Origin of the sequence: Spiroplasma alleghenense, assembly GCF_003363775.1 — a bacterium.
Lineage (GTDB): Bacteria > Bacillota_I > Bacilli_A > Mycoplasmatales > Mycoplasmataceae > Spiroplasma_B > Spiroplasma_B alleghenense.
On the sequence record NZ_CP031376.1, the window covers coordinates 1,211,098 to 1,326,440 of the forward strand.

General features: G+C 28.8%; 88 protein-coding genes (2 of these 88 only partly in view). 31 read left to right on the forward strand and 57 right to left on the reverse strand.

The genetic code is table 4. The features are described 5' to 3' along the window. From SALLE_RS05440 to SALLE_RS05460, 5 genes are all read right to left on the reverse strand, one after another. Positions 1 to 606: the beginning of an ABC transporter permease gene (locus SALLE_RS05440; protein WP_115558610.1), read on the reverse strand. It extends 1,062 nt beyond the left edge of the window; 606 of the gene's 1,668 nt are visible here — the first part of the coding sequence; its start codon is at positions 604 to 606; its stop codon lies off the left edge, out of view. A 12-nt stretch (positions 607 to 618) separates the two neighbouring features. Then, positions 619 to 1,413, reverse strand: coding sequence for a hypothetical protein (locus SALLE_RS05445; protein WP_115558611.1), 795 nt, complete (start codon positions 1,411 to 1,413; stop codon positions 619 to 621). Positions 1,414 to 1,627: 214 nt separating this feature from the next. Then, positions 1,628 to 3,424, reverse strand: coding sequence for a hypothetical protein (locus SALLE_RS05450; protein ID WP_115558612.1), 1,797 nt, complete (start codon positions 3,422 to 3,424; stop codon positions 1,628 to 1,630). A 143-nt stretch (positions 3,425 to 3,567) separates the two neighbouring features. After that, positions 3,568 to 3,996 carry a hypothetical protein gene (locus SALLE_RS05455; protein WP_115558613.1) on the reverse strand — a complete coding sequence of 143 codons (429 nt, stop codon included), beginning with the start codon at positions 3,994 to 3,996 and terminating at the stop codon, positions 3,568 to 3,570. A gap of 15 nt (positions 3,997 to 4,011) precedes the next feature. Continuing rightward, complete coding sequence (locus SALLE_RS05460) at positions 4,012 to 4,401, reverse strand: hypothetical protein (protein WP_115558614.1); 390 nt, start codon at positions 4,399 to 4,401, stop codon at positions 4,012 to 4,014. Positions 4,402 to 4,764: 363 nt separating this feature from the next. Here SALLE_RS05460 and SALLE_RS05465 point away from each other — a divergent pair, with 363 nt between their 5' ends. Then, positions 4,765 to 5,634, forward strand: coding sequence for an HAD-IIB family hydrolase (locus tag SALLE_RS05465; protein WP_115558615.1), 870 nt, complete (start codon positions 4,765 to 4,767; stop codon positions 5,632 to 5,634). Positions 5,635 to 5,736: 102 nt separating this feature from the next. On the opposite strand, the gene SALLE_RS05470 is transcribed toward SALLE_RS05465, so the two are convergent. From SALLE_RS05470 to SALLE_RS06110, 7 genes are all read right to left on the reverse strand, one after another. Beyond that, on the reverse strand, positions 5,737 to 6,090 hold the full coding sequence (locus tag SALLE_RS05470; protein ID WP_115558616.1) for a hypothetical protein: 354 nt from the start codon (positions 6,088 to 6,090) through the stop codon (positions 5,737 to 5,739). Positions 6,091 to 6,565: 475 nt separating this feature from the next. Beyond that, positions 6,566 to 6,712: a hypothetical protein gene (locus tag SALLE_RS05980; protein WP_162807971.1), complete on the reverse strand. Its 147-nt coding sequence runs from the start codon at positions 6,710 to 6,712 to the stop codon at positions 6,566 to 6,568. Positions 6,713 to 7,024: 312 nt separating this feature from the next. Then, positions 7,025 to 8,800, reverse strand: a complete 1,776-nt coding sequence (locus SALLE_RS05475) for a lipoprotein (protein ID WP_115558617.1) — start codon at positions 8,798 to 8,800, stop codon at positions 7,025 to 7,027. Between the two features lie 284 nt (positions 8,801 to 9,084). Next, on the reverse strand, positions 9,085 to 10,863 hold the full coding sequence (locus SALLE_RS05480) for a hypothetical protein (protein ID WP_115558618.1): 1,779 nt from the start codon (positions 10,861 to 10,863) through the stop codon (positions 9,085 to 9,087). Between the two features lie 277 nt (positions 10,864 to 11,140). Next, positions 11,141 to 11,530, reverse strand: coding sequence for a hypothetical protein (locus SALLE_RS05485; protein ID WP_115558619.1), 390 nt, complete (start codon positions 11,528 to 11,530; stop codon positions 11,141 to 11,143). Positions 11,531 to 11,861: 331 nt separating this feature from the next. Next, on the reverse strand, positions 11,862 to 13,667 hold the full coding sequence (locus SALLE_RS05490) for a hypothetical protein (protein ID WP_115558620.1): 1,806 nt from the start codon (positions 13,665 to 13,667) through the stop codon (positions 11,862 to 11,864). 390 nt (positions 13,668 to 14,057) lie between these two features. Then, positions 14,058 to 14,180, reverse strand: coding sequence for a hypothetical protein (locus SALLE_RS06110; protein WP_281267720.1), 123 nt, complete (start codon positions 14,178 to 14,180; stop codon positions 14,058 to 14,060). 290 nt (positions 14,181 to 14,470) lie between these two features. Here SALLE_RS06110 and SALLE_RS05495 point away from each other — a divergent pair, with 290 nt between their 5' ends. Beyond that, positions 14,471 to 16,318 carry a hypothetical protein gene (locus tag SALLE_RS05495; RefSeq protein WP_115558621.1) on the forward strand — a complete coding sequence of 616 codons (1,848 nt, stop codon included), beginning with the start codon at positions 14,471 to 14,473 and terminating at the stop codon, positions 16,316 to 16,318. 425 nt (positions 16,319 to 16,743) lie between these two features. Here the strand turns inward: SALLE_RS05495 and SALLE_RS05500 are convergent, their stop codons facing one another. The 3 genes from SALLE_RS05500 to SALLE_RS05510 are packed head-to-tail and all read right to left on the reverse strand — an operon-like array spanning position 16,744 to position 22,224. Then, on the reverse strand, positions 16,744 to 18,567 hold the full coding sequence (locus tag SALLE_RS05500) for a lipoprotein (RefSeq protein ID WP_115558622.1): 1,824 nt from the start codon (positions 18,565 to 18,567) through the stop codon (positions 16,744 to 16,746). Between the two features lie 5 nt (positions 18,568 to 18,572). Then, positions 18,573 to 20,417 carry a hypothetical protein gene (locus tag SALLE_RS05505; RefSeq protein WP_115558623.1) on the reverse strand — a complete coding sequence of 615 codons (1,845 nt, stop codon included), beginning with the start codon at positions 20,415 to 20,417 and terminating at the stop codon, positions 18,573 to 18,575. A gap of 19 nt (positions 20,418 to 20,436) precedes the next feature. After that, entirely contained in the window at positions 20,437 to 22,224 is a 1,788-nt protein-coding gene (locus SALLE_RS05510) for a lipoprotein (protein WP_115558624.1), read from the reverse strand. A 676-nt stretch (positions 22,225 to 22,900) separates the two neighbouring features. Here SALLE_RS05510 and SALLE_RS05515 point away from each other — a divergent pair. From SALLE_RS05515 to SALLE_RS05525, 3 genes are read left to right on the forward strand one after another with little or no spacing between them, the layout of a single operon-like run. Beyond that, the gene (locus SALLE_RS05515) at positions 22,901 to 23,827 is read left to right on the forward strand and encodes a hypothetical protein (RefSeq protein ID WP_115558625.1); all 927 of its coding nucleotides are present in this window, start codon (positions 22,901 to 22,903) and stop codon (positions 23,825 to 23,827) included. 14 nt (positions 23,828 to 23,841) lie between these two features. Continuing rightward, complete coding sequence (locus SALLE_RS05520; RefSeq protein ID WP_115558626.1) at positions 23,842 to 24,942, forward strand: SGNH/GDSL hydrolase family protein; 1,101 nt, start codon at positions 23,842 to 23,844, stop codon at positions 24,940 to 24,942. After that, the gene (locus tag SALLE_RS05525) at positions 24,935 to 27,007 is read left to right on the forward strand and encodes an MOLPALP family lipoprotein (RefSeq protein ID WP_115558627.1); all 2,073 of its coding nucleotides are present in this window, start codon (positions 24,935 to 24,937) and stop codon (positions 27,005 to 27,007) included. Before SALLE_RS05520 ends, SALLE_RS05525 begins: the two co-directional genes overlap by 8 nt. Positions 27,008 to 27,268: 261 nt before the next feature. Here SALLE_RS05525 and SALLE_RS05530 read toward each other — a convergent pair whose 3' ends face one another. The 12 genes from SALLE_RS05530 to SALLE_RS05585 form a co-directional block, all read right to left on the reverse strand. Beyond that, positions 27,269 to 29,128 (reverse strand): hypothetical protein, encoded by a 1,860-nt coding sequence (locus SALLE_RS05530; RefSeq protein WP_115558628.1) that lies wholly within the window; start codon positions 29,126 to 29,128, stop codon positions 27,269 to 27,271. 195 nt (positions 29,129 to 29,323) lie between these two features. After that, complete coding sequence (locus SALLE_RS05535; RefSeq protein ID WP_115558629.1) at positions 29,324 to 31,183, reverse strand: hypothetical protein; 1,860 nt, start codon at positions 31,181 to 31,183, stop codon at positions 29,324 to 29,326. A gap of 257 nt (positions 31,184 to 31,440) precedes the next feature. Continuing rightward, on the reverse strand, positions 31,441 to 33,381 hold the full coding sequence (locus SALLE_RS05540; RefSeq protein ID WP_115558630.1) for an ABC transporter ATP-binding protein: 1,941 nt from the start codon (positions 33,379 to 33,381) through the stop codon (positions 31,441 to 31,443). Positions 33,382 to 33,515: 134 nt separating this feature from the next. Then, positions 33,516 to 35,366, reverse strand: coding sequence for a lipoprotein (locus SALLE_RS05545; RefSeq protein ID WP_115558631.1), 1,851 nt, complete (start codon positions 35,364 to 35,366; stop codon positions 33,516 to 33,518). Positions 35,367 to 35,524: 158 nt separating this feature from the next. Continuing rightward, positions 35,525 to 37,312 carry a hypothetical protein gene (locus SALLE_RS05550; RefSeq protein ID WP_115558632.1) on the reverse strand — a complete coding sequence of 596 codons (1,788 nt, stop codon included), beginning with the start codon at positions 37,310 to 37,312 and terminating at the stop codon, positions 35,525 to 35,527. 196 nt (positions 37,313 to 37,508) lie between these two features. Beyond that, on the reverse strand, positions 37,509 to 39,449 hold the full coding sequence (locus SALLE_RS05555; protein ID WP_115558633.1) for a lipoprotein: 1,941 nt from the start codon (positions 39,447 to 39,449) through the stop codon (positions 37,509 to 37,511). A 203-nt stretch (positions 39,450 to 39,652) separates the two neighbouring features. Next, complete coding sequence (locus tag SALLE_RS05560; RefSeq protein ID WP_115558634.1) at positions 39,653 to 41,440, reverse strand: hypothetical protein; 1,788 nt, start codon at positions 41,438 to 41,440, stop codon at positions 39,653 to 39,655. 198 nt (positions 41,441 to 41,638) lie between these two features. Continuing rightward, positions 41,639 to 43,444: a lipoprotein gene (locus tag SALLE_RS05565; protein ID WP_115558635.1), complete on the reverse strand. Its 1,806-nt coding sequence runs from the start codon at positions 43,442 to 43,444 to the stop codon at positions 41,639 to 41,641. Positions 43,445 to 43,647: 203 nt separating this feature from the next. Next, on the reverse strand, positions 43,648 to 45,438 hold the full coding sequence (locus SALLE_RS05570) for a hypothetical protein (protein WP_115558636.1): 1,791 nt from the start codon (positions 45,436 to 45,438) through the stop codon (positions 43,648 to 43,650). A 124-nt stretch (positions 45,439 to 45,562) separates the two neighbouring features. Further along, complete coding sequence (locus SALLE_RS05575; protein ID WP_115558637.1) at positions 45,563 to 46,501, reverse strand: hypothetical protein; 939 nt, start codon at positions 46,499 to 46,501, stop codon at positions 45,563 to 45,565. Continuing rightward, on the reverse strand, positions 46,458 to 47,363 hold the full coding sequence (locus tag SALLE_RS05580) for a lipoprotein (RefSeq protein WP_115558638.1): 906 nt from the start codon (positions 47,361 to 47,363) through the stop codon (positions 46,458 to 46,460). Before SALLE_RS05580 ends, SALLE_RS05575 begins: the two co-directional genes overlap by 44 nt. 192 nt (positions 47,364 to 47,555) lie before the next feature. Beyond that, positions 47,556 to 49,355, reverse strand: coding sequence for a lipoprotein (locus SALLE_RS05585; RefSeq protein WP_115558639.1), 1,800 nt, complete (start codon positions 49,353 to 49,355; stop codon positions 47,556 to 47,558). A 197-nt stretch (positions 49,356 to 49,552) separates the two neighbouring features. Here SALLE_RS05585 and SALLE_RS05590 point away from each other — a divergent pair, with 197 nt between their 5' ends. Together SALLE_RS05590 and SALLE_RS05595 are read left to right on the forward strand one after the other, a co-directional pair. Further along, positions 49,553 to 49,906, forward strand: coding sequence for a helix-turn-helix domain-containing protein (locus tag SALLE_RS05590; RefSeq protein WP_115558640.1), 354 nt, complete (start codon positions 49,553 to 49,555; stop codon positions 49,904 to 49,906). A gap of 20 nt (positions 49,907 to 49,926) precedes the next feature. Beyond that, a complete protein-coding gene (locus SALLE_RS05595; protein ID WP_281267733.1) occupies positions 49,927 to 50,817 on the forward strand; it encodes an IS3 family transposase in 891 nt (296 codons plus the stop codon). A gap of 171 nt (positions 50,818 to 50,988) precedes the next feature. Here the strand turns inward: SALLE_RS05595 and SALLE_RS05600 are convergent, their stop codons facing one another. The 7 genes from SALLE_RS05600 to SALLE_RS05630 form a co-directional block, all read right to left on the reverse strand. After that, complete coding sequence (locus SALLE_RS05600; protein ID WP_115558642.1) at positions 50,989 to 52,800, reverse strand: lipoprotein; 1,812 nt, start codon at positions 52,798 to 52,800, stop codon at positions 50,989 to 50,991. A 244-nt stretch (positions 52,801 to 53,044) separates the two neighbouring features. Beyond that, the gene (locus SALLE_RS05605) at positions 53,045 to 54,856 is read right to left on the reverse strand and encodes a lipoprotein (RefSeq protein ID WP_115558643.1); all 1,812 of its coding nucleotides are present in this window, start codon (positions 54,854 to 54,856) and stop codon (positions 53,045 to 53,047) included. Positions 54,857 to 54,992: 136 nt separating this feature from the next. Beyond that, the gene (locus tag SALLE_RS05610) at positions 54,993 to 56,783 is read right to left on the reverse strand and encodes a lipoprotein (RefSeq protein WP_115558644.1); all 1,791 of its coding nucleotides are present in this window, start codon (positions 56,781 to 56,783) and stop codon (positions 54,993 to 54,995) included. Between the two features lie 146 nt (positions 56,784 to 56,929). Then, complete coding sequence (locus SALLE_RS05615; protein ID WP_115558645.1) at positions 56,930 to 58,720, reverse strand: hypothetical protein; 1,791 nt, start codon at positions 58,718 to 58,720, stop codon at positions 56,930 to 56,932. Between the two features lie 138 nt (positions 58,721 to 58,858). Beyond that, entirely contained in the window at positions 58,859 to 59,608 is a 750-nt protein-coding gene (locus tag SALLE_RS05620) for an ABC transporter ATP-binding protein (protein ID WP_115558646.1), read from the reverse strand. A 10-nt stretch (positions 59,609 to 59,618) separates the two neighbouring features. Then, positions 59,619 to 61,307, reverse strand: a complete 1,689-nt coding sequence (locus SALLE_RS05625) for a hypothetical protein (RefSeq protein ID WP_115558647.1) — start codon at positions 61,305 to 61,307, stop codon at positions 59,619 to 59,621. A 52-nt stretch (positions 61,308 to 61,359) separates the two neighbouring features. Continuing rightward, positions 61,360 to 61,908 carry a hypothetical protein gene (locus SALLE_RS05630; protein ID WP_115558648.1) on the reverse strand — a complete coding sequence of 183 codons (549 nt, stop codon included), beginning with the start codon at positions 61,906 to 61,908 and terminating at the stop codon, positions 61,360 to 61,362. A 210-nt stretch (positions 61,909 to 62,118) separates the two neighbouring features. Here SALLE_RS05630 and SALLE_RS05635 point away from each other — a divergent pair, with 210 nt between their 5' ends. Next, the gene (locus SALLE_RS05635; RefSeq protein WP_115558649.1) at positions 62,119 to 62,610 is read left to right on the forward strand and encodes a Panacea domain-containing protein; all 492 of its coding nucleotides are present in this window, start codon (positions 62,119 to 62,121) and stop codon (positions 62,608 to 62,610) included. Positions 62,611 to 62,909: 299 nt separating this feature from the next. Here the strand turns inward: SALLE_RS05635 and SALLE_RS05640 are convergent, their stop codons facing one another. The 7 genes from SALLE_RS05640 to SALLE_RS05670 form a co-directional block, all read right to left on the reverse strand. Next, positions 62,910 to 64,709 carry a lipoprotein gene (locus tag SALLE_RS05640; protein WP_115558650.1) on the reverse strand — a complete coding sequence of 600 codons (1,800 nt, stop codon included), beginning with the start codon at positions 64,707 to 64,709 and terminating at the stop codon, positions 62,910 to 62,912. A gap of 243 nt (positions 64,710 to 64,952) precedes the next feature. After that, positions 64,953 to 66,755, reverse strand: a complete 1,803-nt coding sequence (locus SALLE_RS05645) for a lipoprotein (protein ID WP_115558651.1) — start codon at positions 66,753 to 66,755, stop codon at positions 64,953 to 64,955. 244 nt (positions 66,756 to 66,999) lie between these two features. Continuing rightward, on the reverse strand, positions 67,000 to 68,802 hold the full coding sequence (locus tag SALLE_RS05650; protein WP_115558652.1) for a lipoprotein: 1,803 nt from the start codon (positions 68,800 to 68,802) through the stop codon (positions 67,000 to 67,002). Positions 68,803 to 68,955: 153 nt separating this feature from the next. After that, a complete protein-coding gene (locus SALLE_RS05655) occupies positions 68,956 to 69,954 on the reverse strand; it encodes an NAD(P)-dependent oxidoreductase (RefSeq protein WP_115558653.1) in 999 nt (332 codons plus the stop codon). Positions 69,955 to 69,976: 22 nt separating this feature from the next. Continuing rightward, positions 69,977 to 71,215 carry an AEC family transporter gene (locus tag SALLE_RS05660; RefSeq protein WP_115558654.1) on the reverse strand — a complete coding sequence of 413 codons (1,239 nt, stop codon included), beginning with the start codon at positions 71,213 to 71,215 and terminating at the stop codon, positions 69,977 to 69,979. 139 nt (positions 71,216 to 71,354) lie between these two features. Further along, complete coding sequence (locus SALLE_RS05665) at positions 71,355 to 73,136, reverse strand: lipoprotein (protein WP_115558655.1); 1,782 nt, start codon at positions 73,134 to 73,136, stop codon at positions 71,355 to 71,357. 140 nt (positions 73,137 to 73,276) lie between these two features. Further along, positions 73,277 to 73,927, reverse strand: coding sequence for a PD-(D/E)XK nuclease family protein (locus tag SALLE_RS05670; protein WP_115558656.1), 651 nt, complete (start codon positions 73,925 to 73,927; stop codon positions 73,277 to 73,279). Between the two features lie 95 nt (positions 73,928 to 74,022). Here SALLE_RS05670 and SALLE_RS05675 point away from each other — a divergent pair, with 95 nt between their 5' ends. The 11 genes from SALLE_RS05675 to SALLE_RS05725 all read left to right on the forward strand — a co-directional run bounded on the left by SALLE_RS05675 (position 74,023) and on the right by SALLE_RS05725 (position 86,371). Next, entirely contained in the window at positions 74,023 to 75,132 is a 1,110-nt protein-coding gene (locus SALLE_RS05675) for an HNH endonuclease (protein WP_115558657.1), read from the forward strand. An 84-nt stretch (positions 75,133 to 75,216) separates the two neighbouring features. Further along, positions 75,217 to 76,308, forward strand: a complete 1,092-nt coding sequence (locus SALLE_RS05680) for a DNA cytosine methyltransferase (protein ID WP_115558658.1) — start codon at positions 75,217 to 75,219, stop codon at positions 76,306 to 76,308. Beyond that, positions 76,301 to 76,933 (forward strand): hypothetical protein, encoded by a 633-nt coding sequence (locus SALLE_RS05685; RefSeq protein WP_115558659.1) that lies wholly within the window; start codon positions 76,301 to 76,303, stop codon positions 76,931 to 76,933. The genes SALLE_RS05680 and SALLE_RS05685 overlap by 8 nt, the downstream gene beginning before the upstream one ends. Continuing rightward, on the forward strand, positions 76,926 to 78,758 hold the full coding sequence (locus tag SALLE_RS05690; protein ID WP_115558660.1) for an ATP-binding protein: 1,833 nt from the start codon (positions 76,926 to 76,928) through the stop codon (positions 78,756 to 78,758). Before SALLE_RS05685 ends, SALLE_RS05690 begins: the two co-directional genes overlap by 8 nt. Then, a complete protein-coding gene (locus tag SALLE_RS05695) occupies positions 78,748 to 80,286 on the forward strand; it encodes a Z1 domain-containing protein (RefSeq protein ID WP_115558661.1) in 1,539 nt (512 codons plus the stop codon). Before SALLE_RS05690 ends, SALLE_RS05695 begins: the two co-directional genes overlap by 11 nt. After that, positions 80,286 to 81,173, forward strand: coding sequence for a PD-(D/E)XK motif protein (locus SALLE_RS05700; RefSeq protein ID WP_115558662.1), 888 nt, complete (start codon positions 80,286 to 80,288; stop codon positions 81,171 to 81,173). The genes SALLE_RS05695 and SALLE_RS05700 overlap by 1 nt, the downstream gene beginning before the upstream one ends. Positions 81,174 to 81,310: 137 nt before the next feature. Next, the gene (locus SALLE_RS05705) at positions 81,311 to 82,063 is read left to right on the forward strand and encodes a MurR/RpiR family transcriptional regulator (RefSeq protein ID WP_115558663.1); all 753 of its coding nucleotides are present in this window, start codon (positions 81,311 to 81,313) and stop codon (positions 82,061 to 82,063) included. A 147-nt stretch (positions 82,064 to 82,210) separates the two neighbouring features. Next, positions 82,211 to 84,337: a fructose-specific PTS transporter subunit EIIC gene (locus SALLE_RS05710; protein WP_115558664.1), complete on the forward strand. Its 2,127-nt coding sequence runs from the start codon at positions 82,211 to 82,213 to the stop codon at positions 84,335 to 84,337. Beyond that, positions 84,327 to 85,520 (forward strand): MalY/PatB family protein, encoded by a 1,194-nt coding sequence (locus SALLE_RS05715; protein ID WP_115558665.1) that lies wholly within the window; start codon positions 84,327 to 84,329, stop codon positions 85,518 to 85,520. Before SALLE_RS05710 ends, SALLE_RS05715 begins: the two co-directional genes overlap by 11 nt. Before the next feature lies 1 nt (position 85,521). Further along, complete coding sequence (locus tag SALLE_RS05720; RefSeq protein ID WP_115558666.1) at positions 85,522 to 85,896, forward strand: Rid family detoxifying hydrolase; 375 nt, start codon at positions 85,522 to 85,524, stop codon at positions 85,894 to 85,896. A gap of 94 nt (positions 85,897 to 85,990) precedes the next feature. After that, positions 85,991 to 86,371, forward strand: coding sequence for an ASCH domain-containing protein (locus SALLE_RS05725; RefSeq protein ID WP_115558667.1), 381 nt, complete (start codon positions 85,991 to 85,993; stop codon positions 86,369 to 86,371). Positions 86,372 to 86,464: 93 nt separating this feature from the next. Here SALLE_RS05725 and SALLE_RS05730 read toward each other — a convergent pair whose 3' ends face one another. The 4 genes from SALLE_RS05730 to SALLE_RS05745 are packed head-to-tail and all read right to left on the reverse strand — an operon-like array spanning position 86,465 to position 91,270. Beyond that, on the reverse strand, positions 86,465 to 87,370 hold the full coding sequence (locus tag SALLE_RS05730; protein WP_115558668.1) for a carbohydrate kinase family protein: 906 nt from the start codon (positions 87,368 to 87,370) through the stop codon (positions 86,465 to 86,467). Then, positions 87,371 to 88,816 carry a glycoside hydrolase family 32 protein gene (locus SALLE_RS05735; RefSeq protein WP_115558669.1) on the reverse strand — a complete coding sequence of 482 codons (1,446 nt, stop codon included), beginning with the start codon at positions 88,814 to 88,816 and terminating at the stop codon, positions 87,371 to 87,373. A gap of 11 nt (positions 88,817 to 88,827) precedes the next feature. Next, positions 88,828 to 89,523, reverse strand: coding sequence for a GntR family transcriptional regulator (locus SALLE_RS05740; RefSeq protein WP_115558670.1), 696 nt, complete (start codon positions 89,521 to 89,523; stop codon positions 88,828 to 88,830). Between the two features lie 58 nt (positions 89,524 to 89,581). Beyond that, positions 89,582 to 91,270 carry a PTS transporter subunit EIIC gene (locus SALLE_RS05745; RefSeq protein WP_115558671.1) on the reverse strand — a complete coding sequence of 563 codons (1,689 nt, stop codon included), beginning with the start codon at positions 91,268 to 91,270 and terminating at the stop codon, positions 89,582 to 89,584. A gap of 170 nt (positions 91,271 to 91,440) precedes the next feature. Between SALLE_RS05745 and SALLE_RS05750 the strand changes: the two genes are divergently transcribed. Together SALLE_RS05750 and SALLE_RS05755 are read left to right on the forward strand one after the other, a co-directional pair. Further along, a complete protein-coding gene (locus SALLE_RS05750) occupies positions 91,441 to 92,430 on the forward strand; it encodes a DUF3137 domain-containing protein (RefSeq protein WP_162807972.1) in 990 nt (329 codons plus the stop codon). A 135-nt stretch (positions 92,431 to 92,565) separates the two neighbouring features. Then, entirely contained in the window at positions 92,566 to 92,892 is a 327-nt protein-coding gene (locus SALLE_RS05755; RefSeq protein ID WP_115558673.1) for an RDD family protein, read from the forward strand. Positions 92,893 to 93,040: 148 nt separating this feature from the next. Here the strand turns inward: SALLE_RS05755 and SALLE_RS05760 are convergent, their stop codons facing one another. Beyond that, positions 93,041 to 94,975 carry a hypothetical protein gene (locus SALLE_RS05760; protein ID WP_115558674.1) on the reverse strand — a complete coding sequence of 645 codons (1,935 nt, stop codon included), beginning with the start codon at positions 94,973 to 94,975 and terminating at the stop codon, positions 93,041 to 93,043. Positions 94,976 to 95,250: 275 nt separating this feature from the next. Between SALLE_RS05760 and SALLE_RS05765 the strand changes: the two genes are divergently transcribed. The 4 genes from SALLE_RS05765 (at position 95,251) to SALLE_RS05780 (ending at position 99,217) form a co-directional block, all read left to right on the forward strand. After that, positions 95,251 to 96,276 (forward strand): hypothetical protein, encoded by a 1,026-nt coding sequence (locus SALLE_RS05765; RefSeq protein WP_115558675.1) that lies wholly within the window; start codon positions 95,251 to 95,253, stop codon positions 96,274 to 96,276. A gap of 199 nt (positions 96,277 to 96,475) precedes the next feature. Next, positions 96,476 to 97,117, forward strand: a complete 642-nt coding sequence (locus SALLE_RS05770) for a lipoprotein (RefSeq protein ID WP_115558676.1) — start codon at positions 96,476 to 96,478, stop codon at positions 97,115 to 97,117. A gap of 59 nt (positions 97,118 to 97,176) precedes the next feature. Continuing rightward, positions 97,177 to 98,157, forward strand: coding sequence for a DUF3137 domain-containing protein (locus SALLE_RS05775; RefSeq protein WP_115558677.1), 981 nt, complete (start codon positions 97,177 to 97,179; stop codon positions 98,155 to 98,157). A gap of 70 nt (positions 98,158 to 98,227) precedes the next feature. Continuing rightward, complete coding sequence (locus SALLE_RS05780; RefSeq protein WP_115558678.1) at positions 98,228 to 99,217, forward strand: aldo/keto reductase; 990 nt, start codon at positions 98,228 to 98,230, stop codon at positions 99,215 to 99,217. A gap of 48 nt (positions 99,218 to 99,265) precedes the next feature. Here the strand turns inward: SALLE_RS05780 and SALLE_RS05785 are convergent, their stop codons facing one another. From SALLE_RS05785 to rnmV, 3 genes are read right to left on the reverse strand one after another with little or no spacing between them, the layout of a single operon-like run. Beyond that, positions 99,266 to 100,063, reverse strand: a complete 798-nt coding sequence (locus SALLE_RS05785; RefSeq protein WP_115558679.1) for a GHMP family kinase ATP-binding protein — start codon at positions 100,061 to 100,063, stop codon at positions 99,266 to 99,268. Between the two features lie 3 nt (positions 100,064 to 100,066). Next, on the reverse strand, positions 100,067 to 100,867 hold the full coding sequence (rsmA, locus tag SALLE_RS05790) for a 16S rRNA (adenine(1518)-N(6)/adenine(1519)-N(6))-dimethyltransferase RsmA (RefSeq protein ID WP_115558680.1): 801 nt from the start codon (positions 100,865 to 100,867) through the stop codon (positions 100,067 to 100,069). An 8-nt stretch (positions 100,868 to 100,875) separates the two neighbouring features. Then, positions 100,876 to 101,415, reverse strand: coding sequence for a ribonuclease M5 (gene rnmV / locus SALLE_RS05795; protein ID WP_245886013.1), 540 nt, complete (start codon positions 101,413 to 101,415; stop codon positions 100,876 to 100,878). A gap of 89 nt (positions 101,416 to 101,504) precedes the next feature. On the opposite strand from rnmV, the gene mreB reads away from it, so the two are divergent. The 4 genes from mreB (at position 101,505) to SALLE_RS05815 (ending at position 105,272) form a co-directional block, all read left to right on the forward strand. Then, on the forward strand, positions 101,505 to 102,545 hold the full coding sequence (gene mreB / locus SALLE_RS05800; protein ID WP_115558682.1) for a rod shape-determining protein: 1,041 nt from the start codon (positions 101,505 to 101,507) through the stop codon (positions 102,543 to 102,545). Positions 102,546 to 102,727: 182 nt separating this feature from the next. Beyond that, positions 102,728 to 103,759, forward strand: coding sequence for a rod shape-determining protein (locus SALLE_RS05805; RefSeq protein ID WP_115558683.1), 1,032 nt, complete (start codon positions 102,728 to 102,730; stop codon positions 103,757 to 103,759). Positions 103,760 to 103,866: 107 nt separating this feature from the next. Beyond that, on the forward strand, positions 103,867 to 104,949 hold the full coding sequence (locus SALLE_RS05810; protein WP_115558684.1) for a DUF1700 domain-containing protein: 1,083 nt from the start codon (positions 103,867 to 103,869) through the stop codon (positions 104,947 to 104,949). A gap of 14 nt (positions 104,950 to 104,963) precedes the next feature. Continuing rightward, on the forward strand, positions 104,964 to 105,272 hold the full coding sequence (locus tag SALLE_RS05815) for a PadR family transcriptional regulator (RefSeq protein WP_115558685.1): 309 nt from the start codon (positions 104,964 to 104,966) through the stop codon (positions 105,270 to 105,272). A gap of 79 nt (positions 105,273 to 105,351) precedes the next feature. Here SALLE_RS05815 and SALLE_RS05820 read toward each other — a convergent pair whose 3' ends face one another. The 8 genes from SALLE_RS05820 to SALLE_RS05855 form a co-directional block, all read right to left on the reverse strand. Then, positions 105,352 to 105,720 (reverse strand): hypothetical protein, encoded by a 369-nt coding sequence (locus SALLE_RS05820; RefSeq protein WP_115558686.1) that lies wholly within the window; start codon positions 105,718 to 105,720, stop codon positions 105,352 to 105,354. Positions 105,721 to 105,797: 77 nt separating this feature from the next. Continuing rightward, entirely contained in the window at positions 105,798 to 106,118 is a 321-nt protein-coding gene (locus tag SALLE_RS05825) for a hypothetical protein (protein ID WP_115558687.1), read from the reverse strand. Positions 106,119 to 106,195: 77 nt separating this feature from the next. After that, entirely contained in the window at positions 106,196 to 106,516 is a 321-nt protein-coding gene (locus SALLE_RS05830; protein WP_115558688.1) for a hypothetical protein, read from the reverse strand. An 87-nt stretch (positions 106,517 to 106,603) separates the two neighbouring features. Beyond that, positions 106,604 to 106,930 (reverse strand): hypothetical protein, encoded by a 327-nt coding sequence (locus tag SALLE_RS05835; RefSeq protein WP_115558689.1) that lies wholly within the window; start codon positions 106,928 to 106,930, stop codon positions 106,604 to 106,606. Between the two features lie 118 nt (positions 106,931 to 107,048). Beyond that, complete coding sequence (locus SALLE_RS05840; RefSeq protein ID WP_115558690.1) at positions 107,049 to 107,990, reverse strand: hypothetical protein; 942 nt, start codon at positions 107,988 to 107,990, stop codon at positions 107,049 to 107,051. Next, positions 107,990 to 108,694 carry an ABC transporter ATP-binding protein gene (locus tag SALLE_RS05845; protein ID WP_115558691.1) on the reverse strand — a complete coding sequence of 235 codons (705 nt, stop codon included), beginning with the start codon at positions 108,692 to 108,694 and terminating at the stop codon, positions 107,990 to 107,992. The genes SALLE_RS05840 and SALLE_RS05845 overlap by 1 nt, the downstream gene beginning before the upstream one ends. A gap of 156 nt (positions 108,695 to 108,850) precedes the next feature. Further along, the gene (locus tag SALLE_RS05850; RefSeq protein ID WP_115558692.1) at positions 108,851 to 109,792 is read right to left on the reverse strand and encodes a hypothetical protein; all 942 of its coding nucleotides are present in this window, start codon (positions 109,790 to 109,792) and stop codon (positions 108,851 to 108,853) included. Next, positions 109,792 to 110,496 (reverse strand): ABC transporter ATP-binding protein, encoded by a 705-nt coding sequence (locus SALLE_RS05855; RefSeq protein ID WP_115558693.1) that lies wholly within the window; start codon positions 110,494 to 110,496, stop codon positions 109,792 to 109,794. Before SALLE_RS05855 ends, SALLE_RS05850 begins: the two co-directional genes overlap by 1 nt. Before the next feature lie 272 nt (positions 110,497 to 110,768). Between SALLE_RS05855 and SALLE_RS05860 the strand changes: the two genes are divergently transcribed. Together SALLE_RS05860 and SALLE_RS05865 are read left to right on the forward strand one after the other, a co-directional pair. Then, positions 110,769 to 113,219 (forward strand): hypothetical protein, encoded by a 2,451-nt coding sequence (locus SALLE_RS05860; protein WP_115558694.1) that lies wholly within the window; start codon positions 110,769 to 110,771, stop codon positions 113,217 to 113,219. Then, positions 113,209 to 115,343, forward strand: the 5' portion of a protein-coding gene (locus tag SALLE_RS05865; protein ID WP_115558695.1) for a hypothetical protein. Its footprint extends 97 nt past the window's final position; 2,135 of the gene's 2,232 nt are visible here — the first part of the coding sequence; it begins with the start codon at positions 113,209 to 113,211; its stop codon lies off the right edge, out of view. The genes SALLE_RS05860 and SALLE_RS05865 overlap by 11 nt, the downstream gene beginning before the upstream one ends.

The window sequence follows — 115,343 nt, forward strand, 5'->3', positions numbered from 1 at the left end:
ATAACTACCTGAACTAAAAACAAAAAAAATTGGTCCAAAAATCGAGAAAAACATAAATAATGTCATTAATATTCAACCAACTGGAAGAGTTTTTTTCATTGATTTAGTTTTACTACTTATCAAAATGACAATTCCAAAAATAAAAAAATCATAGGCAATCAAACTGAATATTCCAATTCCTAAATTACCCACAACAAAACTTTTCAAAGGTATTAGGGAAGCTAGTGCAATAGTAATAAATATCAAAAACACCAATAATATAAAAAAAGTAGTGATTATTTTTAAAGGCAATAGTTTTGCAAAAAATATTTTTGAATTCTTTACACCTCTGCGATTTTGCAAACTTTGTAGTCCGTTTTTATCATCAATAATAGAAATAGTAGTAATATTGTTTATGTTTATAAACGAAATTCAAAATATTGATAGGACTATAATAAATATCATTCCAACTTGGGTCTTGTATAAAATACTATCTCCAATTGTCATCGCTAAGACCTGAACCAGTACAATTAGTAAAATTACAATTGTTGATAAAATAATAAATAATTTATTTTTTATGATTCTTAAAAAGGAAAATTTGAATATTACGTTAAAATTTGAATTCATAAGATACCTATTCTACTTAGAAAAATTTAAATTTTTTATTTCTAATTGATTGGCAACTTTTGCTCAATAAGCATTTCAAGCCGTTGCATAACAAGATGCTTCAACAGTGAAATTCAAGCTTATTATTTCCTCTTTTCAAAAAAAACCAAAATATCCATAAGATTTCATTCAATTCGTCTTACTATATTGTCTGCTATAAATTTGAGTTTGAGCCATTGATTTATCAGTAATCTCAAAACTGTCTTGCACAGCAGTTAATGGATTTTCAGAACCACCGCGATTATTTTTTGTATGATACCTATCTCCTCCAGCACCACTTAATCCGTTATCCCAAGTAATGCCCCTTCACTGAAAATTTATAGTTTTAAAATAATCAGTAAACGCCATTTCCCCAAAAGAAGGGCTGTAACTAATGCTCAAAATATCTTTAACTTCTTGGGTGCTATTATATGCCTCAGCAGATATTCTTTTAGTAAAGCCTGTAAAAGTGTAGCTTAATTGTGATTCAAATTTTATAAATTTGCTTCCAGAATAGTCTTTTGAATTTTCTTTTGCTTTAACTCTAACACCAGAATAATTTAGATTAGTTAACTCAACTTGTTCTGTGTCAATGTTGTATTGACTTTCTAGTTTATTATTGATAATACCGACACTTGGATCCTTTATAAGTCCAAAATTTTGTTCTGAAATAATATCTTCTAAATTTTGGGTTGCCTTTGTTAACATATCCTCGCTTAGATTTTTTAATGCAGCAAAGTTTGCTACAGGATTTGTAATTGATAGAGCTAGTATAAGTTTAATAAACATATTTATCTCCTGTAAGGTCTTTAGTAATCTAACTACTGACCAAAATAATATTATCATAATTTAGAGTTTATAAAAAATCACAAAGTTTTGAAATCTTTTCATGAAAAAATAAGTTTTAAATTAATTTAATTTTGAAAAATGAAATATAAAAAATCGACTAATGAAAGTCGATTTATGTAAATTCACAAAAAGTAATATACAAAATAAATATAAGTTATTTAAATCTGTAGGGGGAAGTTAAATTATTGAAAAAATCTTTGTATTCATAACTATTTTCGGGAATTTTCATTGTTCTGAGATCGTTGATTATGTTAAGATTCAAACTGTCACAAAATTTTGTTGAAAAATAATAAGATTTAAACATTGCTCCATACATTGCAGTAATCGATAATTCTCTAAGAAATCACAAATCTCCATTATCGTTTATTCAAATATGTGTATTATTTATATTTATGCCATCCTGCTTTGATTCAGCTGAGGTACTCGTAACAATATTTGAAAATTCCAAATCACCTTTAAAACTATTAGCTTTTTCATTTGCAGTCATTAATTGTTGTTCTATCTCTTTATCATATGTAATTTTTTGATTTTTCATGGTTTCTAAATCCCATTCCTTTGGAACTTCTAAATTCATTTGATATTTATCGCCTATTTTTTCAGAATCCAAAAAAGATTTTTGAAAATTATATGCTGATATCATAAAATCGTTATAAAGTTCGATCGTATTTTCTTTTGTTGTTCTTTGCTTTGCAATAATGGTTTGGTTAGAAAAGTCAAAAATTGAAGACCCAATTTTGAATTTTGCATCATTTACATTAATTCCAAATAAAGCTATTGTCTTGTAATCTTTTTCTAAGTCGATTAAAAACTGAGAGTTTTGGGATTTTATTACTTTTTGTAATTGTTTTTTAATTGATAAGTTGTAAGACAAGTTGTATTGATTAACGTATGTTGAAGTGGTAGGATTCTTTTCTTCCCAAAGTTGGTAAGACTTTAATGCATTTTCTTCAAAATTGGATGTATCTGTATTTCGTTGAAAAAAGGCATTCGGTTTAACCCAATCGCTTCAGTTTATAATATTTTTTAGAAATTCTTCTTCTGAACCCAGATCGCCTGCCATTGCATCCCTATATAATTTTTTGTTCTCAGAACTTGATGATACTTTTGAACTAAATCTTGATGAATCAACAAACATTTCATTGTTGGCTACTAATTTTAGGTCATTTGAAATTATGACGGCCTCATTACCCTCAATTGTATTCAAAGAATCTAATTTATTAACAAGGTCTTCACGAATTAAAGTTCCTGTATTTATCAAGGTAGCTGTATTTTCTAAATTACCGCTGTTACTTTCAAAGATAATATCGTTAGCAATGGTTTCGTTCAATAATTTTATATAAGCGTCATCTATTTCTTTAGCATCTAAAGCCATATCATCTGATTCAAAAATGTTGAAAGCAAATTTAGTTGAGATAACTTCACTGGATTTTTCACCTTTTTCGTCTTTGTAAAAAACTAGCGAGGATAATTGCAATCCTATGGTAATAGCATCGGTTTTATCAATAAAGACAATTTCTTCAATATCAATTCCATTTTTTAATGGCGTTGATTTATCCAAAAGTACGGGGTTATAATTAACATCATTTACCACCGAATTCATTAACTCTTCGTTGATTTTATTTACTGGAATTAAGGGATTTATCAGTTTTAATAATTGCTGATAAAATTCGCTTTCATGATTTTCAAAATCACCATTTTCCTTTGCTGATCTAATATTTTCAATCGTTAAAACTTCGGGCAAATTTTCTTCCTCCATTCAAGCATAATCACTAAAAGCTTTTTGGATTTCAGTTTCAAATACCAAAGTTACTTCAGAAATAAATTGTCTCAATATTTCAACAAAGTCAAACTCATCTCCGGTAGTAATTTTTTGTTTTTTGCACGAAATCACACTTAAAGGTGCTGATATTATTAGTGTTGAAGCAGCGAATATACTTAGTAGTTTTTTCATTTTTGTTTCTCCTTATAAATTTTTATATCTATACCTAGTATATATATATATATATATAAAGTCAACTAGGGGATAAAGCAAAATATTCTCAAGTTAATTTATATTAACTTGAGAATACGAATTTCATAAATAAATTTTTATTGTTATAATTTTCTGTTAATCTTATCAATAATTGATAACGTTTTTTTCTCATGATTGGGGTAACTATACAGAGAAAATTTTGAAAAATGATACTCTTTTAGAGATGCTCATAGTCAGAGAGAATAATTAACAAAATCAACAATTTCATTAACGGCAATAGGTTGGCCGCTCTTGTTTTCCTTTTTATTAAAAAGTAACTTTTTAAATATTAATTTATATTTTTCATTTTTATTAATAAGATTATTGAAAGTTGATAGTATTTCTTTTTCGTTTCCAGCATTACTTTCTTCAAATACTAAAACAATTTTTTTTGATAAACGTTCTTTATACCAAAAATCAGCTATATTTTTCAATAACTTTTTAATTAATTCCTCAACGATTTTATGTTTGGTTTTGTAGTTTATGTAGTCAAAATCCTTTTTTAGAAACATAAGTTCCCTATTGAATTAAGCCGAAAAAACTGGTAGTTTATGCTTTATTGCTAAATCGACCATTTTAAAATTAAAATTAGATGTTTGCGAAAAACTTATTTTATTTTGACTTAAATATAAACAATTTTTTAAATCCGTTCTGTGGATGAAACTATTTTTTGTAAATCCCAATATATTTCTCTTTGCCAGAAATACATCCCTTTCTAAATATTTAAATTGATTGGAGTTTTTAACAAATATACCAGAATATGTCACTGTGGAGTATTCCCTACTGGATCAACCCTTACTTATCATTTCGGCCTTAACTTTAGACCACATTTTCTTAGAAGAATTCCCTGATTCATCCAAGAAAATATAGTAGTAATTATTGTTAAATTGACCGAATTTCTTTTTTTCAAACTTCATTTTTATTGCCCCCATTTCAAAAAAACTTAAAAAAATGCAGTCTTTAGACTGCACCGACCGCAATACGGTCAACCATTATCCTCTATGGACTTTAGAAAGGAGGTTTTAAATAAAAATTTAAGAACCTTAAATTAATAGTATAACAATACAGACAATAAATCAATCTTTTAATATATGTTTTAAGGTATCAATTTAATATTTGCATTTTTTATTTAAATTAGCAAATTATTGTTAAATAATCCTGGAATACCAAATAAATAAGCTACAAAAGTACTTGGTTTTTTTAAAAGTAGTTTATAAATATTAAATATTCTATACTATTTTTAACCACAGGTTTATACTATTAGTAAGGTGGTAAAAGAAATGTTAAAAATAAATAACGATGAGATAAAAATTATTATTAGTGACTTTGATGGAACACTAAGAGCTGATAAAAATTCAGCAATTAATCCTGAAGATGTTTTAGAAATTAAAAAAGCAATGGCAAGTGGAGTTAAATTTGTAATCAATACTGGAAATGTTCCTTTCGAAATGATTGAAACAGTTGAAATGATTGCCCCAATTTCGCAAACAAATAAGTATATTATTTGTAGTAATGGAAATGCCATTAAAAACTACTTAACCGGAAAGCTAGAGGTTTTAACTTTTTTTGATAATAAAACAACTGTTAAAATAATTGAAAAAATTAAAACTATGGACCTAGATTATGATATTACTTCACCAGACTTAGAAAAAATTTATTATTCTAATGCGGATAATATTAAAGTAATGGTTGATTTGGGATTGAGTAAACTTGATAAATTTAATCGCTTACCAATTAGTGATGAAATCGTAAGGAACATGGAGAAGTGTCCAAAAATTACCTTAAAAAATGTTAAACCCGAGGACAAAGCTAAAATAGTTAAAATGATTGAAAATGATTTTCCTGAAGTTGATATTTATGCCACATGATTCACTGTGGATGGGGTAGACTTTGGAATTAATGGTCCAAATAAATACCGAGGCATTGTATCGCTGTTAGAAAGAATTAACAAAGAAGAAAATTTGAATATCAAATTAGAAAACGTAGTATACTTTGGTGATCAACACAACGACTTAGAAGTGTTTAAGAACTTGAAGTATTCAATTGCAGTCGGCAATGCTGCTCAAGAAATTAAAGACTTGGCTTACGAAATAACTGATACTGCCGAAAATGCTGGTGTATCAAAATATTTACAAAAAATTACAAAATAAAATACCTCGTCCTAAATGTTGACGAGGTATTTTATTTTGTAATTTGATTAAGATAATTTTTTATAAGTTTATATTAATAACTCTATAATGGAATTAAAGAATTTAGAAATTTATGTCATTATTTTCTTCGGCATTGTTTAGCAAACCGTTTTTAATTAGTATTTGCTTTAATTTTTGGATTTCTCTTAAATCTTGTTCTCGCTCCTCTTTGTGTTGTTTCATAATTTTTAATAATGCTTGTTCGATTTCTACAGAGCATTTTGACATTGGAATTTCATACCCTTTCAAAGATTTATGCATTTCTTTGTTATATCTTTTTTTATCCGATTCTGAAAAATTTGTGACATTGACAAATTTGCTAACTTCAGCTGGTGAACTACTTGATTCAGAAATAACAAAGCTAGTTTTGATATCATCTTTTCTAATAAGAATAATAATTGATTTTGTTATAGACATATTTTATCCCCAAATATTATTCGTGTTAAAGGGTTTATATGTCAGAATAAATAACAAAAATATGCACTGAACTGCAAAATAATTATAAACGATTATTGGTATTTTGTTGATTTATTTTGAATTATATTTACAAAGGCAATTTTACAAACCGGTGAATAGTAGCAGATAAAATTGAAAATAGTTTTTGCGATTTTAAACTAGGTGGTGGAATCAAAAAGTTTTGAAAAAAACATTATTGGTTCTATAATATAATACTCCTAAGAATTTAATTCATCTCATCTTCAACATTACTAAGCAAACCGTTTTTAATTAGCATCTGTTTTAACTTATCAATTTCTTTTTGATATTGTTCTCGCTCTATTTCTTGCTCTTATTTGTGTTGCTTCATAATTTTTAATAGTGCTTGTTCGATTTCTACAGAACATTTTGACACTGGAATTTCATACCCTTTCAAAGATTTATGCATTTCTTTGTTTTATCTTTTTTTATTCGATTCTGAAAAATTTGTGACATTGACAAATTTGCTAACTTCAGCTGGTGAACTAATTGATTCAGAAATAACAAAGCTAGTTTTGATATCATCTTTTGTAATAAGAATAATAATCGATTTTGTTATAGACATATTTCATACCCAAAGATTATTCGTGTTAAAGGGTTTATATGTCAGAATAAATAATAAAAATATGCACTGAAATGCAAAATAATTATAACAGAGCACCACAATAATGTAACCATTTCGATAAATTTATTTAATAGTTGGTAAAATATTTTAGTTTAATATTGCAGTCCATCATTTTAAGTGCCTTTGATTTTTTTGTTTATTATTCAATTGACTTAATTTAATATATGTAAATAAAATTATAATTGTCATTTATATTTACAAAAAAAATCCATTCATTTGCGTGAATAGATTTAAAGATTTTGGTTGATTTGTTTAATCTAAAAAATTTAGTTTATATGCTGATTTCATAGTTTCAAAAGTCTCTTCAGCATTATCTGTTCTTAATGAAGAGTTACCTTTTCTATATCTATGAAATTGAAGATTCGGTTGCCTTCCATTTCCGATTACATCCGGGAATAATGAAGTTATTAGAACGGAAGAATTTCAGATTATGAAACCTGTTGAACTATTTGAATAAAAGAACAAGTCGGCATTTTTGCTTACATAGACCAATTTTTCCCTTTTATATTCATTCACCAATCCGTCATTATATCCAATTTCTTGTGAAAAATTAAACCCAGTATCTGCCTTTGTGGCTTCTGGGTTCGCCTTTAGTAGTTCCTCGTAAGGGAAGGTTTCAGAAGTAAATGTTTTACCAAGAAAGTCTTCTTTTTTCCAAGTTTCTGGAGTTTGGAGGTTGAAGATAACATCTCCATCACTATCAGGAGCTGCTCCCAAAAATGCCTTTTGAAAATTTCAAGCCGCGGCCATAAATTTGTTAAAGTAATCCAAAGTATTATCTTCGGTTATTTTTTGTCTAACAAAAATATCCTTTGGTGCAATTGCAAAGTCTGATTCATACATTCTAAATTTTAATCCACTCAGTTCGGTTGCAAAAACAGCTATCGTTTGAGTGTCTTTTATTGCATCTATTTTGAATGTTGATTTTGAAATTCTTACTAACCTTTCAAAAATTGTTTCAGTTCTAGCTTTATAAATTAAGGCATATTGATTTAGTCCTTTTGCAATTGGCAATCCTTTTTCAACATCCTCAACAGCTTGAGCGTTTTCGTCGTGGGTAAATTGCTTAACTTCTAGTCACTTTGCATCATTGCCTGTAATATTTTCTAGTAGAATTTTTTCAGCATCCTCTTCACCTTGGACTGATTTTAAAAATGTTTGATAAGGTTCTCCCTCATATTTATCAAACATATTTTTATACATTCCTGTACCGGCATCTATAGTCCCGTTTTTTGCTGCTTTTAAAGTTATATTATTGTCTTGGATTTCAATTTCACTTGTTTGTAATTTTTTAATTTCATCCTTCAGATATTTTTTCAATTCCAAGTTTGTACTTAGACCCGCAGCTGTTTTATCTAAATTACCTGAGTTTGAAATAATTTCAATTTTGTTAGCAAGTTTTATATTTAGTAAATTTGTATATTCAGCATCAAATTTTTTAGCTAATTCTTCTTTTTCTTTTTCACTAAAAATATTTATAGTAACAAAAGTACTAATAGGTTCTAAAATTTTTTCATCATTTTTACCTCTCAAATAAATATTTGAAGAAATTTTAGTGCTTAAAGTCAGAGCAACTGTTTGAGGATTTAAATCAATTTCATCAATTCAAATTCCGTCTTTTAATGGAGTGCTTTTATCTAATAGAACCGGGTTATAGTTAACATTAGTTAAAATTTCAGATTTTATCGTTTTATCTATTTCATCACGAGGAATTAAATCTGAAATTAAATTAACTACTTGATCATAGACTTTTCCTTCGCGCTTTTCAAACTCATCTTTGTGAGCTATTATAGTTTTATTATCTAATCCGCTTGGTAAGTCTTCTTCGTTAAAAAATTGGTATCTATTAAATTTATTACTGATTTCACCCTTAAATACTGAGGTTACGTTGTCAACAAATTCTCTCATTACTCGACTGTAATCAAAATCATTAACTAATTGGCCGCCTTTTTCTTTACATGAAATTACACTTAGCGGAGCTGACACAACCAATGTCGCTGCCCCCAAAATACTTAATAATTTCTTCATCTTTGTCTCCTTATATTTTAATTTGTATTTAAATATTATATCATATAAACAAATGAAGTAATTTTATTTCATCTCCTATATGATAAATAAAATCTACAACAATAGTTGTAGATTTTATTTTTTACTTAATTCAAAAAATTAATTTTATATACAGAATTCATATCTGCAAGAGTCATTTAGATAGTATCAAAATCATATCTAGTATTATTTTTTTCATATTTATTAAAATTTAGAACTGGTTGATCTCCATCATTTTCTAGGTCCGAGAAGAGCTACTAATAAAATTATTTTTTAAATACAAAATGAGAAGCACTATCTGAAACTATTCCCGGGGTGCCTGCCTTATTTCCAAGAGCAAGACTGGCAGTTAGTTTTCAGTCCATTTGAAATGAAAAGAAAGATGTTACTATTTGTGCTTTAAAAACATTATCATTTGGGGTAAAAATTCTATTTGAAAAGTATAATCTTTCATTTTTATCAAAATATAAATAACTAGCCGGTTTAAGGTTTCCTAGAGATGCTCCGCAAAATTGAGATGTAAATTCTAAATCCTCTTGATACGCTTTAGTTTGAATACTTGCCGCATCTCAAAAATCATCATTAAAATATTTGTAGCCAAGAACAAAATTGTAAAGCGAATCTAGCTTTAATGAATCAGGTTTATTGAAATAGAAGAGTGAATTGGAATTTACTGACTGAGATGAATCGCTACTAAATCCAGCAAATTTAATTTGGTAATCCAGAGCATCACTTAGGAATCTAGTATATAATGCTTGTGTGCCGGTGTCTTCGGTATTTTGGCGCACCAATAAAAATGGTTTAGAAAGTTCATAAATTTCTTCTTTATATCTTATTTTTGAATTTTGGATTTCGATTCCAAAAAGGGAAATCAATTTTTGGTCTTCTTCATAATTTATAGCAAAATTTGGTTGTTCTTTTCTTATTTTGTTAGTGAACAATCTATTATCTTGTAGATTTTCTTCAACACCAAAAACATTTATTGCAACAGACATATTATCAAATTCAGAAACCTGGTTTTTAATTTCTTCTGATTCATTTCTGCTAACAACAGGATTTTCCTCATTTTCAGATAATGTCTTAACTACAGCCTCTTTAGCCTTTCTATTACCACCAAAAGCACTCATAACATTTTGTCCAAATTCAGCAACTTCAGGAATCATAGCCGGGGTACTACCTCATGCGTATTTTACAGAATTAAAAACTGTTGAGCCGATAGCCAAATAATTTTCATCATAACTCATCAATGTTGAATCAACATCAATTGAATAATGATTATTTGATAGTTCAATGTTTTTTATTAAATTTTTTACGGTTGTCATAATTTCTCCCTTTTCTGAAATTATGATATCTCCGGCTGTTTTATAATCACCCTTATTACTTTCTATTTTGAATTCATTGGCCTGTTTTTCATTTTTAAATAAATTCAGATAATCTTCATTAATTCTATTAAACTCTTCTGCAATTTCAATTCCACTGATTAAATTAATTTGGGTTTCATATTTAATTGTCACATATTCTTTATCTTTATTATTGTTTAATAAAACAATTTGAGAACTAAAACCAACATTAATTGTTGCAATTTCATTATCTCCATCCGTCAATTCTAAAGTGTTCGTTAAGAAACCCTCTGATAAAGGATTTTTACCATCTATAAGCATTGATCTGAAGTTAACATTTTTCATTATTTCTTCATTTATTTGTTCTAAAACATCACTTCAATGAATAACTTTGGTAATTTCGGATTTAACAAAATCATATATTAAACCTTGACCCTGAGAAATTTCGTTGGCATTTTCTCTTAAAAAAACAGTTGTCATTTTTTTATCAAATGGAGATTCCTCTTGAGATACAAATCTTAAAGGTTCAAAAAATGATTTAAATTGGGTTTGGAATATTTGTGTAACAGTTGAAACAAATTTATTTCTTTGAGCTTCGAAATCAAATTCTGCATTTTCATTACTGTTTTTCTTACATGCCACAACCGCCAACGGGGATGATATGGCCATTGCTGATGCGGCAAAAATACTAAGTAATTTTCTCATTTTCTTTTCTCCTCTGTTTGGGTGTAAACCTATCGTGTTATTATTATACACCAAAATTGTTATTAATACAACTTATATGTGTTAATAACAATTTTGGTAGGAATGAAAAAAAATTTGCAATTTTTTATGGCAAATCATACTACATTATTGCAAAAAATAAATAAAATTAATTAATCTTTATTTTAAGTAAATAAAAAATCCCCCATTGAAGTTAAAACTTAAATGGGGGATTAAGCCGATTAATATAATTTCTTAAAAATAAGATTAAAGAAATTTATTAGTGCGTTTCATCTTCGTTACTATCTTTTAGAAAAAAGTTTTTTGTTAGTATTTTTTTTAATTTCATGATCTCGTTTCTATCTTGTTCTCGGTCTTTTTTATATTGGTTAATTTCGTTTCTATCTTGTTCTCGGTCTTTTTTGTGTTGGTTGATTATTTTTAATAATGCTTGTTCTATTTCAGCTGAGCATTTTGACACTGGAATTTCATATCCTTTCAAAGATTTGTGTAATTCTTTGTTATATCTTTTCTTATCCATCTGTGAAAAATTTGAACTATTGACAAATTTATTGATCTCGGTTGGAGCATTGCTATCTTCAGAAATAACAAAATTAATTTTAATATCTTCTTTATTCATTAGTATGATAATTTTTTTGGTTTCTAACATATTTTATACCCAAACATTATTCGTAACAAGAGGAGCACAATGTTAGAATTTGTTATATAATTATGCATTTAACTGCTGTTTAATTATAAATGGTAACCAAGGTTTTGGAAAGTATTTTAAATCATTTTTATTTTTTAATTACAATTTAATTAGTTGAATTTAAGATAGGAAAATAAATACTGTATTTAACTTTTATATTTACACAAAAATAACCATTTAATTTAAAAATTAAATGGTTATTTAAAATTTTATTATATAAAAGATTTAGGGAAGTTTAATATATTATTCAAAAAAATTACTATTTTAGAATTAAATTATATTTGATAAATATTTAACTTTCAAATTTTCAATGTGAATCTCCGTAATCTATCAACAAAAAAGAGTCACCCCTTTTGCCCAAAGCTAATCCGGCATTCATTAAAGTTCTGTGTTTTACTCCAGAAGAAAAGAAAAATGTTGCTAGTTGACTTTCTAAAGGATGATTTCAAATATTTGGTTTTGGAGGGTTATATTCCCAGTCGCTTCAAACCAAGATTGATTCATCTTCTTTGATTCAAAAATATCTAGCAATTTCATATTTGTTATTAGTTTTATAAGAAATCATTTCAACTGAAAATTCAAAATCTTTTTGAAAACTTTTTGTCTCATCGCTGGCAGCATCAAAAAATTCATCTCTTAGTTCTGAATAATCTAGGGGCTTATTATAAATATCTTGGTTCTTTCAACTTTCAGGTTTTTTTGAGTAAAATGTTTGTTCGGGATTGGTGATTTCCATATAAAACTCACCTAAACCGTGAAATAAAATTTGATAGTTTAAGGCGTCCTTTAAGAACTTTCTGTACAAAGTTAGTGTATTATCTTCCTCGGTGTTCTGGCGAACTAAGATGAATGGATTTGATAATTCAAAAGTTTGCTCCTTAAATTCCACAACTGTATTTTCAATATCTACTCCAAAAAGCGAGATTAGTTTTTCATCTTCTAATTCATTAATAGCAAAAATAGGCTGGTAATTTGTTATTTTATTTCGATAAGCCTGGTTATTTGAAAGATTTTCCTTAACCCCAAAAACACTTATTGCAACAGACATATTTTCAAATTTTGCAACTTTATCTTGTAAATCCGAAGATTCTTGTCAACCATGTGTATAATTAAGACCGTTTTTAGATAAAGCATTGACAACTGCATCTTTAGCTTTTTCGTCTCCAAAAAAGGACTTTCTTAAGTTTTTATCATATTCTTGCATTTCAATTGTAGAACCACCACCACTGTCTCATTGAAAGTTATTATAAGAAAGCGCAGTTGAACCTATAGCTAAGAAATCCTCGCTCATACCCATTTTTAGATTATCTGCATTTATTACAAAACTATCATTTTCTAATTTAATAGTGTTAATTAGTGATTTAACATTTTTCTTAATAAGTCCCTCTTCTGAATCTATCATTTTAGCAACTGTTTCAAAATTTCCTTTATTGCTTTCAATTTTAAAATAGTTGGCAGTGATTTTACTATTAAATAAATTTAAATATTCTTTATTAATTCTGGTTAATTCTTCAACGGAACCAACTTCATCAATAATACTAATTTGGGTGCTGTAGTTTATGGGTAAGTATTCTACTTCTTTATTTCCATCAAGTAGAGAAATTTGTGTTCTAAAAGCAATATTCATAGTGGCAATTTCACTACCATTGCTTTGAACTTTAATAGAAGAAATTTGAACCGCTTCATTTAATGGATTTTTGCCATCAACCAAAAAACTTCTAAAGTTAACATCTTGAACCACTTGTTTATTAACCTCTTGTTGAACCGATCATCAATCTATTAATTTCATTAGCTCTGACTTGACAAAGTCAAAAGCAAAACCATTTCCCTGGGAAATTTCCTCAGATTTATCTCTTAAATAATTGATTGTTAATTCACTTTCAAACGGTGATTCATCTTGGTAAACAAATCTAAACGGATCAAAGAAGGATTGCATTTTACTTTTAAATATTTGTGTCACTAAAGCAATAAAGCTATTACGACGAGTTTGAAAATCATGTTCTTCTTCTTGTCTGTTGCCTGGTTTACAAGCAACAACCGACAATGGTGCTGAAGTCCCAATAGATGCTACTGCTAAAATGCTGAGTAATTTTTTCATACTTTATCTCTCCTTTGATAAATATATATTTAAAACATATATTATATGCTTGTGTATATTATATATTACAAATTATATTAATACAACTTATTAGTGTTTTTATTTTGTAAAGCATTTTAAGTCCCTTTGGTAGTTTTATATTGATTGAATTTGGGACTTTTTAATAAAAATAATAATTCAAAATAAAAACCTTATTGAAATTTTTCAATAAGGTTTTTTTGTTATTAAAGCAGTATCTATTCCATAGGTGAGCAAATTTATTTAGATGGAAATTAAATTTGTTTAAAAAATAATAAACCCTCTTAAATTCCGCCTTTTTACAAATAAAATAAGGGACTGCTTTGGTATTTACTAAAAGATAAGATTTATATGGTAATTTAATAAGCACGTTTATTTACTTTTTTCTGATTCACAAACTTCGTGATGCGGGTCATTGCATTCTAATTTAGTTTTAGAATCTGAGCATCCACAATCGCTACATGCGCATTTTGTTGAACAAGCACATTTATCCATAATCCCATCTCCTTTCTGACTTATTATACTACCAACAAAATTTTAAGTTTAAATATATTTAAACTTATTTTATTGCTGGTATAAAATTAATTAAATTCAAACAAATTATAAACTTTTTATTTTTTATTTTTGAAAATAATTAATTAAGAAAGTTTAAAAAATATAGTTAAGTACTATTTATAAAAGCAAAATTTTCTTTATTTTTAATAATTAATTAACCGATTCAAAAGGTTTTTGGATGTATAATAATTGCATACTATTAGTTTAGTATTGGAGAAGGGAAATTTTACATGAAGAAATTACTTTTAGTATTGTCTTCTATTTCTATTTTTGTAACAACCCCACTTGCAGTTGTTGCCTGTGCTCCTAAAAAAAACTATGAAAATTTGGGATATGATTATTACGAGCGAAGATCTCAAATGGTCAGTGATATAAATAATATTGTCAGCACAAATTTAAATGAACAATTATATCCTTATTACTTTTTATCAAAAAATAATTCCAATATTAATAATTTTAAATTCATCAACTTTAATGAAATAGTTGAAAAGCTTAAAGGTTCGACTAGTAATTTACAAATTCCAAATAGTGATGAATATTTCAGTGGGTTTGAAAAAGAACTTTCATCAATTGTTAATTGAAATTCTATTAGATCCCAGGTTGGTAAATCGGTTCTTCAAAATATTAATTATCGTCAACTAATTAAAAATAATTCAAATCCTTTGCAAAAATATTCTTTAAGAAGATTATCTTTATCCACCGAAGGAAGTAATCAAATTGCAAAAATTAATTTTGAATTAATTATTCCGATTTTGATACTAGATAAAAATGGAGAGGATTTATACTTAAACATCGAATATAGGTCAGCTATCCATATTTTCACAAATGAGGAAGAATTAAATGGTGTCATTAAATTCAATAATTCAGTTAGAAGCCAAGTTATCAATAAAGAGGTTGCAAACAACTTTTTATTTAATTCATCCTCTGGTGATTTAGATAGAAATATTAGAAATTTTAAAAATAGTTTTGCCAATACTTCGGTAGTTAATTTTATTAACAATGTGATCCGAGATAACAAAAATAATTTAAGTGATTTACATATTAAAAATAACGAATTTTTAATGAATTCAAACGTCAATCAAGTAATTACTGCAGCCCCTGAATTTACAAGAGTTTCAAATATATGATATTCAAACTTACAAAATGAGGATTCTAGTTTAATAAGACCGGCCCTAATTAATGGTGGAGAAAGTTTAAGAAAACTAACCAATAGAACTTTAGATTTTAGCGATTCCTCTAATTCAATTATCGGTCCAAGAAGACTAGTATCACAAGAAATTGCAAATCAATTGACTCCTAAAGATTTTTGAGGTTTTAATCATATTTATTTGAAAGAAAATATTTCAACCGGAGTTAACACTTTATTTAGCCAAATTCTAAATGATTCTCGTTCTGAATTTGAGATTTCAAAAGATAGTCAAAAAGATGGAAATGTTTTAGCGGTATATCCAGTAGAAATAACAAACCTATCAGTAACTTATGAGAGTATTTCAAAAGATAAGATAGATTTAATTTTGCCAACTTTCCGTATTTTTGTTAAACAATTTCATAAATATGAAACTGGAAATCAGCTTATCCAGGAATGACTAGAAACAAATATCGAAATGTTTCGCGAACTTTTTGGTTTTGTTGATAAAACAAATAACGGCGTTGATGGATTGAGTTTAAGATTTAGCAAAGAAATTGAGAATAACTTTAGGTTTGACACATTGTATAATACAGCCGATTTAATGCAAGACGCCTACCAAGAAGCTACAAAAAGATTAACTAAAAGAATGGTAAATTTAAATCCTCAATTAATTTCAGGCTTAGCAATTAGACCGGTATATGATTTTCGAGCCATTGTTAAAGTCTCTTCAGCAAATAAAAACTTTTATTTTATGAATAGTCGAGGTTCATCAGTTTTGTATTACCAAAATATTAGTCCTACTTTTAGTTTTTTTTCAAGACAAAGATTTAATGATAGTTTTTTAAGGGGATTTTATAATATAAGTATTTCCCTTGGTGGGCAAAGAACACCATTTGAACCTGATTTTGGAGTTGTTAGCAATAATATTGTAGTTGCCAATTTTATCTAATTTTCATTAATTAATAAGGGAGTAATCAATAATTGTTTTTACTACTTTGATTAATTTAAATAAAAGAATGTCGCGTCGAACCGAAATATTACATGCATTATTAAGTTAAAGCATTTAAATAATTTCACTGGCGCGGCTTTTTAAATGATATGCGATTTACTTTTTAAGGTAAATTAAAAATTGAAAAATAACTAGTGTTTTGTGAACATATTGCTTTAAGTTATATTATTTAATGTCACTTTATAAATTACCCTTATGACAGATGACGTATTTCTTGTTTTAATATTTACTAAGGAAGTGTTCATAATTTTTTTATATTAAATTACTACAATTTTACTTATGTAAAAAAATATCTTATTGGTCAAGCAAAAACTACACCATAAAACAATTTCTTGTTGGTGTAGTTTTTTGATATATTGATGGTGTTATTTAGCATAATGAACTTCAAATCTTGATATTCATTCTAATCGAAATTCTATTAATTCCCTTTCATTTCTAAAACTATTTACCCTTCCGTTACGAGTTTCATCAAAACAGTAGCTAACCTTATTAGGATTATTAATAGCTGATGAGAAAAAATAAGTTTTAAAAGATATATAATCTATACGGCTATTATAACCATTATGGAAAAATAATCTCATCGTTTCGGTGGGGTTATAACCTCCAGTATAATCAGTTCGCGAACTGAAATATTCAGGCTTAGAGTTAGTATCTTTATTAACTATCACAGAAGTTAATTCTAAACCTTCTGAATATTGATTTGCTTTTTTATTAGCCGTTAGTACGCTTTCAATTCTATCTTCTGTTTTAATCATTTTATTAAATCCGCTAAAACCACCAGGATATTTAAAATCACTTTCTAAGTGGTAAAATGGGCGTGTGATATCCTTCTCTTCTCTCAAATCTCTTCCTACCATTCCAAGAAGTTCTGCTTGATAATTAAAGGCATCAGTAACGAATTGTTCGTATAGTTCTTTTGTGCTCGAAAATGAAGTTTTTTGGCGATAAAAAACAGTTTGCTCGGGAAACTCATATTCTTGCCCATCCAAAGTGAACGTTGTTCCTTTAAAACTAATTCCAAATAGAGCAATTGCTAATTTATCTTTTTCATAATCAATTGCAAATTTAGAATTTTGAGCTTCAACAATATTTCTAATAGAATCATTTTCTGAAATGTTGTAGGCTAGGTTATATTGATTAATTGACTTTGAAATAGTTTTATCCTTACTAATAGCGTAAGACATTTCCTCAATAAATTCATCATCTTCATTGATTATCGGATATAATCATTGACCATTTATGTCATCTTTAATTTGTCTAAAGTAAAATTCTTGATCTTCAGCCGATCCTGTTCTAGCATGATTAACTGTTGCTATTCCAGCCAAAGTGTCTCCTCGCTCAGACTTTGTTTCAAAACGACTCGCATCAGCAATTGTGCTTGAATCCACTTTTCAAGTTAATCCGATTGCGTTTAATGCGGTAACATTAGTTCCGGTTTTATCAATATTAATTACTTTTGATTTTAAGTCAGATTCAACTTCCATACTGTTTTCTAGTCGCAGTTTTGTATTTTCTAAATTACCTTTACTGCTTATAAATTCAAAATTATTTGCATCAGTGTCATTAAACACTTTTAAAAACGCCTCATTAATATCTAACGCTTCTTGAACTAATTCTTCTTTTTTAAAAATATTAATTGAAACGATTGTTGTAACTGGTCTTTGTCCTTTAACCCCAGTTTTATCAAGATAAAAAATATCAGTTCCAATGGCAATTCCGACGGTTAAATTTTCTCCCTTGCGATAAAGATCAATTGAATCAATGTAAATTCCATTCTTTAACGGAGTACTATTATCAACAATAACAGAACTGTAATTAATTTTGTTTACAACACTTCTGGTTATTTCGCTGTGAATATCAGCCACTGGGATTATTTTAAATATCTCTTCTGACACACTTTTATAAAAATCACTTTTATGGTCTTTTAAATTAGCTTCATTATTTAAAAGCTCTTGAATTGTTAGACCATTGGGTAAATCTTCTTCATTGATTCAAGCATAAGGAGAAAAGGCTTGATAAATGGAGGTTTTAAAAATAGAAGTAACACTATCGACAAAGTCATTTAATGTTTTAGCGAAATCATAATCTTTTGGAGGCTCGGGTAGTTCCTCTGTCTTACATGCAATTACATTTAAAGGAGCAACAATTATCAAAGATAGCGATCCCAAAATACTTAAAATTTTTTTCATCTATTTTACTCCTCTACAGTACCTTCGTTTGTACTAATTCATTTAATTTTTCATAAACATTTATTGAATGCATAAATTTGTAAATTTAATTCAGACTCATTTTTACCAGTTTCAATGTATTGTCGATCTGCGGGCTGGTCAAAATAGTAACTAAATTTGTTTTTGTTAGTCAACCCCGAAGAAAAGAAATAAGTTTTTAAAACGTTTTGATTAGTTTTTTCATTATATCCATTAAGTAAATGTAAGTCATCCGGTTTAGAGCTAATCATCATATAAAATTTAGGTACTTTATTGTCTTCAATCCCTACTAAAGCTGTTGTCATGTTAAATTTATTTTCTAAACTGTTTGCTTCTTGATTTGAGGTCGCAATAATTTCTGATAAGTATCTAAAATAAGTTAGAGACCCATACGAAATATTGCTTTTATAGCTTTCTGGTAAAGAAATGTAGTAGGCTTGTCTATCAATTTGTTCTTCATTGATTACTGTTCCTTCTAATCCTAAAAATGCTTTTTGGTAATTGAAGGCACTCTCAATAAAATCTTCATATAAGCTCTTTGTATTATCATAAGTTGTATTTTGTTTATAAAAAATAGTTTGGGTTGGCAGATCATACTCTTGTTCAACATTATTTTTATCAGTTAAAAAGAATGTGGCTCCGCTAACTTTAATCCCGAATAGGGCAATTGATTTTTTATCTTTTTCAAAATCTATTTTAAATTTTGAATTTTGGCTTTCAATCATGGTTTGAAAACTGACGTTCTCTTTTAAATTATGATTTAAATTATATTGATTAATTGATAATGACATTTTTGAATCAGCTTCCGCTGCCGCCACCATCTCCAAAGTATCAGCATCAGTTCCCAAAACCGGAGTTAACCAATCACCAGTTGACTCATTTTTAATATTTCTCATGTACAATTCATACGAAGTTTCATTTCCTGCTAATGATTTGTTAACAGTTAATCCTCTATCACTATACTGACCAAGATTTGAAAATGAAGCATAGCTACTTGAATCTGTTGTGATACCACTGTTTACAGCAATCTTAACACCAGATGAACTAACACTTGGTTTTAATCTCATATCCACATCTTTTAAATCCATAGCATCAACTTTTGCCTGAGCATCCGTAACAATGCTTTGTTTTTTATTCAATTCATCAATTGTTTTTTCTAAATCACCACTATCGCTTTCAAAAGAATAATCGTTAGCATAAGTTCCATTTAAAGTTTGAAAATATATTTCACTAATTTCTTTGGCTGCCTGAGCTGCGTCTCTTTCAGCAAAAATATTTATTGAAGTAATTGTAAAAATCTGTTGTTGGGTTTTATTACCAGCTTCATCCTTAAAATAAACTGCCGCTGATAGTTTTACCCCAAGAGTTAAATTATCGCCTTTTTCATAAACATCAATTGAATCAACATTAATTCCGTTTTTTAAAGGAGTTTCATTATCAATTAGGATTGGTGAATAATTAATATTGTTAGAAACATCTCTAATTAAGTTACGGTTAACCTGATTAACTGGAACAATTTTATAAATTTCTTTTGAAACTTTTTTAAAAAAATCACTTTGTGGATTTTTCAGTTGATCTTTATTAATTAGCAAGTCGTTAATAGTAATACCACTTGGTAATTCATCTTTTGTTATTCAAGAATATGGCATAAATGATTCAAAAATTGTAGCTTCATAAATTGTTGTAACATCTGCAATGAAATTATTAAATAGTTTTATATAATCAAATTCATCAATAATTTCCTCTTTTGTTTCTTTCTTACAAGAAACTACACTTAGTGGAGAAACTGCTGTAAGTGACGCTACTGCTAAAATGCTTAAAAGTTTTTTCATTTCTATGTTCTCCTTGTTTTTACCCTACTCTTTTAAATTTTCATGAAGATTGCTTGTCTGCAAAAAATTGCTTTCTTTGGTTACCTGATAAATCAGGAACCGAAAAAGTATTTCTACTGCTTCTTTTGTTAAAAGTGAAGCTAACTTTATTTCAGTTACTTGCTCCCGAAGAAAAGAAATAGGTTCTTAAAGCACTTTCGTTTGTTTTGGCTTTAACCCCTTCATAGGTGATTAAGTAGCCATTCTCATTCACATACATATAGTTCTCACATTTTCTAGTTGTGTTTGAACGAAAGACTGTTGTCAAATCTAAGGGTTGTGCATTTGCTACTGCTCTATAATTTGCTCTAATTAACTCATCAGTACGACTTCCCTCAAGGAATAATTCCATATCAACTGTATTAGTTTTTGTTCAACTTACTGGCCATTCCAATTGGTGCACCTCAAAAGGATTGCTTATTAGACTGGTATTTTCCAATCCGACAAAGCTTGATTGAGTCAAAAATGCATCTTTCATAAACTCATCATATAGACTTAATGTGTTTTCAAATGTAGTTTGTTGACGATAAACAATTGTGTTATCAGGAAAATCAAAATTATAACCGTCTAAAGAAAATTGAACTCCTTTTACTTTAAATCCAAGTAAGGCAATTGTTAACTTATCTTTTTTCATGTCCAAAGCAAAATTTGAATTTTGAACTTTCAAAATTGTTTGTAGTTGACGGTTCTGAATAAAATTTGATTTTAAGTTATATTGATTAATAGCTTCTGAAATTGTTGGATCGGACTCTATCGCTTTTTTCATTTCTTCACTATAAGAATCATCAGGGATTACATGTTGAATTCATGCGCTGCCATTTCCTCTTATACCCTTCAAAAAATCATCAACAGCAGTTGGAGTCTCTCTTCTTAACGCAGACATTAATGCTTGTCGAGCTGCTGTATCTTCATTTTCATCAAATACGGTTTTAGTTTCAAAACGACTTGAATCTACAAAAAGTTTATCGTTTATTTCAAGCGCCAATTTATCAGTAACTATTAAAGCCGATGTCTGTCCAGCCAGTTCGTCTGTAATTTTTTGTTTTAGGTCTAAAATCACCTCTGTACTTTGAGAAATAGTTCTTGCAGTGTTGTCCAAATTTCCCTTATCACTTTCAAAAATCATACTATTAGCTAATTTATCATTTAAAGCTAATGAGTATTTTTCTTCAATAGCTTTAGCTGTAACTGCAATATCTTCTTTTCCGAAAATATTTATTTGTTGAACAGATGAAATAGTTCTAACACTTTTTTCGTTATTTTTTTCTTTATAAACAACATCAGCAGATACTGTTGATAGGAGAGTAACATTATCACCCTTTTCAATTAAATCAAACTTAGTGATTTGAATTCCGTTTTTTAACGGGGTGTTCTTATCTACTAAAACTGGATTATAGTTTAAGTTTTGAGAGACAGTAAGTCTTAATTCCTCGTTAATTAAATCAACAGGAATAATTGTCATTACTAATTCAGCAGTGTCCTTATAAAATTTGCTTTGAGGTCTTTTTAAATCATCCTTATTTTCTTTTAGCAATTTAACGGTATAGCCTGTTTCTTCTTCTAAATCTTTCTCATCCAACATTGAATATTTTTTGAAAGCTTTAGAGACTTGAGACTGAAAAATTGTTGAAACTTCAGAGATAAATTCGTTTAAGACTTGGTCATAATCAAATTCATTTTTTTTACCAGTGTCTTTACATGAAATTACTGCAAGCGGCGCTGATACTATTAATGATGTAGAAGCTAAGATGCTTAAAAGTTTTTTCATATTTTTATCTCCTTATATTATTTTTTTCTTTATTCATTATATACTAAAAATGCCGCAAAAACAACTTATAAGGGGGCATATCTACAATAAAATGGCTGATTTTATAGAAATAAACTTATATTTATGATATGATAAATATCGTTAAAAAATATATTTAAAAGATAAATAATAAATAAATATTGATAATTTAGTTGCAAATCCAAGCAATTAAACTATAATATTTTTAAGAGATTAGAGACCGGTGCTACTTAATTGATAAGGGAGCATTATTAAAATAAAAAATAATAGAATAATAATTTGTGATAGTAGAATAATCTTAATTTTAAAATGTGGGATAAATAAAAAACTCTCATTTTAAATAGACATCTAGATAATCTCTATACCAAGATAAGAATAACTTTGTATGAAAAAAATCTTTCTCTATTAGTATTATTTCCCATGTTGAGCAGACAGACTTTGCTGTCTGTTTTTACTTTATATTTATATATCGAAAAAAATATAAAAAAATTTTGATTTAAATTTTATGGTTTATAATATTAGAAGGATTAAGATAAAGGGGCTTATCTTATCTTTTAGATGCTAGTCGTCGTTCATTAAATAGATGTTGAATCTGCTTTATCTTAATAATCGAAAGTTAAAGCCAACATTCATAGAAGCAAAAGGAGATTAAAAATAAATGGGTAATTTATCTAAGAAATTACGCAGATTTTTATTTGCGGGTATTTCGACTTTTATTGCCGTTATTTTTCTCTTAGGGTTATTATTATCAGTTCCAGGTATGGGACTGGAATCTTTAAAATTCATCAACAGTGTTAAGAGCACTGTAAATAAACATTTCCCTAAGGGAAAATTTGTTATAGATGGCCAAGGTAAGTTTTATGAGTATGCGATGATAAAATCAATCAAATCATCTTATACTGCAGACTGCTTTTCTGCCACAAATTGATATGAGGATTCTTCAAAAAATGAAGAAAACAAAGAAAAATATTTACAATTCGTTGACGAATGATTTGAAAATCGTTGAGGAGACGTAATTAAAAATAAAGAAGATGTTGATCTAAATGATGTTTCAATGGATTTAATTGAATTTGATCAAGCCTTTGCTCAAGAATTTCATAATTTCGGTTATGTTAATCCAGGAATTACTTGAATTTGAAAAAAAGGAGTAATATCAGATTTACTTTCACCAAACTTAAAAAAATCACATTTATATCAAGATGCTTTAGAAAAACAAACAATTATAGATCAAGAAACATATGATTCTAACGTAGATTTTACAGGACCCGGCTTAGGCGGAATTAATGTAAAAAGCTCATTAGGGGCATATTTGGTAAATAATAAAGTTTGATTTATTAATTTACAAAGAGAAAATGTAAGTTATGCAATGACAGCAGCTTTAGGTTCAAGTGTTTTTAAAGACAAAAATTTAAGTGATGCAGATTTGCCAAAATTAATTACAGCTAAAGATTTATACCATCCAAACTTTACATCAGCAATTTACACCACAGCAGCAGGTGTGGGATTTATGTTAATTATTTTCCCAATAATTGCAATTTCAGGTGCAGCAGCGATGGTTTATATTTATATAGCTAACAAAAAATAGACAGGAGCTTTTCAATGAAAAAACTATTGCAAGTTTTGGGGTCATTGAGCATCTTAGTAAGCTCAACTGCTCCAATTGTTAGCTGTACAATTCCTCAAAAGAAAAATTTTTCAATTGATGAACTAATCGGTAAAAACATTGATACAAGTAATCAAAAAGACGATTCCAATCATGAAGGTATGTTTACAAATTATTATACAGTTGGAGACAGTCTTTCTGATACAGGGGCACTAATTGGTGCACTAAATAGTAAATTTAATGCTGGGGCAAAAATTGAAGCTCCCAGTTATAGCAATTCTTTTACAAATGGAGATACAGCCGCTAAACTATTAGCTAGTAAACTAGGCTTCGAAAACGAAGAATGAGGTTACGCGTTTAATTTTATGGGTCAAAATCACCACGGTAATAATTATGCAGTTGGGGGCGCAACTGCAAGTAATGTTGACAACGCATCAGGAATGCTTTTAAATAACTTTAAAATTTATGAGCAAACCGTTGCCTTAATCAAACAACACAAAGTAAAACCTACAGATTTAGTATTTTTTGAAATTGGGGGTAATGATTTATTCCAAATAATTAATACCCCAGAAAAGTTTCAAGAACAAAAAATTGATGAAGCTATGGCAAACATCGAGAAAGCATTATTGGTTTTATTAAATAATGGAATTAGAAATATAGTGGTCATGAATGCCCCAGATGTAAGTAAAATTCCTACATATAATACAAGTGATGAAAAAACAATCAAAAATGCCGCTAACTTAAGTAAAGAATTCAACGAGCGATTCGACTTATTATTCGACAAGCTTGATAAAAAATTCCCAGGGGCTTTAAAATTGTTTGACTTGTATACTGAATTTGACAAAATGTTAGATATTTTTGAAGAAGATATTGCTGGGGGAAATTCAAAAAAAGCATGTACTGTAATGAAACCTGATATGTCAAATATTTCTCAAGGTTTAAGTATCAAGGTTAATTATGAGAGTGGCTGTTCAGCACAAGAAATTGATAAATACTTTTTCTTCGACGCAGTTCACCCTACTCAATGAGGACATGAATATGTAGCTGATAAATTATTTGATTTAGTAAAAGACTTTGGAGGTACTAAAAATGCGTAAACTTTTAAGCATACTCGCAACAGTTTCTTTGACAGCTTCGGTTGCAACCACAACAGTTTCTTGTACAACAAGCAAATTTAATATGGATGTTGCTTTAAGCGCTAATAATATCAATAATCTTAAAATTGGTTTAGCACAAGCAAGTAAAAGTTTAGTTTTAAATCATGAAAATGGTTTAGATTCAGAATATATTTTAGAGAACTATTTTGCTCCAAGTGTTATTGAAGATAATTTCGAAGGTTTTGATAAATCAGATTTTTCAGGAGTTTCTCGCACAAGATTTACAAACCTATTTAAAAAGTATTTTAATTCTAAAAACCCAGTCAAGCCAAGTGAAATATCATCAGGATTAAAGTTAAATGGTTCTAAGAAAGTAACAAGTGGTGGTTCATTATTCTCAGCCCTAGCTGGTTTTAGTGATTTAATCGGAACAATTGTTAGTGGAAAAACTTTAGAATTTCTAATTAACTTAGCTGATGGAAGCGGACTTGTTGAAGGTCTTCTAGATCCTTTATTGGGTAAAACAGTTTCTGGATTACTAGACGAAGAAACTTTAAATGCTTTAGGAAATGCTTTAGATTTAAATGTTTATCAAGGTATGAGCTATCAAGATGTTTTACAAAACGGTATGAATAGTTTATCAAATGGTTTAGTAAGACTTTCGGGTAATCCCAAAAATGTTAAGTTAGCAGAAATTGGAATTGAAAATGATTCTAAAAATAATGATATAGCAATTCAAAATATGGCAGATTCACTAACATCTTTAGGATCGATTATGGGTGATTTAGATATAATTAATAACTTAGTTGGTTTTGCTGATATTTTGCATTTTGCATATATAACTTTAACTTACATTAATCAGTTCGATTCTTTTAGAAGTTTTAAGCCAAGTGATTCACAACACCTGTTTGTAAGTGGAGAAACAAGCATTACCACACTAAAAAGAGTTCGTAGTCAAAAATTTGATATCAAAGATGGAGAACCCAACATTGCTAAGTTAATTGCAAATTTACAGTTCTATTTAAGTGTCGATGAGAAAGATACTGATGGACGAAATTTTCAAAGACTTATTTCGATCTTATTTGAATCAGACTCAAAAGTTAACATTGTCCCAATAATTGGACCTAGTTTTTCAAATGGGGGTATAAACTGATTAATCAAGCCAATTGTTACTTTACTAATCGATAAAATGGGTGTCCCAGATTTAATGAAAAGCTATCTTCAAGGTACTCTAGCAGTTATATTCAATGATATTGCCACAGATTCTAGTTTAAAAAACATTACAAACTGATTAAAAAATAAATTGATTTGGTCATTTTTAGATGATAGCATGAAAAATATGGTTAATAAAATTGTGGATGATAAGGAATTGCACGAAACTCCATACAAAGCAATTTACTCAGGTTCAGGAATTTCTTCATTGATGAATATCTTTGGAATGTCAGATGGAGGCGTTAACCCGGATTTAAACATTTCTAATTTACTTAAAAATAGTTTGACGACGACTTTAGATGCAGTAGCAAAAGAGCTAAAAGTTGACCGTTACACCAGCATTAGTTCAAATAACACAATTAAAGTTCAAACTCTAAGTGAGCTATTTAAAAAACTTGGAGAAATTGAAGCTTGAGAAGACAGTAACGGTAAGAAAAATAGCACAACCGTTTTAGAACATGCTTTGGTTGTTCCAAAAGACATGTTTCTAACTTTGGGACTTGATAAAAAAACTCAAAGTTTTGAAAATGGTTCAGCTCTACAACTTTTAAAAAGTTTCTTGCAACAAAGTTTAGAAGGATTTAAAGAACTAGATACTTTATTATCAATGATTGGTAAAAAAGGAATTGCTGAAAATAAAGAAATTCAACAGGAAATCGATGAAGTAGTTTCAAATCCAGAAGACTGAAAGATTGTTGATTCGCAAAATAATTTAATGTTTGACAATATCATTGGTGATATTACCATTGATTTAAAACATATTATCCAAGACAATGAAACGGTTTATTCAATTACTGCTAAAAGAGAAAAAAGTGGTTATTTCAAAATTACAGATTTTGAAATAGTAAAATAGTAAAAACTAATTATTAATTTAAAAAATTAATCTTTTAATACCGCAAGATACTAAATACAATTTCTAAAATTGAGGCTAATAAGGCTAATATATTAAAAATTAGCTATAAAATTAAAGATGGGGATTTAAGGTAAAATAAGCCTAAAAATAATAAAAAGTAAAAACCTTATTGAAATCTTTCAATAAGGTTTTTTATATGTAAATTAAGTTTAATTACATTGGGTGAAATAAAAAACTTGTTCTGTAGTTTACAAAACAAGTTTAAATTAAATAAAACATACTATTATGGTCATAAAAGTATAAACTTCTTTCAGATTGGTTGGTGATATAACTGTATTTGCTGTCATATATAAAATCATATTCATTTCTAAAAGAAAAACTGGGTTTAAAGTGGCTTTTTGCCCCAGAAGAAAATAGGTACGACTTTAAAACAAAACCATCCATATATCCATATTTTGTATCACTCATTAAAAATACACAATCTTTATCAATAGTGGAAGCTTCAGGGATTTTAAAATAGGTTCTATTTGGTTGTTTGGCTTCTGGTGTATCTACACCAGTTGCGGATGTAATATATCTATTTGTGAACATAGAGATGAACTGTAAATCTTTTGAATATTTGTCAGCCTCAGGGTTTGCAGACATTAAGCGTTCTGCGTATAGTTCCCAATTCAATTCTTTATAAGTATCTCAAAAGGCAAGGTCTTCCATTTTTTTTAAATAAAAATGTTGGTATAAGGGGTTTTCATCCAAAGCTCTGCCCTTTAGGCCAACAAAGGCTTTTTGATATTGGTAGGCATCATCGATAAATTTTTTATATAAGTCACTTGTTGATGAATAAGATGTTACTTGGCGGTAAACAATTTTTTGTTCTGGGAGATCATATTTTTGTCCTTCTAGATAATATGCCGCCCCAGATACATCCACTCCAAATAGGGCGATTGTTTTTCTATCATTTTCCATATTTAAAGCAAATTTTGAACCCTGGCGTTCCAAGGCTCATTTAATTGCACTACCATCACTGGCAAAATTATAATCCAAATTATATGGATTAACAGCAAGAGCAATCGATGGATCCCTTTTACTTGCCGCTACTGCATTTTCTGTATATTGATCATTAAAAGCTGACACATTTGAAAAAAGTCAACTTTTTTCTGGATTATTAGTTTTAATGTTTGATAAAAATAATTCTTCACTAGATCTATCTCCGCTTAGAGCTTTCAAAGCAGTTTTATATTGTTCAAATGGTGTAATACTTGCATTTTGATTTCCAAATATACTTTCAAATCTACCAGCATCACTGAATGAAGTTTTGTTTACATTCACTTTTGTTTCATTATAAACAACGCTAGGATTTAAAGATGATGAAATATCTTCTGTACTAATAGCCGCGATTTTTTTACTTACAAAACTTAACACATCACTATTTTTTTGCAAGTCTTCTGCAGTATTATCCAAGTCTCCTTTATTACTGATAAACGAATAGTCATTTGCTTGGGTTCCGTTGATTATATCATTATATCGATCACCAATTAATTTAGCTGCTCCTAAAATATCGGGTGACTCAAAAATATTAATAAAAGCAAAGGTTGTGGTTTTTTGAAAGTCATTATTGCCGTTTGAATCTTTATAAAAAATATCGGTTGAAATTTCAATATTCAAAGTACAATTTTTGCCCTTTACCACTGGGGAAATGTTTTCAATTGTAATACCATTTTTAAGTGGAGAAGCTTTATCAATTAGTATCGGTTGATAGTTAACATTTGAAGTGATTTCTTTATTTATTGTTTTGTTAATTTCTCCAATATTAATTATTTTATAAATTTCATTGGAAACTTTTTTGTAATAAATTGATGAATGATCACTAAAATCATCTTCATGGTCAATTATTTCCTCAAGAGTTATTGTATCTGGTAGTTGTTTTTCTGAAATATTATTTCAGGGTTTAAAAGCCTCATAAATCTCGGTTTGAAAAATAACGATTGTTTCAGCAACGAATTTATTAATTAAATTTGAGTAATCAAATCTTTCAGCCACATCGGGTTTTTTGCAAGAAACAACACCCAGAGGCATTGTAATTATTAGGCTGGAAGCCGCTAAAATACTTAATAATTTTTTCATATCCAATCCTCACTCATTTTACTATTTAGTAATTATATCAAAAAAAATCACTAAATTCAATTCAGCCAAATCCTAAAATAGTGCAAAATTATTTTTTTGTAATCACTTAATTACAAATGGTTTAAATAAAAAAAATTAATATTACTATAATTGAATGAGTAATATTAATTTATCGGTTAATAATAAATCATAATTCTAAATTAGCTTAAACATACTTCTTTCGTTCCAAAGATGTAAATATCTTTGTGAATCGTTGCTAATATAACTGTATTTACTGTCATACAAAAAATCAAATTCACTTCTAAAAGAAAAACTTGGTTTAAATTGGTTTTTTGCCCCCGAAGAAAATAGGTACGACTTTAGAACAAAACCATCCATATATCCATTTTTTTTATTGCTCATTAAAAATACGCATTCCTCTTTAGGATTGGGATATACTGGAATTTTAAAATAGACTTTATTTGGTTGTTTGGCTTCTGGTGTATCTTCGCCAGCTCCGGTTAAAATATATTTGTTTGTAAACATAGAGGTGAACTGTAAATCTTTTGAATATTCATTAGCTTCAGGATTTGCGGCCATTAAGTCCTCTCCGTATTGTTCCCAATTCAATTCTTTATAAAGTTCTCAACTGAAAATGCCTTCAATTTTTTTCAAATAAAAATGCTGGTATTGAGGATTTTCATCCAAAGCTCTACCTTTTAGGCCAACAAAGGCTTTTTGATATTGGTAGGCATCATCGATAAATTTTTTGTATAAGTCACTTGTTGATGAATAAGATGTTACTTGACGGTAAACAATTTTTTGCTCTGGTAAATCATATTTTTGTCCTTCTAGATAATATGCCGCCCCAGATACATCTACTCCAAATAAGGCGATTGTTTTTTTATCATTTTCCATATTTAAAGCAAATTTTGAACCCTGGCGTTCCAAGGCTCACTTAATTGCACTACCATCATTGGCAAAATTATAGTCCAAATTATATGGATTTATAGCAAGAGCAATTGATGGATCCCTTTTACTTGCCGCAACCGCATTTTCTGTATATTGATCATTAAAAGCTGACACATGTGAAAAAAGTCAACTTTTTTCTGGATTATTAGTTTTAATGTTTGATAAAAATAATTCTTCACTAGCTCTATCTCCGCTTAAAGCTTTCAAAGCGGTTTTATATTGTGTAAATGGTGTAATACTTGCATTTTGATTTCCAAATATACTTTCAAATCTACCAGCATCACTAAATGAAGTTTTGTTTACATTCACTTTTGTTTCATTATAAACAATACTTGGATTTAGAGACGATGAAATATCCTCTGTACTAATAGCTGCAATTTTTTTACTCACAAAACTTAAAACATCACTATTTTTTTGTAAGTCTTCTGCAGTATTATCTAAGTCTCCTTTATCACCGATAAACGAATAGTCATTTGCTTGGGTTCCGTTGATTATATCATTATATCGATCACCGATTAATTTAGCTGCTCCTAAAATATCGGGTGACTCAAAAATATTAATAAAAGCAAAGGTTGTGGTTTTTTGAAAGTCATTATTGCCGTTTGAATCTTTATAAAAAATATCAGCTGACATTTCAATATTTAAAGTACAATTTTTGCCCTTAACCACTGGGGAAATGTTTTCAATTGTAATACCGTTTTTAAGCGGTGAAGCCTTATCAATTAAAATTGGTTGATAGTTAATATTTGAAGTGATTTCTTTATTTATTGATTTGTTGATTTCCCCAATATTAATTATTTTATAAATTTCATTGGAAACTTTTTTGTAATAAATTGATGAATGATCATTGAAATCATCTTCATGAGCGATTATTTCCTCAAGAGTCATTGTCTCTGGTAATTGTTTTTCTGAAATATTATTTCATGGCTTAAAAGCTTCATAAATCTCGGTTTGAAAAATAACGATTGTTTCAGCAACAAATGTATTAATTAAATTTGAGTAATCAAATCTTTCAGCAACATCGGGTTTTTTGCAAGAAACAACAGCAAGAGGCATTGTAATTATTAGGCTTGAAGCCGCTAAAATACTTAATAATTTTTTCATATCCAATCCTCACTCATTTTACTATTTAATAAGTATATCAAAAAAAATCACTAAATTCAATTAATCAGAATCCTAAAATGACTCAATTTCTTACTATTTTAATTCATTAACGAAATTTAAATTATAAGGACCAAAAGACTTTTGCTCTTAACTTATGAAATATTTTACAATAATAAGGTTAAAAAGTTTAAAAAATAGGTATAAAAAAACTTATCCCATACATTACGGAATAAGTTTACAGATATAATTTGATTTTTTTAATCCATTAGTCCAGCTTCATAAAGTTTTTTGAAGTGTCCTGGTTGTTTTTTTAGAGTTTCAAAGGTTCCGGTTTGAACAATTCCAGCACCATCGGCTCCTAAAACTATTATTTCGTCAGCATTTTTAATAGTACTCAATCTGTGAGCGATTGAAACTGTTGTTCTACCAACCATTAATAATTCAAGTTTTTCTTGAATTTCTTTTTCCACAATATTATCTAAAGCACTTGTAGCTTCATCTAAAATTAAAATTTGAGGATCTTTTAAGAACATTCTTGCGATAATCATTCTTTGTTTTTGACCCCCAGATAACATAAATCCTCTTTCTCCAAGAATAGTATCATATCCATCTGGTCAAGTCATAATTAGTTCGTGTAACTCAGCTTTTTTACATGCTTCAATTACTTCTTCTTTGCTAGCATCAAATCTTCCATAAGAAACGTTGTCATAAACGTTTCCATAAATAATTTGAGGATCTTGTTCTACATAACCAATATTGAAAAGGTAACTTGATAAATTAACATCTTTTAAATCAATTTTCTCATTTACCAAAATTTTTCCCTCAGTTGGGTCATAATATCTTAATAATAATCTTGAAATAGTTGATTTACCACTTCCTGTTTCACCAACAAAAGCGTAACTACGTCCTTTTTTAAAGGTGAAGTCAAATTTTGGTAATATTGTTTTTGTTGGTTTTTCTGGATAGGCAAATGATACACCTTTAAAAACAATATCTCCTTTTAAAGAGTCAATCACTATTCCATCTTGATAATGGGGATCCATTATTGAATTAGCTTTAATAGTTGAATCAACTCGAGTAGAAGCAACCGAAGCTTGTGCAATCCCAACTGATGCCATTACAACTTGGAACAATGGTCCAGTCATAATTCCTTGTGCCATTGTAAATGAAGCAAAGGTTACAGCAAAGAAAGTTGCTCCTTCAGTTCCTGCGTTTCCATATTTCAACATGGCAACTCCAATTGATATAAATTGAATAAAGCTGATTCCTGAAAATAATATTGTTATCATCAAAGCTTGTACTTTACCCATTTTTACAGATTCTTTATAATATTTTTTATGTAGATCATAAAAACGATTAGTTTCATAATTTTCAGTTCCTGATGCTTTGATCAATCTAATTGCACCAATTCTATCAGTCACATCACCATTGATATCAGTTACTACTTCTCTTACTTTTGTATAACGACGTTTTGTAAAAGCAAACGAAACTGCCATTGCTAATAATATTAAGAAGAACATTCCCAATACACTTGCAGCCATTGTTGCTTCAAAAATAAACATCATAATTGAGGCACCAATCATTGTTAAAAAAGCATTAATTAAAGTTACAGGAACTTGAACAGCTTGATCACCAACGATTTGGGTATCTGAAATTACTTTTGTAATAATTTCACCAATTTTTTTATCTGAATAATAAGAAATATCTTGACGAACCAATGATTCTAAAGATAAGTTTCTTAAATCGATTTCAATTTTTTTACCCATTAAAACTGAGAAGTATTGCGAACCGTAACTAATTAACGCACTACCTGCAACGATTGCCAAGGCAATTGCAAGGGTTGTTTGTCAGTGTAGACCTCAAAAGTCATCAACCACAAATTGTGGGTTATATTTCATCATGATATCTGTTGTCATTTGTCTAACCAATAAAGGTATGGCAATCGAACAGAGTACAGAAATTATTGATAAGACAATAATAATTGTTGCTAAAAAGGCTTCTTTTTTGAAATACCTAATTACTAAAGGAAAGAAAGCGCCTTGAGGTCTTGCTAACTTGATATCTTTTTTAATCAATTTAGCAATTTCATTAGTGTGTTCTTTATCACTAATGATCTTATTTTCCAATTTTTCATTTAATATTTCAAAATCCTTACGAATTTCTTTATTTTTGAATTCGTGATTTTGTATTTTACTCATATTTTTACTCCTTCTGCGTATAATTGTATACTAAAAGATATGAATAATTAATAATAATTTCAAAACTATAAGTGTTATTAAAAATATGACTATTAATAATAAGAATATAACTTAAAAGATTTATAAAATTAAAACTAATCTATCAACTTAAAGTTTGAACCTTTACCAAATTCTTGATTTTGAAAATGATAGAAAAATTCAGAATAGAACCTGTTTGTCCCGTTGAACTTTCCATTATAAAGCGAAGCGGTTGTGGTTGTTCTTCTGTGTATTGCCTGAACAGAAATTCTTTTACTTACCATTTGATAATTGTCATCGTAAGTGTTTTTATTATAAAAATAAACACCTCCAGCATCATCAATTTTAAAGTATTCCCCAAATCTGTTACCAGAACCCCCATAAATTCAATAAGCATTGACAAAATCAATAATGTCTGGATTTTTTAAGGCTGCATCTTCATAAGCTGTTTCAAAAATGGTTTCAAAATATTGATTACTTTCAGTTAAAATAAATTCATCTGTTTTTAGTTCAGCTAAATTTTTTGGTTTTTTAAAGAATGCGAAATCCAAACTTTCATATTGCGCCTTCACTTTATCCATTTGAAAAAACTCTCTTTGAAAATCAATATTTGCAGTAATAAATTTTTCAAGAAGTTCTCGAGAACCCGAATAAGTCGTAGTTTGCTTACTAATAAAAAATGTTTTTGGTAGGGCAATCTCCAAAGGTGTTCCTGATAAATTTTTAAACTCTAGTTTAGCATCATTAATATAAGTTGGAACTACCCCAATTACTCCTTCATCCACTGTAGAATCTAGCATAAACTTTGAGTTTTCTTTTTCAATCAGTTCAAGTAATTTATTGGCATTGTAATCATTTTTTTTGTAAAGAAAGAACTCTAAAATATAAATGTTAAAAATTTTACCGTATTGAGTGTCACCATTAATTTGTTCAGTTACTCAGTCGTTTTCATAAGAAACGGTTCAAATGTTTTGGGTGTCATCAGAAATTGCGGTTACCAAATTCTTAATATCCTCTCCACCATTTAGCATAGCAGCTCTTAACATTTCATTTTGTTCTTCCTCGTTAGCTCATCAGTAAGTTTGACTACCAGTATCTGCAAAAATAGAATTTGCCGCGACCCCTTGCGCTAATCCTGAACCTGACTTAAATTTTAAATTTTTAAAATTACTATTATTTTGATTTTCAGCTTCTTCACTTATAACTTCTGAAAATATTTCCTCGTAATTTGAATTGTTTTTAATATCTTCAAGAATTTTATCCGAACCTCCAGCATTACTTTTGAATGCAAAATCAGAAGCTCTGCTCTCTTGAACTTGGTTAGTAACTTGATCGGCAAATTCCTCAATTTCATTTGCATCAGGTATTTCATCATTTTCTGCAATATAGTTTATTAAAATATTTGTTTTTAGTGTTTCATAAATTTTTTCATTAGCATTATCTAGAATTTCAATTTGAGTCTCTAAACCAAGATGCAGGGCAATAATCATATCTTCTTGGTTAACTAACTGAATCTTACTTATTTCAAATCCTTGAGTAAAAGGATTTTTTCCATCAACTAAGATAGGTTTGTAATTTACATTTGATAATATTTCGGTTTGAACTGCATTTAAAAATACTTGTCAATTAATTCTATCTCTTAACTCCGAACTAATTTCTTTAAAGGCAGTAGTTTTTGAATTTAATTCTAAGGTCTGATTTTTTTCGCTCAAACTTAGCATTTTACTTCAAGTAGAGTATTTAAAAACTTCATTTGATTTAGGTTCAGATAAGTAAAAAATATCTTTAAAATCATTATTAATATTCTGATTAAGTGCTAACTGCAACTTTTCAATTAATTCTTTTCTAATCTCGTCAAAATCGTATTCATTTTTCTCTTCAATTTTTTTGGGACTACAAGAAATAACACTTAGAGGTGTTGTTATAGTTAAAGTTGAAGCTGCTAAAATACTAAGTAATTTTTTCATGTTAATTTCTCCTTTTTTGTTCACGAATTGGTTTATATTTAAATAATTATAACACATATAAGTTTATTAAATTATCAACATAACTATTCTTTTTATATAAATATTTTAAGCATTTAGGCATTAAAAAGAGGTGAATGAATCACCTCTTTTTAACGTTTTTAATTGGTGAATTTAAGTTTTAAAACCGAGGTCTGACTACTTAAATATTCTTTATAGTTTTCAGCATCAAATGATCCGGGATTTCCACGATTAAATCTTTGAAAGTCCAAATTTGGTTGACCTGGATGATTTATTAAATCTGGAAACATTGAAGTGAATAAAGTTGAAATATTAATTCCCGCACCTTTACCATTGTTGTTGTTTCAAATGAAAATGTCAAAGTCATCACTAATGTAAACATTAGTTTGTAGAGTAATTCAATTAGTTCCATTTCGAGCTGCAATTATTGGGGAAAAATTAAATCTTTGGTTATGTACGTTTGCCTTTGAATTAGCTTTTACTAATTCTGCTCATGGAAAACTTGAATAATTAAATAATTTGCCCGCTAATTCCTCTTTTTTTCAGTTTTGAGCTGCTTGTAAATTAAAAAGGTACTCATCGGGTTTGCTATCATCTCAACTGATTGATAAGAAATTTTTTTGAAAATTTCAAGAATCTTTAATGAAATCATTGTAGTAATCAAGGGTATTAAGGTTTGAAATTTCTTGTTTAACAAAAATTGTTCCATCACTAAAAGCAAACTCAGAATCAGCAAGACTAAATTTCAATCCATTTAAATAGTATCCATAAACAGATATCATGTTTGCATCTTTTTCTTTATCAACTTCAAATTGCGATCCTGAGCTTGATTTTAATTTCTCTAAAATTGTGCTAATCGAGAAGTTGTAATGCAACGCATATTGATTTAATCCTAAAGATATTTTTGCCCCATTTTCAATTGCTTGAGTTGCTTCACTTAGTTCTTCAATAGTTTCGTCTTCTTCAATTGTCAATCATTCACCATTATTTCCACTTATATTTTCTAGTAAAGTTTTTTCAGCTTCTTTATTTCCCTTCAAGGCTGAAATAAAAGTGTTATACGGTTCCTTGTTATTGTTATCCATAAATGAATTATAATAAACACCAGTTCCAGCATGTACCAAAGCATTTTGAACAGTTTTTAATTTCATACTTTGATCGATTATTTTTACATCAGCAGTTTGAAGTGACTTAGCTTCACTTTTTAAAAAATTTATTATTTGATCGTCTTCTGTAATGTCGATTGCATTTTGATTAGTATTTCCTGAATCTGATAAAAAAGTAATTTGGTTAGCAATTTTTTTATTTATTAAATCATGAAATTCATCGTTCACTTCTTGAGCTTTTTGCAAAATTTCTTCTTCATCAAAAATGTTAATATCTACAAATGTTGAAATTGGCTCAATAATTTTTTCTTCACTTTCATCTTTTAAATAAATTGCTGAGGAAATTTTAATATTAAAAGTAATAGCAGAACTTTGAACTTTTAAAGCAACCTCTTCAACCTCAATTCCACTTTTAAGAGGCGAATTTTTATCGATTAAGATAGAATTGTAGTTAATGTTACTCAACACATCATCCTTGATTGATTTATTAATAATATCCCTTGGGATCAAATCAGAAATTCAAGCTTTGGTTTCTTCGTATACTTTTCCATCATGATTATCAAACTCTTCTTGAGCATTTTTTATTATTTGTAAATCAAGCTCTGTTGGTAAAACATCTTGCATAACAAATTTATACTCATCAAATTTTTGTGCAATGTCTGACTTAAAAATCGTTGTTACATTGGCAATGAAATCATTAATCAGTTTTGCAAAATCAAATTCATCAGCAACTGGGGGCATTTTTTTGCCACAGGCAATAACACTTAGAGGTGAGGCGACCACCATTGTCGCTGTTGCTAAAATTGTTAATAGTTTTTTCATATTTCCACCCCTTTATTTTTTCATATTATAAGTGTTTTTATTTATAAATCAAGCAATTTTAGTGAAAATTTATAAAAAATAAGGTAAAAACAAAAAATGAAAATGAAAAAAATCAGCTTAGAGGAGTCTTTTTAGTTCCCTCTAAGCTGACAATTCTTTGTATTTTTAAAGTTATTTTATTATTTTAATCTTGATTTTATAAACCAAAGTTAAAAAGCATTTTTCGACCATTTACAATATATCTTGATGTGCCACCTTCAAAACAAACAAGATCTCCCCTTTTACCAAAAGAAAAGTAAGTTTTTGAAGAGTTGAATTTTAATCCCGAAGAAAAGAAATAGGTTCTAAATTCTGGAGTGGATAAATTTCCTGTGACAAAGTCTATGGGGGCTGCTATTGCAAATGGGTAAGACTCAAAATTGCCGCCCAGAAATGTAGGGTTCGAATTCAAAATCATTGACGAAAAACTGCTATATCCCAAATTATTTCCTGAAGAAAAATCTGAAGACTCTATAAATTTTAAGTTTTGGTTGCTTTCTTCTTCTACTTTTAACTCTATTGAACGCTTAATTGTTTCTTGATATTTATAAGTAGTATTTTTATGGTTTTGGATTATATAATCTTCAACCTCCCCTTTGGCATCTATTACATAATAGCGGTGTTTTCTACCTCAATCTTCTCAGTTATAGGTATTGTTATCCTTCAAAGTTATTTCCCCTTCAAGATCATTTAATAAATAACTTTGTTGAAATTCAATTGCCGCTCTAAGAAATTCTTCATAAAGCAATTTAGTATTATTAAAAGTGGTGTTTTGCTTTATTGGCACAAAAAATGTGTCGAGTTCTATTTTTGTTAATTCTGATAAATTTTTTATTTCAACCTCGGATTTAGAAAATTCAGCTCCATAAACTGCGATTGATTTAAAATCAATTTTTTCATCAATTTTAAATTCATAGCCACTGTTCTTAACTCGTTTTTCAAAATCACTAGATAAAATATTTTCAGCCAAGTTATAGTGATTGATTGCTTCTGAAACTACAATATCAGAATTATTAGATATTTTTTCTACGATTTTAATTGGAAGTTGGTGATCAACTCATTTTTGGCCTGGTTCAGTTATTTTTTTAATGAATTTTTCATTAGCTCCTTTTTCTTTGCTTAAGACCGGCTTCATTAACTCATCTCATCAATCTGGATAAGAATAGTCTTGATAATAATAATCATTGGAATTATTATCTTCATGTTCTGGATCTCAATTCTCTTGAATTTCTAAACTATAATTAAACTTAGTATTTGCAATGGAACCATCTTGGGTTAATTTTTGATTGACTGCAAACTTATGATTTTCAGTTTTTATTTCAAATTTAGAATTTGTGTTGGTTTTTTCAATGACTTCTTGAACTTGGTTTTCTATTATTTTTTTGTCAATTATATCTTGGGCATTTGTTTTTAAATTACCAGAATCTTGTTCATAAAGGAATCCATTAGATGCTTGGGAAATTCCTTTTCTTATTGAGTCATTTAAGGACTTAATTTCATTTGCTAAATCCACTGATTCAAAAATATTGAAAGTTCATCGAAAAGAAATCGCTTCATTTTGAAAGTCACCTTTTTCGTTTACTACCAACTTTAGATTGGCAATATAGTCAAAACTCAAAGAAACAATTTCTGATTGAGTTTTAATAGCGATATTATTTAATTCATATGATTGAAAAGGATTGCCAATCCCTTGGATGACTGGTTTGTAGTTTAATTGATTGACAATTTCATCGTTAATTTCCTTATTGAGTTTATTAAAATCAATAATACTATTGATATCTTTACTAATTGCTTTAAAAAAGTCAGAATTAGAATCTTTTAAATCTGGATTTTCATCTTGTCCTGCAATGTTTTCTAGCCTAATAAAATCAAAGGTATTTATAGCGTCTTCATCGGCCATATTTTTATAATTACCAAAATCTTCATCTAAATTGCGGTAAAAAATCTCCGAAGCTTTATCCATTAATTCATTTTTTAATGCTTGATAATCAAATTCATCGCTTATATTTGGATTTACCTTCTTTTTACATGCCACCACACTTAATGGTGCTGCAACCACCAAAGTGGTTGCCCCCAGTATAGCTAATAATTTTTTCATAATTGTTTCTCCTTATAGTTTTATTTATCTATACCTAGTATATATATATATATATAAAGTCAATTAGGGAAGGGTTTTTGGTTTTGCAATATTTTTATAAAAATTAGATTTATCAATTTGTAAGTTAAGTATAAAAAAAATCACTCAATGATTCATTGAGTGATTTTTTAAGATAAATTCAATTTATTATTTTCTATTATTGTTTAGTCTTTTAGTTTTCAAGCAGAAATAGTCTCATTGACTGTTATAACTCTAAAATCATTTCGGTATTGCAAGCTAAAGTCAGTTTTTGAAGCATTGTTCTTATAGATTAACCCGGATGAAAAAAATCAAGTTCTGAGTCTAAAAGAATATTTTGTATTTGAAAGATCTTTGTAAAAATATAAATCATTATTTTTATTAAAAGAAATAAATTTGAATGGCGAGTTACTCCATGCGGCTGAATCAGAAACATTAATAGTCAAATCCAGATCAACCAAATACTTTGTTGCTTCTGGATTTGCCTCTAAAAGTTGTTCTAAACCTTCATTTGCAGGAATGGGGGTGGTTGGCTCAATTGTTTTTCAAGCATCCGGTCTATTTATATAGAAAAAAAAGTTTGGGTTATCTTCTTGAACTAAGTTATCGTTGAAACCTAACATTTGCTTCTGAAAGTCAAACGAATCTTGAACAAATTTTTTATAAAGTTCTATTGTATTAGTGAATGGTAGTTGTTTGATGACAATTTGCTCTGTTGGTAATTCATATTTTTTTCCAGAATACTCAAAATAAATATCATCAATATTAGCTCTAAACAAGGCAATGTAATTTCTCTCATCACTTTCATCATCTAACTCTAATTTAAAATTAGAATTTTTTAAACTATTTTTAAAAGCAGAACTTTTTTGTAAATTAAAATTCAAATTAAATGAATTAAAGACTTCTGCAAAATCATTGTATTGAGCTGATAATTCTTCGATATTTTTAACAAATCTTTTGGCTTCGTTTACTTGCCAAGTCGAACCATTCTTGCTGCACTCTTCAATAAATTTCTCTTCAGCTTGCTCATCTCCTCTTAAAGCTAATTTCAAGGTTTCAATTGCATCTTTATTTCCAAAGTTACCACCTTCTCAATACCATTTAGCAGATGTAGCATTTACAGATCCGTCTATTATGTCGTCCTTGTTCGTGTTAATTAAAAAATCATTATTGAATTTAGTTTTGCCATCAATGTTATCTAATATTGATTCAATTTGGTTGTAAATTTCTTTGCCTTCATTCCTATCATTGATTGATTGGGAACTATTTTCTAAATTACCCTTGTCGCTTGTATATACAAAACTATTCGCATTTTCTTCGGTATTTAAGGCATTTTGATAATCGTTTTTAATTTTATTTAATTCTTCTGCTGAAGGTTTATTTAAAATTGTAATTGAAGTTTTAAAATTGTTTAATGAATCATTTTGAGTTTCTTGTCTTTCATTTAGGTAGTAAAAATTTGCTCCAATGCTAATAATAACCTTTATATCTTTGGTTTCAAGATCTTCTTTGACCTCAAGACTTTGTATATAATAACCATCTTTTAATGGACTTTTACCCGAAACTAAAATTGGTTTGTAGTTGATGTTTGTTAAAATAAGACTGTTTATTTCAGCTTCTACTTTATTTCAATTAATAATTTTATTAATACTTTCTTGAACTTCTTTTGATTCGGGTGAGTTTAGTTTTGAGATTTCTTCTTGGTTGGATCTAAATCAAACAATGTCATTTTTTCCAAATGGATATTCTGCACCGTTATCTCCACCATTTTCGTCAACAAAAAAGTAATCATCAAAATCATTTTTTAAATTAGAGTCAAAGATTTGTTGCACCGAATTTCTTAATTCTTGTTGCAAAGCTTGGTAATCAAACTCGTTGTCAATGTCAGTTTTGGTTTTTTTACAAGCCACTACACTTAGTGGGGTTGATATTACCATGGTACTTGTTGCTAAAATAGTAAGTAATTTTTTCATTTTGTTCTCCTTGAAATTTGGCATATATACTTACTTTATATATATTTATATATAAAGTCAATTAGGGATGTGTTTTTGGTTTTGTAATATTTTTTTCAAAATCAAATTTAACAATGTGGAAATTAAGAATGAAAAATCACTCAATTTTTTATTGAGTGATTTTTTCAGACAAACTAATTCTATTTTTTATGTTATTGTTTAGTCTTTTAGTTTTCAAGCAGAAACAGACTCGTTTACTTTCATAACTGGAAAATCATTTCGCCATTGTAAGCTAAAATCATTTTTATAAGTGTTGTACATGTTAAATGGCCCGGATGAAAAAAATCAAGTTCTGAGTCTAAAAGAATAATTTTTATCCAAAAGAGACTTGTAAAAATATAAATCATTGTTTTCATTAAAAGAAATTCATTTGAATGTTGAGTTATTTGATCATCCCGTATTAGAGACACAATTACTCAAATCCAAATCGACCAAATACTTGGTTGCTTCTGGATTTGCCTCTAAAAGTTGTTCTAAACCTTCACTTGCAGGAATGGGGGTGGTTGGCTCAATTGTTTTTCAAGAATGCGGTCTATTTAGATAGTAAAAATAGTTTGCGTTATTTTCTTGAATTAAGTCATCATTAAAACCTAACATTTGTTTTTGAAAGTCAAACGAATCTTGAATAAATTTTTTATACAGAGCAATTGTATTAGTGAATGGTAATTGTTTAATGACAATTTGCTCTGCTGGTAATTCATATTTTTTTCCAGAATACTCAAAATAAATATCATCAATATCGGCTCTAAACAAGGCAATGTAATTTCTCTCATCACTTTCATTATCTAACTCTAATTTAAAATTAGATTTTTTTAAACTAATTTTAAAAGTAGTATCATGTTCTAAATTATAATTTAAATTAAATGAGTTAAAGGCTTCTGCAAAATCCTTGTATTTTGCTGATAATTCTTCGATGTTTTTGACAAATCTTTCAACTTTATTTGCAAGTCAAGTTGAACCGTTCTTGCTGCACTCTTCAATAAATTTATCCTCAGCTTGCTTGTCTCCTCTTAAAGCTAATTTCAAGGTTTCAATTGCATCTTTATTTCCAAAGTTACCATCTTGTCAATATCATTCTGGATACGTACAGTCTACTGAACCATCAACAACATTTTCTCTATTGGTATTAATTAAAAAATCATTATTAAATTTAATTTCACCATTATTGTTATCAATTGTATCAAATATTGATCCAATTTGATTGTAAATTTCTTTACCTTCTTCCTTATCATTGATTGATTGGGCACTATTTTGTAAATTACCCTTGTCACTTCTATATACAAAACTATTAGCATTTGCTTTTGTATTTAAAGCATTTTGATAATCGTTTTTAATTTTATTTAATTCATCCGCTGAGAGTTCTGAAAGTTCATTTAAAATTGTAATTGAAGTTTTAAAATTGTTTAATGCATCCGATTCAATTTCTCGTCTTTCATTTAAGTAGTAAAAATTTGCTCCAATGCTAATAATAACTTTTATGTCATTGGTTTCAAAATTTTCTTTAACCTCAAGACTTTGTATATAATAGCCATCTTTTAATGGGCTTTTACCCGAAACCAAAATTGGTTTGTAGTTCACATTTGTTAAAATAAGACTATTTATTTCATCTTCTACTTTATTTCAATTAATAATTTTACTAATACTTTCTTGAACTTCTTTTGATTCAGGTGAGTTTAATTTTGAAATTTCTCCTTGGTTGGATCTAAATCATTCAACGTCATTTTCTCCAAATGGATAATCAACCCCGTTATCTCCACCTTTTTTGTCAACAAAAAAGTAATCATCAAAATCACTTTTTAAATTAGAGTCAAAGATTTGTTGTACTGAATTTCTTAATTCTTGTTGCAACGCTTGGTAATCAAATTCATTGTCAATGTCAGTTTTTGTTTTTTTACATGCCACCACACTTAGTGGGGTTGATATTATCATGGTACTTGCTGCTAGTATACTTAATAACTTCTTCATAATTGTTTCTCCTTATAGTTTTATATATCTATACCTAGTATATATATATATATATATAAAGTCAATTAGGGAGAAGTTTTTGGTTTTGTAATATTTTTTTCAAAGCCAAATTTGACAATGTAGAAATTAGGAATGAAAAATCACTCAATGGTTTATTGAGTGATTTTTTAAAATAAACTAATTATATTTTCTTATTTTATTGTTTAGTCTTTTAGTTTTCAAGCAGAAACAGACTCGTTTACTTTTAAAATTCTAAAATCAGTTCGAAAAGTTAAGCTAAAGTTAAGAGTATCGTTCTTGTCCATTTTTCCAGACGAAAAAAATAAAGTATTAAGGTAGAAAAAATAATTTGTATCCAAAAGGGAATTATAAAAATATAGATCATTATTTTCATTAAAAGAAATTCATCTAGATTTTCCGTTATCCCAAGATGGATATTTGAAAACATCAATACTCGAATCAGATTCCACCAAATACTTAGTTGCTTCTGGGTTTGCCTCTAAAAGTTGTTCTAAACCTTCAGTTGCAGAAATGGGGGTGGTTGGCTCAATTGTTTTTCAAGCATTAGGTTTGTTTAGGTAGAAAAAATAATTCGGGTTATTTTCTTGAATTAAGTCATCGTTAAAACCTAACATTTGCTTCTGGAAGTTAAACGAGTTTTGAATAAATTTTTTATACAGTTCTATTGTATTAGTGAATGGTAATTGCTTTATAACGATTTGCTCTGTTGGTAATTCATATTTTTTTCCAGAATACTCAAAATAAATACCTTCAATATTGGCTCTAAATAAAGCAATATAGTTTCTCTCATCACTTTCATCTTCCAATTCTAATTTAAAATTAGAATTTTTTAAACTTTTTTTAAAAGTAGTGTTTTCTAAATTAGAATTCAAATTAAATGAATTAAAGACTTCTGCAAAATCATTATATTGCGCTGATAATTCTTCAATATTTTTGACATGCATTTTAACAGAATTCCGCAGTCAAGTCGAACCGTTCTTGCTGCACTCCTTAATAAATTTATCTTCAGCTTTTGCATCTCCATCTAAAGCCAATTTCAAAGTTTGTGATGGTTCATTATTTCCAAAGTTACCATTTTCTCAATACCAATTAGAACTTGTTTGGGATACTGATCCTTTGATAATGTCGTCTCTGTTAGTGTTAATTAAAAAATCATTATTAAATTTAATTTTGCCATTATTGGTATCAATGGTATCTAATATTAATTCAATTTGGCTGTAAATTTCTTTGCCCTCTTCCTTATCATTAATCGATTGGGCATTATTTTCTAAATTACCTTTATCGCTTTTATATACAAAACTATTGGCGTTTTCTTTTGTGTTTAAAGCGTTTTGATAATCTTTTTTAACTTTATTTAAATCATCTGCTGAGAGTTCTTTTAAAATTGTAATTGAAGTTTTAAAATTGTTTAATGTATCATTTTGGGTTTCTTGTCTTTCATTTAAGTAGTAAAAATTTGCTCCAATGCTAATAATAACCTTTATATCTTTGTTTTCAAGATCTTCTTCGACCTCAAGACTTTGTATATAATAGCCATCTTTTAATGGACTTTTACCCGAAACTAAAATTGGCTTGTAGTTAATGTTTGTTAAAATAAGGCTGTTTATTTCATCTTCTACTTTATTTCAATTAATAATTTTATTAATACTTTCTTGAACCTCTTTTGATTCAGGTGAGTTTAATTTTGAAATTTCTTCTTGGTTAGATCTAAATCATTCAATGTCATTTTTTTCTCCAAATGGGTATTCTACTCCATTAGCTCCACCTTTTTTGTCAACAAAAAAGTAATCATCAAAATCACTTTTCAAATTAGAGTCAAAGATTTGTTGTACTGAATTTCTTAATTCTTGTTGCAATGCTTGGTAATCAAATTCATTATCAATGTCAGTTTTAGTTTTTTTACAAGCCACCACACTTAGTGGGGCTGATATTACCATGGTACTTGCTGCTAAAATAGTAAGTAATTTTTTCATTTTGTTCTCCTTGAAATTTGGCATATATACTTACTTTATATATATTTATATATAAAGTCAATTAAGAAAAATTTACTACTAATTTGTTAAAAATAAAAAGCACCATAAGGTACTTTTTTGACTATTAATTAAAAAATTTTAGTTTAAAAACTGGTAGAATTTTATCAAATTGCTCTTCTTTTTCGCTTCGTAACACTTCTTGTGTTTTAGTATTATAATTATAAAAATCCAATGAAGGTTGATAAAGATTTTCCCTATTCATATCACCAAATAAAGAAACGCTTAGGACCACACGATTTATATCTATGAAATTGTCTTTTTGTTTATTTGTATTGTAACAATATAAATAGCCCTCATTATTTATATAAATTTCATAAAGGTCACGTTTCTGCGAATAGGTATCAAATCATCAAATTGTATTAAGACTAAAATCAAAGTCTGAATTAAGCGAATTAGCTTCAGAGTTAGCATACAATATATCTTTTGTAGGAAAATCCTTTGCGTTAAATGTTTTACCAAGAAAATCTTCTTTTTTTCAAGTTTTTGGAGTTTGAATGTTAAGCAATGTTTTTTTATTTTCAATTATGGAAGGATCTAGAAATATTTTATGAAATTCTCACGCCTGTTCTATAAAGTCATTATAATACTCTAAAGTATTTTTTCGAGTTATTTCCTGTCGAACGAAAATATATTTATCATCTAAACCAAATTCTGAATCTTTTAACTGAAATTTTAAACCACTTATTTTGGTTCCAAAGACCGCCAAAGTATTAGCGTCTTTTTCTTTGTTTAAAATGAATTTTGATTTAGAATTTTTTAGCAATTTGCTAAAACCTGTTGATTTTGAATTTTCAATAAGTGCATACTGATTTAACCATTGAGAAATCTGAGCACCATTCTTAATTTCTTCTTTCATTTCACTATATAGCCCCTTAATATCACAATAAAATCCTTTAGGATCATTACCTTTAATATCTTTTAATAATGCTTCTTCATCCCCAACATCTCCGTGTATTGCTTTAAACAAATTTCTGGCGTACAAGTTTAGTATTTCTAGCATCATAAGGACTAGTCCTTGTTTTTGAGCTTCCAGCAGCATTAATTATTGAGTTATTTACAACTTTAAGTTCTAAATTTTTTTCATTAATTAAAATTTCATCTGTATTTAGTGTTTGAATTTGACTTTTCAAGTCGTTAATTAAAACTTGGTTATTTGGAATTTCTAAGGCTGTTTTTTCTAAATTACCAGAGTCAGAAGAAAATCTAAAGTAGTTAGCGCTTTCATCGTTAATTAATTTTTTATAATTATTTTCAAATTCTTTTGCTTTTTCCAAAAGTTCTTCTTTATTGTCTTCAAATACATTAATAATTACCGTAGTACTAATTGGTTCAGTTATTATTTCTTCATTTTTTCCTTTTAAGCTAATTGAGGAAGATATTTTTGAAGATATGGTCATTGCATCTTTTTGAACTTCTAAATCAATTTCCTCAGCAACAATTCCGCCCTTTAATGGGGAACCGTTACCAACCAAAATTGGTTTATAGTTAATATTACTTAAAATTTCTTCTTCAATCGAACTGTTTACTTTATCAAATGGAATCAAGCTAGAAACTCAATTCAAAACTTTGTCATAAACTATTCCACTCTTGTTTCCTTTTTCAAATTGGTCTTGATTTTCAACAATTTCTAAGTAACTTAAATCATCGGGTAGTTCTTCTTCACTTATAAAATTATAATCGCTAAACTGGTTTTGGATTTCGGTGTTAAAAATAATTGTAATATTATCGATAAAATCTCTCATTAATTTATCATAATCAAATTCATCATCAATATTGGGATTTACCTTCTTTTTACAGGCAACAACGCTTAATGGAGCTGAAACCACCATAGTGGTTGCCCCCAGTATACTTAATAATTTTTTCATAATTGTTTCTCCTTATAGTTTTATATATCTATACCTAGTATATATATATATATATATATATAAATATATAAATAAAGTGAATTAGGGAGAGGTTTTTGGTTTTGTAATATTTTTATAAAAATTGTACTTAAAAACAAAATTCTTTCTTAGGAGATCGCTATCGACACCACATAAAGGAAAAACGCAATTATATTAAAAATTTTTAAATTTCATTAATGAAATTCTGTTTGTAAAAAATTCGTCTAAATTTTCTGTTTGTTCAGGTGATCTCGAAGAAGTTTTATGTATGTGATAACCTCAATTGTAATTAGTTTTGGATGTTTTTTTTCCCGAAGAGTAAAAGAAGACTCTTAGAATATTTGTTTCAAGACCCTGGCCTGAAATGGGTTTGTCATATATAAATAAATACCCCTCCTTGTTTATATACATAAATGGGGGTTCAACTCATTTACTATCAGAAGTTTCTACAACTCTTTTTGTAATTTTGGGAGTCAAATCAAAATTTTCCAATCACAAATTAGCCTTTTCGTTCGCCTGTAGTAATTCATCACAATATTCTGGATAAGATAATTGTTTGCCAATTATTTCTAATTTATTTCAACTTTTTGGCATAATCAAATTAAAGGTCGCGTCATCTGGGTCAGAATTCATACTCACAAATTCTTTCTCCCAATGATAAGCATCTTCAACAAAATCAGAAAATAACTCAAATGTATTCTTTTTGGTGGTAATTTGTTTCAAAACTATAGTTTGGTCTATTAATTGATAATTTTCACCCTCTAATTCAAATTCCACCCCTGACACTTCTGTTCCAAAAAGAGCAATTGTATTATTATCGTTCTTTAAATTAATTTCAAATTTTGAATTTTGGCTTTTTACAATTTTACTTAAAATTTTATTTTTTAAATAATTTGAAGTTAAGTTATATTGATTAATATTTTCAGAAATTTCGTTCGGATTCAAATTGGTAGCAAGTATCATTTCAAGATAATATTTATCTATAACTGGATCTATAAAAAAATTTTCAATTGGCAATGAACCCTTCTTTTTTATTTCTTTTAAAATTTTTTGCTCATCTTTTTCTGACCCCTTATATGCCTTCATTAAAATCTCATAATTTCTGCTTGGACTTTGTTGGTGATCGCCAAACGAACCATTGGAAAAACGACTAGCATCGATAATGCAATCTTGATTTACATTCAGCTTTAATCGGTCGCTAATATATTTTGTCCCAAATTCCATGGAACTAATTTTACTCTTAATATCATTTATAATTTGAGAATTGTCTGGGATGGCCTGTGCGGTATTTTCTAAATTACCCTTATCACTTCTGAAAACAAAATCATTAGCGCTTATAACATTTATCATTTCCAAATAATTTTCTTCTAATTTTTTTGCCCAGTCAACTAATTCTTCCTCTTCAAAAACAGTTATTGTGGTTTTGCTTTTAACATTGTTAAAATCATTTTCTCCTTGCTTGTTTTTAAACCACACTGAAGAGAGAAATTCGGTTGTCAGGGAAATATTTTTTTCATTTTTTATTTCCAATTTGAATGAATCAATAACAATCCCGTCTTTTAAGGGACTTCTTTTATCGATAAGAATGGGATTATAATTAATATTTTCTGCTATTAAAACAGCAATCTCATCATTAATTTTTTGAATTGGAATGACCTGAATAATCAATTTTTCAATTTTTTTATAGAAATCTGATTGGGGGTTATTAAAATCTTCTCTATTTTCTATTATTTCCTGGATACTCAAATCATATAATGAAATTTGTTCATCACTCATTCAACGATAATCATAAAAAGCTGCCTGAATTTGTGTTTCAATAATTACCGTTACTTCCTGAACAAAATCATTTATTAATTGTGAATAATCAAATTCATCTCCAATATTCGGATTTACCTTCTTTTTACATGCCACCACACTTAATGGTGCTGAAACCACCAAACTGGTTGCCCCTAGTATACTTAATAATTTCTTCATAATTGTTTCTCCTTATAGTTTTATATATCTATACCTAGTATATATATATATATATATAAAGTCAATTAGGGAGGTGGTTTTGCCAATTTTTAAAAAAATAAACTACACCCAAGAAAAATTTTTGAATATAATTCTCTTAGTACACACATAAATGCTAAAAAACATTTATGATAATAGTGTATCGAGAGGATTTTTTTATGGCTAATTTAAAAGGTAATAAATCAAATATTCTAACAATCGAACAAAAAATTAACATGGTAAATGAACACTTTGAAAAAGGAGCATCTTTCAAAGTGTTATCAGAAAAATATAATGTTTCTTACTCTATGGTAAGAAAAACTTGTTTAAAATTTAATGAGTTTGGTCGCGAGGGATTAATAAGAGACTACACTATTAGAGCCGACTCAAAAACCGGTAAGGTTCCAAGAATTAATAGTTTGAATCCTGATAAGGTTGAAAATGCTAAGTTAAATAAAAAACTCAAAGAGGCCGAAGCGGAAATTTTCATATTAAAAAAGTTACATGAACTGATGAAAAACCAAAAAAAATAATTTGATTAAAATATCAAATTATTGAAGATTTAAGAAATCAGTTCACAGTGAAGTTAATTTGTAGAGTTATTAAAATAACAGCAGCAAGCTACTATCGCTGAGTGAAGAGAAAAAAGCCAGCTAGCAAATTTATCTTTGATGAAAATTTTGCGATTAATATTAAAAACATTTATAAATCAGAAAACGGAAAGTACGGTTATCCAAGAATTTGCATTGTTTTGAATAATGCAGGAACTATTTGTAGCAAAACAAAGGTTTATCGCTATATGAAATTATTGTGTTTACATTCAGTAATTAGAATCAAAAAAATGAATCGTAAACCGAAAGAAAAGAAAAACACTAAATCAGGTGCCGTTAATATTGCTAACCGTCAATGATCTATATTTCAAAACAATGAACTGTGAGTTACTGATGTTACATATATTCCTATTAAAAATCAAAAATTCAAATGAGTCTACCTAAGTGTAATAAAAGATGCTTGCTCGGGATTTATTGTTTCTCACGAAATATCTATTAATAATGATCTCAATATTTATAGAAACTCTCTTAAAAAAGCTGAGCATTATAGGGACTCTCAACAGAAAACCATTATTCATTCTGATAACGGCGTTCAATATACATCCTATTTTGCCAGACAGTATGCTAAGAAAAACAATTTTATCATTTCTCTTTCAAGACCTGGAAATTCTTTAGACAATGCTATGTGCGAAACTTTTTTTTCAAGTTTGAAGTCAGAAACTCCAAAACTGCTTTTGCAGTCTAATTTTGAAGATTTAGTCAAAATGATAAATGAATATATTAATTACTATAACTATGAAAGAGTCATGTTAAAGCATAAAGGTCCCCCATGCTATAAATATCTAAAAACAAAAAAATCGATTTCAGAAAATTGACTTTTCGTAAATTTATAAAAAACTCAAAATGTACTTGCAAAAGTATACTTACCCGAGAAAACGCTTCTCAAATGTAGTTTATTAATTATTCTAGTTTGGTGAAACACTTTCATGGTTAAGTAAACTATTTCTTATATTTTAAATTACCTATTTGCTAATTTTTTAAAGATTAATTTTTAATTAATAAAATTATTTTTCAAATTTAAAGGATGAGTCAACATTTGTAAGAGTAAACAATAGATCTTCTTCATCGTCTCAATATCAATTCGTGTTTTCAATAACTTGACGCATATCAAAGCTTAAATTATTGTTGGCACTATCAGAAAAATAATAAGTTGTAAAAATAATTTGATTCATCGCTTCTTCACCCCATACATCCTTGTCTAAAAAAAATAAATCATTTTTATCATTTATTCAGATATATTTATTATATTTATTTTTCTTGTAATTATATTTATCAAGGAAAATTGAAGTTGAAAATTCTAAATCATTGTTAATATAACTGCTCATTGTATTAGCTAAAACAAGTTGTTGGTCCATTTCATAATTGTATAGGATTCTTTTATTTCTCATTGAATCCAAATCCCATTCCTTAGGCACCTTTAGATAAGCAGTTTTTTTAACTTCTAAATTAGGTGTTTCTTGTAAATTGATAAAAGATTTTTGAAAGTTGTAAGCTTGTGTCATGAAATAATTATAAAGTTCCATTGTGTTGTTTTTGGTTGTTTTTTGTCTGGCAATTATAGTTTGACTAGAAAAATCAAAATCATCAATCCCGATTTTAAATTTTAAATCATTAACGTTGATACCAAATAAGGCAATTGAATTAAAATCTCCTTTTAAATCTAGATCAAAATCTGAATTTTGCAATTGGATAACTTTATTTATCTGTTTGTTTTTTGATAAATTGTAGGCCAAATTATATTGATTAATGTATGTAGAAGAGTTGTTATCTTTTTTTGTATAAAGTTCATATGATGCATTTGCAAGGGGGTCTCATTTTTCCTTATCCTTGTTCATTAAGACGAGATTTATTGGTTGTATTCAATCACCGTTATTTAAAATATTTTCAAGAAATTCTTTTTCAGCAGAAAAATCATTGGAAAGGGCTTTATAGAATGTTTTTCATCTTTCATCCTTATTTTGTCAGTTAAAAAATGGCTCAAATCTTGCTGAATTTACAATCATCTTATTGTTAACAACCATTTTTAAATCTTCAAAAACTACAGATACATTTTTATTAATTTCATTTAGAACTTCTAATTCCTTAGAAAATTGTTCAGTTATAAATTCACCACTACCAATTGCAGCAGATGTGTTTTCTAAATTACCTGAATCACTAAAAAACGTTCATTGGTTGGCAAGGTCCTTATTTATTAATTCAATATAAGCATCATCCATTTCTTTTGCAGTGATGGCAGTTTCAGAATCCTCAAAAATATTAAAAGAAACATTGGCTGTAATTGTCTGACTGGTTTTCTCTCCTCTTGCATCCTTATAAAAAACTAAAGCAGAAAATTTCACCCCAATTGTTACAGCTTTTGTTTTATCAATAAAACTGATTTCTTGAATTTCAACTCCATTTTTTAAAGGTGTTGATTTATCTATTAGAATGGGATTGTAGTTAACATCATTAACAATTGATTCGTTTATTTCTTGATTAATTTGTTCAACTGGAATAATCGGTCTAATTAATGAAAGCATTTTCTGGTAAAAATCACTTTCATGATTTTGGAAATCATTATTTTCATTAGCTGCTCTGATGGATTCAATAGTCATATCTTCGGGCAATTGATCTTGATTGATTCAAATATACTCGCTAAAAGATTTTTGAATTTGTTTTTCAAAAATTAAAGTAATCTCAGCTAAGAACTGGTTCAACAACTCAACGTAATCAAATTCATCCCCAGTCGTTACTTTTTGTTTTTTACACGAAACCACACTTAGGGGAGCTGATATTACCATGGTACTAGCCCCCAGTATACTTAATAACTTCTTCATAATTGTTTCTCCTTATAATTTTATATATCTATACCTAGTATATATATATATATATAAAGTCAATTAAGGGGGTGGGGGTCACCGATTTTTACAAGAAAATAACTACACCTGAGAAAACGTTTCTCAGGTGTAGTTTATTAATTATTCTAGTTTGGTGCAACACTTTCATGGTTAAGTAAACTATTTCTTATATTTTAAATTACCTAATTGGTAATTTTTTAAAAATCAATTCTTAATTATAACATTATTCTTCAAATTTAAAGGCTGAGTCAACATTTGTAAGAGTTCACACCATTCCTTCTTCATCTAGTCAACCTCAACCAGTGTTGTAAATATAGTGATTCATATCAAAGCTTAAATTATTATTGGCACTATCAGAAAAATAATAAGTTGTAAAAATAATTTTATTCATTGCTTCTCTACCAAATGGATCATTGTCTAAAAAGAATAAATCATTTTTATCATTTATTCATATATATTTACTATATTTATCTTTCTTGCTATTATATTGATTATGAAAAATTGATGTTGAAAATTCTAAATCTTTGTTAAAAGAATTACTTATTGTATTTGCCAAAACAAGTTGTTGATCCAATTCATAATTGTATAGGATTCTTTTATTTCTCATTGAATCTAAATCTCATTCCTTAGGCACCTTTAGAAAACAGGTTTTTTTAACTTGAAAATTAGGTGTTTCTTGTAAATTGATAAAAGATTTTTGAAAGTTGTAAGCTTGTGTCATGAAATCATTATAAAGTTCCATTGTATTTTTTTTGGTTGTTTTTTGTCTGGCGATGATAGTTTGACTAGAAAAATCAAAATTATCAATCTCGATTTTAAATTTTAAATTATTAACATTAATACCAAATAAAGCAATTGAATTAAAATCTTCTTTTAAATCTAGATAAAAATCTGAATTTTGCGATTGAATAACTTTATTTATCTGTTTGTTTTCTGATAAATTGTAGGCTAAATTATATTGATTAATGTATGTAGAAGAGTTGTTATCTTTTTTTGTATAAAGTTCATATGATTTCTTTGCGTTCTCGTCTCATTTTTTCTTATCCTTGTCCTTTAAAATTAAATTTTTTGGTTCTACTCAATCACCGTTATTTAAAATATTTTCAAGAAATTCTTTTTCAGCAGAAGAATCATTAAAAAAGGCTTTATAGAGCGTTTTCCATCTTTCATCCTTCCTTTCTTGGTTAAAAGCCGGCTCAAATCTTGCTGAGTTTACAATCATATTATTGTTAACAACCATTTTTAAATCGTCAAAAATTACAGATACATTTTTGTTAATTTCATTTAGAACTTCTAATTCCTTAGAAAATTGTTCAGTTATAAATTCACCATTACCAATTGAAGCAGATGTGTTTTCTAAATTACCTGAATCACTAAAAAACGTTCATTGGTTGGCAAGGTCCTTATTTATTAATTCAATATAAGCATCGTCTATTTCTTTTGCAGTGATGGCAGTTTCAGAATCCTCAAAAATATTAAAAGAAACTCTAGTTGTAATTGTCTGACTGGTTTTCTCTCCTCTTGCATCCTTATAAAAAACTAAAGCAGAAAATTTCACCCCGATTGTTACAGCTTTTGTTTTATCAATAAAACTAATTTCTTGAATTTCAACTCCATTTTTTAAAGGTGTTGATTTATCTATTAGAATAGGATTGTAGTTAACATCATTGACAATTGATTCGTTTATTTCTTGATTGATTTGTTCAACTGGAATAATCGGTCTAATTGATGAAAGCATTTTTTGGTAAAAATCACTTTCATGATTTTGAAAATCATTATTTTCATTGGCCGCTCTAATCGATTCAATAGTCATATCTTCGGGCAATTGATCTTGATTGATTCAAATATACTCGCTAAAAGATTTTTGAATTTGTTTTTCAAAAATTAAAGTAATCTCAGCTAAGAACTGGTTCAACAACTCAACGTAATCAAATTCATCCCCAGTCGTTACTTTTTGTTTTTTACACGAAACCACACTTAGGGGAGCTGATATTACCATGGTACTAGCCCCCAGTATACTTAATAACTTCTTCATAATTGTTTCTCCTTATAATTTTATATATCTATACCTAGTATATATATATATATATAAAGTCAATTAGGGGGTGGTTTTGTAACCTTGCAAAAATAAAAAGCACCAAAGGTGCTTTTTAATAAATTTTAAAATATCATTATTGTGAAAATTTTAGTGTGAAAACCGCACCGATGACATCCATTATTTCTTCTTTTTGACTCTTCTCTATTTTTGATGTACCATCATTGTAATTATAAAAATCTAAAAAAGGTTGATATAGATTAGAATCTATGTCCCCAAATAAAGAAACATTTAATACCAGAAAATTTACTTTTGTAAAGTGAGTTTTTGACTGACTAGTATTGTAACAAAAAAGTTCTCCCACTTTATTTATATAAATTTCATCAAACTTCATCAATCTAGAATTTTCTCATTGAACAGCCTTCAAGCTGAAATTAAAATCTGAATTAATTGCATTGGCTTCTGAGTTGGCATACAAAATATCATTTGTTGGGAAATCCCTCGCATTAAATGTTTTACCAACAAAATCTTCTTTTTTTCATGTTTTTGGAGTTTGAATATTAAAAATCGTTGCCCCATCTGGTTTCAAGAAGGGATCAAGAAAAACTTTGTGGAATTCTCAGGCTTGTTCGATAAAGTCGTTGTAATATTCTAAAGTATTTTTTCTAGTTATTTCTTGTCTAATAAAAATATATTTATCATCTAAAATAAATTCTGAATCTCTTAATTGAAATTTTATGCCACTTATTTTTGTTCCAAAAACTGCCAAAGTATTGGCATCTTTTTCCTTGTCAATAGAAAATTCTGATTTAGAATTAAAAAGTAGATTTTTAAAACCGGTTTTTTTTGAATTCTTTATTAGTGCGTATTGATTCACTCATCTAGATATTTGGGCCCCTTGTTTAATTTTTTCATTCATTTCTTTGTATAAAATAGGAGTAGAATAATCAATTCATTCAGGATCGTTACCTTTAATATTTTCTAATAAAGTTTTTTCAGCCTCATCTACCCCCCTAATAGCTTTAATAAAAGTTGGAAAAAAGCCAAATCTATATTCTCCACTAAAATATTCTGTATTTGATTTTGCGCTCCCAGCAGCATTAATTATGGAGTTATTTATAACTTCAAGTTGCAAATTTTTTTCATTAATTAAAACTTCATCTGTGCTTAACGTTTGAATTTGCTCTTTTAAGTTATTAATAATAATTTGGTTATCTTCAATTTCTAAAGCAGTCTGACTTAAATTACCAGAATCTGATGAAAATCTAAAATAATTGGCGTTTTTACTGTTAATTAATTTTTTATAATTCTCTTCTAACTCTTTTGCTTGTTCTAAAAGGTTGTCTCCATTATCTTCAAAGACATTGATACTTACTACGGTACTAATCGGTTCATTTATTATTTCCTGATTTTTGCCTTTTAAGCTGATTGAAGAAGAAATTTTAGAAGATATGGTTATAGCATCTTTTTGAACCAGTAAGTCAATTTCTTCAGCGAAAATCCCACTTTTTAATGGAGAACCACTATCAATCAAAATTGGTTTATAGTTAATGTCGCTAGAAATTTCGTTTTGAATTGAACTATTTATCTGCTCAATTGGTATTAGACTAGAAACTCAATCCATTACTTTGTTATAAACGTTTCCCCCTTTATTTCCTTTTTGAAATTGGTCTTGATTTTCAACAATTTCTAAGTAACTTAAATTATCTGGTAGTTCATCTTCACTAATAAAATTATAATCACTAAACTGGTTTTGGATTTCAGTATTAAAAATAATTGTAATATTATCTATAAAATCTCTCATTAATTTATCATAATCAAATTCATCATCAATGTTGGGATTTACCTTTTTTTTACATGCCACAACACTTAGTGGAGCTGAAACCACCAAACTGGTTGCACCCAGTATACTTAATAACTTCTTCATAATTGTTTCTCCTTATAGTTTTATATATCTATACCTAGTATATATATATATATATATATATAAAGTCAATCAGGGAGGTGGTTATTGTAATCTTGTTGAAAATAAAAAAGCACCTTAGGTGCTTTTAAATAAAATTTAAAATATCATTATTGTGAAAATTTAAGTGTAAAAACCGAGCCGATAACATCCAATTTTTCTTCTTTTTGATTGGCTGGCACCCTACTTGTTCCATCGTTATAATTTCAAAAATCTAAAATTGGTTGATACTGGTTTGAATTAGCGTCGCCAAATAAAGAGATACCCAAAACTAAGTAATTTATGTAAGTTAGTATATCATCTACGTTTGTGCTATAACAATAAAGTTCTCCCTCTTTATTAATATAGATTTCGTTTAAGTCAGTATAGTGGTCACCAAAATTGGGCCAATGCACAGCATTAAGACCAAAGTTAAATGTTAAATTTTTTATATTTGCATCTTGGTTTGCATAAAGCAAATCTTTGGTAGGAAAATCTTTGGTAGAAAATGTTTTACCAACAAAATCTTCTTTTTTTCAAGTGTTTGGAGTCTGAATATTAAAAATTGTTGCCCCTCCTTCTTTCACACTGGGATCTAAAAATACTTTATGAAATTCTCATGCCTCTTGAATAAAGTCGTTGTAATATTCTAAAGTATTATCTTTTTTTATTTCTTGTCTAATAAAGATATATTTGTCACCTAAATCAAATTGTGAATTTAATATAGAGAATTTTAGTCCACTCAATTTAGTTCCAAACACAGCCAAAGTATTGGCATCATCTTTTTTGTCAATAGCAAAATTTGACTGAGAGTTTTTTAACAAATTTTTAAAACCAGTTTTTTCTTCACTTTCAGCTAATAATGCATACTGATTTACTCATCTAGAAATTTTATCCCCCGCTTCAATTTGTTTATTCATTTCTTTAAACAGGGGTTTGTCTGGAGTTTCATAAACAATTCATTCAGGATTATTTCCTTTAATATTTTCTAATAAAAGTTTTTCAGAATTTTTATCTGACTTTATAGCTTTAAAAAGTGTGATATATGGTTTGCTGTAGTAAATTGAAAATTTTGATGAAAGCGATTTGGCACTTCCCGAAGCCTTAATAATTGAGTTATTGACTACTTCAAGCTGCATATTTTCGTCATTAATTTCGCTATTATTATCTTTGATTTTTTGCTTTAATTGATTAGTTATGGACTCATTTTCAGGAATTTCTAATGATGTTTGATCTAAATTACCAGAGTCTGACGAAAATCTAAAGCTGTTTGCCATTTCTTTATTGATTAAATTAGTATACCCCGCTTCCACTTCTCTAACTTTTTCTAAAAGTTTTTGGTTATTTGCTTCAAAAATATTTATAGTTACAACGTTACTAATTGGTTCATTTGTTATTTCTTGATTTTTCCCTTTTAAACTAATTACGGTTGAAATTGTAATTGAAAAGGTTAGGACTTCTTCTTGAACTTCTAAGTCAATTTCGTCTACAATTATGCCACTCTTTAATGGCGATCCCTTATCAATTAAAATCGGATTATAATTAACGTTTCCAGAAACCTCTTTTTGAACTAGTGCAATGATTTCACTACTTGGAATTAAGCTAGAAACTCAATCAAGAACTTTATCATGAACCTCTCCGCTTTTATTATTTCTTTTAAACTGATCTTGGTTTTCTAAGATTTCTAAATAAGTCAAGCCCTCAGGTATTTCTTTTTCACTAATGAATCTATAGTTATCAAATTTTTTTTGAATTTCAGTATCAAAAATTATTTTGACATCGTCAATAAAATCTCTAATTAATCTGTCATAATCATATTCATCAATGGTTTCTGGAATTGATTTTATGTTGCAAGCCGTTACGCTAAGTGGTGCTGAAACTACCGAAGTTGTAACCATAAGTATGCTTAGTAGCTTTTTCATGTTATTTCTCCTTGGAATTTTATTTATAATTATTTTATATATAAATATAAGTAAAGTCAATTTGTTGCTCTTTATCAGATTTAGTTGTCATTTTTTGATAATAATTAAAAGAAAAACAGGTTTGAAACCTGTTTTTAATTATTTGAAAATATCTTTAAAATGACTTTCATTTCCTATATCAGTTTGATTTATACCATTATAAATATCAGCTAGTTTTTCTTGGTTTTTATCAAAAGGTTGATCATACTTTTTTATGCCGTTCTGAATAATAATTAAATTATCAATGATTTTTTCTAGCTCATCTAAAATATGAGAAGTAATAATAACGGTTTTGCCGGCTTTAGAAAGTTCAACTAATAATTCAAGTAATCAAGCGCGCTTTTCTATATCCATGTTTGCTGTTGGTTCATCCATAATAATGACTTCAGGATCATTAATCATTGCAGTGGCAAGTAAGGCCATTTTTTTCATCCCAGAAGAAAGCTGACGAAAAGTTTTTTTGCTAAACTTTGAAAGTCCCATTTTGTCAATAAAAGTCTGTGCTTTTTTGACTACTTTTTCTCTGGGTATTCCTCGTAAAACTCCATTATAAATAATAAACTCTTTTAACTTATAATCCAAAGGAAAAGAATTTTGATCTGGTAGAAAACCAATTTTGTCATAAAATTCTTTTTCTGGGATTTTATTATTGACCAAAATTTGGCCGGCATCAGGTTTAACTTCCTTGGTAATCAACTTAATTAAAGTAGTTTTACCAGCTCCATTGTGCCCCAAAATTGCTGTAATTTCTCCCCTTCTAAAACTTGCCGTAATTTCTTTTAATCCTTTTTGATTTTTATAAATTTTTTTAATATTTAATATTTCAAAGGCGTATTCATTTTTATTCATTTAAACACCTCTAATTTATTCAATTTTTCTTTCTAAAAATAAAATAACCACCTGTGAGAAAAGTTGTTGACAATCCAATTCATCAAAACAGTATTCCCCAAAAGTTAATAACTTCAATATTTTTAATTTTTAAATTTTTTCACTGACTTTCCTTAGGAAAGGGGATTTCGTCCTCTAAGTTATTATTAGATTTTTTAGTATCTGGAAACATCAACCTAGACATTCCTTGATCATAAAAATTAGAGCTGACCATTTGAGCTAAATTATAACTTCGAGTTGGGGGTGTGCTATAAAGATAAAAAGCTTGCTGTCCCGGATTAAATCAAATATTTTTTATAACACCACTTTTATATTTATAAAAATCATTTTCACCCACCAGCACACTGGGACTGTAAACCAAATAGTTATAGGCTAGGATGCTAATTGTAGTTGAAAAATCAAAATAACCGGGAGTTTTTTTGCTTTTTGTGAAATAGTCAAAATTCTTTTCGGTATTAATTTTTTCAGAAGTAAATTTTTGGTAAAAATCTTTTAAAATATTATCTGAGTAAAAATACATATTTGTCTCAATAAACTCGTAAATTAGTTTGCTTATTTCTTGCAAGTCTTTGTCTTCTGATTTTTTTTGAATTTTCTTAAAGGCATTTATATAGTCAAATTTTTCGCTCAGTCTTGAAGAACGAGACGAGAATCTACTATTTGCTCAGTTCTTAATATCTTTGGAGTTAAAATTTGGATCAAGAGTTATATTACCAATCAGCTCTAAAAATTTGTATAAACCATTTTCCTCTTTATTAAATAAGTCGCTATATTTAAAACTTTGAAAATTAATTTCTTGTTCATTATTATCAAGAACCGTTTCAGCTTCCATTAAGAAACCATCTAAAATTAAACTTCTGGCATCTAAAATATTTCATTCATTATCTGGGTTTTTATCTAAAGCTGTATCTAACTGGTAAAAGGTCTTTGCAATTTTTGTAGCGTAATTATTTTCACTTTTTATTAGTTCATTATATTTCTTGTAAAAATAAGTTTTATTACTTATCTTCAAAAATTCTGAAGAGTTATCAATGGCTCCATCAATTATATGGCGATTTAAAAGTAAATTACCCACAAAAGGATTAAAAGTCATAATTAAGAATATGATTGTTGTTATCATTACCGGAATTACTTGGTGGGCAAAAGTTAACCAGAATATCATGAAGCTTAATAAAATTAAACTGTAAACAGAAAGGTAAAGATACTTGAAAAGATATACTTTATAGAATCACTTCGCAAGGTTAAATCTAGTCGTTGAAAAAACTATGATTTCAATTAATAAACTCAAAACTATCATAGAAATAAATATAATAAGCAAGGCAAACAATCTTTCAAAAAATATTTTGGCGACGCTTTTATTTGCTCGCAGTTCCATTTTCACAATGCCATTTTTGACCTGATCACTATATAACCTCACCGCAAAAACAATTGCTAAAATAAGAAAATAAAATGAGGTAATAGAAACTGTGATTCACAAACCCAAACCCATCGAAGCTCTAAAAAGCATTAATTTGGGTGAGAAAAAAACTGAGGTTGTAGTGGTCAGAGAAATTAGATAAATTGTTGTTGTTACCAAAAATGTGGGTGTTATTAAAGTTTTAATAAAGGTATTTTTAAAAATTGTTAAATTTTTATCAAATCAATTACTAATTTTTATCATAACTTAACTCTTTTCATTTTGACTTGTTCTCTATTGTTAAAATTCTGATTAACTAAACATAGAGATTGTATTTAAATTCCAACTTGGGAACCTTATCTCATTTTTTACCCGAGTCAAAAATTATTTGACTCGAATCTCCATTTCTATCTTTGTAGCTGAGATTGTATTTAAATTGATAACCGGTTAAAAAAATATAAGTTTGTTCTCCATTTAGTTTGATGTCTCAAATATTTTTAATATTAATATTTCCTAGTAAAGCAGTTTTAAATGGTAGTAAATCAATATTTGATACTTTGTTGTAGTTTCGATATAAATCAAGATAACCGATTTTAACTATTCTTTTTCCAGGATTATTTTCTAACAAAATATTGGCATCATCTTTGATACTTTGTATTAAATTATCTTCATTTCAATAAGATGTTGCATTTCCTGGTTTTGGACGAAATGAGGAATTAAAGGTTCTACTAATGCTATTTACAACTTTAGAATCTAATTCATCATTTTTAATGGAACTTGATAAATTCTCTTGAGTTAATAAACTAGGCGCTAGTGAAAAACCACCCGAAAGTAATAACGTTGATAGTAAGTTAATATTTTTCATAAAATTCTCCTTTCGTATATTTCTTGAATATACGCGATTATCATATCATTAAATTTATAATTTAAAAGAAAAACAAATAAATATTACTTATTTTTACTATAAGTAATATTTATTTGTTTTCATCAAGTCAATGATTTTTATTTTAAATTACTTAGTATTAAATACCCGCCACTAAATAAGGTGTATAATTTAAAAAAGGAGTTGTAAATTATGTCGAAATACGATGTTAAAAATATTGCAAACTACGTAATTAACTATTTTTATGAAAATTCAGATAAATTAAAAAACAACGAGGAGAACTTTGAAATATTAGAAATAAATAATCTAAAAATGCAAAAAGTACTTTATTTTTTATATGGGTTTTTTTATTCAGAAACTAGAGAGGAACTTTTCGACGTTGAATTTTTGGCCTGAAAACTAGGTCCTGTCATTAAATCAATTTATGAGATAAATAAAAATGCAACAGAAAATAATGGATACAGAAATATACCCAAAGACACTTATTGTGAGTTTGCAAAAAAAATTGAAGATGAAGATAAGAAATTAATTAATCAGATATTAGATAACTTAATGGAGATTTCTACTTGAGCACTTGTTGAACTAAGCCATAAACCAGGTGGTCCTTGAGAGGCCACAAAACAATCGGAAGTTATTAGTAGAGACTTACTAAATAAATATTTTAGAAATTTAGAACTTAAGTAGCATGTTTGGAATTCTTAATTATGGAGATTAATCAATGAATAAAGGCAAAGGAATTAAAAGAAAGAGTTAATTTACATTTTTAACTTCGAATTTTTGTAGTAATAGATAAAAAGGAATCTTATTTTTATGAGCTCAGAATTGATGAAAATCTAAGCTAAAGATAAAAGCAATATAAATTTTATTATAATTTAAAAATGTCACGCGAATTTAACTATCTTAATACATTAATTTAATAATGCATAAAATATTAAATTTCGATGTGACATCATGGATTTAATTTATATCTCTATTATTTAAAGCTATTTGAATCATCACCCAGAATTAGATTTTGAATAACCTGTCATATCAATTCTATGGTCGGTTCTTGCTCCAAATTCAAAATATGTTTTGTAAATTTGGGTTTTTGAAGTGTTGAACGAAAAAAATCAAGTTTTTAAAGTTAAATAATAGTTATTACTTGACATACTATAGCAGAAATATATTTCATCATTCTGACTGAATGTCATTTTTGAAAAATAATCGTTACCTGACGCTGCAGAATAATTTACTCCTGTAGTTAATCCAAGAGGTTCTAATCAATCAGCAGCCTTTTGATTGGCTTTAAGAAGCAAATCAAAAGATTCTTCATAATCCATCAATGTCATGGGTTCAATATCTTTCATTTCTTCTGGTTTGTTAAGGTAGAATTTTCAATCTGTATTATCTTCTTGTAATTCTGTATCGTTGAAACCAAAAAACTCTTTTTGAAAATTATAAGAATCAGTGATAAATTTCTTGTATAAAACTTTAGTGTTTTCACATTCAGGAAGTTGTTTTATAACAATTTGCTCTTTTGGTAATTCATAGAAGGTTTCATTATATCAAAAACCTATATCATCAATTGTTGATCTAAAAAGAGCAAGATAATTTCTCTGATTTCTAGGCTCTAACTTAAAATTCGATTTTTTTAAACTAGAATTAAATGTATAGTTTTCTTTCAAATTGTATTCTAAGTTAAAAGAGTTTAATGATTCTGAAAAATCATCAAATTCAACTTCAAGTTCTTTTATATTTTTTATGTATTTAGACACCCCGGTGCTCATCCACTCTGAATCATTTGAGCTAAGTTCTTCAATAAAATCTTCCTCAGCTTGCTTATCTCCTTTCAGTGCTAACTTTAAAGTTTTTAAACCTTCAGGCTTTCCTATCCCATCACGGTCTCAATACAAATTATTAGTTGGTGGATTAACTGATGAGTCAATTATGTTATTAGTGTCAGTGTTTATTTTTCAGTCATTATTAAAATTAATAGCCTTTCCGGCTCATTGCACATTATTTAAAATATTTTGCAAATTTTGAAATACTAAATTACCTTCTGTTTTTTGATTTATTGCCTCAGCGGTACCGAACAAATCACCTTTGTCGCTTTTAATTTCAAAACTATTGGCATTTTCAACCGAGTTCAGAGTATCTTTATAAATATTTTTTACTTCGTTTAAGTCGAAAGCTTCTTCTTCGTCGGCTAAAATCGTAATTGAGGTCTTGAATAAATTAAGATTCTCTACTTCTATTTCCTGATTTGAATTTAAAAAATAAAAGCTAGCTCCAATACTAATGTAAACCGATAATGGTCCATTCTCCTCTTTTTCCTCAATTTTTAAACTATCAATAAAATAACCATCTTTCAAAGGAGTTTTCCCATCAACTAAAATTGGTTTATAGTTAACATTGGAAAGAACGTTATTTGTTATTTCAGATTCTACTATATTTCAGTGAATTAAATCCTTAATATAGTTTTGCATTTCTTCAGATTCTTTTGATTCCATATTTTCAATATTTTCCTTATTATTTTTGATTCATTCCTCATCGCGCTCACCAAATGGATACTTAACCCCATTGTCTCCACCTTTTTCAAAAGAAACAAAAAAGTAATCATCAAAATCACTTTTCAAAATAGAATCAAAAATTCCTTGAACTGTGTCTTTTAATTCTTTTTGCAAAGATTGGTAATCAAATTCCTCGCCAATATCGGGATTCACCTTCTTTTTACAGGCCACCACACTAAGGGGTGCTGAAACCACCATACTTGTCGCCCCTAATATACTTAATAACTTCTTCATATTTGTTTCTCCTTATAATTTTATTTATCTATACCTAGTATATATATATATATATATAAAGTCAATTAGGGGGGTGTTATTGAAATCTTGTAAAAATAAAAAAGCACCAAAAGTGCTTTTTGATAAAATCTAAAATTAGTGAGGATTGGTTTAGCAAACAAATTTCTGTTGGCAAATTTTTAGAATAAAATATTTAATTTTGATGCGAAATCATGGATTAAATTTATATCATTGTTTTTAAAGCTATTTGAATCATCACCCAGAATTAGACTTTGACTCACCTGTCATATCCATTGTGTGACCGTCTCTTCATCCAATTTGGAAACATGTTTTAGAAACACTATTATTTGAAGCTTCGAACGAAAAAAACCATGTTTTTAAAGTTAACCAACGGCCTTTATCCGACATATTATCACAGAAATATATTTCATCCTCCTGATTAAATGTCATTTTTTCAAAACCAACGTTATGATACACCGCAGACCTATTTACTCTTGTAGTTAGACCAAGAGGTTCTAATCAATCAGCAGCCTTTTGATTGGCTTTAAGAAGCAAATCAAAAGAATCTTCATAATCCATCAATGTCATAGGCTCAATGTCTTTCATTTCTTCTGGTTTGTTAAGGTAGAATTTTCAATCTGTATTATCTTCTTGTAATTTTGTATCATTGAAACCAAAAAACTCTTTTTGAAAATTATAAGAATCAGTGATAAATTTCTTGTATAAAACTTTAGTGTTTTCACATTCAGGAAGTTGTTTTATAACAATTTGTTCTTTTGGTAATTCATAGTTAAATCCATTATATTTAAAACTAATATCATCAATTGTTGATCTAAAAAGAGCGATATAGTTTCTTTGCTTTCTGGGTTCTAACTTAAAATTTGAGTTTTTTAAACTTCCTTGAAATGCATAATTTATTAACAACATATACTCCAAGTTAAAAGAGTTTAATGATTCTGAAAAATCATCAAATTCGGATTCAAGTTCTTTTATGTTTTTTATGTAATCATTAATTCGACTCTTCATTCACCTTGAATCATTTGAGCTGAGTTCTTCAATAAAATCCTTTTCAGCTTGCTTGTCACCTTTTAGTGCTGATTGTAGAGTTTTTATAGCTTCAGGTTCAGGGTTATCTGCGCTGGGGTCCCAATACACGTAATTTTTTGGGTATGTTATTGAGGCATCAATGATATTATTGGTATTGGTGTTAATTTTTCAATCGTTGTTAAAATCAATTGGTTCTTCGTTTCATTGCGCATTATTTAAAATACTTTGCAAATTTTGAAATACTAAATTACTTTCTGTTTTTTGGTTTATTGCCTCAGCGGTACTGAATAAATCACCTTTGTCACTTTTAATTTCAAAACTATTGGCATTTTCAACCGAGTTCAGAGTATCTTTATAAATATTTTTTATCTCATTTAAATCCTGAGCTTCTAGTTTACTGCTTAAAATTGTAATTGAGGTCTTGAATAAATTAAGATTTTCTACCTCTATTTCTTGATTTGAATTTAAAAAATAAAAGTTAGCTCCAATAGCAATATAAACAGATAAAGGTCCTTTCTCCTCTTTTTCTTCAATTTTTATACTATCAATAAAATAACCTTCCTTTAAAGGAGTTTTCCCATCAACTAAAATTGGTTTATAGTTAACATTGGAAAGAACGTTATTTGTTATTTCAGATTCTACTATATTTCAGTGAATTAAATCCTTAATATAATTTTGCATTTCTTGGGATTCAGGTGATTCCATATTTTCAATATTTTCCTTATTATTTTTGATTCATTCCTCATCTCGATCACCAAAAGGATAATCAACCCCGTTATCTCCACCACTTTTGAATGAAACAAAAAAGTAATCATCAAAATCGCTTTTTAAACTAGAATTGAAGATTTCTTGAACTGTGGTTTTTAATTCTTTTTGTAAAGATTGGTAATCAAATTCCTCGCCAATATTGGGATTCACCTTCTTTTTACAGGCAATAACACTTAATGGAGCTGAAACCACCATACTTGTCGCTGCTAAAATAGTCAATAATTTCTTCATATTTGTTTCTCCTTATAATTTTATATATCTATACCTAGTATATATATATATATATATAAAGTCAATTAGGAAGGTGTTATCGAAATCTTGTAAAAATAAAAAAGCACCAAAAGTGCTTTTTGATAAAATCTAAAATTAGTGAGGATTGGTTTAGCAAACAAATTTCTGTTGGCAAATTTTTAGAATAAAATATTTAATTTTGATGCGAAATCATGGATTAAATTTATATTACTATTGTTTATTGCTATTTGAATCATCACCCAGAATTAGACTTAGACTCACCTGTCATATCAATTCTGTGACCGTCTCTTCACCCAATTTGAAAATATGTTTTGTAAACGCCAGTCCTTGAAGCTTCGAACGAAAAAAACCATGTTTTTAAAGTTAACCAACGGCCTTTATCCGACATATTATCACAGAAATATATTTCATCCTCCTGATTAAATGTCATTTTTTTAAAACTAATGTTACTATCTGACGCAGACTGATTTACTCTTGTTGTTAATCCAAGAGGTTCTAATCAATCAGCAGCCTTTTGATTGGCTTTAAGAAGCAAATCAAAAGAATCTTCATAATCCATCAATGTCATGGGTTTAATATCTTTCATCTCTTCTGGTTTGTTAAGGTAGAATTTTCAATCAGCATTATCTTCTTGTAATTCTTTATCGTTGAAACCAAAGAACTCTTTTTGAAAATTATAAGAATCAGTGATAAATTTCTTGTATAAAACTTTAGTGTTTTCACATTCAGGAAGTTGTTTTATAACAATTTGCTCTTTTGGTAATTCATAGTTGAAGCCATTATATTTAAAACTAATATCATCAATAGTTGATCTAAAAAGGGCAATATAGTTTCTTTGCTTTATGGGTTCTAACTTAAAATTTGAGTTTTTTAAACTCGCCTGAAATTCAGAGTTTATAGACAACATATACTCTAAGTTAAAAGAGTTAAGCGATTCTGAAAAATCATTAAATTCAGTTTCAAGTTCTTTTATGTTTTTTATGTAATCATTAATTCGACTCTTCATTCACCTTGAATCATTTGAGCTGAGCTCTTCAATAAAATACTTTTCAGCTTGCTTGTCCCCTTTTAGTGCTGATTGTAGAGTTTTTACAGCTTCAGGTTCAGGGTTATATGCGCTGGGGTCCCAATACACGTAATTGTTTGGGTAACTTATTGAGGCATTAATAATATTATTGGTATTGGTGTTAATTTTTCAATCGTTGTTAAAATCAATTGGTTCTTCGTTTCATTGCACATTATTTAAAATATTTTGCAAATTTTGAAATACTAAATTACTCTCTGTTTTTTGATTTATTGCCTCAGCGGTACTGAATAAATCACCTTTGTCACTTTTAATTTCAAAACTATTGGCATTTTCAACCGAGTTCAGAGTATCTTTATAAATGTTTTTTACCTCATTTAAATCCTGTGCTTCAATTTCTTTGCCTAAAATCGTAATTGAGGTCTTGAATAAATTCAGATTCTCTACTTCTATTTCATGATTTGAATTTAAAAAATAAAAGCTAGCCCCGATAGCAATATAAACAGATAAAGGTCCATCCTCGTCTTTTTCTTCAATTTTTATACTATCAATAAAATAGCCATCCTTTAAAGGGGTTTTTCCATCAACTAAAATCGGTTTATAGTTTACATTAGAAAGAACGTTCTTTATTATTTCAGATTCTACTTTATTTCAGTGAATTAAATCCTTAATATAGTTTTGCATTTCTTGAGATTGAGTTGATTCCATATTTTCAATATTTTTTTTATTATTTTTGATCCATTCTTTATTTCGCTTGCCAAAAGGATAATCAACCCCATTATCTCCGCCCTTTTCAAATGAAACAAAAAAGTAATCATCAAAATCACTTTTCAAACTAGAATCAAAAATTCCTTGAACTGTGGCTTTTAATTCTTTTTGCAAATATTGGTAATCAAATTCTTCATCAGTATTTGGATCAACTTTTTTCTTACAAGCCACCACGCTAATGGGGGCTGAAACCACCAAACTGGTAGCCCCCAAAATGGTTAATAACTTCTTCATATTTGTTTCTCCTTATAATTTTATTTATCTATACCTAGTATATATATGTGTATATAAAAAATCAACCTTTTTGAAAGCAGTTATCTGCACCGCTAAAGGTTGATTTTTATATTTAAATTTATTTTAATTACTTTTTATTAGTTGTTTTTAAACTTATTTTATTTCATTTTTACATTGCCCAGTCTTTAGGTATTCTTGTAAATTAAGATAAGTGGTTTCAACCATATTTTTAACTGCCTCATCAGTAAAACTACCAATATGAGGAGTTATTACCACCCTTGGGTAAAATTGGTGTAGCTTTTCATAAGCTTCAATTGGTAGTTTATCATTACCAAAAGTTTTGAAGAATATTTGTGGTTCTTTTTCCACAACATCCAAGGCAGCCCCTTTAATATGATTAGATTTAATTGCTTCATATAAAGCAACAGGGTCTAGTAGTTCTCCTCGTGAAGCATTTACAATAAATGAGTTAGGTTTCATTTTAGAAATAAAATCCTTATTAATCATATGTTCATTTTCCCCAGCAATATAAGGACAGTGAATTGATATTAAATCACTGGTTTTAATTAATTCATCCAGTTTTTTATATTCAATGATTCCCTTAGCTCCTTTATTTTCATATAAATCATAACCAATTACTTTGGCTCCCATGCCATGTCATCCTTTGGCAGTTTCTAAACCAATTCTACCTGTTCCAATTATTCCAATAGTTGAGTTGCGAATTTCTTGGGCAAACATAAATGAGTCCACAGTGAAATCTTTATTTACCCCAGTTTTATTGACCATATAAAAGGTATTACGCATTAAACCCATTCCAAGCGCTAAGGCCAGTTCACTAACCGCATTGGGTGAATAAAATGGTACATAGCCAGTTTTTAATCCTAGCTCACGACAAGCGGGCACATCAATATGATTAACCCCAACAGTGCGAGTTAGAACATATTTAACCCCAGCTTCCTTCATTTTTATTAAGTTTTGTTTATCCGCTACACAATTGGCACGTAACATTACAGCTTCACAGCCATTAACTGTTGTAATATTTTCGTGGGTTAATAATTTGGGTTCTAAAATTAAGTCGTAGCCAAATTTTTTATTTAAATCAATAAAAAATTGCTTTTCAGTTTCTCTAACCCCATAACATATCATTTTCATTTAATTATTCTCCTTTAATTTTTTAACTAGCAAATAGTGTTGTTGATCCAATGGCAGTTCCCACAACTACTCAAATTGGCATAGTGATAATAGCAGCTAGAGTTGATAGGGTTGTGACATTACTTGCTAATTCGGGTTGTTTGTCATAATTAATTGCATAAGCAACCACCACATTAGCTGGTGGGGTTGCTGCCATTATTAAGATAACAGTTAATTGAATTGAAGTAATTTGTCATGCCCCAGAGGCAGTTCCAATTCAAGCAAATAGGGTCACAAATACTAATGCCACAATTGGTACTAAGAAAACTCTGATTCCAGTAGCATATCAAACCACTTTTGACTTCATAGCTTTTTTGACATTTCCTTTAGCAATTGTCATCCCAATAGAAATTCAAGCCAATGGTGTACAAATGGCTGCCAGAGTTGAAAGGATTGATTTAATTGGGGGAAATAATAAGTCGATTCTTAATGGTGAAAAGGCTTTGGTATCCCCATACTGAACTACTTTAATTCCTGGAATTAATTGAGTTGCTCAAATAAAGAATCCTAAAAAAGTTGCAATTAAAATTGGATTCAAGAATATTTGTTTCAAATTTTGATTACGAATTTTTTTGCGCTCTGGAGCTTGAGTTAATAAAATTTCTTGTCTTAAAGCTTTTTGGGTTTGTAAGAACTCAACTTGTTCAATTGGGGGTAAGTTTTGTAACTGAATTTTTATTTCTTTTCGAGTTAAGAAACCAGAATTAGTTGTTGCTACATTTTTCTTACTCATAATTGAAAATCCTAATGAGTATAAGAAAATACGATAAGGGATATTAAAATTGTTAGCTGTAGTTGGTCCATCTTTTGGGAAAATCGCTGTAATTAACGGAATACCAAAGAAAGTTGTTGAACCCAAGGCGATACACATTGACAAGGTATCTTGAATATCTTTTTCATATTTATAAAAGAATACCTTCGCCCCCATTGTCATGACCAAATAAAAGATAAAACCAATCATAATAACTGATAATTCAGATTTTAATTCCTCAATAGTCACATCATTTAGAAAACCATTTAAAGCTAAAGCTGGTAATCCAACCAGCATCACTAATCTAGTAAACGCTTTTTCCCAATCTTTATTTAAAAGACCTTTAACGGTTAGGAAAAAACCTAAACCAATTACTGAAATTGTGGCGATGATTGCAGATCAAAGCGATCAAGATACTAAGGTAGCCTTTAAGGCTTCGCCAACACTATTGCTAAATAAATTTGTTAACATTTTTTGTTCCTCCAAGACAATATTAGCAAATAAAATATTTATAAACAATCATAAAATGGAAAAAATTATTTATTTAATAAAAAGTTTAGATTTTTTTATTAAATAAATAATTTATGTTTTTAAATAAAGTTGTTTTAGATTATTTCAGTATTCATTTTGTCGGTGTTTCATAAGGAGTTGTATATGTTGAAACATCACCTCTTACATTGAAACCAAAGAAAAGTTTTCCTTGACGTATTTCAATAAATTCAGGAGAGTAAAAGGAAACTTTAATTGAATTTAAATTTTTTACATTGTTTGCAGAATCTCAAAAGTACAATTCTCCATCTTCGTTAAAGCTAGCTTCTGTTGCATAATTAATTCCATATGAATTATTATCTGCAGCCACGTGCAAATCTAGTGGTTCTAGGAAAGCAGCCGCTTCGCGATTTGCCGCAACCAAATCATCCATTGCATCGGGAGCCGACATCACTGTTCTTGGTTCAATATCTTTTCAAGATTCAGGTTTTTTAAGATAATACTTATAGTCGGGATTATCAGTCAGTGATCAACCTTCTTCAAATCCAAATAAAAGTTTATTAAAATAAAAAGCATCAGAAATAAATTTTGCATATAAATCTTTTGAGTTTCCAATTTTGGGACGTTGTTTTATTACGATTTGCTCAGTGGGAAGTTCATACACAGACTCATTATAAGTAAATGAAACATTTTCGATTGAGGCTCTAAATAATGCAATATAACTTCTGTCTTCTTCAGGGTTTAACTTAAAATTATTTCTTTTCAAACTACTTTCAAAAAGCTTACCTGCGCTTGAATATCTTAAATTATATTCTAAGTTATAAGAATTAATCACTTCGGCAAAATCGCCATGTTTTGCCGCCAATTCTTCAATGTTTTCAATTCTGTTTCTGGTAGTATTTTCTAAAACTTTAGACTTATTCATGCTGCATAGGTCAATAAATTCTTGTTCAGCCCCGGGTTTCCCTTCTAAAGCTTTGGTAAAATAAGTGCTTCCGTATTGTGAAACACCAATTTTATACTTTGGTCGCTGCTCAGAAAGTGAAGCATCTACTATATTTTCTTTATTAGTATTAATTTTGTAGTCTTTATTGATTGTAACCCCTTCTAAGCTTGAATCAATTGAGTCGATAATTGAATCTAGTTGTTTAAAAATCGGATTGCTATCATTTTTGTTATCAATTAAGGCGGCGGTTTTTTCTAATCGCCCTGTGTCGCTTTCAATTAAAAAACTATTGGCATTTTCCACTGAATTAATTTCATCTACATAAGTATCTTTAGTCTCATTTAGAATAACCTCGTCTTCAGAATTCTTCATTATGTTAATTGAGGTTTTATAGTTATTGAGATTGTCGTTAACCATTTGTCCCGTTTCATCTAAGTAGTAAAAATTGGCCCCAATTTCAATATTGACAACAAAACTATCTGAACCGTTTGTTTTAAAGCTCATATCTTTTATTTCATAACCATCTCTTAGCGGAGTTTTATTATCAACTAAAATTGGTTTGTAATTTATGTTGGTCAATATCTTTTGAGATATTTCGCTTTCAACATTTTCTCAACGAATAATTTGGGAAATATCCTTTCTAACCTCAATGTATTCAAGAGATTCTTTATCGCCCAATTTTTCTTGAAATTCAATAAATCATTCAATACCTTTATCTCCAAATGGATAATCAACTTTTTCATTACCATTTGATTCACTAACAAAAAGGTAATCATCAAAATCTTTTTTTAAATTGGCATTAAAAATTTCTTGAACCGAGTTTCTTAACTCTTTTTGTAAGTATACAAAGTCAAATTCACCATCAACTTCATCCTTAGTTTTACCACATGCAACCACGCTTAAAGGAGTTGATACAATTAACGTACTTGCCGCTAAAATACTTAGTAATTTTTTCATATTATTTCTCCTTAGAATTTTATTTATCTAAACATAGTATATAAGCAAGGGTCGTTAAAGTCAATTAATATGAGAAATACTCCAAAATACGAAAAAACCCTAAAAATATTAAATTTTTAGGGTTTTTTAAATAGTTAATGTTAAAAACAATTGCTAAATTCTTCACTAGATTTTAGCTCTTCAATTTGATTTTGAGCAAAGTATAGCTCTTCTTGAGTAATTGTGTAATGCGCTTCATTGCGAGAGTTATAAACTTCAAAGTAATCAATTTGGTCAACATCCTCAAAAAGTTCTAAGATTAGTAATTCATATAATTTTAACTGTAAGGTTTCTTTTAAACGATTTAATCGCGAAGTAGTTTTAAAATCAACTAAATGTCATTTATTGTTTTCATCCAAATATAGTAAGTCAAAAGTTCCATTCATCTTATAATTGGAAATTGACACTTCACTATAGATTTCTTTAGCTTTAATATATTTTAATTTATTTTTAATTCAGTTGTATTCGCTTAGATGAGTTCGAACAGCTTTGCCATCCTTGGCATGACAACACTCATCAATTTCAACTTCTTTTAAAAATTGACTAATTAGCCCATGAACACAAACTCCTTTATCAATGGCCGCTTCTAAAATGGTTGGATCAATTTCATTAGCATTAAAGGGATAAAAATATTCAATTAATCTTGTTGCACTTGGTGCTTCTATTACCTGGTTTTTATCTACATCAATATATTGATGAGTTTCTTCAATAATAGTTACTTTTGGGTTTTGATAATATTCTTTTAGTTTCATGTTGTACCTTTTTCTAAATATATCTTAACAAAGTATAATTGATTTTACTTATATAAATTTGTATAATTAATATAATAGATAATCAGAGAAATAGTATGAGCGAAAAAATTAGAGTTAAAATGATTCATGAGGATAAAACGATAGATATTGTTCTTTACTTAGTAGGATTTGTTTTGGTTAAATTTGAAGTGATTGGTAAAAAAGCAAATTTTAAAAACATTTTTTTTGATAAAAAAAATTTAATTAGTTTTGAGGTATTCAAAAATTGATTTTACCTACCCTATAAAATTAAAACTGAAGATTTCAAAATTGTGGATGAGATAGATTTTTACAACAAATATAAAGAGTTTTTAAATATTAATTTTAATGAACAAAGACCTAAATACGGTACAGAAGAAATGAAATACTTAACTGCATTTTATCTTATAAACAATAGAAACAATTCTTACGCGGAAATTTTTGAAAAAGAAAACTGAATTAAATTTATAAATATTAAAACTACTAATTTAGGTTTCATTAGAGGATGAAGGTCCTATGCAGCGAAAATAGATAATATAAAATTTTACGACCCAAAGTCTATAAAAGGAAGGTCGGGTATTAAAAACGAACTTGCAAATGATAAGAACTCAAGGCAGTATATCAGAAGAAAAGAAATAAATCTAATTTGCCTTTATTCTTTTTTTGAAGATGACATAGAAAAGGCAGTGGAGTTTTTATATGGAAGTGCTTTTAGTTTCGATCAATTGTTAGATAATTCTAAAATAAATGAAATCGAATTTGTTAATGAGAAAAATGTCGAAATAGTTACGAGAGATCCAATGCTTCAGTCAAGGTGAAGAAAAAGATTAATAGAAATTTTTGGATCTTGCTGTATTTCAAACTGCAAAATAACAAATAATGAATTACTTGTTGCGAGTCATATTAAACCTTATAGCCAGTGTAAAAATTCGGAAAAATTTGATTTAAATAATGGATTAATTTTGTGTGCAAACCACGATAAACTGTTTGATAGGTTTTTAATTTCATTTGATTCAGAAAAACTAAGCATTTTGATTTCTAAAAATATTTATGATGATATTTCAACATTGAATATTAATAGCGATTCTACACTTATTGGCCATTTTAAATCTCCTGAATTTATTAAATATTTAAAATTTCATAACTTAATTTGAGATATAAAAAATAAAGATACTTATAATAAATAAATTATTTAATTTTTTATAATTTATCATATAATTCTAAATTATAATTCATGATTATCATGTATAATAATTTAGAAGGAGATTATCATGGAAAAAATAAAACATAAGCAGGCAGATTTCAACATCAATATAAAAGATCAATTTAATCTAGATTTTTATAGGAATAAATCAGACGATTCAAAAATGTATAGACCCAAAATAATAGATCTATTTTCAGGCGCCGGAGGAATTGGTCTCGGGTTTATAGAGGCAGGTTTTAGACCAATTAAAAATTTTGAAATTTTTGAGGAAGCAAATGAGACCTATAATTTTAACTTCAAAATTAGAAATCAAATACTTGATCACTCTGTTGAAAAGGCTGATATAACAGATGACGAATACATAAAATCTTTTATTAAGCAAATCCAGGATTCAAAAACCGAAGTCGACGTAATTGTTGGTGGTTTTCCATGTCAAGGCTTCAGCCTTGCAGGAATAAGATCTGTAGATGACGATAGAAATACATTATATAAAAATATGTTTAATTTAGTAGAACAAGTGAAGCCAAAGGTTGTTGTTATGGAAAATGTGCTTGGTATTTTATCAATGAAAACAAGTGATGGAAAATTTGTAGTTGATGATATTATAGACCTTTATGAAGAAAGAGGATATAAGATAAACTTTAAGGTTTTAAATGCAGCCGACTACTACGTTCCTCAAAATAGGAAAAGAGTAATTTTCATAGCAAATAGATTGGGCAAGGATAATTTATTTCCCGAACCCCTTTGCGATGAAAAAAATAGAGTTACAGTAGAACAGGCTTTAAAAAAATTTGAGGATATTGTTGAAGATGTTGAAAATAACCATATTTTCACTTCACATAAATCAAACACTTTGGAAAAAATGAAAAAATTAAAATATGGTGAAAACCTCTATTCTTCTTATAGTGATGGTTGAAAGAAACTGCATCCAGATAGACCATCATACACTGTTAAAGAAAATCACGGCGGAGTGAATATACACTACAAAAAAAACAGAGTTCTTACCCCAAGAGAGCTAGCAACTCTACAGTCTTTTCCTGAGGATTTTATTTTTAAGGGTTCAAAAACAAAACAACTTGTCCAAATAGGCAATGCAGTTCCACCGAAATTGGCAAAGGCAATTGCATGTTGTATAAAGGAGATGCTTAGAGATGATTAAGTATGATAACGGAAAATTAATAATTAATTTTACTCAGTCAAATGCATATGGAATTAGACAGCTAAAAATCAAAGATCAGCCGCCTACAAAAATAAAAAGCAATATGAAAAAAATAACAATTGACAGGGAATCAGCCGAGGAGTTGAAAAAATTTTACAATAAGTCTAAAATGAATTTGCCAATTCTATTTAGAGGTTTTAAAATAAATAAGTCAACGATTATAAAACTTTACGATGAAATAGAGTCACAGATTAACGATGAGATTTTCAATGGAGATGGCGAGGTATTTCTGATTGATGAAGAAATTATTAATGGTCCTGATCAAATTGAGGGAAACCTTTTATTAAAATTAAGAGACCCCAACAGAGACGAAATCATAATAAGTTTTCTTGCAATTTCAGCGGGCGGGGAATTTATAGATAGAAAGAGTAAAAATGAGTACTTGCAATTTAATAACGCGGTCTTCTCTTGCGTTTTCCATGATTTTGTAAAAGGAATTATTGACTTGAAGGAAAAGGAAATATTTTTTAAAGTTAACTTTCAAAAAATAATAGAAGCTGGTTTAGGTCTTGTTGAGCCTAAAAAATATAATAGGAAAACAAAGGAGGATATAAGCAATGGATAAGATAATACTTAAAAATGATCAGGAAATGAAAATGAGGGTCGAAAATTTCGAGCAATATGCGAAATTTCCGAGTACAGATTTCTTAATGCTTTGCGAATTGATAGATAATTCTATCTCAAGTTATTTGGACTCGTATATCAATCCTGGAAAATCAATAAAGGGTTTTAAAATGGAACTAATAATTGATAGAACAATAAGCGGGAACCCAAACTTAACTATCACTGATAACTCAAACGGAATGGATGAATTTACACTTGAGAAAGCTTTAATATTAGGAAATAGCGTTGACACAGTTAAAACTACTGAATTAAATGTTCACGGAGTTGGTTTGAAACAATCTTCTTTTTTCTTGGGGAGAAAAATAGAAATCAAAACAATTCCGAGAGGGTCTAAAGTCACTTACGAAACAGAAATTAACTTAAAGGAGCTTTCAAAATCTGAAGATCAAATTATAAGGTATAGTATATATAGAACGGCTGGAAAAATACTTAACCACGAAAACGAAAATATAATAAATGGAACACAAATTAAAATTTCCTTCCTTAGAGCTAGGCGACTTTCTGGATCGCTCGATGTTTTAATTCAAAATCTAGGTTGAAAGTATGGACAATACATTGATATGGGAGCGGAAATAAAAATAAAGTGGAAAAATAACGAAAAAGACTCTGGCTTCATAAAAGTATTGAGCTGTTTACCTAAAGCAGAGAACATTTCAAGGTGAATCGAAAGCAATCAGAAAAAAGCTGTTTTTATAAAGAATTCTAAGACCACAGACTTTCTGAAGAAAATTAAATCGGACATTGAAAATATTTCAAAAAAAGAAAATAACGAGATGATTAAAAGTTTCTATGACAAGATAATAAAAGAATCAGATCTTATTTGAGATTTTAATGAGGAAATAATTGACGGAATAAGAATTATAGGTCAAATTGGTATTTTAGCCGATCCAAGATCACTAGATGTAAAGCAAACTTATGTAAAGTACAATGGATTTTCCTTGTATCAAGCAGGAAGGGCCGTAGCATGTGGACCTAATGATAAAACAAACGAAACAAAAACTTATAACCCCAATAAATTAATCCAAGATGATATTTCAGGAGGAACAAATCATAAACGTAGATGGTTTGGATGGTTTGATTTAGACCCATTGTTCAAGGATAAAGAAAAGTATCTTCAGTTAGATACAAATAAAAGAAATATATCGTGAAACAGTAATATTGCACAAACAAATTTTGACGCAGCCATTAGGAAAATGGCTTCAAAATTAGACAGTTGCCTTATGGCTATCACTAACGCGCAAAATATTTTTTGTAAGGTTTCTTCATCAGCTAAGAAAGAACAAATTCAAGATTTGGTAAAAACTTCTGCAAATCCAAATAATTTAATTATGGAAACAAATAGACTGGGCAGTTTGTCCTTGGACGATATGGAGGAAACTTTATACACAGTTAAAATTGAGGGGGAAAACCTTAATTTTAAAATAAATTTAAAAAATATGAATAATTTACCCAAAGAAGATGACTTCATTACTTATGAAAGCGAAAACTCCGAGGATCTAGACCTGTCTGTGATTTTAAACTTAAATCATGATCTTTGAAAACCTATTGTTACGGATGAAATAAATAGTGCATCTCTTTTTAGTTTTCATAAAATATGTATAACCTTTTGTCTGTCTCAATATATATTTGACTATCTAAATAATGAGTTTAATAAAGAAAAAGAGCTTCCCCCTAGATTTAGAGATATGAAAATTTTTAGAAATAAAACTTACACAGATATAGCTTGCGTGATTGCTAACAGGATTTCTATTACAAATGGAAAATAATTTTAATATAAAATTTGATTGAAGAAGTGTTTTTCAAGAGAAAACCGATTTAGCGATAGAAAATAAAACAGTTTATTCATTTATACAAGGCGATAATTCTTATTTTAGTAATTTTGTTGATGATATTTCATCCGGTGGGTCTGAATCCTACAAAAATATAATTTTGGGAAATATCCAGAATATAGTGCACGCACTCCAAGAAGTAGACAACCTACTGGTGGTGGGTAATGTTCAATCAGGGAAAACTAATAACATTTTAGGATTAATTTCTGCCTCGTTATCTAAAAAATATGACATAGTGGTATTGTTGGGAGGAACGACAAATTTACTGTTAAAGCAAACTCAGGAAAGACTTGAAAAAATAAGATCCAAAAATAGTGAGGTTCTATTTTTGGACAAGGACAATCTAAAAAGTATAAGTATTGTTGAAAATTTGGAAAAAGGGGTATTAGTTTTTTTTAATATTCTAAAGTCAGAAAAAGACTTAAAGTCAATATATAAAATTTTAGAAAATGTAGACTTATCTAACAAAAAAGTATTAATTATTGATGACGAATCTGATTTTGGTTCCGTTAATATAGGAAAACCGATGTCTAAGATTTATGAGATGATTGGAGCGCTCAAATCTAGAACTGATTTTACAAAAATAGTATCATTTACCGCAACCCCCTTCGCTAATATTCTTTCTAGAAATTCAGAAATTCTTAAGCCCCATAGAATAATTACTTTGAATCAAGAAACAAGTTACACTGGATTAGAATTTTTTCAAAAAAATAGTTTTGTGTACGATGTTTTGTCAACTGATAGAAGAGCTGAAAACGAATGAGGGAAAATAATTTATCAAAGTCTCAAATATTACGTTTTTAATTCAGCTTGTTTTAATATCAATAATAAAATTAGGAAAAGAACAGACTTGATAATAAACATCTCACTGGAAAAGGAATCTCATATTGAAATAAATAAAATTGTTGCATCCGGTATTTCAAAATTAAAACGAGACTATCATCCAGAGTTTTTTGAAAATTTTTTTGAAAAACAAATAAGCGAAATAAATAAATTGGAAAGTGGCTTCTTTATTAGGAACAAGACTTTGATTAAAAAAGAGTTGGATTTATTTATTAAAAGTATTAATAGAAGTTCAATTTCAATTTTAAATTCCGATTTTATGGATAAATCAACTGATGGTGATGAAAATAGAATATATATAGGAGGAGGATTGATCTCTAGGGGTTTCACTTTTCCCAATTTATTGGTGGAAGTAATGATTAATGCACCTCAAAATAAAATTCAATTAGATACATTACTACAAAGAGCAAGATGATTCGGTTACAGACAGGAGTCTTACAGGTTTATGAAAATATTAATTAACAATCAAATTTGAGAATCTTTTAAAGAAGGAATTCTTGTGAATGGGAAAATTTATGAAATGGCTGAAGATAATGTCATAAGAAACTTAACAAAATTAGAAAATGAATTAAGAACTATGGATCTTGATAATTGTGTGCTTACAGGAGGTAAAAAAACATAATGAAAAAAAGTAACGGGAAAATTAATTTGTATTGAGATATGATTGACGGAAAAGATTTCATTTTTCATTCTACAGAGGAGCAAATAAATATTAACCAAAGCGTAATTAAGCACAAACACTTCGATTATTCTGCAAATATAAATTTTGAGATTGGGTTAGATAAAAATGGTGTTAAAAATAACGGAGAGGTAATTATGTTTAAGGATAGTTACAGAAAAATTAATGATTCAGACATTGAATTTATTTTTGAATTGATTGAAAGAGAATTCGGTTTAGGTTCAAAGACTATTTTTAGCGTTATTAAAAAAATTGACTTTTTATTCAAAAGTATAAGATCTGACTTAACCCCCGAAAAAATATTCGGAATTATGGGAGAACTAGCCTTTATCATTGAATGCGAAAAAAACAACTTTATGGTTGCTGATTTTTTTCATAATGATGACTCAATGCCATTTGATTTTTATATAAAAAGAAACGACTTATATTTAGAAGTGAAGTCTGCAATAGGAGATAACAAAAAATATATTTGTTCTCATAAGCAGGTAAGCTTCGAAAGAGATAAAACAGTCTTAATAACAGCTAACTTAATTAGAGATGATAACGGCTCAGACTTACTAGATTTATTGAATATGATAAAATCTGATAACGAATTTTTGGAAATTGAAATATTAAAGCTAAAAGAAAAAATACAAAAAGACAAAGAAATTCTAAAACACAAAATTAACTTAGGTAAGACAAATTTTAGATGGTATGAGGGATCTAGCCTACCATTTCTAAAAATTTCGGACGAAGGTTTTAGTGATAGGATTTCAGACATTAAATATAAAATAGATTTATCTGACATTAAAAGCAAAGATATTGCCGAGCTAATAAGCTTGATAAAATAAAATGACGAAAATATTTCAAACAAAAAATGTTTTACAGAAGTAAAACATTTTTTGTTTGAAAATCCCGCAGCTAAAGTTTTTTCTAAATAAAATTAGTCGCTATAATTTTTTGTTAAAATAACCTTAGAGGCGCTTTTATGGACAAAATTTTAAAGAAAATCAATCATATAATTCAACACGATACTAATGCAGTTAGAGTTACAATAGCCAAATTTGTAATTGATAATCAAGAATTTGTGATGGAAAATGAAACAGCACAAATCGCTAAAAAATGTCATGTGGCAAGTTCTAGTATTACTAGGTTTTGTCAAAGTATAGGTTTATCAGGTTTAAATGAGCTAAAGTTTATTTTAAAATCAAGACAAAACTTTAATTCTAATCTGCAAGAAAATAGCTTTGAAGAAAACCTGGATAAATACAATGAAATCAAAGTTTCAGCCGCTTTAAGTTTAACCAATAACTGATTAAATAAAAAAGATGAAATTATAAAATTATTTAATAAGGATATCAATATTTATATTTTTTGCTTTAATGTTGCCTTTTTTGCAAGTAAAGGTTTTGTTCAAAGAATGCGCGGAATTGGGTACAAAATATTTTTAGAAGATGATGTGTCTTCAATCCAGTGATACGTTGATAATATTAAACCCCAGGATTTAGTAATCTTTGTTACTTTGTCTGGTCATAATTATTTACTAGAAAGTTATGCTAAAACATTTTTTAATAAATCTTATACTTTAGGTATTTTAGGACAAGATTCATCTTTTAATCAAGTTGTTGATAAAACCTTCATACTGGATAATCAAGAATCACAACTGTGAGATTTTTACTCAATTAGATCACAAACTCTACAACAATTTTGAGATTTTCTTTATTTACAACTTAATAATTAAGCAACCCATTCCTAAATCTGGAATGGGTTTTTACTTACTCTGATTTCCCCGGCTTTAAAAACTTATTTGCTTAAATAGGTTTATAGATAAATTACCACTAAATTATTAACTAAAAGGTATTTTTTTCTATAAGAAAGGAAATAAGTAATGAGTGAGATAAATGAACTTTTAAAGCCAACAACAGTTGTCTTGAATTCTTTGGCTAAAAATAAAGATGAAGCCTTACAAGAATTAGCCCAACTTGGTTTTGAAAATAAAATTGTAAAGAATCAAGAAGATTTATATAAGGGTTTTATACTTCGCGAATCTGAGACTAGTACTGGTTTAGAAGATGGCTTTGCCATCCCCCATGCTCGTATCAAGGAAGTTAAAACTCCAACAATATTTTTTATTAAGTATTCAAAACCCTTGGAATGAGAAACTTTTGATAACAAACCTGTTAGTGTTGTTATCGGGTTAGCAATTCCTAAAAATAAATCAAGTGAAATTCATTTACAACTAATTAGTAAAATCGCCACAAAATTATTAAATCAAAAAACAAGAGATAGTTTAAAAGCAGCCAATGATTTTGAAACTGTTCAAAATCTATTGTTTAGCCAGGACAGCGAACAAGAAGTTGTCCAAGATTTAAAACCAGATGGTTATTTAATTGCTTTAACTGGTTGTCCTGCAGGAGTAGCCCACACTTACATGAGTGCTAAATTAATTGAAGATTATGCTAAAAGCAAAAACTGAGCAGTCAAGGTTGAAAAACAAGGAGCTAACGGGATTGAAGACAAGTTAACTGATGAAGATGTACAAAACGCCAATGTTATGTTAATAGCCGCTGATATTAATCCGGCAGAAATCGAGCGCTTCAAAGATTTACCGGTTCATAAAACCAGTGTCGCTGAACCACTTCATAAAATGGATGAAATTTGAAAGAAATTAATGAAAGTCTCTCGAAAAGTTGAAAAACAGGAATTTCAAAGCAAGGAAAAAGTTGAAAAACAAAAGTTTGACTTTAAAACTAGTTTTAAAAGACAAAGTAAAGGTTTGAAAGATGCAGTATTAACTGGAATTTCTTATGTTGTACCAGTAATTGTTGCAGGAACAACCATTGTAGCTTTAATAACAATTATTAAACAAATATTTGGTGCTGATGTAATTGCGCAAAATGCCAACTGATTAAATACCTTAGAAAGTACAGCAGGAGGAGCTTTAAGCATTTTATTAGCCCCAATTCTAGCGGGTTATATTGCTTATGCGATGGCTGATAAACCAGGATTGTTTCCAGGATTTCTTGGAGGACTTGCCTGTAATGCGGTAAGTTATACTAAATTAGTAAATGGCCAAGAAGTTACAGTAGTGGCAGGGTTAGGATTTCTTGGAGGTTTAATTGCTGGAATCATTGTGGGCTACATGATGATTGGGGCTAAGAAATGAATGGTTTCTAAAAAATTCCAAGGAGTATTGACATGATTTGTTTATCCGATTTTAGGATCATTAATAATTATGTGTTTAATTCTCTTTGCTTTAGGAACACCAATCGCAATGTTAGTGAGTTTAATCTTTGATGGTTTAACAAAGCTACAAGCAACCAGTTTTAGTTTTGTGGCAGGAATGCTAATTGGAATGCTGTGTGTCTTTGACTTGGGAGGTCCCTTTAATAAAGTGGCTTGAGCCTTTGGATTTGCTTCATTCACTGGAGCCTTTACTGATGGTCAATTAACCAATCCGAGTTTACTTACCCCATATGCTGCTTTTTGAGCGGCAGGAATCGGAACTGGATGAACAACTAGTTTAGTAGCTTTATTGGGAAGAAAAATTGTTAATGAACAAGAAAAAGAAGCCGGTAAAATTGCTTGGGTTATGTCTTCATTAGGAATTACTGAGGGAAGTATTCCAATGATGTTATCCGATCCCTTTAGAGTAATTCCTGGATTTGTGGCTGGTGGAGCTGTATCAGGAGCTTTAAGCTATGCATTTAATTTAGGTTCAACAATAACTGGGGGGGGTTTTATTACCGTTGCTGGAATACAATCAGTCACTGGAGCCATGGCAGTTTGATTAGCAATTATTACTTTCATAATAATTGCTTTAATTGGAACCGCAGTTTCAACTTCAATTATTCTTGGATTAAAAGTGTTAAAAACCAAGCCCGAAACTGAAAAGAAAGTTCGTTACATGACTGCACTAATCTTTAGTTTCGGACTAATAAAATTATTTAAAAATAAAGAACCCTTAATTGAGGAATCTACAAGTGAAAGTAAGTCGATAAGAAATGAAGTATAATTTTGATTCAAAAATCAATCGTCAAGAAAATAAAGAAAGAAAAAATGATTTAAATTATCTCAAAGATAATTACCAATTAGATGATGTCAGTCAGGTAATTAATAGTTCAATTGCTGATTTAGACTTTCAAACTCCCGATGATATTAGAAAAGCTATTATTCATCGAGCCAATCAATCAACTTATAGTTATACTTTTGTTCAAAAGGAGTTTAATAAAGCTATTCAAGACTGATATCAAAAATTACACAATATCAAAATAAGCCAACATTGAATTAAGTCAGGTCACGGAACTGTTAATGCTTTATTTCAAATTGTCCAAGCTTTTACAAATAAAGGTGAAAACGTTTTAATTCAAACCCCAATTTATGGACCATTTTTTAGAGCAATTAATCTTAGTGAAAGAAATGTCATTGAAAACAAATTGGTTTTCAAAAACCAAACTTATGAAATAGATTTTAAGGATTTTGAAAATAAAATTATTGAAAATAACGTTAAGTTATTCTTGTTTTGTAATCCACACAACCCTGGAGGAGTTGTTTGAAGTCAAGAACAAGTTCAAGAAATTATTAGAATTTGTCAAAAGCATAAAGTGCTAATAGTATCAGATGAAGTTCACGGGGATTTAGTTTTAAATGATTTAACTCATCAATCTTTACTAAAATATAAAGTCACAAATAATAATTTCATTATTTGTAACTCTCCAAATAAAGCCTTCAATCTTGGAGGTCTTAAAGGCAGCTACTTAATCATTGCAGATGAAGAAATTAAGAGAAGGCTTGATCAACAATTTGAAAAAAATTCAACAACATCACCAAACATATTTTTTCAACCAGCTTTGATAAGCGCTTATAATAGCGTTCAAGTATTTAAATGATTAAAAGAGCTAAAAGAATATGTTTATGAAAATTATTTATTCTTGAAAAAAGAATTAAGTGTTCTTGAAAATGTAGAAGTCATGAAAATGCAGGCTTCGTATCTAGTTTGAATAAAATATGATAGTAACCTGTTGAGTTTTGAAACATTTAACAAATTATTAAAAGAAAATAATTTAATAGTTGGCATGGGTGCAGAATTTGGTTCAGGCAATGACTGGTTTAGAATTAATATTGGATTAAGTCGCCAAAAACTACAAGAACTGACAAACCGATTAGTAAATATTTTGAAAATAAAAAAGGAGAAATAAAATGAAAATTATAAAAACAAATACGGCACCAGAAGCCATTGGACCTTACTCTCAAGCTATAGAAATTAAAGATTCAATTCTTTATACCTCAGGTCAGTTAGGTTTTAATTTAGGAACTTTTGATTTACCAAATTCAATTGAAGAACAAACCAAAAACGCATTAAGTCACATTGATGGAATATTAAAAAGTTCAGGTTATGATAAAAGTAATGTTATTAAGGTTTTGATTCTACTAGCAGATATTAATGATTTTAATGTAGTTAACCAAATCTATGCTGACTACTTTAAAGAACACAAGCCAGCAAGGAGTGCTTTTCAAGTAGCCGCTTTGCCAAAAAATGGTTTAATAGAAATTGAAATTATAGCAAGCAAATAATAAAAGGAGTTTTGAAAACTCCTTTTATTATTTAAATTAAAAATGGTTACAATAATTTTAATATGGTATTTTATAATGGAAGGGATTAGGTAAAATGAAAATTTTGATGTCAATACATAACGAGCATATTAATAATATCAAAAGTGGTAATAAAAAATTTGAATTCAGAAAGGTTGAGGCCAAGCAGTTTAACGATAAAGAAATTTTTATGTATGCAACTGCACCAATTTCAAAAGTTGTCGGGGTCGCAATAATTAAAAAGGTTCATGTGGATACCCCAAAAAATATATGGGAATTTACAAAAAATTTTTCTGGAATAGACAGTAGTTTTTACTACAGTTATTATGATAAAAAAGAAAAAGCGGTTGCTTATGAAATTGAGGAATATATAGAATTTGACAGACCTAAGGATTTATTAGAATTTGGACTTTCGTGTCCACCACAATCATTTGCGTATATTAAAAATAATTTTTAACAAAGTTATCAAAGCGGATGAAATAATAATTAAAAACGGTTTTATGAGATTGGTTTCTAAATCAAAAAATGTTTTACTTTCGTAAAACATTTTTTATTCACCCAAATGATTTAAAAAAGTTAAAGCCCCTTGATGTTTAACGGCTTGGCAAGCAAATTGATTTGCCACTCTAACAATTTCGTTAAAGTCTAATTTTTCTCAATTTTGGCTTTTGTTTAATTGATTTAGCATCATTGCAGCGAAAGCATCTCCAGCACCGGTTGTGTCAACCGCCTTAACTGAAGTTGATTCAATATTTTTCAATTGATTCTTGTAAATATATTTTGTGCCTTTTTCACCAAGAGTTACACAAATTAAGGCTTTAGGATTTAATTTATTTGCATTAATTAATTTAGCATTTAAATCGTCACCCTCAAATAGCATATCTAATTCTTCTTCACTGAATTTAACAAAATCTGCAACTTTAAAAAAGTTCAAGGCTTTAGTTTCAAATTCTGTCTCTTTACCGTTTCATAACTTATCACGGAAGTTGGGGTCAAAAGATATTTTTAAGTTCTTTTCAAGGCTTCATTTCAATAAATTCTGATAAGCTTTAAATAGTTCACCTTCCATCAATCCTGTGGCGCTTCCAAAATGTACTAAATTAACTTTGCTAAATTTTTCATCAAAATTAGTTGGTTCTAAATATTGATCAGCTCCACTTATAAATTCAAAATTTCTTTCTCCATTTTTATCTAAACTAACCAAGGCTTGGGTAGTTTTTTGAGAATTCAATATTTGCACAAAATCATTTTCAACTTTATGCAATTCTAAATTGTCTAAAATTATTTTTCCATAATCATCATCTCCAATTGCTCCATAAAAATATACTTCACTTTCCAACCGACCTAAGCTGCAAGCCACATTAAAAGGAGCTCCTCCAGGATTTACTTTATAAGAATCATTGACTTGGTAAATATCTACTAAAGCTTCTCCAATACATAATATTTTATTTGCCATTTATTTAATCTCCTGATTCTTTCATACTATATTTTGGTAATCGATTTCATAACCCTTTAATTGATAGAACACTGGATTTAAGTTTTTAAATTTAACAAATTCGTGATTCATTAAATAAAACCTTAAACTTATGACATTCTCTCCATTATTGATAAATGCTTCAATTGAGCTGCGATCAACTAGTAATTGCATTGAACTAATTTTTTGTTTTAAAATAATTTTGTTTGGTAAGCTCTCTTCATCGGTTTTGGTACATCGACTTCGATCGATTTTTAAAACTTGGTTTTGATATTGAAAAATTATTTTTTCTTCATTTGAATTTAAAATTTCAAATTCAAAATCTTGATTATTATTTTCAAACAACATCTCCAATAAACCGTTTTGATATTCAACTTGATTATCAAAAGACTTCAAAGGAGCAATTCTTAATTTTTTTATTTCTTCAACTGGGGTTTGAATTATTTTATTATCTTTTAATTTTAATTCTCTAACAATTGTTAAGTTGTTTGACCACATATTTTCATAAGTAATTTTTTGTTCTGAAGACGAATTACCATTTCAACCAATCAAAAGATTTCTATCACTATTGTTAAAAACTTGGGGTGCATAAAAATCATAGCCCCCATCTAGTTCTTGTCAGTTGGTGATTCCTTTAAATTTTTTATAATCCTTGTCAAAATCTCCAATTTGGTAGTAAACTTTATGCGAGCCATCTTTAAAGGAAATATTGCGTTCAGGAGAAACCATCAAAACTTTTTTATCACCAATACTAAAAAAGTTGGGACATTCTATCATATAGTTATCAAAAATATCTAGTTTAATGATATTTTTAAATTCAAATGGTTGTTCCAATGAATTTGTTTCATGAATAGCGATTACACCTTCTTCTAAAAGATTTTGGGCCCCATTAATCATATAAAATTTATTATCATTGTTATTATAGTGAATTACTGGATCACGGAAATGACCGGTGAATTTTTTTTCATCAGTTTTAAATAAGACTTTTTTAATACCTATTTGTTTTTCAAAATCAAACTCGGCTTGAATAGTGTAACTACTACGAGTATTATTTTCTAAATATTTAATATTACCAGTATAATAAAATCTTAATTTATTATCTCAAACAAACGCACTTCCAGAAAACACCCCAAAAGCATCTTCTTTAATACTTGGAGTTAAAACAATTCCGTGATACTTGTAATTGATAAAATCTCTGGTAGTATAAAGACTTCAAGATTTATTTTGGTGTTCAGGTGAAAATGGACAATTTTGCATGAAGATATAATAAACGCCTTGGAAGTATACTAAACCATTTGGATCGTTAACTAGTCCAGAAAAGCCTGATAAATGGAATTGATTATTATACCAATCATAAATCTTTAATTTGTGATATTTTTCAAAATCAGTTAAATCCTTATTTGATATTTTTTTGTACTTATCTGACATTTGGCACTCCTTTACTTACGTCATTCAATAAATTCTCATTTAAAGAATTCGGGTTGATAAAAACTTTCACGATATTCAATTTGCTCATTATACAAATCAAAAACCTTACCTTGATCAACAATGGCTTGATTGGTTTTATTATCGTTAAATCATTCACTGATTTTTAAATCATCAGTTTCTTTTTGAAAGTAGATTTTTTTGATAGCGTGACTGACCTTGGTTTTAGAATGGTTCTTCATAAAATTCATTAAGCCATTCTGTTTTAAAATTTCAAAATTGAAGTTTGCAAAAAATTTAGCATTCAATCAAGAGATTTGGAAAATAAAATCAATATCTTTTAAAAACCTTTTGACCTCAACTCGATAAACCTTGCTCCCACAAATGAATCCGGTTCGCTTTTCTAAATTTTTATCAATCGTTATTAGCTCCGCTTTTAAATATTCACTTTTAGCATCAGGAAACATTTCACTAAAAGAAAACAAGATGTTATTTCTTGTTTTCTCACAAACTATAAAACCTTTTCCTTGATGCGCTTCAACTATATTTAAACTAACAAGTTTATCAAAAGCAATTCGAATTGGTTGATCACTGTATTTAAAACGAGTTTTTAATCGATTCTGACTGGGTAGAGCCTCTCCTGCTTTAACCTGATCGGTTTTGATTAATTCTAATAAGTAGTCAAATACTATCTTTCATTTCTTTTCCATTATATTTATCCTTTAATAAAATTATACTAAAAAATAATGTGATAAATTGGTATTAAAATTATTGTTGAGTCTGAACTTTTAACTCATCTCCGTTAAAACTTACTAATGCATTTTTTCCTCATTTTGTATTTAACAACAAGAATGAGAATCCCGCAGTTGCACCCATCGAAATCAACATGGCAATTGTTACATGAATTCCCGGAGCTAAACTTGAGAAGGTCGCTGGAATATCATTTGCTGCAAAGTATTTTAGAGCTTCTGTGTTTGTTCAATCAAATTGCACCAATCCAATTCAACTAGCACTTCCCAAGCTATTGGCCACTGTGTGGGTCATCCCTAATCAATAACCCCCACAAGCAGATCCAGCAATTGCTGCTACTAAAAGCGGTTTAATCTGCAAGTTAACTCCAAACATCGCAGGTTCGGTTATTCCTAAGTGGGCTCCAAAAACCGCTGAAGCTGCAGTTGATTTTTGTTGTTTGTTTTTTATGTAGAAAATGGCAATTAAACATGCTGTTCCTTGTGCAATATTTGATACACAAGCCACTGGTGTAATAAATGAAAAGCTGTGTCCATATTGTAATTTGCTATCCATTAACAATTGAGCTTCGATTGGCAAAAATCCTTGGTGTAATCCCGTAATAACCAATAATGGGTATACCCCAGCAAATATCATACCCCCAAATCCAATTCCGTAGTAGTTGGTGTATTTGTATACCGCTGTGATTCCTATCGCAAGTCCTTTTCCGATGATTTGTCCCAAAGGACCAATTAATCAAAATGCTATTCAAGTTGAAAATAATACGGTTACTAGTGGCACAACAATTATAGCAATTGCTTCTGGGGTAATTTTTCTTAATCCTTTTTCTAGATTAACTGAAAGGATTAAAACTAATAACACCGGAATAATTTGAGCTTGGTATCCAATTAGTTTAATTTCAAAGAAATTATTGGCAACTCCAGAGAAAATTGTGAAGTAATAGCCAACAATTTCTTTTGGTTCTAGACCATTATTGGTTAAATTATTATTTGATAATCATTGATCAAAAGCATTTTTAACTTCTGCATCAATAACGCTTTGCGGAGTTCCTAATTCAAACCCCAACATGACCGGCGCCCCATTTGAATACGAATTTAGTAGGGCTGGAGCAATTAATATCATCCCCATACTCATTCCGATAAATGGATTTCCCCCTCATTTTTTGGCAGCTGTATATCCTACAAAAGCAGGCAAACTACCAAGAATCGCTCCTCCAATAATATCTAATATTTGCAAGAAGCCGTTATTAACATCTAAGAACTGAGCAAATAAAGATTTAAATGCTAAAGACATTCCCCCAATGATGAATATTGGAATTAATGGAACAAAAATAGCAGCAAAGGAATTTAACCCTTTTTTAGTAATTTGCAAGCAATTTGATTGTCAACTTATCTCTTTATTTCACAACTTGGTCTTTCCTGCAACGTTTAAGTCAGAACCCACAGCGCTAACCCCGGCAATGTTTTGGTAACCTTTATATATTTTATCAACGGTTCCGGCACCAATTATCAATTGGTGCTGGTTGTCTTGTTTGTTATAGCCTTTAACATAAGTAATCTTTTTTAAATTTTCAAGATTAGCTAAGTTATCATCTTTCATAACAAAACGTAGTCGTGTTGCACAATGGAACATTTCAACAATATTTTCAAATCCACCAATATTATCAACGATTTCTTGAGCAACTAAATTTCAGTCTAGTTTCTTCATTTGACCTCCTCCTATTAATATTCTAATTTTAAATTATATTTTTTAGGCACTTATAGTTATAAGTTATATTTTTTGATTATCAGATGGGGGTAGATATTTTTTTAAAGATAAAGTTTTTATTTTGAATTTACATAATCAAGGGTATAATAATTTTAATAAGGAATTTTATAATGAAACCAAATTACGAGGAATTAAGAAAAACACTCAGCGAAGATTTAAAAAATATATTTATTGGGGAAAATAAGAAAATTAAGAAACCTAAATTTTGATTAGCTAATATAGGCGCAATTTTACTTGCTCCATCATTTGGAATTTTGGGAGCGGCAGCCATTTTTGCAATTCAAGGAGACTTTTCTGAGTTTTTTTTAGAACCAGCTTACTTATATATTCCAGCTTTAACATTCATACTAGGTTTGGGAATTGTGATTTTTTACATAATAAAATGGCCTATTTTTGTAAAGAAAATGAGAAATTTAATTCCATTAGATAGATATTATCTGATGGCTTTAAATGCTAAAACAAATGAGAAAATATTATCTTGTTCGATTGATAAAGAAAAATACCCGAGCGCCTACAGATTAAGGAACTGCCTAGGTGTAGAAAAAATTAATAATATTTGAAAAAGCGGATTATTTTTAAATATTGAGACAGAAAAACACAAAATTTCATTTGGTTTCGAATTTTATGTAGATATGGGCAAGATGAAAGGTAGGCATTATTTGAATTATTTACAGGTTACTTCAACTGAAAATTTTGTTGAAAATGACTTAATTTTTTATACAAAAAAACACAATTATAGTGATGCAAGCTTATCTGAAATTAATTTGGAATCTAAAGAATTTAATGATGAATTTAATTTATATGGTTTAGATCAGATTGAGGCTAGAAAAATAATGAATCCCAAGGTTATGAAAAAAATCTTAGATTATTTTAAAAACTCAGAGCAAGCTTTACCTTTATTGGTGGTTTTTAAAAAAACAGATATTTACATGCGTCTCAAAACTTTTAAAAGCGAACATTCAGAATTAATAAAAATGGCAGACTTTAAATTTAGCAATAATTTAACACAACTTGAATCAAATATTTTTGATAAAGTTATTAGTGAAGTTGAAGATTTAAATAGCGTTCTTGATTTTCTAAGAATTTCAGATTTCATTTAGTTTTTAAATCAAAACATAGGAAACTTTTTTTCTATTTTTTCATAAAAAACGGAATTTTTATTGATTTCTTTATAAAAAACCTTTACTATAATCTTATGCTGTAATATTACAGTTATAGAAAAAAGAGGAATTATTTTGACAGCAGCAGGATTTTGAAGACGTTTAGCAGCAACGCTAATTGAAATGCTTCTAGTAGCAGTAACTTTTGGGATTTACTTTATTTTTAAAATTATTTGATTCTGTAAAGGACAACCAAACTTAGGAATGAGAACATTAGGATTAGGTTATGAACCAGGAAAAGGAAAAATGCTAATGCTTTTCTTATTCATGTTCATTGTTACTCCATTAATGTATGGGGCATCATTTGGAATTGTTTGAATTATTGATATTGTAAGAATTTGTATGAAAAAAGGTACTTTTGCTGAAGCATGAGCACAAAACTTCATCGTTAAAACTTCTTAATTAAAAGAAATAATTAAATATTGAAAAAGCCACTTTAAAGTGGCTTTTTTGCTTTTATAAAAGAGGGAATATGATAATCACCTATCACTAATTTCATAAATAGTAAAAACAAAGACATAAGTCTTATTGAAAAATTTAAGTAAAGTTATTATAATTCAAAATTGAAAAACAATTTTGCAGCAAACGTTTTGTCTGAATTTGATACTGATTCTGAACAAATAAAATCTTCTCTTTTACCAAATGAAAAATAAGTTTTCGAAGAGTTGAATTTTAAACCAGAGGAAAAAAAGTAGGTTCTAAATTCTGGAGCTTTATAATCATATGTTACAATTTCTGAAGGGTTTACAAACATAGTTTCCGTGATTTGAAATTTGCTTCTATCAGGCGGATGTCCGAAAATCCCCAAAAGAGTGAAACTTTGAAATCTAGATTTTTTTCCAACAGCAAAATTTGAAGACTCTATAAAGGCTTTATTCTTATCGCTTTCCTGGTTGATTTTCAGATTAATAGATTGAGGAATTATTTCATTATAAGAGTATGTCTTTCCATCTCCTCCTTGAACTAAGTGATCTTCTAGATCCCCTTTAACATCCATTACATAATAATGGTGTTTTTTTTCTCAATTTTCTCAACTAACATATTCACCATTTTTGTATTGTATTTCACCTTCTGCTTGGTTTAATAAGTAACTCTGCTGGAATTCAATTGAGGCTCTAAGAAATTCTTCATAAAGTTTTTTAGTGTTTGCAAAAGTTGTGTTTTGCTTAATTGGAACAAAAAAATCATCTAGTTCCACAATGTTCTTTTGTGATGAGCTTATAATTTCCACTTGTGAGTTTGAGAATTCAGCTCCATAAACCGCTATTGTTTTATAGTCTTTAACTTCATCAATTTCAAAATCATAGTTATTGGCTTGGATCCTTTTTTGAAAATCACTGGATTTGATATTTTCAGCCAAATTGTAGTGGTTGATCGCTTCAGAAACCACTAATTCAGAGTTTTTGTTAATTTTATCCTTAATAGTTTGAGGCAGCTGGTGATCAATTCATTGTTGACCAGGCTCGGTGATTTTACTTACGAATGCCTCATTTGCACCTTTTTCTTGTTTTAGTACAGGACCCATTAATTCTTCTCATCACTTTGGATATGAATAATCTTGTGGAAATCATCCATCTGAATCTTCTTGATAAATACTTCAATCGTCTTGAAACTCCAAACCGTAATTAATTTTAGTACTTGCAATCGATCCATCTTGAGTTAGTTTTTGATTGACAACAAATTTATGATTATCAGTTACTAACTTTAAATTTGAATTTTCTGAATTAACTTTTTTTATTATTTCAATAACTTGGTTACCAATTACTTTTTTATCAACAATATCTTGGGCATTTGTTTTTAAATTTCCTGAGTCTTGTAAGTAAATAAAGTCGTTTGCAGAATTTGAAATTTCTTGACGAATATTTTCATTTAAAGCTTTGATTGATTCAGCAATATCTTTTTTCTCAAAGATATTAAAAGTTCATTTGTAGGCGATGGTTTCGTTTTGAATTTCACCTTTTCCATCAATAACCATTTCTAAATTTGCCACATAATCAAAACTTAGTGAAACAACTTCAGATTGAGTTTTGATAGCTATATTTGTTAATTCATAGGATTTAAAAGGATTTCCAATTCCCTGTAATAGTGGTCTATAGTTTAATTGATTAATAATTTCTTCAGTAATATCCTCATTTAATTTATTAAAATTAACAATACTATTAACATCATTTGAAATTGATTTAAAAATTTGTGAATCAGGGTTATTTAATTCGGGATCTTCTTCATGATTTTTTAAGTTATCAATACTTATAAAAGTAAAAATTTCTTTTGCTTCATCATTTGAAATATTTTTGCATTTACCAAAATCCTCATTAAGATTTCGATAAAATACCTCAGAAGCTTTATCCATAAGTTCATTTTTCAAAGCTTGATAATCAAATTCATCATCAATATTATGGATAACTTTTTTCTTACACGAAGCTACACTCAAAGGCGCTGAAACCACCAATGCTGTAGCCCCTAATATACTTAATAACTTCTTCATATTTATTTCTCCTTATAATTTTATATATCTATACCTAGTATATATATATATATATATAAAGTCAATTAGGGAGGGGTTTGCAGAACTCGATATTTAATTATGAAAAACTATTAACATTTAGTTAAATGTTTTAATCAACATTTGGTATTTTTTAATAAATTTATTAAACTTTTTGGAATTATTTTTGATAAAATACTTTTGTAAACTTATAAGTTTACCTACAAAGATCGCTATTAATTATCAATTAAATAGAAAGTCTATGAAGGTAGGAATAGATGAATAAGATCTTATTAACAGGAATAGCTTCAATGCTAGTTGGGTCCACAGCCCTTTCTAATATCACAACTATTACTCAAAGTAATAGCCAAAGTAACACATATCAAAAAATTTTAAGAGGTAGTAACGAAATCGAGTTGGACATGTCAAGCGGCGATATTTGATCTGATATCAAAGCAACATCAAGAAACCAGATTATGGAAAACATAATATCTGAATCACAAGATAGTAAGTTTTTAAACGGTCGTAGTGTTGCGGAGATCAGTGATTATGCTTTTAAGGTAAGCGATGAATTAGTTGAAAAAGCACAAGATGTAGAGTTTGATTATGATTCTGGAGCACTTTCGTATTTTAATTTTTTTATAGAGGAAAGTTTACCATACACACAAGAATTTGAAGAAATCTTTTTAACAGAATTTGGAGAATGAATAGACAATATTAGCGAGACGAAATCCGGGACAATTGTTAATTCGTCAAGTGATTCTGCCATGATTCAACAATTTGGTCAGAGCAGACTTCCTGGTGGTGAATCAGAGTGTATGATACCCGATCCCCCAAAAAAGCCAGAGCCACCAAAAGAACCTGATTGAACTGACGAGAATGTTAAAGCGCTTGAAAAATATGTTAGAGACTTAAATTTTGCCAACGGGATTATAATTCCGTTGGCTATATCTGCTGGTATTGCTGCTGCCGCTCTGTGAGCTATGGCGTGATTTTTTGGAATAACCGTAGCACCTGCAGCAGCTTGCACCGCAGTAGCGGCGGCTCTATCAATTACAACTGGGTCAATTTCCATAGCACTACTTCCACTTAAAGATTACTTGTATCGCCCTGTGGATTGATATTACCTTGCTTCAGGAGTTTTTGATATTGTGATGTCATTAATGGATTTAGTTCTTTTAGCAACTGGAGGATTAGTTGTAACAATCGAAGCAACTGCATGAGCCTTTCCAGCAGGACTAGCAGCACTTGGAATTATTGGAATGATTGTTACGTATCTGGACACATTTGGAGCTATTAAATAAATCAAAAAGGGTCGCACCCTTTTTTGTTTTAAACTTGCAATTTTAAGTAAGTATTTGATAGAATAATCTTGTAAACTTATTAGTTTACTAACTTAACCATTTTTACATAGTGGTTTTGAAAGTAACAACATTAATTATCACTTATATTGATCTATTCGGTTTTATGAGAACCAATAATACAAATTATAAAGGAGAATTTATGAAGAAAATTTTAACTTTTTTAGCAGCTATGGGATTGGTAAGTAGTGCTTCAATTACAACCATAGCTTGCTCAGGCAATAAAGGTAACGATAACAAACCCAATCCCGTGGTACCAGATCCTGAAACCCAAGGATTTGACTACGGAGATATTGGAGACTTATTTCAAGAAACCGATTTAGGACAAGTAGTAGTAAGTCCAGAACTAACCAGACCAGGTTTGGGTTTAGATACTTTTAAGAAATTGGTTCAAAAAGCTAATGAATTAAAAATCGATTGAGATTTATTAGAAGTAACTTTAAGTAAAAATAAAGCAACCATAACAGTTGATGACAGTCAAGGTAAATACAGTGGTTCAACTGTTGAATTTACTTATAAAGTTGTGGTAGAAATCAGCGAAGCTATTACCTTAGCAAATTTTGGTTCTGTGACTAGTGCGGTTGCCGGCAATGAAAGTGTTTTACTTTTTAATGCCATTACAGAACTGGAGAAAATAAATAGTTTATTTCACCCAGATGCAAGCAATAATGGTTCAAATGATTTTGATATAAAAGATAATAACAAAACTGATAGTTTTATACTAGTTGCCAAAGAAACTGGGGACTATATTGGAGAAATTAAAATTTTCTATCAAATAAACTAACCAAACTGGAGAAACAAATGTTTCTCCCTTTTATTTAAGAATTAGAACGGAAGTAAAATATGAATAAAAATTATGAATCATTAAAACAATTAATCAAAGAAGATGTTGAAGACGTTTTTAAGGATTCAAATAAAAAAATCCGTCGCCCTTGACTAGGATTTTTTATAATCGGGGTGATTTTAATAATAATAAGCCCAATTATTTGAGGTATTTTAACTGCCACCAATCAGGCTGAATTTAATTCTTGATGAAAAATTCTATTAGTAATGGTGCTACCTGTAATCGGAGCATTCTTGGCGGGTTTTTACCAAATTCAATTAACCAATTTTAAGAAGAAATTGAAAAGTCAAATTAATTTTAACAAGTACTATAAGGCGGGTTTGCAAATAAGTATCGACCGAGAAGTTAACGATTGTTTAATTCAAAATAATAAAATTACTAGCGCCTTTGATTTAAAAGAATATTCACACTTAGATTCAAGTTGAAAGCTTTCAAAAAATCATAGTTTTTTAAATTTTGATTTCAAAAACTTTCAGGCCTCATATGGAGTGGTTAACTATGAAAGATATGTTAATAAAAAACACGAATATTGTAAGCAAGAATTCTTTCAGCTAATTTGTTTAGAAGCAGATAAAAGCCATGATTTTGAAATGTTCTTCAAAACTTATAAATTTAATTTAGATAAAGGGCATAATAAAGTTTCTTTGGAATCAACTGAATTTAATAAATTAGTTAACCTTTATAGTAGCGATCAAATTGAAGCCAGAAAAGTATTTCCCCCTATTAAAATGCAAAAAGTATTAGATAGCTTAAACCAAAAAGATAAGGCTCGCTTTCGATTTTTATTTGTAAAGAAAAACACTATTTTTGGTCAAATTAAAACCTTTAATGCTAAACACGCTTTTCGCTCAGATTTCAATGATTTTAAATATGATAAAGATAATGATAAATTAGTAGACAATATCTATAAAAAAATAACTCAAGAGTTAGCTGATATAAACCAGATTAATGATTTTTTAAATATCTTAGAGTTATACTAAAAACGGCTTAGCCGTTTTTTTATTTTACTAACTTTTAAAAAAGAGTAAAATAATTGCAGAGGTGATAATAATGAAAACAAGAAAATTAGGTCAAGGGCTTGAGGTTTCAGAAATTGGTTTAGGGTGTATGGGTTTGAGTTTCTCCCTGCCCCCATTTCCTAGCAAAGAAGAAGCTATCCAGTTTTTAAGAGATGCTTATTATAAAGAAGGAGTTACTTTCTTTGATACAGCTGAAATCTATGGTCCATTTGACAATGAAGAAGTTGTTGGAGAGGCTGTTAAACCATTTCGCGATAAAGTGGTCATTGCAACTAAATTTGGATTTGCATACAATGGTCGTGAAGTTGTTGGTTTAGATAGTAGTGAGGTAAATATTAAACGAGCAATTACTGGATCATTAAAAAGGTTACAAACCGATTACATTGATTTATACTACCAACACCGAGTTGATCCCAAAGTTGATATTAAAGATGTAGCTAAAGTTATGAAAAAACTTAAAGAATCTAGTCAGATTAGACACTGGGGACTAAGTGAGGCATCAGCGAAAACTATTCGAGCTGCTCATGAGGTTTTCCCAGTAACAGCTTTACAAAGTGAATACTCAATGTTTTGAAGAGAAGTTGAAAAGGAAATTATCCCTACTTTAGAAGAGTTGAAAATTGGTTTTGTTCCTTTTAGTCCTTTAGGGAAGGGGTTTTTAACTGGAACAGTTAAACCTGGTCATATTTTTGAGCCCGGAGATTTTCGAGCAACAATTCCAAGATTTAATACCAAAGAATACTTTGAACAAAATATGAAGTTAGTTGAATATGTTCAAGAATTAGCCAAGTCAAAAAACACATCACCCCCTGCTGTTGCGATTGCATGAATCTTGGCTCAAAAACCATGATTTGTACCAATTCCTGGAACTAAAAAATTTTCACGATTACAAGAAAATAATTTAGCAGTAAAAATTAAGTTTAGCGAAGCGGAATTAAAAGAGATAAAATCAAGATTAGACTCAATTGAAATAGCGGGACACCGTTATTCTGAGGCAAGCGAAAGTCAAATAGATAAATAAAAAAATCCTAACTGTTAAATCATACAGTTAGGATTTTTTATTGGTATTTTAAAAGTATGAGGCCGCTTTCTTTTCAGCTTCCTCTTGAGCAGCAGCGTCCAGTTCTTCTTGAGTTGGAGGGATTACTTCTGGAGGTGGAGGAGGAATAATAAACATTGTTGAACCTGTACCTGAAAGTTGTGCTTCTGGGTACATTTTAAAAACCTCTTGCATTTCAGGATAAGCACTGATACAAGCTTGTTTTAATGAATTAACTTCCTCAAGCATTGATGGATCATAAATTTCATCATATCTTTCATAAACACTTCTGGTACTGCAAGAAATGTGGCGATTTAAAATTAAATCATTTCTTCCAATTTTCTCCATTACCTTAGCTTTTTTAACCCTTTGACCATAACCTGAAACAATTGCAGTTTTATATCCTGAGGCAAAAAAGTAACTATCATAACCAATTGCTTTACATACTATTTTTAATAGTGGTTTGGAGCGATTTAATTGGAACATTTGAGTTAAGCACTCAATGGTTGCGATTGCGTTCGAACTTCCCCCACCAAGTCCAGAACCCAAAGGGATTCTTTTAATTAATTTAATTTCTAAACCTGTGCTTATTTCGTGGAATTTCAAAAACTCCATTGCAGCTCTAACAACTGAATTATTTTCGTTTAGTATCTCTGGGAAATTACAAATTAATTTAATTTTTTTTTCGGGTATTTCAGTAATTTTTATGGTATCATAAAAATCTTCAACCAAAGTAATTTTCGATTTTATTCTATGAAGTCTGGCAATTCTTCAATTTTTTCTCACCCTTAAAGAAAGGTTAACCTTGCAAAAAGAATTGATTGTCATAACTTACCTCCTTAGACTTTTAAAAATTTCTACAAATTGCTCAGTTGATATTACCTCAGGACGAAATTGAAGATCTATTTTCAGACTCTCCAAAATTTTAGCAGCCTTGCTTTTATCTCCCAAATAAGTTCCTAAATTGTTATAAATAGTTTTGCGACGGTTATTAAAAAGCTGGCGCACCATTTCATTGATTTTTAACTTTTCGTCAATTGGCATTTTAAATAAAAGATTTTCAAAATCTAAAGAAATAATGGCCGAATCAACTTTTGGGATAGGGTTAAACATTTGTTTTCTAACAGTAAATTCATACTTTTTGCTACTAAAAAGTTCAGCCGCAACCGATAAATTATTGTAATTATTTTCCCCCACATGTGCTGTAATTCTTTGAGCAACTTCTTTTTGCGTCATAAAAATAGCCTTACTTAAATGCTCGCAATTTTTGAAAGTTTTAAAAATTATTTCACTAGTTATATAATACGGCAAATTTGAGATAATTGATACCTTATTGTACTTATTTTTTATATTAATTAAAAACTTATTTAAATCAAATTCTAAGATATCTGCCATAATCAACTCAAAATTAGAAGTTGTAAACTTGTTTCTTAAAATATCCTCTAAGTCACGATCGATTTCAATTGCCACAACTTTTTCATATCGTTCAATCAAAAATTGAGTTAAAGCACCTTGACCCGGACCAATTTCTATTACTAGATGATTTGGTTCGGGATCTAGTAAATTAACAATTTTGATAATTAAATTTTTATCAGTTATGAAGTTTTGTCCAAATTGTTTTTTTGGTAACATAGTTAAATCTACTCCTTGCTTTCTTTTATAATTAATTCGATATCTAATTTTTTAAGACCCGCCAAATTTAGTCATTTAAACAAGGTTTTTGAAGATATTTTTTGAGATCAGCTAAAATGATGTGATATTATTTGGCGGTATTTGGGTTGGAATCAATCATTTTCTAAGTAATCATTTCAAGAAATTGACTCTTGGTTTTGTGAATTAAAGGTAATTAAATTAGATAAAGACTGCTTTATTTCTTCAGGATTTGCCTCTGCAACACCAATTTTGCTTCTAGTTTTGATTAAAGGACGAGAAATAAAGGCATTTTTAACCTCACAGGCCAGGCCTTGGTTGATTTGTTCGCGAATTTTTTGACCAGGACCATCAGGATCAGTTAAAATAATTATCCCTCGGCTATTGTTGACATTCTTTAAAATGCTAAGAAGTTCTTCGTTAACATTTAAGCCATTTGTTTCAATTGTCTCAAGTTGTGATCCAAAAATCTGTTTCAGCTTTTGAGTATCAGTTTTACCTTCAACAACTATGACTTGGTCAATTTTCACAATATCACCTCTTTATTTATATAATAGTAGCATTTTATCAAGAAATATTATATAATTTATGCGAAGGGTTTTCTATAGAGGAGGATATAATGGCAGATTGAAATAGTAAAAAAGAATTCGTAGCCCTTGACTTAGGAACAGCAAATATAATTGCTTATTTAGGAGGACAAGGTATTATTTATAACGAACCTTCAACAATGGCATATAGCACTAAGACAAACGAAGTACTTTATGTAGGAGAACAAGCTTATGAAATGGTAGGAAAAACAAACGAAGATATTCGTATGGTAGTTCCTCTAGTTGATGGGGTTATCTCAGACATGGACGCAGCAAAGGATTTAATTAAAATTATTTTCCAACGTATTAAAGTAGGAGAAGTTTTAAAAAATGCACTTGTTGTATTAGCATGTCCAAGTGGAGTTACTGAATTGGAAAGAAGCGCTTTAAGACAAGTAGTTGCCGACATGGGAGCAAAACACGTTCTTATCGAAGAAGAAGTTAAATTATCAGCAATCGGAGCGGGAATCAACATTGATTTACCAAACGGTCACTTGATTTTAGATATTGGTGGGGGAACTACTGATGTGGCAATTATTGCATCAGGAGATATCGTTTTATCAAGATCATTAAAATCAGCTGGTAATGCATTTGACGAAGAAATTCGTAAATACATTCGTTCAGAATACAACGTTCTAATCGGAGATAAAACTGCTGAAACAATTAAAAAAGACATTGGTTCATTAGCAAAATTGGATAATTCAAGAACTTTCAGAGCGTTTGGACGTGACGTAATTTCAGGTTTACCAAGAGAAGTAATTGTTACTCCCGAAGAAATCAGAAATGCGTTATTAGCACCATTTTCAAAAATCACTGATTTAGTTGTTGAAGTAATGGAAAACACACCAGAAGAATTAGCAGGAGACATCATTAAAAATGGTATTACTATTTGTGGTGGTGGAGCTTTACTAAGAGGTATTGATACATACTTCTCTTCTATTTTCCAATTACCAGTATTTTGTGCAAAAGATCCATTACTAACAGTAATTGATGGAGCAAAAGAATACGAAAAAACAATTGAACATTGATTTGAAGTTGCTGCAGCAAGAGATAAAAAAGAACACAGAATTTAAAAAGCTTTAAATATTTAAAATTGACTTTTAAGTCAATTTTTTTATTGCCCGTTTTAGCATATTAAAAATATAAATATTTTGACTCTTTTTGTTCCAAAAAAGTGCTTTTTTGTTTCAAATTATGTATAATATTTACGAGTCAATTATTTTCTTAAGAATTGTCTTAATGAAAGGAACAAAATATGGCGAAGCAAAAAAAAGAAAGAAAATTTATTGCTATGGATTTTGGTTCTCATTCAACAAGAATCTACATTGAAGGTCTAGGAATTGTTTTTGATGAAGCAACTGTTATGGCTTTGAATACTAAAACAAAAAAAATTGTAGCAATTGGTAATGAGGCGTCTAAGCTAGTGGGTAAAATTAACCACTCAACTAGATTGGAATATCCATTTAAAAATGGAGTTATAGCAAGCATTGATATCTTAAAAGATTTTCTAAATGCAGCATTAGGTAAATATCAAGATGATTTGGTAGGAGCCATAATGTTAATCGCTTGTCCACTAAGTGTAACAAACTTAGAAAGAAAAGCCTTGGTGGAGTTAGTAAAAAAACTAGGTGCATATTACGTGCAAACAGAAGATGATGTAAAAATGGCAGCATTAGGTGCTGGTTATGACATCTTTGAACCAAGTGGTATTTTATCACTTGATATCGGAGCTGGAAAAGCAACTGCAGGAGCAATTTCAGCTGACGGAGTTATCTCATACAAATGGACTAAAGTTGCAGGTAATGCACTAGATGAAGAAATCGTTAAATATATTCGCGCAAGATACAACATGGAAGTTGGCGCTGTTACTGGAGAAAAAGTTAAAATCAATATCGGAACTTTAATTAAAACAAAAAACCCTTTAAAAATTAAAGTTTTTGGTAGAGAAGTAGTTTCAGGAATGCCTAAAGAAATTGTTCTAACAGACGCTGAAATCAGCAAGTTAGTACAAGTAGCTTTTGGTAACTTGACAACTTTGATCACAGGAGTTTTAGAAGATACGCCAAACGAATTAGCTGGTGATATTATTAGAAATGGTATTATTGTTACTGGAGCCATGAGTGGAATTCAAGGAGTTAAAGACTTCTTTGAAGACTTCTTTGAAATCCCAGTAAAAGTAGCCAAAAACTCAGCAACAGCAGTAATTGACGGAGCCGTTCTTTACAAGAAAAAATTATATCAATTAATGGAAGAAAAAATCGAAAATAAAGAAAGTCTATATAATTAAAAAATAAGCCAAATGGCTTATTTTTTTTACTCAAAAAGAAAATAATTTTCAATATCTACTTGACAATAAATAGTACTTGTAATAATATAGTAGTGGGAGATTAAGAAATGGAAAAACAAACAAACAATAATCAAGCTCCAAGTAAATTGGAAGCGAGGTTTAAAAGAAAAAAAGATAAGTGACTAAAGAATTTGAGATGTTCACTATCTTTATTAGAACCCGAGGATTGCAACGATATTGTCAATTCTTATAATGAGAAAATTAGTGTTGAACTAGCTGAGGGAAGTGTCATAGAGGACATCTTAGAATCAATGGAGTCGATTGAAACAATTCGCAATAATGTTTATGCTGAATTTGGAATAGATCCTCAGAAAAAAGTTGTAAATAAATCAGAAAAAAGTATTGGTAAATCATTTACTGCTTGAATTCTAAACATCTTTGTTGTATTTTTTGGAATTGGATTGCCAATGATATTAGCATTAACATTCTTCATTGCAGCAATTGCAACGATAGTAGCTATCGTCCCTTTCATAGTTTTTATGTTTATAAACTATGACTTTATAAAAGTGCTTCCTGTGGTAATTGCGGGGATTGGAATTCTACCATTAATGACAATTCTATCTTGATACATCATGATAGGGCTTTATAAACTAGGGACAAACGGAACAAACGGATTCTTGTTCTTGGCTGGTAGTGATAAAAGAGTTAAATCAAAAGTGAAAAAAATTAATGTTTTTTCAAGAGTTGTTTTAATTATCACAGTTATAGTTTTTTCAGCAGCAGCTACATCAGGAACGATCGCAACTTTTGTTGGGCAAAATTCTTTTGGTAATTCTTTGATTCATCAAAGATATTTTTACGAAACAGGCGCTACTTTAAATGTTGAAGATAAAAACTTAACCCATGAAAAAGAATTTAATTATTTTGATTTTAAACTTGTTGGATTCCCTCATGGGAATGGATTCAACTTTGTAATTAATGATACTCGCCAAGAAGGAGATAATTCTGTAAAAGAAGTAACTGCCACATTTAAGCATTTTTGAAGACAAGAAAATATTGGTGATTTAAATATTGAGCTTATTGAATCTGAAACTGGTACACCAAAATTTAGAATTGAATTAGACTACTTTAGTTGAACAATATTGGTTGCTTCTTTCGGAGAACCAACCCTTGAGGTGAATATTAGTTAGGGAGGTAGTTATTTATGGATACACAATTAAAAAAAGGTATTTTAGAATTAATTATTCTTAAACATCTGCGTGACAAAGATTGCTATGCTTATGAACTTAACAAGATTATTAACAAAGTGATCGAGATTAATGAGTCAACATCCTATGCTATTCTAAAAAAAATGATTAACAAGGGTTACTGTGACTTTTATATGTCAGAATCAGACGGTAATTACCCTTCAAGAAAATATTACAAAATTACCGATTTTGGTAAATTGGAACTTATTAAAAATATTGAAATTTGAAATGAATTTCAAGCTAATATTAATGAATTATTAAAATAGAGCCCCTTTAAATTAAAAACCGCAGTTTGATAGCTAAACTGCGGTTTTTAATTTATTATAAAAAAATAGAAATGGTATTTTAAAATGATTTTATTGGGCTATTATTAAGTATTATTTTTTTTAATTTTTCTATTTCTTGACTCTGAATTTGCAGTTCTTGATTTTGCATTTCTAATTTTTTGCTCTGAATTTCTATTTCTTTATTAAGAATAGTTATTTCTTTTTGAGCTTGCTCAATTTCAGCAGAACATTTTGACACCTTGAATTCGAACCCCTTAACTAGCTTGTGAGCTTCTTTATTATATCTCTGCTTTTCTGCAATTGAAAGGTTTAATTTCTCAAAAAGACTCATTATCGCAGTATTTGAATCACTGTCATTAGATAGTCAAATTTTAGGTTTGTTATCTTCTACACCAAATAAAATTAGTGCTTGCTTTGTAGTTTCCATTTATTTACTCCTTACTACAAAATAAGTTCGTAAATAACTAGGCTGGTTGCTAGAGGTTTTTAAAATAAAAAAACCGATTAGCTATCGGCTTCTTGTGATGTTAATGATATATTGTTACGTATTAAAATTTTCTCTAGTTTTTCTATTTTTTTATGTAGAATTGCCATTTCTTTTTGAGCTTGCTCAATTTCAGCAGAACATTTTGACACTTTGAATTCGAACCCCTTAACTAGCTTGTGAGCTTCTTTATTATATCTCTGCTTTTCTGCAATTGAAAGGTTTAATTTCTCAAAAAGACTCATTATCGCAGTATTTGAATCACTGTTATCAGATAGTCAAATCTTGGGTTTGTTATCTTCTACACCAAATAAAATTAGTGCTTGCTTTGTAGTTTCCATTTATTTACTCCTTACTACAAAATAAGTTCGTAAATAACTAGGCTGGTTGCTAGAGGTTTTTAAAATAAAAAAACTGATTAGCTATCAGTTTCTTGTGATGTTAATGATATATTGTTATGTATTAAAATTTTCTTTAATTTTTCTATTTCTTTATGTAGAATTACCATTTCTTTTTGAGCTTGCTCAATTTCAGCAGAACATTTTGACACCTTGAATTCGAACCCCTTAACTAGCTTGTGAGCTTCTTTATTATATCTCTGCTTTTCTGCAATTGAAAGGTTTAATTTCTCAAAAAGACTCATTATCGCAGTATTTGAATCACTGTTATCAGATAGTCAAATCTTGGGTTTGTTATCTTCTACACCAAATAAAATTAGTGCTTGCTTTGTAGTTTCCATTTATTTACTCCTTACTACAAAATAAGTTCGTAAATAAATGGTGGTAATTCTAGTAATTTTAAAAAACCAATGATTTAAAATAATATTTTAAGCTGATTTTATTGAATTGTTATTTATAATTATTTTTTTTAAGTTTTCTATTTCTTGATTTTGAATTTGTATTTTTTTATGTAGAATTGCCATTTCTTTTTGAGCTTGCTCAATTTCAGCAGAACATTTTGACACTTTGAATTCGAACCCCTTAACTAGCTTGTGAGCTTCTTTATTATATCTCTGCTTTTCTGCAATTGAAAGGTTTAATTTCTCAAAAAGACTCATTATCGCAGTATTTGAATCACTGTCATTAGATAGTCAAATTTTAGGTTTGTTATTCTCTACACCAAATAAAATGAGTGCTTGCTTTGTAGTTTCCATTTTTCACTCCTTACTACAAAATAAGTTCGTAAATAAATAGGTTGGTTGCTAGAGGTTTTTAAAATAAAAAATCAACCAAGTTTTAAGACCAAGGTTGAATTTAATATTATATAAAATTTTAAATATTGAAATCTTTTCTAATAAATAAAGCATTTGTACCGATTACAATTCCAGTAGCAGTTCCAAGAAGAATCACTGGGGCAAAAATACTAAGTCACAACTCTGCTTTATTATGTAGTGTGTGCTGAATTATATAGGTTCTTTCACCCTTTACAATAATTTGTTCTGCCAACGGATCTTGTATTCAATAGTCAAAGTTTAAAGGATTAACTAGTAATGATTGAATCGAATAATATTTAACATAACTCATTCATTTCGGAGTAAGATCGTTTCCCAAATCACTTATTAAAGTTATTATTCAAGTAACTAAAATATATAAAGCAATTAATGAAATCACTATAAAAGGCAAGGGCCCTTTTTCTGCTAAATAAAATACTACAAGACTTACTAGTGCTGCCATAAAAGTTATAAATATAAAGAATTGTACCCCATATAATAATACATTCCCAAAATATTGGTTTGCATCTACACTTATTGCAGAAACAATTAAAATAACTAAGAAGTTAGGAATAAAAATTATAAAAACAGAGAAAATAATAAACATGAATTTTGAGTAAAAAATTTGGGTTCTTGATACAGCACTGGTCATTCAAATATTAATTTGACCTCCATTAATTTCTTTTGAAAATATCCTTCCAGCCATGGTCATTAAGACAATTATAAAGAAGACAATTCCTGGTGCTCCAAACAAGGCAAAGTTTAACATTTGAGAAACCGTTGGTTTTAATCCTCCATAAGTTGAGTTTCCGATTTGGCGCTCAATTTGAGTTGGACGAATAAAAGCTGAGGTCATATTTTTATCAAAGGGAACTAAAACGGCAGTCATTAAGGATACTGCAATAAAAAGTCAGAATAGGCTGAAAAATAAAATTATTTTTCAATTTACTTTTAAGTGGGCCATAACAATTTTGTTATTTCCCGCAAAAATATTATCTTTCATTATAATACTGTCTCCTTTGCAAATAAAGTTTTAAACTTCTCTTGAATTTGATTAATATCTTTATTAACCACTTTAAATTCTTCAATCAACTTTCCATCTTTAATAAAAGCAACTTTATTACATAACTTGGCAACTTCTTCAAAAATGTGAGAACAAATAATAATTGTAGTTTTATATTCATCTTTTAGTTTGAACATTAATTCGTTAAATTGTTCTTGCATAACTGGATCTAAACCCGATGTTGGTTCATCTAACACTAGGAATTTTGGTTTGCTCATTGTTGCAGCAATTAAAGCAATTTTTTGCTTCATTCCTTTTGACATTTTTTTAATTTTTCTAGTGACATCTATTTCAAAGTGTTTAATTAGTTTTTCAACAAATTCTCATTCAACGCCCTTTTTTAGACTAGCAACTAGCTTAAGGTACTCAATGCCCTTCATAGTTTCATACAAAACAATTTCTCCTGAAACATAACCAGTAAATTCCATAACGGCTTTTGAATTTTTTTGGGGATTAATTTCATTAATCAAGATTTCCCCTTCATCAGATTTAATAAATCCCAACAATTGACGAATTAAGGTGGTTTTACCAGCTCCATTAGGACCAATTATTCCATATACTTCTCCATCATTAACTTCAAAGTTGATATTAAAATTTCCGACGTTATTTTTATATATCTTTGAAATGTCGTTTACTTTAACCATATATTTTTACCTCCTAAATTAATAATATTTAAATAATATCACACCTTTGTATTTATAAAATAATTATTATCGGTCTCTACTTTTTATAAAATATTATGATAATTAATTTTAATTAATAAAAAACTTCAAACCTGAAAGATTTGAAGTAAATAGGTATTAAATATTAAAGTCTTTTCTGACAAATAAGGCATTTGTACCAATTACAGTACCAACGGTTATCCCAATTGTTATGATTGGAGCAACAATACTGAACCATAGTTCAGGTTTATAGTGTACTCCATGGTTTATTGTATAAGTGTATTGATCTTTCACAATAATTTCGGTTAAAGATTCGTCATACTTGAAAAGAGAAAAATTTAACGGATTAGCAATTAATGATTGCAATGAAAAGTATTTAACATAAGACATTCAAGTTTTTTCATAACCCTCAAGGGCACCATCAACTAAAGTTATAACTCAAGTAACTAAAATATAAAGAGCAATTAAAGAAACAATAATGAAGGGCAATGGTCCTTTATCAGCTAATGAAAAAACTATAAAAGTAACCACCGCAGATATAAAAACTAAGAATATAAAGAACTGAACCCCATATAATATTACACTTGAAAAGTATTTACTTGCATCGTTTGTAGTTGCAGAAATAATTAATAAAAATAAGAAGTTTGGTGCAAAAATTATGAAAACAGAGAAAATAATGAACATAAATTTTGAGTAAAAAATTTGGGTTCTTGATACAGCACTGGTCATTCAAATATTGATTTGACCTCCATTTATTTCTTTTGAAAAAACTCTTCCATTTAAAGTCATTAAGACAATTATAAAGAAGATAATTCCTGGTGCTCCGAAAGTTGCAAAATTTAACATTTGAGAAACTACCGGTTTTGTTGTACCTCATGACCCATTGGCAGTTTCTCTTAAAATTTGAGTGGGACCAATGTAAGCAAATTTCATGTTTTCATCAAATGGTTGTAAGACGTTGATCATTAAAGACATTCCTACTAAAAATCAAAATATAGCGAAAAATAAAATTATTTTTCAGTGGATTCTTAAATGAGTCATAACAATTTTGTTGTTTTCAGAAAAAATATTTTTCTTCATTATAGCACTACCTCCTTTGCAAATAGAGTTTTAAATTTCTCTTGAATTTGATTAATATCTTTATTAACCACTTTAAATTCCTCGATAAGTTTACCGTCCTTAATAAATGCAACTTTATTACATAGTTTGGCTACTTCTTCAAAGATATGTGAACAAATAATAATTGTAGTTTTATATTCATCTTTTAGTTTGAACATTAATTCGTTAAACTGTTCTTGCATAACTGGATCTAAACCCGATGTTGGTTCATCTAAAACTAGAAACTTTGGCTTATTCATTGTTGCAGCAATTAAAGCAATTTTTTGTTTCATTCCCTTTGACATTTTTTTAATTTTTCTAGTAACATCTATTTCAAAGTGTTTAATTAGTTTTTCAACAAATTCTCATTCAACACCCTTTTTTAGACTAGCAACAAGTTTAAGGTACTCAATACCCTTCATAGTTTCATACAAAACAATTTCTCCTGAAACATAACCAGTAAATTCCATAACAGCTTTTGAATTTTTCTGGGGATTAATTTCATTAATCAGTATTTCGCCTTCATCGGACTTAATAAATCCCAGCAATTGACGAATTAAGGTGGTTTTACCAGCTCCGTTAGGACCAATTATTCCATAAATTTCCCCATCATTAACTTCAAAATTAATATTAAAATTTCCGACGTTATTTTTATATTTTTTTGAAACTTCGTTTATCTTAACCATATATTTTTTCCTCCTAAATTAACAATATTTAAATGATATCACACTTTTATGTTTATAAAATAATTATTAAAACTATTTACTTTTCAACCAATCGTGTGATAATAATCCTGAATTAAATTGAAAAATAGCACTTAAGAAATCAAAATAATTCCTATTTTAATTAGGTTTGGCATTTTCAATTGAGATTAATAATACAAAGAGATTTAAAGGCAAAAACTATATTTTACTAATTAATAATTTAATAATTTTCATTTAAAGAAAGGAAATAAAAAATGAGAAAATTATTGGCTATATTAGCTTCTCTAGGTATTTCGACGGCATCTGTTACAACTTTGGTTTCGTGTCAAAAGCCCGAGGAAAAAGAAAACAAGGTTTCCTATGAAGGAAAAATTTATAACAGTAAGGAAGAAGTTTTAAATCAAGTAAGAAATGAAGCGGAAATTTACCAAGACACTCAAAGCGAATTTTCAAGCTACAAGGGAGAAATATTTAATAGCCTTGATTATGAAAAAATGTATGAAAAGATTTTAAGCGATTACACAATTACCGAGAGGGAAACTTTGAAAAATATTAATAATACAACTACATTGGGTGACAATCAAATAATCTCTTTTTTACCAGAAGGAAACGATGGAGAGATTGTAAAAGTTTATCGTGATGCTAACGGATACGCATTAACAGATCAAAAGCAGGCTATTAATAGTTATTTAGCAGGAACAAAATGATATTATTCTGAAGGAAAAGACCAGAGGTCTTATGTTTTTGAACACCAACACCAGATTGAAAATTTTTTATTTAATAAACATTTAAGTTTTTTGAAAAAGGGAGAAAAGACGACTTGTTACGACATTAACTCATTTAGTTGCGAATCAAAAGAATCTACCATCGACCACATCAGAAGAAACACCCATCTTGAATATAGCCTGGGTTCTTATAAATGAAACAGTTCAAATATTCCAAATCTAGACGAAATGCCTAATTATTTAATAGAAAAATATATCAATTCTTTTACAAGAAAATCAAATAACTATTTGAACACATATGCTTTGAATATTAATTCGAATTTTGATAATTTTTTTGGGGACAGAATAATTGAAACCGATCTTTCAGAATCATCATTCAAGTCTTCTCTTGGTGATTGAAAGGTTGTGAACAGAAATTCTATTAACCCGTTATTATGACAATCAATGATTATTAGTAAATTTTTTAACTTAATTTTAGAAAATTTTAAGGATGTCAAGGATTCGAAATGAACAGTATTGGGAGATATATTTGATAATGATAAAGAGAAGTACGAAAAATTTAAAAATTGCTTTAATGAGGTTTCAAGTCTTCAAATTGGCCTAGATGATTTTGATTTCGGTTTTAGTATAGAAGAGTCAGAAGCCAAGCTTTCTCAAATAAACAATCTTGACTCAAAAATAAAATCTCTAATTTTTATAAAAAAGCTTTCAGATGAAGTAGCAATTTCCTATAATGAGGGGAACGAAGAAAATTTGGAAATTTTTGATAAAGAAGTTTCAAAAATTATAGGCAAAATTTTCACAAAAGGAATGCAAGCAGAAGACGCAGAAAAATTCTTAAGTTTAACAAAAAATAATAATTTTTTTAACCAAGACTTTGTAAATTTGGTTTTAAAATCTACATCAATAAGTGAAAAAAATTCTAATTCAAAAAATTTAGAAATATATGTTAGAAATTTAAATAACGTTGTGGAAAAATTGGCTGGGGTTGTTAATATTGTTGGCGAGGTGACATCTCAACCAGAAATTAAACTTTTTTCAAAAATTTGAGGTATTGCAAACTCGTTATCTCCGTTTGAAAATAAACTATTACAACTTGACTTAGGAAATGGTCAATTCCTATTTTTTAGTACAAATGATTGAAAGGTACCTTTATTTAACGTATCTTTAAACAATACCAAACCTTCAAAATACTTGAGTTCAGTTCAAGTAATAAATAACGATAGGATCAGAATGCCAAAAGGTGGTTACTTTTTTTTGAACAGTCTATACAAAAATAGAGAAGAAGCAATTTTAGCGCTAAAAAAATATATTATTAAATTTCCTTGAAAATTTAAAGAAGTTGGACTATTACTGGATAATAATTTTGAAAAATTCCCAGAGAGGATTATAGAAAATAAAGGTAGAGAATATTTAAAGGGAGAATTAGAAAAGTATGCTTTAGATATTTTTAATTATAGTTACGCAGGAAATGCTTCACAAGAATTCACAGATGGATTTGGAAATAAATTTGCAACAAAAAAAGCTGCAATTGATAGCATGGAAAAATATTTAAAAAGTAAAATATTTAAATATATATATGTACCTTATAATAAATATCTTTCATATAAATATTATCCAACAAAATTAACTCTCTACTCTGAAAATAAAGATTATATTGATAATGTTCTCGCAGCTTCAAAAGATGTATTAAGTACCGATTTAATAAAGAACCCATATTTTGACAAATTGGACACAAACATAAACTTGAAATCCAATTTTTACCAACTGTACTTTAAAGGTAATCTATATAATTTCAAAACTCGTAAAGACGCACAATACTTTGTTATAAATAATTCCGATATTACAAAGGGTATTTACAATACCGAAGGTAACTTTATATTCTATAAAGGTCAGATATTTAAGGATATAAAAGCTTTAGAGAAAGAAGTTTATAGAAAAATCAAAAAAGTAAGTGAGGGCTTTAATAATGAAAAATAAACTGACAAAGCTACTTCTAACACTAACTCCACTCACTTTTGCGCCATTTCTAAAAGGAAGCTTGCAAGTATCACATTTTAGCAACATTAAAGAAGAAGTGTTAGATAAGTCCACTTTTTTTGATAAGGAAAATTTAATTAATTTTAATGGTAAAAAATTTTCATCCAAAGACTCCTTTGATAGTTACCTATTGGGAAACAATTTTCTAAATAAAAAAGAGGGATCAAATCTTACAAATTATTCAAAAGAAGAAAAAATAAATATTAGCGATCTTGAATTTAGTGGTAATTGAGCAGACCAATTTAAACAGTTATATCTAACTGCCAGTAATGGTTATTTATCTGATTATTCAGAAGCAATGAAAACATATTTAGATGGGATACGGTGAGAAGACAATTTTAGTTATGATAACAAAAATTGGAGCCCAAACATTGAAGAGGCAAAAAAAGATTTTTTTGAAAGAAACGTTACTACATATGATACTTTTTTTTATAAATACAACAATAGGTATTTTAATGCCAATTTGGTGGAAGATATTCTTAAATTGAAGAGCCTAGGACAAGATGGTTATATTGTTTTTAAAGAACCATCTATAGATTTAGAGAAAGAATATATTTACGGAACCAAAGAATCATTAAAAAAAGATATAAAAGAAGCTTTAAAAAAACATTTTTGAGACCTTAATCCGGAAAAAGATTATCACGGTGAATACAAAGGGCTGAGCGCAAGGGGTTCAACCAAGAAATTAAAATACTACAAGCTTGAAATAATACCTCCAAAAGATCAAAGGATTGATTTTTTCTATGATGAAGATGGAGGGTACGATAGATTTGAAGGGGGTCAGACGGCCAGTTTAATATTAAACAATCTTGAAGATGTTGAATTTCTAAAAAATCCAAATAACTGGAACCACCACGCTTTCCCTGCAATAAATAAAAACGAGTCCTACTCTGAAACAAATATTCGAGATTTTAACGGTAAGAAGTATCGAATTGTATACAAAACAACTAAAATGAAAATTTACCACGGTGGGTATTCCGAATTCCGCTTACCTGATTTTGATAAAACAGAATTCAAAGTAACTGAAAAAGAAGGTGCCGGTTTTTATCTTTACGGTGATGACAAAGATGATGCACCAATAAAAAAATTTGAAAAAAATATGTGAGAAACGCTTTCGAAGTACTCTGAATTGGCTTATAATAAAGCGTTTAGAAAACCTCTAGAAAAAAAGTTTAGCTATGAATTTGATAAAATTTTTGATAGTTATTACGAACATCATACATTCGGCAATAAAATTAAAATGCTGGAAAAAGATAATATTAAAAATCACGACTTAAATAGCATAGATAACTATTTTCCATTAGTTGACAAATATGATGTGAATATAAGAGAAGTGCTAGAAATATTTGAAGGAAAACTTTTGTTTGAAAACAGCGAGTCAAAATTTTTAGAATTATTCGCATCATTCATTTTCAATCTATTGATTCGGGATGGAATAAAATGAGAAGACATAAAAGAACCCGATTGATTTAAAAAAATTAAGTTAAATCAAAAATATTCGGATTTAAGTGATGAGGATATACTTTTGATTAACGAGAAAGCCGCTAAAGAAGTTTTAGATAATTTAGTTCAAAAATCAAAAAGACCGGTTTTTGATTTTATTGAACCGATGAATTTTAAGCATTATTTTTCATGAATTGACAATATTTTTTTAAGTGATCCTAAAGGTGAAAAAATAACCGATTCAATTTGGGATTTAAAAGATAAGTACTTTGATTACTACCAGAAAAGGCCAATAAACTTTCAAAGTAAAGACGAAATTTTTGGATATAAAAATTTGGTTAAAGAAACTGACGAGGATTTAATAGATCGTTTAGAATTTTACTTAAAACCTCAATTTGGATATCATAATATTAAAAACTTAAATAGTCCAACAATTGAAGGTAGGGACTATTATAATCCGCCAGCCTACACCGAAGAACCTGGATACGCTTATGGATTTACAAGTTCCAATGGAGAAGAAATATATTTTAATAATATAGACGAAGCTTTAAAGAAACTCAAAGAAGATTTATTTGCTTCAGACAAGTATTCTGTTGAAACCATCTATAAAAGAGTTTATTT